95 protein-coding genes and 3 pseudogenes (1 of these 98 running past the window's edge) are annotated in these 89,866 nt (G+C 72.6%); 58 read left to right on the forward strand and 40 right to left on the reverse strand.

The features are described 5' to 3' along the window. The 3 genes in view from chrA to CRYAR_RS26030 are tightly spaced (at most 35 nt apart) and all read left to right on the forward strand, a layout consistent with a single transcriptional unit that may run on beyond the window. A protein-coding gene (gene chrA / locus CRYAR_RS26020; RefSeq protein ID WP_035855830.1) for a chromate efflux transporter crosses the window boundary here: on the forward strand, positions 1 to 1,063 show its 3' portion. 86 nt of this gene lie to the left of the window's left edge; the window shows 1,063 of its 1,149 coding nt (coding positions 87–1,149); its start codon lies beyond the left edge, outside the window; its stop codon occupies positions 1,061 to 1,063. Between the two features lie 35 nt (positions 1,064 to 1,098). Next, positions 1,099 to 1,410 carry an ArsR/SmtB family transcription factor gene (locus CRYAR_RS26025; protein WP_035855831.1) on the forward strand — a complete coding sequence of 104 codons (312 nt, stop codon included), beginning with the start codon at positions 1,099 to 1,101 and terminating at the stop codon, positions 1,408 to 1,410. Beyond that, positions 1,410 to 2,054, forward strand: coding sequence for a cation efflux transmembrane domain-containing protein (locus CRYAR_RS26030; protein WP_051570964.1), 645 nt, complete (start codon positions 1,410 to 1,412; stop codon positions 2,052 to 2,054). Before CRYAR_RS26025 ends, CRYAR_RS26030 begins: the two co-directional genes overlap by 1 nt. Positions 2,055 to 2,123: 69 nt before the next feature. On the opposite strand, the gene CRYAR_RS26035 is transcribed toward CRYAR_RS26030, so the two are convergent. Then, a complete protein-coding gene (locus CRYAR_RS26035; RefSeq protein ID WP_051570965.1) occupies positions 2,124 to 2,759 on the reverse strand; it encodes an HAD family hydrolase in 636 nt (211 codons plus the stop codon). 93 nt (positions 2,760 to 2,852) lie between these two features. Here CRYAR_RS26035 and CRYAR_RS26040 point away from each other — a divergent pair, with 93 nt between their 5' ends. Then, positions 2,853 to 3,653: a DNA-formamidopyrimidine glycosylase family protein gene (locus CRYAR_RS26040; RefSeq protein ID WP_035855832.1), complete on the forward strand. Its 801-nt coding sequence runs from the start codon at positions 2,853 to 2,855 to the stop codon at positions 3,651 to 3,653. On the opposite strand, the gene CRYAR_RS26045 is transcribed toward CRYAR_RS26040, so the two are convergent. After that, a complete protein-coding gene (locus CRYAR_RS26045) occupies positions 3,641 to 4,156 on the reverse strand; it encodes a hypothetical protein (protein ID WP_211247636.1) in 516 nt (171 codons plus the stop codon). The genes CRYAR_RS26040 and CRYAR_RS26045 overlap by 13 nt on opposite strands. Positions 4,157 to 4,301: 145 nt before the next feature. On the opposite strand from CRYAR_RS26045, the gene CRYAR_RS46035 reads away from it, so the two are divergent. Next, a protein-coding gene (locus CRYAR_RS46035; protein WP_425389375.1) for an IS5 family transposase occupies positions 4,302 to 5,181 on the forward strand; the annotation gives its coding sequence in 2 pieces (ribosomal slippage) (positions 4,302 to 4,643 and positions 4,645 to 5,181; 879 coding nt in all). Here CRYAR_RS46035 and CRYAR_RS26060 read toward each other — a convergent pair. Next, on the reverse strand, positions 5,165 to 6,025 hold the full coding sequence (locus tag CRYAR_RS26060; RefSeq protein WP_035855835.1) for a helix-turn-helix domain-containing protein: 861 nt from the start codon (positions 6,023 to 6,025) through the stop codon (positions 5,165 to 5,167). The two genes, CRYAR_RS46035 and CRYAR_RS26060, sit on opposite strands and share 17 nt — an antisense overlap. Positions 6,026 to 6,125: 100 nt before the next feature. Between CRYAR_RS26060 and CRYAR_RS26065 the strand changes: the two genes are divergently transcribed. Continuing rightward, complete coding sequence (locus CRYAR_RS26065) at positions 6,126 to 7,181, forward strand: alkene reductase (protein WP_035855837.1); 1,056 nt, start codon at positions 6,126 to 6,128, stop codon at positions 7,179 to 7,181. 173 nt (positions 7,182 to 7,354) lie between these two features. Here the strand turns inward: CRYAR_RS26065 and CRYAR_RS43665 are convergent, their stop codons facing one another. From CRYAR_RS43665 to CRYAR_RS26080, 3 genes are read right to left on the reverse strand one after another with little or no spacing between them, the layout of a single operon-like run. After that, a complete protein-coding gene (locus tag CRYAR_RS43665; RefSeq protein ID WP_051570967.1) occupies positions 7,355 to 8,383 on the reverse strand; it encodes a toll/interleukin-1 receptor domain-containing protein in 1,029 nt (342 codons plus the stop codon). A 55-nt stretch (positions 8,384 to 8,438) separates the two neighbouring features. After that, a complete protein-coding gene (locus tag CRYAR_RS26075; protein ID WP_157018062.1) occupies positions 8,439 to 8,690 on the reverse strand; it encodes a hypothetical protein in 252 nt (83 codons plus the stop codon). Between the two features lie 28 nt (positions 8,691 to 8,718). Beyond that, positions 8,719 to 9,336: a trimeric intracellular cation channel family protein gene (locus CRYAR_RS26080; protein WP_035855839.1), complete on the reverse strand. Its 618-nt coding sequence runs from the start codon at positions 9,334 to 9,336 to the stop codon at positions 8,719 to 8,721. A 94-nt stretch (positions 9,337 to 9,430) separates the two neighbouring features. On the opposite strand from CRYAR_RS26080, the gene CRYAR_RS43670 reads away from it, so the two are divergent. Both CRYAR_RS43670 and CRYAR_RS26090 read left to right on the forward strand, forming a co-directional pair. Then, positions 9,431 to 11,110 (forward strand): M4 family metallopeptidase, encoded by a 1,680-nt coding sequence (locus CRYAR_RS43670; RefSeq protein WP_084700954.1) that lies wholly within the window; start codon positions 9,431 to 9,433, stop codon positions 11,108 to 11,110. Continuing rightward, a complete protein-coding gene (locus tag CRYAR_RS26090) occupies positions 11,091 to 12,470 on the forward strand; it encodes a M1 family metallopeptidase (protein ID WP_035855840.1) in 1,380 nt (459 codons plus the stop codon). Before CRYAR_RS43670 ends, CRYAR_RS26090 begins: the two co-directional genes overlap by 20 nt. 41 nt (positions 12,471 to 12,511) lie before the next feature. On the opposite strand, the gene CRYAR_RS26095 is transcribed toward CRYAR_RS26090, so the two are convergent. Beyond that, entirely contained in the window at positions 12,512 to 12,784 is a 273-nt protein-coding gene (locus CRYAR_RS26095) for a hypothetical protein (protein WP_211248088.1), read from the reverse strand. A gap of 3 nt (positions 12,785 to 12,787) precedes the next feature. Here CRYAR_RS26095 and CRYAR_RS26100 point away from each other — a divergent pair. Both CRYAR_RS26100 and CRYAR_RS26105 read left to right on the forward strand, forming a co-directional pair. Beyond that, a pseudogene (locus CRYAR_RS26100) lies at positions 12,788 to 13,270 on the forward strand (DUF2867 domain-containing protein); the annotation flags it as partial. Further along, positions 13,263 to 13,793, forward strand: coding sequence for an LIC_13387 family protein (locus CRYAR_RS26105; protein ID WP_051570969.1), 531 nt, complete (start codon positions 13,263 to 13,265; stop codon positions 13,791 to 13,793). The pseudogene CRYAR_RS26100 and the gene CRYAR_RS26105, both read left to right, overlap by 8 nt. Here the strand turns inward: CRYAR_RS26105 and CRYAR_RS26110 are convergent. Genes CRYAR_RS26110 through CRYAR_RS26120 form a run of 3 tightly spaced genes read right to left on the reverse strand, consistent with a single transcriptional unit; the run spans position 13,700 to position 17,472 of the window. Beyond that, complete coding sequence (locus tag CRYAR_RS26110; protein WP_035855841.1) at positions 13,700 to 14,635, reverse strand: SDR family oxidoreductase; 936 nt, start codon at positions 14,633 to 14,635, stop codon at positions 13,700 to 13,702. The two genes, CRYAR_RS26105 and CRYAR_RS26110, sit on opposite strands and share 94 nt — an antisense overlap. A gap of 54 nt (positions 14,636 to 14,689) precedes the next feature. Continuing rightward, entirely contained in the window at positions 14,690 to 15,715 is a 1,026-nt protein-coding gene (locus CRYAR_RS26115; RefSeq protein WP_211247637.1) for a medium chain dehydrogenase/reductase family protein, read from the reverse strand. Positions 15,716 to 15,723: 8 nt separating this feature from the next. Beyond that, complete coding sequence (locus CRYAR_RS26120; RefSeq protein ID WP_169745085.1) at positions 15,724 to 17,472, reverse strand: multicopper oxidase family protein; 1,749 nt, start codon at positions 17,470 to 17,472, stop codon at positions 15,724 to 15,726. Between the two features lie 150 nt (positions 17,473 to 17,622). Between CRYAR_RS26120 and CRYAR_RS26125 the strand changes: the two genes are divergently transcribed. Beyond that, positions 17,623 to 18,324 (forward strand): DUF2306 domain-containing protein, encoded by a 702-nt coding sequence (locus CRYAR_RS26125; protein ID WP_035855843.1) that lies wholly within the window; start codon positions 17,623 to 17,625, stop codon positions 18,322 to 18,324. On the opposite strand, the gene CRYAR_RS26130 is transcribed toward CRYAR_RS26125, so the two are convergent. Together CRYAR_RS26130 and CRYAR_RS50325 are read right to left on the reverse strand one after the other, a co-directional pair. Then, positions 18,242 to 20,938 (reverse strand): ATP-binding protein, encoded by a 2,697-nt coding sequence (locus CRYAR_RS26130; protein WP_035855844.1) that lies wholly within the window; start codon positions 20,936 to 20,938, stop codon positions 18,242 to 18,244. The two genes, CRYAR_RS26125 and CRYAR_RS26130, sit on opposite strands and share 83 nt — an antisense overlap. Before the next feature lie 37 nt (positions 20,939 to 20,975). After that, positions 20,976 to 21,107: a hypothetical protein gene (locus CRYAR_RS50325; RefSeq protein ID WP_281174629.1), complete on the reverse strand. Its 132-nt coding sequence runs from the start codon at positions 21,105 to 21,107 to the stop codon at positions 20,976 to 20,978. 279 nt (positions 21,108 to 21,386) lie between these two features. Between CRYAR_RS50325 and CRYAR_RS26135 the strand changes: the two genes are divergently transcribed. From CRYAR_RS26135 to CRYAR_RS26145, 3 genes are all read left to right on the forward strand, one after another. Beyond that, a complete protein-coding gene (locus CRYAR_RS26135; RefSeq protein WP_035855846.1) occupies positions 21,387 to 21,956 on the forward strand; it encodes an alpha/beta hydrolase in 570 nt (189 codons plus the stop codon). Between the two features lie 150 nt (positions 21,957 to 22,106). Next, positions 22,107 to 24,374: a molybdopterin cofactor-binding domain-containing protein gene (locus CRYAR_RS26140; RefSeq protein WP_035855849.1), complete on the forward strand. Its 2,268-nt coding sequence runs from the start codon at positions 22,107 to 22,109 to the stop codon at positions 24,372 to 24,374. Then, positions 24,352 to 24,852, forward strand: a complete 501-nt coding sequence (locus CRYAR_RS26145) for a (2Fe-2S)-binding protein (protein WP_051572190.1) — start codon at positions 24,352 to 24,354, stop codon at positions 24,850 to 24,852. Before CRYAR_RS26140 ends, CRYAR_RS26145 begins: the two co-directional genes overlap by 23 nt. Positions 24,853 to 24,855: 3 nt before the next feature. Here the strand turns inward: CRYAR_RS26145 and CRYAR_RS26150 are convergent, their stop codons facing one another. Further along, the gene (locus CRYAR_RS26150; protein ID WP_035855853.1) at positions 24,856 to 25,236 is read right to left on the reverse strand and encodes a DUF3592 domain-containing protein; all 381 of its coding nucleotides are present in this window, start codon (positions 25,234 to 25,236) and stop codon (positions 24,856 to 24,858) included. A 138-nt stretch (positions 25,237 to 25,374) separates the two neighbouring features. Here CRYAR_RS26150 and CRYAR_RS26155 point away from each other — a divergent pair, with 138 nt between their 5' ends. Further along, a complete protein-coding gene (locus CRYAR_RS26155) occupies positions 25,375 to 25,860 on the forward strand; it encodes a hypothetical protein (protein WP_035855854.1) in 486 nt (161 codons plus the stop codon). Then, entirely contained in the window at positions 25,857 to 26,171 is a 315-nt protein-coding gene (locus CRYAR_RS26160; protein ID WP_035855858.1) for a winged helix-turn-helix domain-containing protein, read from the forward strand. Before CRYAR_RS26155 ends, CRYAR_RS26160 begins: the two co-directional genes overlap by 4 nt. A gap of 3 nt (positions 26,172 to 26,174) precedes the next feature. Here CRYAR_RS26160 and CRYAR_RS26165 read toward each other — a convergent pair whose 3' ends face one another. Continuing rightward, the gene (locus CRYAR_RS26165; protein WP_035866439.1) at positions 26,175 to 29,549 is read right to left on the reverse strand and encodes a pyruvate carboxylase; all 3,375 of its coding nucleotides are present in this window, start codon (positions 29,547 to 29,549) and stop codon (positions 26,175 to 26,177) included. A gap of 180 nt (positions 29,550 to 29,729) precedes the next feature. On the opposite strand from CRYAR_RS26165, the gene CRYAR_RS26170 reads away from it, so the two are divergent. The 4 genes from CRYAR_RS26170 to CRYAR_RS26185 all read left to right on the forward strand — a co-directional run bounded on the left by CRYAR_RS26170 (position 29,730) and on the right by CRYAR_RS26185 (position 32,552). After that, a complete protein-coding gene (locus CRYAR_RS26170) occupies positions 29,730 to 30,005 on the forward strand; it encodes a hypothetical protein (protein ID WP_035855860.1) in 276 nt (91 codons plus the stop codon). Between the two features lie 180 nt (positions 30,006 to 30,185). After that, on the forward strand, positions 30,186 to 30,734 hold the full coding sequence (locus CRYAR_RS26175; protein ID WP_035855862.1) for a carboxymuconolactone decarboxylase family protein: 549 nt from the start codon (positions 30,186 to 30,188) through the stop codon (positions 30,732 to 30,734). 22 nt (positions 30,735 to 30,756) lie between these two features. Further along, positions 30,757 to 31,356, forward strand: coding sequence for a MarR family winged helix-turn-helix transcriptional regulator (locus CRYAR_RS26180; protein WP_035855864.1), 600 nt, complete (start codon positions 30,757 to 30,759; stop codon positions 31,354 to 31,356). 62 nt (positions 31,357 to 31,418) lie between these two features. Beyond that, positions 31,419 to 32,552, forward strand: a complete 1,134-nt coding sequence (locus tag CRYAR_RS26185; RefSeq protein WP_051570971.1) for a pyridoxal phosphate-dependent aminotransferase — start codon at positions 31,419 to 31,421, stop codon at positions 32,550 to 32,552. Here the strand turns inward: CRYAR_RS26185 and CRYAR_RS26190 are convergent. After that, positions 32,521 to 33,339 (reverse strand): SCO6745 family protein, encoded by an 819-nt coding sequence (locus tag CRYAR_RS26190; protein ID WP_035866442.1) that lies wholly within the window; start codon positions 33,337 to 33,339, stop codon positions 32,521 to 32,523. The two genes, CRYAR_RS26185 and CRYAR_RS26190, sit on opposite strands and share 32 nt — an antisense overlap. Positions 33,340 to 33,417: 78 nt before the next feature. On the opposite strand from CRYAR_RS26190, the gene CRYAR_RS26195 reads away from it, so the two are divergent. After that, a complete protein-coding gene (locus tag CRYAR_RS26195) occupies positions 33,418 to 34,569 on the forward strand; it encodes an acyl-CoA dehydrogenase family protein (protein ID WP_035866445.1) in 1,152 nt (383 codons plus the stop codon). Here the strand turns inward: CRYAR_RS26195 and CRYAR_RS26200 are convergent. Together CRYAR_RS26200 and CRYAR_RS26205 are read right to left on the reverse strand one after the other, a co-directional pair. Beyond that, the gene (locus CRYAR_RS26200; protein WP_063725765.1) at positions 34,547 to 35,059 is read right to left on the reverse strand and encodes a cupin domain-containing protein; all 513 of its coding nucleotides are present in this window, start codon (positions 35,057 to 35,059) and stop codon (positions 34,547 to 34,549) included. The genes CRYAR_RS26195 and CRYAR_RS26200 overlap by 23 nt on opposite strands. Next, on the reverse strand, positions 35,059 to 35,907 hold the full coding sequence (locus tag CRYAR_RS26205) for a LysR family transcriptional regulator (RefSeq protein WP_035866451.1): 849 nt from the start codon (positions 35,905 to 35,907) through the stop codon (positions 35,059 to 35,061). The genes CRYAR_RS26200 and CRYAR_RS26205 overlap by 1 nt, the downstream gene beginning before the upstream one ends. Positions 35,908 to 35,995: 88 nt before the next feature. Here CRYAR_RS26205 and CRYAR_RS26210 point away from each other — a divergent pair, with 88 nt between their 5' ends. The 10 genes and pseudogenes from CRYAR_RS26210 (at position 35,996) to CRYAR_RS26255 (ending at position 46,258) form a co-directional block, all read left to right on the forward strand. After that, positions 35,996 to 37,330 (forward strand): LLM class flavin-dependent oxidoreductase, encoded by a 1,335-nt coding sequence (locus CRYAR_RS26210; RefSeq protein ID WP_035855869.1) that lies wholly within the window; start codon positions 35,996 to 35,998, stop codon positions 37,328 to 37,330. Between the two features lie 17 nt (positions 37,331 to 37,347). After that, a complete protein-coding gene (locus CRYAR_RS26215; protein WP_211247638.1) occupies positions 37,348 to 38,829 on the forward strand; it encodes an ABC transporter substrate-binding protein in 1,482 nt (493 codons plus the stop codon). Next, complete coding sequence (locus CRYAR_RS26220) at positions 38,826 to 39,839, forward strand: ABC transporter permease (protein WP_035855872.1); 1,014 nt, start codon at positions 38,826 to 38,828, stop codon at positions 39,837 to 39,839. The genes CRYAR_RS26215 and CRYAR_RS26220 overlap by 4 nt, the downstream gene beginning before the upstream one ends. A gap of 2 nt (positions 39,840 to 39,841) precedes the next feature. Next, positions 39,842 to 40,681: an ABC transporter permease gene (locus CRYAR_RS26225; RefSeq protein ID WP_051570972.1), complete on the forward strand. Its 840-nt coding sequence runs from the start codon at positions 39,842 to 39,844 to the stop codon at positions 40,679 to 40,681. Beyond that, the gene (locus tag CRYAR_RS26230; RefSeq protein WP_051570973.1) at positions 40,678 to 41,487 is read left to right on the forward strand and encodes an ABC transporter ATP-binding protein; all 810 of its coding nucleotides are present in this window, start codon (positions 40,678 to 40,680) and stop codon (positions 41,485 to 41,487) included. Before CRYAR_RS26225 ends, CRYAR_RS26230 begins: the two co-directional genes overlap by 4 nt. Next, complete coding sequence (locus tag CRYAR_RS26235; protein WP_035855875.1) at positions 41,480 to 42,283, forward strand: ABC transporter ATP-binding protein; 804 nt, start codon at positions 41,480 to 41,482, stop codon at positions 42,281 to 42,283. Before CRYAR_RS26230 ends, CRYAR_RS26235 begins: the two co-directional genes overlap by 8 nt. 9 nt (positions 42,284 to 42,292) lie before the next feature. Next, positions 42,293 to 43,599: pseudogene (locus CRYAR_RS26240) on the forward strand (NtaA/DmoA family FMN-dependent monooxygenase). After that, positions 43,592 to 45,196 (forward strand): annotated as a pseudogene (locus CRYAR_RS26245) (FAD-dependent monooxygenase); the annotation flags it as partial. The pseudogenes CRYAR_RS26240 and CRYAR_RS26245, both read left to right, overlap by 8 nt. A gap of 21 nt (positions 45,197 to 45,217) precedes the next feature. Beyond that, complete coding sequence (locus CRYAR_RS50925; protein WP_035866464.1) at positions 45,218 to 45,907, forward strand: alpha/beta fold hydrolase; 690 nt, start codon at positions 45,218 to 45,220, stop codon at positions 45,905 to 45,907. Between the two features lie 108 nt (positions 45,908 to 46,015). Beyond that, positions 46,016 to 46,258 (forward strand): hypothetical protein, encoded by a 243-nt coding sequence (locus CRYAR_RS26255; protein ID WP_035866467.1) that lies wholly within the window; start codon positions 46,016 to 46,018, stop codon positions 46,256 to 46,258. A gap of 10 nt (positions 46,259 to 46,268) precedes the next feature. On the opposite strand, the gene CRYAR_RS26260 is transcribed toward CRYAR_RS26255, so the two are convergent. Then, on the reverse strand, positions 46,269 to 47,756 hold the full coding sequence (locus CRYAR_RS26260; protein ID WP_035855878.1) for an alpha/beta hydrolase: 1,488 nt from the start codon (positions 47,754 to 47,756) through the stop codon (positions 46,269 to 46,271). A gap of 47 nt (positions 47,757 to 47,803) precedes the next feature. Further along, positions 47,804 to 48,574, reverse strand: coding sequence for a class I SAM-dependent methyltransferase (locus CRYAR_RS26265; RefSeq protein ID WP_035855880.1), 771 nt, complete (start codon positions 48,572 to 48,574; stop codon positions 47,804 to 47,806). A gap of 116 nt (positions 48,575 to 48,690) precedes the next feature. Here CRYAR_RS26265 and CRYAR_RS26270 point away from each other — a divergent pair, with 116 nt between their 5' ends. Then, the gene (locus CRYAR_RS26270) at positions 48,691 to 49,251 is read left to right on the forward strand and encodes a TetR/AcrR family transcriptional regulator (protein WP_035855883.1); all 561 of its coding nucleotides are present in this window, start codon (positions 48,691 to 48,693) and stop codon (positions 49,249 to 49,251) included. A 54-nt stretch (positions 49,252 to 49,305) separates the two neighbouring features. After that, positions 49,306 to 50,016, forward strand: coding sequence for a class I SAM-dependent methyltransferase (locus CRYAR_RS26275; protein ID WP_035855884.1), 711 nt, complete (start codon positions 49,306 to 49,308; stop codon positions 50,014 to 50,016). 271 nt (positions 50,017 to 50,287) lie between these two features. Here the strand turns inward: CRYAR_RS26275 and CRYAR_RS26280 are convergent, their stop codons facing one another. After that, entirely contained in the window at positions 50,288 to 50,572 is a 285-nt protein-coding gene (locus CRYAR_RS26280) for a hypothetical protein (RefSeq protein ID WP_211247642.1), read from the reverse strand. Between the two features lie 82 nt (positions 50,573 to 50,654). On the opposite strand from CRYAR_RS26280, the gene CRYAR_RS26285 reads away from it, so the two are divergent. Further along, complete coding sequence (locus tag CRYAR_RS26285; RefSeq protein WP_035855886.1) at positions 50,655 to 51,872, forward strand: sensor histidine kinase; 1,218 nt, start codon at positions 50,655 to 50,657, stop codon at positions 51,870 to 51,872. On the opposite strand, the gene CRYAR_RS26290 is transcribed toward CRYAR_RS26285, so the two are convergent. Continuing rightward, positions 51,838 to 53,406: a hybrid sensor histidine kinase/response regulator gene (locus CRYAR_RS26290; protein WP_157018065.1), complete on the reverse strand. Its 1,569-nt coding sequence runs from the start codon at positions 53,404 to 53,406 to the stop codon at positions 51,838 to 51,840. The genes CRYAR_RS26285 and CRYAR_RS26290 overlap by 35 nt on opposite strands. Positions 53,407 to 53,571: 165 nt before the next feature. Here CRYAR_RS26290 and CRYAR_RS26295 point away from each other — a divergent pair, with 165 nt between their 5' ends. From CRYAR_RS26295 to CRYAR_RS43675, 3 genes are read left to right on the forward strand one after another with little or no spacing between them, the layout of a single operon-like run. After that, on the forward strand, positions 53,572 to 54,021 hold the full coding sequence (locus CRYAR_RS26295) for a response regulator transcription factor (RefSeq protein ID WP_051570975.1): 450 nt from the start codon (positions 53,572 to 53,574) through the stop codon (positions 54,019 to 54,021). Positions 54,022 to 54,044: 23 nt separating this feature from the next. Further along, positions 54,045 to 54,737, forward strand: a complete 693-nt coding sequence (locus CRYAR_RS26300) for a hypothetical protein (protein ID WP_035855888.1) — start codon at positions 54,045 to 54,047, stop codon at positions 54,735 to 54,737. Positions 54,738 to 54,741: 4 nt separating this feature from the next. Continuing rightward, on the forward strand, positions 54,742 to 56,817 hold the full coding sequence (locus CRYAR_RS43675) for a WD40 repeat domain-containing serine/threonine protein kinase (protein ID WP_051570976.1): 2,076 nt from the start codon (positions 54,742 to 54,744) through the stop codon (positions 56,815 to 56,817). A gap of 3 nt (positions 56,818 to 56,820) precedes the next feature. On the opposite strand, the gene CRYAR_RS26310 is transcribed toward CRYAR_RS43675, so the two are convergent. Then, entirely contained in the window at positions 56,821 to 57,543 is a 723-nt protein-coding gene (locus CRYAR_RS26310; RefSeq protein WP_035855890.1) for an SDR family oxidoreductase, read from the reverse strand. Positions 57,544 to 57,646: 103 nt separating this feature from the next. On the opposite strand from CRYAR_RS26310, the gene CRYAR_RS26315 reads away from it, so the two are divergent. Next, positions 57,647 to 58,465 carry a helix-turn-helix domain-containing protein gene (locus CRYAR_RS26315; RefSeq protein WP_035855892.1) on the forward strand — a complete coding sequence of 273 codons (819 nt, stop codon included), beginning with the start codon at positions 57,647 to 57,649 and terminating at the stop codon, positions 58,463 to 58,465. Here the strand turns inward: CRYAR_RS26315 and CRYAR_RS26320 are convergent. Continuing rightward, complete coding sequence (locus CRYAR_RS26320) at positions 58,462 to 58,914, reverse strand: nitroreductase/quinone reductase family protein (protein WP_035855894.1); 453 nt, start codon at positions 58,912 to 58,914, stop codon at positions 58,462 to 58,464. The genes CRYAR_RS26315 and CRYAR_RS26320 overlap by 4 nt on opposite strands. Positions 58,915 to 59,036: 122 nt before the next feature. Between CRYAR_RS26320 and CRYAR_RS26325 the strand changes: the two genes are divergently transcribed. Both CRYAR_RS26325 and CRYAR_RS26330 read left to right on the forward strand, forming a co-directional pair. Further along, positions 59,037 to 59,720 carry a TetR/AcrR family transcriptional regulator gene (locus CRYAR_RS26325; protein ID WP_035855898.1) on the forward strand — a complete coding sequence of 228 codons (684 nt, stop codon included), beginning with the start codon at positions 59,037 to 59,039 and terminating at the stop codon, positions 59,718 to 59,720. A gap of 39 nt (positions 59,721 to 59,759) precedes the next feature. Then, positions 59,760 to 60,602, forward strand: a complete 843-nt coding sequence (locus CRYAR_RS26330; protein ID WP_035855900.1) for an alpha/beta fold hydrolase — start codon at positions 59,760 to 59,762, stop codon at positions 60,600 to 60,602. Here the strand turns inward: CRYAR_RS26330 and CRYAR_RS26335 are convergent. After that, complete coding sequence (locus CRYAR_RS26335) at positions 60,579 to 61,274, reverse strand: response regulator (RefSeq protein WP_035855903.1); 696 nt, start codon at positions 61,272 to 61,274, stop codon at positions 60,579 to 60,581. The two genes, CRYAR_RS26330 and CRYAR_RS26335, sit on opposite strands and share 24 nt — an antisense overlap. Further along, complete coding sequence (locus CRYAR_RS26340; protein ID WP_035855906.1) at positions 61,271 to 62,377, reverse strand: sensor histidine kinase; 1,107 nt, start codon at positions 62,375 to 62,377, stop codon at positions 61,271 to 61,273. Before CRYAR_RS26340 ends, CRYAR_RS26335 begins: the two co-directional genes overlap by 4 nt. Before the next feature lie 134 nt (positions 62,378 to 62,511). On the opposite strand from CRYAR_RS26340, the gene CRYAR_RS26345 reads away from it, so the two are divergent. After that, complete coding sequence (locus CRYAR_RS26345) at positions 62,512 to 63,690, forward strand: serine hydrolase domain-containing protein (RefSeq protein ID WP_035855908.1); 1,179 nt, start codon at positions 62,512 to 62,514, stop codon at positions 63,688 to 63,690. Positions 63,691 to 63,747: 57 nt separating this feature from the next. On the opposite strand, the gene CRYAR_RS26350 is transcribed toward CRYAR_RS26345, so the two are convergent. Together CRYAR_RS26350 and CRYAR_RS26355 are read right to left on the reverse strand one after the other, a co-directional pair. Continuing rightward, on the reverse strand, positions 63,748 to 63,927 hold the full coding sequence (locus tag CRYAR_RS26350) for an antitoxin (RefSeq protein ID WP_035855911.1): 180 nt from the start codon (positions 63,925 to 63,927) through the stop codon (positions 63,748 to 63,750). A gap of 85 nt (positions 63,928 to 64,012) precedes the next feature. Next, positions 64,013 to 64,522 carry an Lrp/AsnC family transcriptional regulator gene (locus CRYAR_RS26355; RefSeq protein WP_035855914.1) on the reverse strand — a complete coding sequence of 170 codons (510 nt, stop codon included), beginning with the start codon at positions 64,520 to 64,522 and terminating at the stop codon, positions 64,013 to 64,015. 90 nt (positions 64,523 to 64,612) lie between these two features. Between CRYAR_RS26355 and CRYAR_RS43680 the strand changes: the two genes are divergently transcribed. Together CRYAR_RS43680 and CRYAR_RS26360 are read left to right on the forward strand one after the other, a co-directional pair. Then, positions 64,613 to 64,852 carry a hypothetical protein gene (locus tag CRYAR_RS43680; RefSeq protein ID WP_051570977.1) on the forward strand — a complete coding sequence of 80 codons (240 nt, stop codon included), beginning with the start codon at positions 64,613 to 64,615 and terminating at the stop codon, positions 64,850 to 64,852. Then, complete coding sequence (locus tag CRYAR_RS26360; protein ID WP_051570978.1) at positions 64,849 to 65,817, forward strand: hypothetical protein; 969 nt, start codon at positions 64,849 to 64,851, stop codon at positions 65,815 to 65,817. Before CRYAR_RS43680 ends, CRYAR_RS26360 begins: the two co-directional genes overlap by 4 nt. Before the next feature lie 88 nt (positions 65,818 to 65,905). On the opposite strand, the gene CRYAR_RS26365 is transcribed toward CRYAR_RS26360, so the two are convergent. Continuing rightward, the gene (locus CRYAR_RS26365) at positions 65,906 to 66,658 is read right to left on the reverse strand and encodes an SAM-dependent methyltransferase (protein WP_035855915.1); all 753 of its coding nucleotides are present in this window, start codon (positions 66,656 to 66,658) and stop codon (positions 65,906 to 65,908) included. A 50-nt stretch (positions 66,659 to 66,708) separates the two neighbouring features. After that, positions 66,709 to 67,578, reverse strand: coding sequence for an alpha/beta fold hydrolase (locus CRYAR_RS26370; RefSeq protein WP_035855919.1), 870 nt, complete (start codon positions 67,576 to 67,578; stop codon positions 66,709 to 66,711). A 595-nt stretch (positions 67,579 to 68,173) separates the two neighbouring features. Between CRYAR_RS26370 and CRYAR_RS26375 the strand changes: the two genes are divergently transcribed. Beyond that, on the forward strand, positions 68,174 to 68,629 hold the full coding sequence (locus CRYAR_RS26375) for an Ltp family lipoprotein (RefSeq protein ID WP_211247643.1): 456 nt from the start codon (positions 68,174 to 68,176) through the stop codon (positions 68,627 to 68,629). A gap of 71 nt (positions 68,630 to 68,700) precedes the next feature. Here the strand turns inward: CRYAR_RS26375 and CRYAR_RS26380 are convergent, their stop codons facing one another. From CRYAR_RS26380 to CRYAR_RS26395, 4 genes are read right to left on the reverse strand one after another with little or no spacing between them, the layout of a single operon-like run. Continuing rightward, positions 68,701 to 69,168 (reverse strand): VOC family protein, encoded by a 468-nt coding sequence (locus CRYAR_RS26380; protein WP_035855923.1) that lies wholly within the window; start codon positions 69,166 to 69,168, stop codon positions 68,701 to 68,703. A 12-nt stretch (positions 69,169 to 69,180) separates the two neighbouring features. Next, the gene (locus CRYAR_RS26385) at positions 69,181 to 70,566 is read right to left on the reverse strand and encodes an amidohydrolase family protein (protein ID WP_035855927.1); all 1,386 of its coding nucleotides are present in this window, start codon (positions 70,564 to 70,566) and stop codon (positions 69,181 to 69,183) included. Beyond that, complete coding sequence (locus CRYAR_RS26390; RefSeq protein WP_051570979.1) at positions 70,563 to 71,525, reverse strand: methyltransferase family protein; 963 nt, start codon at positions 71,523 to 71,525, stop codon at positions 70,563 to 70,565. The genes CRYAR_RS26385 and CRYAR_RS26390 overlap by 4 nt, the downstream gene beginning before the upstream one ends. Continuing rightward, entirely contained in the window at positions 71,522 to 72,547 is a 1,026-nt protein-coding gene (locus CRYAR_RS26395) for a zinc-binding dehydrogenase (protein WP_035855929.1), read from the reverse strand. The genes CRYAR_RS26390 and CRYAR_RS26395 overlap by 4 nt, the downstream gene beginning before the upstream one ends. A gap of 231 nt (positions 72,548 to 72,778) precedes the next feature. On the opposite strand from CRYAR_RS26395, the gene CRYAR_RS26400 reads away from it, so the two are divergent. Next, positions 72,779 to 73,561, forward strand: coding sequence for a class I SAM-dependent methyltransferase (locus CRYAR_RS26400; protein ID WP_035855932.1), 783 nt, complete (start codon positions 72,779 to 72,781; stop codon positions 73,559 to 73,561). Here CRYAR_RS26400 and CRYAR_RS26405 read toward each other — a convergent pair. Beyond that, positions 73,541 to 74,362 carry an aminoglycoside phosphotransferase family protein gene (locus CRYAR_RS26405; RefSeq protein ID WP_051570980.1) on the reverse strand — a complete coding sequence of 274 codons (822 nt, stop codon included), beginning with the start codon at positions 74,360 to 74,362 and terminating at the stop codon, positions 73,541 to 73,543. The two genes, CRYAR_RS26400 and CRYAR_RS26405, sit on opposite strands and share 21 nt — an antisense overlap. Before the next feature lie 56 nt (positions 74,363 to 74,418). On the opposite strand from CRYAR_RS26405, the gene CRYAR_RS26410 reads away from it, so the two are divergent. After that, entirely contained in the window at positions 74,419 to 75,141 is a 723-nt protein-coding gene (locus CRYAR_RS26410; protein WP_035855934.1) for a class I SAM-dependent methyltransferase, read from the forward strand. Here the strand turns inward: CRYAR_RS26410 and CRYAR_RS26415 are convergent. Next, positions 75,138 to 75,497, reverse strand: coding sequence for a hypothetical protein (locus CRYAR_RS26415; protein WP_051572197.1), 360 nt, complete (start codon positions 75,495 to 75,497; stop codon positions 75,138 to 75,140). The genes CRYAR_RS26410 and CRYAR_RS26415 overlap by 4 nt on opposite strands. A gap of 171 nt (positions 75,498 to 75,668) precedes the next feature. On the opposite strand from CRYAR_RS26415, the gene CRYAR_RS26420 reads away from it, so the two are divergent. Then, complete coding sequence (locus CRYAR_RS26420; RefSeq protein WP_051570981.1) at positions 75,669 to 76,094, forward strand: hypothetical protein; 426 nt, start codon at positions 75,669 to 75,671, stop codon at positions 76,092 to 76,094. Then, positions 76,091 to 76,603, forward strand: coding sequence for a DUF3995 domain-containing protein (locus CRYAR_RS26425; protein WP_051570982.1), 513 nt, complete (start codon positions 76,091 to 76,093; stop codon positions 76,601 to 76,603). The genes CRYAR_RS26420 and CRYAR_RS26425 overlap by 4 nt, the downstream gene beginning before the upstream one ends. Here CRYAR_RS26425 and CRYAR_RS26430 read toward each other — a convergent pair. Then, positions 76,560 to 77,054: a DUF1990 domain-containing protein gene (locus CRYAR_RS26430; protein ID WP_211247644.1), complete on the reverse strand. Its 495-nt coding sequence runs from the start codon at positions 77,052 to 77,054 to the stop codon at positions 76,560 to 76,562. The two genes, CRYAR_RS26425 and CRYAR_RS26430, sit on opposite strands and share 44 nt — an antisense overlap. Before the next feature lie 16 nt (positions 77,055 to 77,070). Between CRYAR_RS26430 and tsaA the strand changes: the two genes are divergently transcribed. Then, positions 77,071 to 77,472, forward strand: a complete 402-nt coding sequence (gene tsaA, locus CRYAR_RS26435; RefSeq protein WP_035855939.1) for a tRNA (N6-threonylcarbamoyladenosine(37)-N6)-methyltransferase TrmO — start codon at positions 77,071 to 77,073, stop codon at positions 77,470 to 77,472. On the opposite strand, the gene CRYAR_RS26440 is transcribed toward tsaA, so the two are convergent. Beyond that, positions 77,444 to 78,067, reverse strand: coding sequence for a DUF4291 family protein (locus tag CRYAR_RS26440; protein WP_051570983.1), 624 nt, complete (start codon positions 78,065 to 78,067; stop codon positions 77,444 to 77,446). The two genes, tsaA and CRYAR_RS26440, sit on opposite strands and share 29 nt — an antisense overlap. Before the next feature lie 37 nt (positions 78,068 to 78,104). Between CRYAR_RS26440 and CRYAR_RS26445 the strand changes: the two genes are divergently transcribed. Together CRYAR_RS26445 and CRYAR_RS26450 are read left to right on the forward strand one after the other, a co-directional pair. Then, complete coding sequence (locus CRYAR_RS26445) at positions 78,105 to 78,881, forward strand: SAM-dependent methyltransferase (RefSeq protein WP_035855941.1); 777 nt, start codon at positions 78,105 to 78,107, stop codon at positions 78,879 to 78,881. 306 nt (positions 78,882 to 79,187) lie between these two features. Further along, entirely contained in the window at positions 79,188 to 80,540 is a 1,353-nt protein-coding gene (locus tag CRYAR_RS26450) for an ABC transporter substrate-binding protein (RefSeq protein WP_063725766.1), read from the forward strand. Here the strand turns inward: CRYAR_RS26450 and CRYAR_RS26455 are convergent. Further along, entirely contained in the window at positions 80,527 to 81,726 is a 1,200-nt protein-coding gene (locus tag CRYAR_RS26455) for an MFS transporter (protein ID WP_169745086.1), read from the reverse strand. The genes CRYAR_RS26450 and CRYAR_RS26455 overlap by 14 nt on opposite strands. A 91-nt stretch (positions 81,727 to 81,817) precedes the next feature. Here CRYAR_RS26455 and CRYAR_RS26460 point away from each other — a divergent pair, with 91 nt between their 5' ends. Continuing rightward, entirely contained in the window at positions 81,818 to 82,756 is a 939-nt protein-coding gene (locus CRYAR_RS26460) for a LysR family transcriptional regulator (protein ID WP_035855945.1), read from the forward strand. Here CRYAR_RS26460 and CRYAR_RS47540 read toward each other — a convergent pair. Continuing rightward, complete coding sequence (locus CRYAR_RS47540) at positions 82,741 to 82,884, reverse strand: hypothetical protein (RefSeq protein WP_157018067.1); 144 nt, start codon at positions 82,882 to 82,884, stop codon at positions 82,741 to 82,743. The genes CRYAR_RS26460 and CRYAR_RS47540 overlap by 16 nt on opposite strands. 329 nt (positions 82,885 to 83,213) lie before the next feature. On the opposite strand from CRYAR_RS47540, the gene CRYAR_RS26465 reads away from it, so the two are divergent. Next, positions 83,214 to 83,591 (forward strand): hypothetical protein, encoded by a 378-nt coding sequence (locus tag CRYAR_RS26465; protein WP_157018069.1) that lies wholly within the window; start codon positions 83,214 to 83,216, stop codon positions 83,589 to 83,591. A gap of 97 nt (positions 83,592 to 83,688) precedes the next feature. Beyond that, on the forward strand, positions 83,689 to 84,621 hold the full coding sequence (gene add, locus CRYAR_RS26470; RefSeq protein WP_051570984.1) for an adenosine deaminase: 933 nt from the start codon (positions 83,689 to 83,691) through the stop codon (positions 84,619 to 84,621). Here add and CRYAR_RS26475 read toward each other — a convergent pair. After that, positions 84,585 to 85,511 carry a LysR family transcriptional regulator gene (locus CRYAR_RS26475; protein ID WP_035855947.1) on the reverse strand — a complete coding sequence of 309 codons (927 nt, stop codon included), beginning with the start codon at positions 85,509 to 85,511 and terminating at the stop codon, positions 84,585 to 84,587. The two genes, add and CRYAR_RS26475, sit on opposite strands and share 37 nt — an antisense overlap. 70 nt (positions 85,512 to 85,581) lie before the next feature. Between CRYAR_RS26475 and CRYAR_RS26480 the strand changes: the two genes are divergently transcribed. The 4 genes from CRYAR_RS26480 to CRYAR_RS26500 all read left to right on the forward strand — a co-directional run bounded on the left by CRYAR_RS26480 (position 85,582) and on the right by CRYAR_RS26500 (position 89,602). Beyond that, a complete protein-coding gene (locus tag CRYAR_RS26480) occupies positions 85,582 to 86,388 on the forward strand; it encodes an SDR family NAD(P)-dependent oxidoreductase (protein WP_035855950.1) in 807 nt (268 codons plus the stop codon). A gap of 94 nt (positions 86,389 to 86,482) precedes the next feature. Then, positions 86,483 to 87,571, forward strand: coding sequence for an aromatic ring-hydroxylating oxygenase subunit alpha (locus CRYAR_RS26485; protein ID WP_051570985.1), 1,089 nt, complete (start codon positions 86,483 to 86,485; stop codon positions 87,569 to 87,571). Positions 87,572 to 87,785: 214 nt separating this feature from the next. After that, positions 87,786 to 88,691 (forward strand): PDR/VanB family oxidoreductase, encoded by a 906-nt coding sequence (locus CRYAR_RS26495; RefSeq protein ID WP_035855955.1) that lies wholly within the window; start codon positions 87,786 to 87,788, stop codon positions 88,689 to 88,691. 182 nt (positions 88,692 to 88,873) lie between these two features. Then, a complete protein-coding gene (locus tag CRYAR_RS26500; RefSeq protein WP_211247647.1) occupies positions 88,874 to 89,602 on the forward strand; it encodes an IclR family transcriptional regulator in 729 nt (242 codons plus the stop codon). Positions 89,603 to 89,866: the final 264 nt, after the last annotated feature.

Raw genomic sequence — 89,866 nt, forward strand, 5'->3', positions numbered from 1 at the left:
GCGCACGCTCTGTGTCGACGACCGGCGCTGGCTGACGCCGCAGGAGTTCGAGGACGGCGTCGCGGCCTGCAACCTGCTCCCCGGGCCGGCCTCCACCCAGCTGGCGATCTTCTGCGCCTGGCGCGTCGCGGGCCGGGTCGGGGCACTCGTCGGCGGGGTCGCGTTCATTCTTCCCGGGCTCGTCGTCATCCTCGGGCTGGCCGCCCTGTTCCTGGCCGGCTCCCCACCGACCTGGGTGAAGGCCGCTGGGGCCGGCGCGGGCGCCGCGATCGCGGCCGTCGCGGTCCACGCCGGCGTCGGGCTCGCACCGGCCGGATGGAACCGCGCCACCGCCGACGGCGGCCGGGTGCGCTGGTGCGCCTACGTCCTGGCCGGCGTGGCCGCGGCGGCGCTGCTCGGGCCGTGGCTGGTCGTGGTGCTGCTGGCCTGCGGCGTCGTCGAGGTGCTCCGGCGGCGGCTCCCGGCTCCCCGGTCCGACCGTCCACTGCCCACGGTGCCGCTGCTGGCCGCGGTCGGCACCGTGGGCTCGGGGGTGCTGCTCCCGCTCGCCTGGGTCGCGATCAAGGTCGGCGCGCTCTCCTACGGCGGCGGGTTCGTCATCATCCCGCTGATGCGTGCCGACGCCGTCGACCACTACGGCTGGATGACGAACGCCGAGTTCCTCAACGCGGTCACCCTCGGTCAGATCACGCCCGGGCCGGTCGTCCAGACGGTCGCCGTCGTCGGGTACGCCGCCGCCGGGCTCGGCGGGGGCATCCTCGCGTCGATCGTCGCGTTCAGCCCGTCGTTCACGGTCGTCCTGCTCGGCGCCGACCGCTTCGACCGGCTCCGGGCCGACGTCCGCGTCCGTGCGTTCCTCGACGGTTCGGGGCCGGCCGCGATCGGCGCGATCCTCGGCTCCGCGATCCCGCTGGCGCTGGCGCTGAGCGAGTGGTGGCAGCTCGCGGTGCTGGCCGCCGCCGCGGTGACGCTCTTCGCGCTGCGGCGCGGGGTGGTGCCGACCCTGCTCGGCGCAGCCGCGGCCGGAGTGGTCCTGGTGCGGATCGGCGCGCCGCTCCCCTAGCCCATTGTTCAGCTTTCGCTGTACAGTCGGCGGCCATGGAGACGGCGACGTACGGCGAGGTGCTCGCGCGGTTCGGGCACGCCCTCTCGGACCCGGTGCGCGCCCGGGTGCTGCTCGCGCTGCGCGAGGGGCCGGCGTACCCGGCCGACCTGGCCGACCTGCTCGGCACGTCCCGGCAGAACCTCTCCAACCATCTGGCCTGCCTACGCGGGTGCGGCCTGGTCGTCGCCGTGCCCGAGGGCCGTCGCTCCCGGTACGAGCTGGCCGATCCCCGGCTCGCCCACGCCCTCGGCGACCTGCTCGGCGTGGTGCTGGCCGTCGACGCGACCACCTGCGCGGACTGCTGATGACGCTGATCGGGTTCGGTCCGTCACCGGCCCGCCGCGCGGTGCTCGCCCGGCGGGTGCGGCTGCTCGTCGCCGCGACGATCACCTACAACCTCGTCGAGGCCGTCGTCGCGCTCACCGCGGGCCGCCTCGCCTCCTCCACCGCGCTCATCGGCTTCGGCCTCGACTCGATCATCGAGGTGTCCTCGGCCGCGGCGGTGGCCTGGCAGTTCACCGGCCGGGACCCGGAGGCCCGGGAGAAAGTGGCGCTGCGGATCATCGCGGTGTCGTTCTTCGCGCTGGCCGCGTACGTCGCCGTCGAGTCGGTGCGGGCGCTGATCGGCGGTGCGCGCGCCGAGCACTCCACGGTCGGGCTGGTACTGGCGGCGCTGTCGCTGGTGATCATGCCGGTGCTGTCGGCGGCGCAACGCCGGGCCGGGCGCGAGCTCGGGTCGGCGTCCGCGGTCGCGGACTCCCGGCAGACGCTGCTCTGCACCTACCTGTCGGGCGTGCTCCTGGTCGGGCTGGCCGTGAACTCGCTGCTCGGCTGGTGGTGGGCCGATCCGGTGGCCGCGCTGGTCATCGCCGCGGTCGCGGTGAAGGAAGGCCGCGAGGCGTGGCGGGGCGACGCGTGCTGCGCCCCGGCCGGCGGCTGTCGCGCGTGACCTGCTCCGGCGGTCGGTAGGTCGCGCTCGTCGCCCGAGCCCCGGCCCTGATCGAGCCCGCGGCGAAACTCAGCGGAGTGCGCCTCCGCCGGGCGGCAGGCCCGAGAAGTCGGGTACGACCGCGTCCGGGTCCGGCCACGACGACAGCACGCGCCGGCCCGGGCGGCTCACGAACACCGTGCGCATCCCCACCGCCTGCGCCCCCGCGATGTCCCATCCGTGCGCGGCCACCATCACCGCGTCACCCGGCTCGTACTCCTCCTGGCGCAGCACGAACTCGTACGGGGTCCGGGAGGGCTTGAGCGCGCCCGCCTGCTCGGCCGAGTAGAACGCGTCCAGCAGCGGCGCCAGGCCGGCTCCGGAGAGCTGGGCGTCGACCACGGCCAGCGGCGAGTTGCCCAGGGCCACCAGCCGGTGGCCGGCCGCGCGCAACGCCGCCAGGCCGACGGGGACGTCGGCGTGGGCGGGCAACGTCCGCATCACCGACCCCAGCTGCCGCACCGCTGCGTCGTCCGCGTCGGGAGTGAGTTCCCGGAACGCGGCGGCGCCGAGCTCGGCGAAACTGCGGTAGCGCCCGGTGGCCGCCGAGACCAGGGCCGCGTGGATCAACTCGGCGAACCACTGCTCGCGGCCGCCCGGAGCGAAGAGCGCGTCCAGCGGCGTCAGATCGAGCATCGTCTCGTTGATGTCGAAAACCCAGAGCATGCGACGACCTCCACGGTGCGAACGAACTCGCACCCCGGAAGATACGGCGGTATCCGGAAAGCGGTAGCGGTCGGTAGGTGATTAGGTGCAGGAGTGCCTGAACTGCCGGAAGTGGAGACCGCCCGTGCCGTCCTCGAGCGCTCCGCCCTGAAGCGGCGGATCGTGGCGGTCGACGACACCGACAGTTACGTGTGCCGGCCGCATCCGCCCGGCCAGATCCGCGACGCCCTGCTCGGCACCGAGCTCGTCGAAGCGCACCGGCGGGGCAAGACGATGTGGTGCGACACCGCCAGCGGTCCGGTGCTCGGTCTCCACCTGGGCATGTCCGGCAAGATCGTGATCACCGACGCGGACGGGACCGAGGTCGACGGCGGTGACTACTGGGCCTACGGGCGCACGTCGGGCGAGTACCGGTTCTGCCGGTTCGCGCTGACCTTCGCCGACGGCGGCGTGCTGCGCCTGCTCGATCCGCGCCGCCTGGGCCGGGTGCGGCTCGACCCGAACGTCGACGACCTCGGCCCGGACGCCGCCACGATCACCCCCGCCCGGTTCGTCCGCGCCGTCAGCGTGGGACGGGCGCCGATCAAGGCGCGGCTGCTCGATCAGCACGCGCTGGCCGGCGTCGGGAACCTGCTGGCCGACGACGTCCTGTGGCGCGCGGGGGTGAACCCGGCCCGGCCGGTCGACACGCTCACCGACGCGGACCGCCGTCGCCTGCACCGCGCGTTGCGTGCCGCGATCGACGAGGCCGTGCGGGACGGCGGCGTCCACACCCTGCCGCTCGTCCCGGAGCGCCGCCCCGGCGGCCAGTGCCCGCGCGATCACACGATCCTCGTGCACGCCACGGTCGGCGGCCGCACGACCTACTGGTGCCCGAAACATCAGGCCGGCTGATCCACGAGGCGGTACTGCAGCCCCGCCGCGACGGCCTCCAGCAGCGCGATGTCGACGTAGTGGCAGAACATCGCACCCAGGTACGACGGGCCACCCCACGCGTTGACCGGAAAGTTCGGATCGAAGCCGGCGAACACCTGGAACGCGGCCCGGAAGAGCAGCCAGGCCTGCACGAAGGCGAGCAGAGCGACGACGAGCAGGCGCGGCCACCGCACCGGCCGGGACCGTCCACGCCGGAACGTCGCCGCGAACCGGGCCGTCGCCCGGCGCCCGAGCGGGGCGGTCAGCAGGTCCCACCGCTGCCGGGAGGCGATCACGCCCAGACCGGTCAGCAGGACCCCGGTGAGGACCAGGTGCGGGATCCAGGCGTCGGTACCGGCGACCTGCGCCTGCCGGACCGGCGATCGGTTCAGGTAGTAGATCAGCCCTCCGACGAGCCCCGCGGCGAGGCTGCTCAGGGCGATCGTCACGGCCACACGCGACTTCCCGGTCTCCGATGTCATGGCGTCGATACTTCGCCGCCGCCCGCCCGGTCGTCGTCGCGCTACGGAGTGGTCTGTTGGGTCAACCCACGGGAGGACGGCCCTAGGGCCTGTCCTCAAAGTGGGTGCTGCTGAGTAGTGGTGCTGGCTGGTTGGATGTCGGTTTGTGGTGCGTAGGCATGAGCTGACTGATGAGCAGTGGCAGGCGATTGCTGCGTTGCTACCGGTTTCGGGTGCGGCTGGTCGGCCGCGGGTGGACGACCGGCGGGTGATCAACGGGATGTTGTTCAAAGCCAAGACCGGGGTGGCGTGGCGGGATCTGCCGGAGCGTTATGGGCCGTGGAAGACCGTCTATAACCGCTTCTGGCGGTGGTCGCGTAACGGCACCCTGACGCTGCTGGTGCAGCAGGTGCGGGTGATCGCCGAGGCGATCGACGAACTCGACCGTGAGGTGTCGATCGATTCCAGCATCGTGCGAGCTCATCAGCACGCAGCCGGAGCGCGCCGGCCCCGGCCGGGCGCGGGGGGCCTGCCGGCCGGACGGCGGGCAGACCGAGCCAGGTGATCATGCCATCGGCCGGTCCCGCGGCGGCCCCTCGACGAAGCTGCATCTGGCCTGCGACGGACACGGCCGGCCGCTGTCGGTGGTCTTGACCGGCGGGAACGTCAACGACTGCACCGTCTTCGAGCACGTCATGACCGGCGTGTCGTTCCCCCGGCCAGGTCCGGGCCGGACCACCACCAGACCGGCCCGGGTGCTGGCCGACAAGGGCTACTCCAGCCGCGCGATCCGCGAATACCTGCGGCGCCGCCGCATCCCGGCCACGATTCCCGAACGCCGTGACCAGCAAGCCAACCGGCAGCGCCGCGGCCGAACCGGCGGCAGACCACCCGCCTTCGACAAGGCCACCTACCGCCGCCGCAACATCGTCGAACGCTGCTTCAACCAGCTCAAACAGTTCCGCGCGATCGCCACCCGCTACGACAAGACCGCCCTGTCCTACCAAGGCATGATCGACCTCGCGACCCTCACCCTCTGGCTTTGAGGACAGGCCCTAGCGCCCAGGCGCCAAGGAGGCTCAGCGCGTCGGCGCTGGGTGAGCCGGGCTCGGCCGCGTAGACGGTCACCGCGCCCCCGGGGCCGGTGCGCAGGTCCAGCGTCTCCCAGTTCAGGGAGAACTCGCCGACGAGCGGGTGGCGGAACGCCGTCACCCCGGTGGCGTGGGTGATGACGTCGTGCGAGGCCCAGCGGCGGCCGAACTCGTCGCTGTGGACGGTGAGCTCGCTGATCAGTGCGCACAGGCGCTGGTCGTGGGCGTCCTTGCCGAACGTGGCGCGCACGTTCGCCACCACCGAGTCGGCGACGACGCCCCAGTCGGGGAAGCAGCGTCGCGCCGCCCGGTCGAGGAACACGAACCGGGCCAGGTTCCGCGACCCGGCGAACAGGTCGCTGAGCAGGGCCCGGCCCAGCGGGTTCGCGGCGAGGACGTCGGTCTGACCGTTGAACAGGAACGCCGGACCGGCCATCGCGTCGAGCGTCCACTGCAGGCTCGGCCGGATCGTCGCCTCCGCGGCCGGTGCCCGCGGACGGAGCACGGCCGCGCTGCCGTTGGCCTCGTGGGCCAGCCTCATCAGGTACGCCCGCTCGGCGTCGCCGAGCTGCAGCGCCCGCGCGACCGCGTCGAGCACCCCGGCCGACACTCCGGCCAGCGAACCCCGCTCGAGCTTCGCGTAGTACTCGACGCTCATCCCGGCCAGCAGCGCGACCTCGCTGCGGCGCAACCCCTTGACCCGCCGTTGGCCGACGTTGGGCAGCCCCGCCTGCTCGGGCGTGATCCGGGCCCGGCGGCTGGTCAGGAAGTCGCGCGCCTCGGCGGCACAGTTGTCCACGCCTCCACGCTACGTCGCGCCGCGGTGACGAGCGACGTACTGTCAGTACACCCTTCGAGCGTGACTTCCTCGCGCCCGGCGTCGCGGCTGGACTCGACGCATGACAACCGCATTCGATCCGTACGACCTGGCCGGCCGGCGACTGGCCAACCGCATCGCGATGGCGCCGATGACGCGCAGCCGCGCCTCCGGCCCGGGCGCCACCCCGACCGAGCTGATGGCCACCTACTACGCCCAGCGGGCCGGGGCCGGGCTGATCGTCACCGAAGGCATCCAGCCGTCCCCGGTCGGTCAGGGCTACCCGAACACCCCCGGGCTGCATTCGGACGCGCAGGTGGCCGCCTGGCGGACCGTCACCGCTGCCGTCCACGCCCGGGGCGGCGTGATCTTCGCGCAGCTCATGCACGCCGGGCGGATCGGGCACGCCAGCCTGCGCCCCGGCGGCCCCCTCCCGGTCGGCCCCTCGGCCGTGCCCGCGGCGGTGGAGGTGTTCACCGCCGAGGGGCTGCGGCCCAGCGCCGTCCCACGCGCGTTGACCGAGGACGACATCCTCGGCACGATCCGCGACTACGCCGACGCCGCCCGCAACGCGATCGACGCCGGCTTCGACGGCGTCGAGCTGCACGGAGCCAACGGCTACCTGATCCATCAGTTCCTCTCGGCCAACGCCAACCGGCGCACCGACGGGTGGGGCGGCTCGGTCGAGGGGCGGATCCGGTTCGCCGTCGAGGTCAGCGACGCCGTCGTCGCGGCGGTCGGGCGCGACCGGGTCGGGGTCCGGATCTCGCCGTTCAACCCGTTCAACGACATCACCGAGGCCGACGCCGAGGAGATGTACGCGGCGCTGATCGCCCGGCTCGACGTCGCCTACCTGCACGTGCTGGAGTCCGGCGACCACCGCGACCTCACGCTGCGGCTCCACAAGGAGTGGCCGGGCACGGTCCTGCTCAACGCACCGGACGTGCCCGGCCCGGAGCGCCTCGGGCTGATCGAGGACGGCACCGCCGACGTCCTCACGTTCGGCGCGCTGTTCCTGGCGAACCCCGACCTGCCGGCCCGCCTCGCCGCCGGCGGCCCGTTCAACGAACCGGACCTCGCCACCGCCTACAGCGGCGACCACCGCGGCTACGTCGACTACCCCGCTCTGGCCGGCTGACGCCGCGCGGCGGCCCTGACCCGGCACCGAGCACCGCCACCGTCGTCGCCGGGCCGGGGCCGCGCTCGCCGCCCGCCACGGCTGGGCGCCACGCCCCGACGAGCCGTCGAGCCCGCAGCGGTCCCGCTGCCGGTCGCCACCGGCTGCCGGCTGACCCGCCCGCTCCGGAGCGATCAGCCGGCGTTGATCACGTCGTCCATGAACCGGTCGGCCGTCACGACCGGAAGCCGGAGCAGGCCCCGGGGCCCGACCCGGCTCAACGCTTCGTCGGCGGCGTCGTCGACCGCGACCACGTGGTACTCGAACTTGCCGCCGACCGGGGTGCGCGGCGTGAACGCCGGGCACTCCCACCGGGTTTCCTTCACCGCGCACCGCCCGCGCGGATGGAAGCGCTCGTCCGCGGTCTCCTCGACGGCCCACAGCCGGACGCCGGGCGGTCCGGTCACGGTGCCGACGGCCCGGTCCGCGCTCGCGAGCGGCTCACCGTCCACCGGGGCCTCGAAACGAATGACCACCGGCACACCGGACCCGGGCGCCTTCGACCCGTCCACGTCGGGCGCGATGACGGCGGCGTACACCCACGCGCCCGCCGCCACCGCCGCCGCGAGCCCCGCGCCGACCCACACCCGGCGGGGGGCCGCGGTCGGCGTCCCGGGCACCGGCGTCCCCGGCACGGGCGTCGCCACCGGGAGCCGGGGGCCGAACGCCGGGGGCTCGCCGAGTTCGACCCCGACCACCGAGGGCTGGTCGGTCAGCAGCCGCAGCAACCGCTCGACACCCACGCCGGAGAGCTCCCCGACCTCCACGTACGTGGTCGAGTACGGCCGCAGGAAGCGTGGCACGTCGTCCCGGGTCCGCCCCGGCAACACGACCGGCACGATCTTCCGGGTGCCCGACTCGTGATCGCGGTAGAGCTCCTCGACCAGCTCCATCGCCTCGAACCGCACGCCACGGCGCTCGTGCCGTTCGGCCAGCCCGTCCGCGGTACGCCGGTACTCGGGCGACGCGATCACCAGCACGAAGTCGGCCCGGTCGATCTGGCGCCGCATCCACGCCGGCCAGTCGGTGCGCCGCTCCGCCGCGGGCAGGTCGAGCCGCGCGTCGATCCCTCGTTCGCGCAGCAACGTCCAGAGCGTGCGCACGTCGGCGCTGTGCTCCGGGGAGTCATGGGCGTACGAGAGAAAGACGCGGACCGATGCCATCGGAGAGCACTATAAGCAACTTCAAGCACACGGATCGTGACGAATCGGTGCGGGGTCAGGGCCGCACCAGGGCGAACGTCGTCGCCACGACGATCACGTAGGCGACGACGAGGACGGCGATCAGCCACCCGGCCACGCGGGTCGGCCGGCTGATCGCGAACACCCCGGCCACGACGAGCACGAGCGCGCCGACGTACATCGTCGCCGCGCGCTCGTGGTTCTTGGCGATCACGTCGCCGGTGAACAACCCGACGAGCGCGGCCACGATCGCGACTCCCCCGGAGACCCGGGGCACCAACCCACTCATGAGCGCGCAAACTATCCGACGGGTGCAATCACCGGCGCTTCGGCGTCGGCGCGTTCACCTGGTACTTCCATCCGACCAGCCGCACGACGATGCACACCACCGCGCCGACCACCGCGAACACCGCGCTGCTGCTCCCGGCGCGGTGCGCGACGACGAGCACGGCCGCGCCGAGCAGCGCCGGCACCGCGTACAGGCCCTCGCGCAGCACGGCCGGGACCTCGCGGAGCAGGACGTCACGCAGCATCCCGCCGCCGATCCCCGTCACCGCTCCGAGGATGATCGCCTGCGCCGGGCCGAGCCCGAACTGCAACGCCTTGCTGGCGCCGGTGACCGCGAACAGGCCCAGCCCGAGCGCGTCGAACACGGTGACGCTCGACTCGGCCCGTTCCAGCACGTGGCCGGCGAAGAAGCACACCAGCCCGGCGGCCGTCACGGCCGCCAGGTAGCGCCAGTCCCGGAACGTCGCCGGCGGCGTGCCGATCAGCACGTCGCGGGCGATGCCACCGGCCAGGGCGACGACCGCGGCGAGCACGAGGACCCCGAACAGGTCCAGGTTCGCGCGTACCGCGGCCAGGCCGCCGCTGAGCCCGAACACGAACGTGCCCAACAGGTTGAGCACCAGGATGAACAACGGGTCGATCTCCATTGACCAGCAGCGTAAGCGCACTGTGAGGTCGGCCTCGCGTCGCCGTCCCGACAGTTAATAGGAGTCCTACCTGGAGGCTACGTACCCTTCCGCCGTGCGTACCCGACTGCGATCCCAGGCCCTGGCTCTGGCCGTGCTCGTCGCCACGACGGCTCTCGTCGCAGGCGGATCGAGAACACCGCCGGCCACCCCGACCACCGAGACCCCGCACTCGCTCTACCGCGTCATCTGCGATCTGCAGGGCAAGGAGATCTCCCTCGGGTGCACACCCGCCACCGCGATCCGGGTGGAGGGCGGACCGCCGGTCGCGGTCGCCGACGCGAACCTGACGTACGACAACCTGGGCGCCGCCTACGACTTCTTCGCCACCTACCTGGGGCGCGACTCCGTCGACGGGAAAGGGATGCCGCTCCGAGCCCTGGTCAACGCCTGCGACGGGCTGAACTGCCCGGTGCGGGGCAGCTTCTGGGCGAACGACTACTTCGTCGTCGGCGTCGACGCGGCCGCCGGTGACGACACCGCCACCCACGAGCTGACGCACGGCGTCACCGCCTACACGTCGAACCTCGCCTACACCTACCAGTCCGGCGCGATCAACGAGTCGATGTCGGACGTCTTCGGCGAGTTCGAGGACCAGCTGTTCGCGGTGCCGGGCAGCAACGACGAGCCGCGCAACGACTGGCTGTTCGGCGAGGACGGCGCCGAGTACGACCCGGTCCGCAGCCTGGCCGACCCGACCCGGGTGCTGGGCACGAAGGGCTACCGCTCCCCCGACCGCATGCACTCGCCGTACTACTTCGTGTCCGGCGCCGACATCGACCCGGCCGCGCCGGAGGACAGTGGGGGCGTGCACTACAACAGCGGCGTCGGGAACAAGGCCGCCTGGCTGATCGCCGCGCCCGGCACGCACGCGTTCAACGGGCAGCGGGTGACCGGCATCGGCGTCCCGAAGGCCGCCCGGCTCTACTACCGCGTGCTGCGGTCCTTACCGTCGGCGGCCGACTACCCCGACCTGGCCGCCGCGCTGACCACGGCCTGCGCCGAGCTGGCGGACCAGCACACCGCCGGGATCACCACCGGCGACTGCGTCCAGGTGGAGCGGGCCGTCGTCGCCACCGAGATGCGGTTACCCCCGCTCGCGCCGGGCGCGGCGCTGGTGCCCCCGGCGCCGGTCTGCCCGGCCGGCACCCGCCCGGCGGTGCTGGCCGCCGACGGCTTCGAGCAGGCCGAGGCGGGGCCGTGGGCGGTGACCGGGCAGTGGCGCTACCCACCGGCCCGCGGCAACGATCCCGACTACACCGACACGCAGTACCACGTCTACGCGAAAGAGGGACGACGCTCGCTGGAGTCGTTCACCCCCAGCGACCTGCTCGACGCGCCGCCGCCCCGGCAGAGCACCGCGACCTGGAAGACGACGCTCGCCGTGCCGGCCGGGACCAGCACCTACCTGCGGTTCCAGCACGCGCGTCAGATGTCGGTCTCCGAGGGCAAGAACCTCGGGGCCGGGTACGTGCAGTACCGCCTGGAGGACGGCCGGTGGCGCGACGCCGGGGCCCTGCTCACCGACAACGGGTACACCGGCGCGCTCGACAAGTCCGCCGGGTACGGCACCGCCACCGGCTTCACCGGCAGCACGCACGGCTACACCGCCAGCCGGATGGACCTGACGTCGCTGGCCGGGCACCGCGTGCAGATCCGGTTCGTCTCGGTGATCGACGAGTACTACTCGTCGGCCTGGTGGCTGGACGACGTGCGTGCGTACCGCTGTGCGTGAGGTCGCGGCCGCCCTGGCCGTCGTCCTGTGCGTGGCCGGATGCGCGTCGCCGGACTTCGCTCCGGGGGCCGCGGGCATCGGCGACCCGTACTTCCCCACCGCGGGCAACGGGGGCTACGACGTCGCCGGGTACGACCTGGACCTGCGCTACGACCCGTCGACGGGCGTGCTCTCCGGCGCGGCCACGATCACCGCGACCGCGACCCAGGCGCTGTCCCGCTTCCATCTCGACCTGGCGACGCTGACCGCGGGCACGGTCACGGTGGACGGCGCCGACGCGCGGCACACCGCGCGGGGCGGCGAACTGGTCGTCACCCCGGCCGACGGGATCGACCGGGGGCGGACGTTCACCACCGTGGTCCGGTACTCGGGCACGCCGGGTCCGCTGGCCGGGAACGAGGACAGCGGCTGGTTCCGCACCGCGGAGGGCGCCTACGCGGTCGGCGAATCGCAGTCGGCCGGCGCGTGGTTCCCGGTGAGCGACCACCCCGCCGACAAGGCCACGTTCCGGCTGGCGGTGGCGGTGCCCGACGGCCTCGCGGCGATCAGCAACGGGCGGCCCGGCCCGCGCCGCACGTCCGGCGGCTGGACGACGTGGCGCTGGGCCGAGACCGCGCCGATGGCCCCCTACCTGACGTTGCTCGCGATCGGCCGGTACCGGATCACGACGACCCGGCACCGGGATGCGCCGATGATCGTCGCGATCCCCGAGTCGTCACCCGGGGACGGTCCGGCCTCCCGGGCGCTGGCACGCACCGGCGAGATCGCCGACTACCTGGCGACCTGGTTCGGCCGGTACCCGTTCGACTCGTACGGCGGGGTGGTCGTGGACGACGAACGCTTCGGCTACGCGCTGGAGACCCAGTCCCGCCCGGTCTACAGCAGCGAGTTCTTCCGCCGCGACGCGGACACCGGCCTGGTCGCCCACGAACTCGCCCACCAGTGGTTCGGCGACAGCGTCTCGCTGCACCGCTGGAAGGACATCTGGCTCAACGAGGGCTTCGCCACCTACGCCGAGTGGCTGTGGGCCGAGCACGAGGGCCGCGACCGCCCACAGACGACGTTCGACGCGCTGTACTCCACGTTCGACTGGTCCGCCCCACCCGGCGACCCCGGGCCCGGCGGTCTGTTCGCCGATACGGTCTACCAGCGCGGCGCGATGACCCTCCACGCGCTACGCACCTCGATCGGCGACCCGGCGTTCCGGACGCTGCTCACGGCGTGGACGACCGAGCACCGCGGCGCCACGGCGACCACCGCCGACTTCGTCGCCGCCGCCCAGAAGGCCGCCGGCGGCCGCGACCTGCACGCGTTCTTCCAGGCCTGGCTCTCCGGCACGAGCGCACCCCCGCGCGGCTGAGGGCTTTTGTCGGCACCCGCAGCGGCATCACCGTTCGTGAGTTACCGCAGTAGCCACTCGCCGGTGCGTTTCATGACGTCGGCGCGGCTGCGGCCGGGGTGGTCGGCGGCGACGACATACGCGCCGATCCGTACCGAGAACGTGAGCATGCACCGGACCTCGACGTCGTCCGGGTCCGGGCAGAAGGTGGCGAACAGCGAGCGGAGATAGTCCATCCGCCGGTTGTCGACGCGCCGCAGTCGCTCGGCCACGGCCTCGTCGCGCCGGGCCCAGTCACGGACCGCGAGGTCGACAAGCGGGCTTCGCGCCGACACTCCGGACACGCCGACGATCGCCTGGTCCGCCAGCTCGCCGGCGGCGACCGCACCGGCACACCGGTCCCCGGAGCCGTCCCGCGCGCGCTGTTCACCCTGCGCTGGAAGCTCGGGGCGCTCTTCGGCTGGGACGATCCCGGATCGGGCGTCGGCGGCCGGGTGCCGAGCCTGCGCGACCGGCTGCCCGACGACCTGCGCGCCGGGCCGCGCGGGCCCGACCTGCGCGCCGCCCCGTTCACCGCGATCTACCAGACCCATGACGAGTGGGCCGCCGAGCTGGCCAACCGCACGGTCCACACGGTGATGCACCTGGGCTGGGTTCCGGACCCCGACTGCGGGCACCGCGCCCAGATGGCCGTCCTGGTCAAGCCCAACGGGAGGTTCGGCGCCGTTTACCTGGCCGGCATCAAACCCTTCCGGTACCTCGGGGTCTACCCCGCCCTGCTACGCATGATCGGGCGCGGATGGCGGGCCGGCGATGCCTGACGCCACCGGGGCCTTCCGGGCCGGAGCCTGGGCCTGGGTGCTCACCGGGGTCGGTCACCTGACGATCGCGGCAGTGCTGGCGCTGCGCCCCGCGAACCCGGCGACGGCTCCCGCAGTCGCGGCGATGCGGAACGCGGACTTCGCGTTCGCCGGGCCCCGGCGCAGCCTCTACGACCTGAACATCGGCATGTCGCTCGTCATGGGCGTCGCGCTGGTCCTCGCCGGACTGCTGTGCGTGCTGGTGGCGCGCGAGGCTCCCGGCCTGATCGAACGGTCGCGGTTGCTGAGCGGGCCGGCGCTGGCCGCGTCGGCGGTGGCCTTCGGGCTGTCGGCGTGGCTGCTGCCGCTGCCGCCGATCGTGCTGTTCGGCGTGGCCACCGTGGCGTTCGGGTGGGCGACGGCGCACCGGCGGCTCACTACCCGCGGGAGTCAGGACCGCTCGGCCAGGAACGGAACCCCGGTGAGGCGCTCGGAGATCTCCCAGATGCGGGCGGCCTCCTCCGGGGACCGCAGCCGCGAGTAGATCTCCTGCTCGGCCGGTGCGCCGGAGAGGTGTGCCGGGCCGCTCGGGCCGTAGAAGCGGCCTCCGCGCGCGTCCGGGGAGGTGGCGGCCATCAGGGCGGGCAGCGCGGCCGACTCGGGGGTGCCGGTGAGACCGACGCGCGAGAGCACACGGATCACCCGCACCCCGAGGGTGTCCTTCGGCCGGTCGACCTCCGGGCGCGCGGCCAGCAGGTTCGTCGGCGCGACGCCGGGGTGCGCGATGTTGCTGGTGATCCCCCAGCCCGCGGCCCGGCTGCGCCGATCGAGCTCGAGCGCGAACAGCCCGAACGCGATCTTGGACTGGCTGTAGGCGTCGCCCCCGCGGTACGACCGCTCCCAGTTGAGGTCGTCCCAGTTGATCGCGCGTTGGTTCGCCGCGACGCTCAGCTGCGAGGTCACCCGGGCGCGGCCGGCGCGCAGCAGCGGCAGCAGGTGCCCGACCAGCGCGAAGTGCCCCAGGTGATTGCTGCCGAACTGCAGTTCGAACCCGTCGGCGGTCGTGCCCCGCTCGGGCGGCGTCATCACTCCCGCGTTGTTGATCAGGATGTGGACCGGCCGGTTCTCGTCGCGCAGGGTGGTCCCGAGGGCGGCGACCGAACTCAGCGAGGACAGATCGAGGTCACGCAGCGAGACGACCGCGCGGGGCGTCCGCTCGACGATCCGCGCCACCGCGGCCTCGCCCTTCGCCCGGTTGCGCACCGGCAGCACGACCTCGGCGCCGGCCGCGGCGAGGCGCGCGGCCAGGTGGAAGCCGACGCCGTCGCTACCGCCGGTGACGACCGCGAGCCGGCCGGACAGGTCAGGAACCGTGTATGTGCTCATGCCTCTCAGGCTGCACCAGCTTCGCCGACCTATCCACGGCCTGTGGATCCGAGGCTACGGGGTCAGGATCACCTTCCCGGCCACCGTCCGGGACTCCGCCAGCGTCAAGGCCTCGGCCGCGCGGTCCAGCGGGAAGCGTGCGGCGACGTGCGGCACGATCACCCCGTCGGCGAGTAGTCCGAACACCGCGGTCAGGTCCTCGTTCAGCCGCTGGCGGAACGTCGCCAGCTGCCGATGGCCGGACCAGAAGTTGTAGAAGTGCGCGGTCCGGGCGTTGGGCGAGGTGTTCCACATCGCGATCTGCGCGTAGATCTTGATGTACGGCAGCTGCGCCGACCCGGCGTCGTCCTTCGACGCGGCCGCGCCGTAGGACACCAGCGTCCCGCGCTTGTTCAGCATGCGCCAGGACTGCTTCAGCCCGGCCCCGCCGACGTGGTCGAACACCGCGTCGACCCCGTTCGGCACGAGATCGGCGATCTGCCGGAACATGCCCGGGTCCCGGTGGTCGACCGCGGTGGCGCCCAGCTTCTCCACGGTCTCGCGGTGGCGGGCCGAGGCCGTGCCGATGACGCTGATGCCGGCGTGCCGGGCCAGCTGGACCAGCGTCGAACCGACACCGCCGCTGGCCCCCAGCACGACGATCGTCTGCCCGGCTCTGGCCTTCGCGACCCGGAACAGCATCTGGCGCGCGGTGACGCCGTTGACGACGACGGTCTCGGCGTCGGCCGGGTCGACGCCGTCGGGCACGGCCACCAGGTCGGCCGCGTCGACGAGCACGTGGCTGGCCCAGCCGCCGACCTTGGTGACGACCGCGAACCGGCGGCCCAGGAGGCCGGGGTCCACGCCCTGGCCGAGCTCGGCCGCGGTGCCGACGGCGTCGTAGCCGGGCACGAACGGGAACGGCGGCTGCCCGTAGTACCGGTTGAGGCGCATCTGCTGCTCGGCGAACGAGACACCGGTCGCCTCGACCCGCAGCAGCACCTTCCCCGCCTCCGGGGCCGGCAGTTCACGGTTTCGGATCCGGAGGCCGTTCGGCTCGACGACGCCGGGCAGGACGACCTCGGTGGTGAGGGTGGTCACGATGGTTCCTATTCGGGGGAGTGGTCGGCCGAGAACGGCGTGCTGACGCCCTGGTACGCGAGGTGCAGGATCATGCCGTTCGCGCCGTGCTGGAAGTTGTGGCAGTGGTCCATCCAGATGCCGGGGTTGTCGGCGACGAACTCGACCTCGTAGACGTCGCCGGTGCCGACGTTGAACGTGTCGGTCCACCACGGGCTACCGGTCGAGCGCTCGCCGTTGCGCGAGACCACGCGGACGCGGTGCCCGTGCAGGTGGAACGGGTGCTCGATGGTGCTGCGGCTGGCGATACGGATCCGCACCCGGTCGCCCTCCGCGACCTCCAGCGTCGGCACGGCCGGGTAGAGCCGCCCGTTGATCAGGCTGCTGACGTAGGACAGCCGGCCCTCGCTGAAGCCGAACCCGTCGTCGAGCCGCAGGTCGAACGTGCGTTGGTAGTCGCCGGAGGCGGGTGCCGCGCCCGACCCGTAGGTCAGCGGATCGAACTGCCCGCCGCCGGAGGTGGAGGCCGGGCCGGCTTTCCCGTCGGGGCTGAACGTGACCGAGGCGCCGTCGACGGCCGCGGTCACCGCGCCGGACGGCATCGTGAACGTGGCGTCGTAGCGTCCGCCGGCCGCCAGCGTGAGCTCGGTGCCGGGCTCGAGCGGCGTCGCGCCCTCGACCGGGTTGCCGTCGATGGCCGCGACCCGGAACCGCGTGCCGCCGACCACGACGCTCTGGGGCTCCTGGGAGCTGTTGATCAGCCGGAGCCGGACCTCGCGGCCGGCCGGTACGGCCTGGCGCGCCGGACCGGTCAGCGAGGTCTGCTCCCCGGGCCAGATGTGGGTGAACACCGTCCGCTCGACGCCGTCGAAGGGCTCCTCGACGATGAACGCCCCGAACAGCCCTTTCTCGACGTTGTGCAAGCCGTCGCGGTGCGTGTGGTACCAGAAGGTCCCGGCGCGGTCGGGCACGAAGCGGTACACGTGCTTCTCCCCCGGCCGCACCGCGTTCTGCGTGACGCCGGGCACGCCGTCCTCGGCGTTGGGCACGTCGACGCCGTGCCAGTGCACGGTGACGCCCTCCTCGACGTCGCGGTTGACCAGCGTGACCTCGACGAGCTGACCGACCTTCGCGCGGATCTCGGGGCCCGGCGACGTGCCGTTGAACGTGAGGCGGTCACCCTGCCGGGCCGCGGTGAGCGTCGTCCGGACGTCGGGCGCGCGGTCCGTCGGCCCGGTGAGCTGATCGACGCGCCGCTCGCCCGCTCCGCCGTGCTGGTGGCCGCCGCCGGCCGCGTTGGCCTGGCCCGCGATCAGCAGCGTCACGACCGGCACGAGCAGGAACGCCGCCGTCTTCCAGGGCAGGCGCGCCGCCCGGGCCTCCGAGCGGCCGGCCGCGACCGAGACGACGCCGACGAGCGCCAGGGCCAGCGCCGAGCCGCCGAGGATCGCGGCGGCGTCGGACGGTGGGAACGGCGTCAGCAGCCACCACACCGACAGCGCACCGGCCGCCGCGCTCACGTGGGCCGCGGTCCGGGTCGGTTTCCCCACCGCCCAGGCGGCGGGTAACAGCGCCAGCGGCACCTGCACGGTGAGGCGGGAGTCGACCAGGAGGAACCCGCCGCCGAGCATCAGGCCGCCCGCGAGCGCGGCGCGCCCGACCGCGAGGGCCGCGAGGGCGATCAGCCAGCGGCGGGTCGCTTTGATACCGGCGATCGGCGCGACGATCAGCGTCAGGACCGCCAGCGTCAGGTCAGCGAAGAGAAGAATTGCTTGCACCGCACCACGGTGCGTTTCCGCCCCGCTGATTCGCATCGGCAATCACTACCTAGACGGCCGATCTAGGCACCAAGATCGGCGATCGGGTACGCCGGATCGGGCCTATCGTGCATCGCGTTCACCTTCCCCGTCAGCAATTCGGAGCAACGCATGTCCACTGCAGTTCAGTCACGGACCTCCCGGCGCCGCTGGTGGTGGTTCGGCTGGGGACTCGTGGCCTTGGGGGCGGCCGCGACCACCGCCTATTTCGTGCCGCCGTACCTGGTCGGGGGCTCGCGCGTGCCCGGCCTCGACCGGGAGACCACCGGCTATTACCTGAGCCTGGTAATTCACGCCGTGCCCGCCGGGACCGCGCTGATCACCGGCCCGCTGCAATTCGTGGCGCGAATTCGGATCCGCTATCCCCGGTTCCACCGCGCGCTGGGCTACGTGTATTTGATCTCGGTTCTGGGCGCCTCGGCGGCCGGTGCCTATTCCGCCGCGGTCACCAAGAGCGGATTCGCGTTGCAGGTCGCGTTCTTCCTGCTGATCGTCGTGTGGCTCTACACCGCGGCGAAGGCGTTCACCACGATCCGCCGGGGCGACGTGCAGCTGCACCGGATCTGGATGGTGCGCAACTACTCGCTCACGTTCGCCGCGGTGACGCTGCGGCTCTACCAGGTGCCGCTGATCGCGCTGATGAACTCGGTGGACTGGCTGGAGTACCGGGAGGTCTACACCGTCAGCACGTGGCTGTCGCTGGTGGGCAACGTGTTGGTCACCGAGTACTTCATCGTTCAGCGGACCCTGGCTCCGCTGTCCCGGCGGAAGAAAGAAGCTCCGGCCGGTCCTTCAGCGCTCGGCGTGAGCTGATCCCCAGTTTGCGGAAGATGTTGCGCAGGTGGGCGTCGACCGTGCGTTTGCTGATGAACAGCGCGACCGCGACCTCGTTCGACGTCGCCCCCCGCGCGACCAGCCGGGCCACGGCCACCTCCTGGAGCGTGAGGCCCTCGTAGGTCGCCCCGGCGGGCCGCCCGACCGGCTCCCCGGCCGCACGGAGCCCGTCGGCGGCGCGCCGCGCGAACGCCTCGGCGCCGGCTCCGGACAGCACCTCGTAGGCGATCCGGAGCTGCTCGACACCGTCGCGGCGGCGCCCTTCGCGCCGGAGCCACTGCCCGTAGAGCAGGTGCGCCCGGCCGCGGTAGGGCGCCAGCGGCGTCTCGGCGAGGAGTTCGACGGCCTCGCGGTAGTGCTCCTCGACGCCGGTCACCAGCCCGCGCGCGTACGCCGCGATCCCGCGGCCGGCCACGGTGCCACCGGCCAGCGTGCGCTCGGTGAGCGAACCCAGCGCGGCGGCGGCGATCTCGTGCTCACCGCAGCGCACGGCGGCTTCGACGAGCTCGGGCAGCGCCGGTCCGGCGAGGAAGAGCTCGTCCGGCGCGGTCGCCGCGCGGGCGGCGGCGAGAGCGGCCGGGTGGTCGCCGAGGCCGTTGTGCAGCACCGCGGTCGTCCAGTGCAGGTTCGTGACCTGGCCGGTGCCGTCCGCGGTGAGCGCGCGGTTCGCCGCCTCGAAGAGGTCGTCCGCGTCGTCGCGCCGGCCGCGGAAGGAGGCCAGCTGCAGCCGGGGGTAGACGAGCGGCGGTTCGCCGGCCGCGTCGGCGATCGCGCCCTCCTCCGCCACCGCGGCGAGCGCCCGCCCGAGGTCGCCGCGGATCGTGGCGTCGGTGGCCTGCTGGGCGAGGCCGAGGCGGAGCAGCATCGGCGACCCGGACTCGCGGCCGGCCTTCACCAGGTACTCGGCGATCGCGGCGAGGGCGTGCGGGTCGTAGAGCTGGGTGGAGATCATCGTGGCCAGGCAGGGCCAGCGGCTCCACATCGGGCGGTGGTCGCGGATGAGCATCGGTACGGCCGAGGCGTGGTCCCCGGCCGCCAGCGTGATCAGCGCGTCGAGGACGTCCGGTGACCCGGCCGGTGGCGCCTCGGCGCGGGCGGTCGCCAGGATCTCGGTGACGAACCCGCCGCCGCGGCCGACCACGAGGCTCATCTCGAGCGCGTCGAGGAAGCACTCGCGGGCGGCCATCGGGTCGGTGAGTCGCCGGGCGGCCCGCGCCATCAACGCCGGTCCGGTGCCGTCCCCGGGGCGGGTGAACGCGACCCGCCCCTGCAGCAGCTCGACGCGGGCGCGCTGCTCCTCGTCGAGCGCGACGGTCTCGATCGTGGTGAGCAGGTCACCGGCCGCGTCGCCCCGGCCGGACTCGAGGTGGGCCCGCGCGGCGTCGAGCGTGCGGGCGACCCGCCGGTCGGCGTCGGGCGAGAGCGCGGCCGACCGTTCCAGGAACGCCGCGGCCGCCGCCACTCCCCCGCGGGCCTGGGCGCGGGCGGCGCTGCGGGCCAGTTCGGCGGCGACGTCGGCGTCCGGGCTGACCGCCGCCTGTGCGCGGTGCCAGGCCCGGCGGTCCGGTGCGGTGACCGCGTCGGTGGCGTCGGCGAGCGCGCCGTGCACGATCCGCCGCTCCTCGGGCGACGCGGCCCGGTAGACGGCCGAGCGCGCCAGCGGGTGGCAGAACCGGATGCGCGTACCGAACTCCACCAGCTCGGCCGCTTCGGCGTCCGCGCTCGCCCGCTCCACGTCGACGTCGAGCGCGGTGGCGGTCGACCAGAGCAGGTCGGGGTCCCCGGTCGGATCGGCGCTGGCGATCGTCACGAGCGTGCGGGCGTCACCGGGGAGCGCGGCCAGCCGGCGCTGGTACGCGTGCTCGACCCGGCTCGGCACCGACCCGGTCTCCGGCGGGGCGAACCCGCCGGCCCGCGGCAGTTCGAGCAGCGCCAGCGGGTTGCCGTGCGCCTCGGCGACGAGCCGGTCGCGGACCCGCTCGTCCAGCGGGAACGGGCTGCGGGCGGCCAGCAGCTGCCGGGCGTTCTCGTCGCTCAGGCCCGGCACGGCCAGCTCCGGCAGCGCGGCCAGCTCACCCAGCACCGACGGCGTACGGACCGCGAACACCATGGCCACCGGGTCGGCGGCGACCCGGCGGCCGAGGAACACCATCGCCGCCCGGGACGCCGAATCGAGCCACTGCGCGTCGTCGACGACGCACAGCAGCGGCGTGCGCCGCGCGGCCCCGGTGACGAGCTCGAGCAGCGCCAACCCGACGTGGAACGGCTCGGGGGTGCCCGGCGTCAGCCCGAACGCGACCCGCAGCGCGGCCGGGATCCCGGTCGCCCGGTCGAGGATCGGCACGCACAGCTGGTGCAGCGCCGCGTACGGCAGTTCCTGCTCGAACTCCGCGCCGGAGGCGCGCACGACCGTGTATCCGGACGCCCCGCCGACCGCCGCGTCGAGCAGCGCGCTCTTGCCGATCCCGGCCTCGCCGCTCAGCACCACGGCCCCGCCGCGCCCCGCCCGCGCGCCCGCCACGAGGTCGGCGACCCGCCGCGTCTCGCGGTCACGACCGAGCAGCAGGTCGGGCTTCGGAACCAGAACGGGCATGCCGGAACCGTAGATGATCGCCGTTAATCGGGCGCGGTCAGACTCGGGCGAGGAGCCTCGCGACGCCGTGGATGAAGTTGCTCTCCAGCGGCACCGGCTCGCCGAACTCGATGGTCGGGAGCCGGGTCAGGAGTTGGCCGATGATCGCGCGGAGCTGGGTCTTCGCCACGCCGCCGAGGCGGAAGTGCGATGTCGCCGGCGCCGATCGGACCGTCGACGATCGAGGCCGCGTCGCGCTGGATCCGGTCGGCGACGCTGGCGACGGCCCGGGGCGTGAACGCGGCGCTGACCAGCCCGCGGTAGCGGGTGTGCTCGGGCGCGTCCATCGCGAGGAAGAACGAGATCGCGGCGGACTCCTCCGGGGTCACCGGGTCGAGTGCCACGGCTCGTCGCCTCCTTCGGAGCTGGAGCCTGATTCCATTTCGGATCGGCCGCTAGAGTCCATGGGATGGCTGACGCGGTGGTGGTCCCCGGCCGGATGTTCGGGCCCGGAGCGCCGCTGCCGATGTACGCCGGCGACGTCGCCCAGCGGCGCGGCGCGACCGTCCACCGGCACTCGTGGTCGGAGAACCCGCCGGTGCCGACCCCGGCGAGCTGGGTGCGGGCCCAGATCACCCCGCTGCTGACCGGTGTCTCACCACTGACCGGCGCCTCACCGCTGACCGCGGCTTCACCGGTGACCGCAGCCCCGCTGCTGATCGGCAAGTCGCTCGGTACGCTCGCCGCGCCGCTGGCCGCCGAGCGGGCTCTGCCCGCGGTCTGGCTCACCCCGCTGCTCACCTCCCCCGAGGCCGTCGACGCCCTGGCCGGCGCCACCGCGCCCTTCCTGCTCGTCGGCGGCACCGCCGACAGCGCCTGGAACGGCGCGACCGCGCGGCGGCTCACCCCGCACGTGCTCGAGGTCGACGACGCGGACCACGGCATGTACGTCCCCGGCCCGCTGTCGGACTCGATCGCGGTGCTGACCCGCGTCACCGACGCGGTAGACCGATTCCTGGCCACGATCCACTGGCCCTGAGCAACCACGACCTCCCCGACGTCGGTTGCCGGCAGTCATCGACACCGCCTCCATCGGAAGTCACTACAGCCTCTTCCGACTCCCGACAAAGCAGGGCATCAAAATCGACATTCCTGCCACCAACCGTCCCAGCTAGGGCAAGGTTCACGCATGGAGATCGGACGACGCCGTTTTCTCGGGTACGTGCTGGCCGCCCCGACGCTCGTCGCGGCCGCGGAACTGGTTCCCGCCACCGGCGCCGGAGCGGCCGAGCCCCGGCTGCCGTCGCTGGACATCACCGAGATCGTCGACCTCAACGACGCGATGACGCTCGCGGCCGCCCCGACCGCGAACCTGATCTCCGTGGTCGTGAACACCGACGGCACGGTGTCGTTCGCGCTGCCCCGCGCCGAGGTGGGGCAGGGCATCACCACCTCGACCGCGATGCTGATCGCCGAGGAGCTGTCGGTACCGCTGGACCGGGTCCGGATCACGCTTGCCGACGCCCGGCCGGAGCTGGTCTTCAACCAGCTCACCGGCGGCTCCAACACCACGTTCTCCACCTACGTGCCGATCCGGGTCGCCGCGGCCGTCGCGCGCAAACGCCTGCTGGAGGCCGCGGCGGCCCAGCTCGGCACCACCGCGCTCACGTTCAAGGACGGGGTCGTCAGCGACCGGGCCGGCCGGAAACTGGCGATCGGTGACCTCGCGACCAAGGCGGCGAGCAGCGTCGACGAACGGGTGTCGGTTCAGCTCACCGCGTCGAAGGACTTCCGCGTGATCGGGACGCCGCGCAAACGGATCGACGCGCTGGCCGCGGTGACCGGGCGCAAGACGTTCGCGCTGGACCTCGACGTGCCGGACGCGAAACCGACGATGGTGTGCCGGCCACCGACGATCAACGGCACGGTCGGCTCGGTGGTCAACCTGGCCGAGGTCCGCGCGATGCCCGGGGTCACCGACGTCGTGACGATCTCCACCGGCGTGGCCGTGCGCGCCGCGACGTTCGGCCAGTGCATCGACGGCGTGCGTGCGCTCCGCGTCGACTGGAAGGCCGGAACGGCGGAGGGGAAGTCCGACGAGGACGTACTCGCCGAGCTGCGCCGGGCCGAGATCCCGCTCGGGCCCAAGCCGCTCACGCCGACGCTGGAGAGCACGTTCACCTTCTACTTCCGCGGCAACAGCGCGCTGGAGCCCAACTGCGCGGTCGCCGACGTGCGGGCCGGCCGCGCCGAGATCTGGGCCGGGCTGAAATCGCCGATCGTGGCCCAGCAGACGATCGCGGCGAAGCTCGGGTTACCAGTGTCGGCCGTAACGGTGCACGTCGTCGAGAGCGGCGGCTCGTTCGGGCGCAAGCTGTTCTTCGACGCCGCGCTCGAGGCCGCGGAGATCTCGAAGGCGGTCGGCAAGCCGGTGAAACTGCTCTGGCACCGCGCCGACGACGCCCGGCAGGGCCGCACGCACCCGATGGCCACCTCACGCGTGCGCTTGTCCCACGTCGGCGGAGAAGTTCTGAGCTTCAGCCAGCGGCACACGAGCGTGTCGACGGACCTGGGTCACGGGCTCGGGGAGATCTTCACCGCGGTGGTGGCGAAGCTGCCCGTCGGCGACATCGGGTTCTCCGAGACGTTCTTCCAGCTCAGCCAGTCGACGCCGTACAAGTTCGGGGCGGTCAGCCGGCTGCTGGCCGAGACCGACAAGAGCTTCAACACCGGCAGCATGCGCAACGTCTACTCCCCCGACGTGACGTGCGCGCGTGAGCTGATGATCGACCAGCTCGCGCGGACCGCCGGGAAGGACCCCTATCAGCTGCGCCGGGAGCTGCTGCAGGACGAGCGGGCGCTGGCGGCGCTGGAGAAGGTCGCGGCCGAGGGCGAGTGGGGCCGGCCGATGCCTGCGGGTACCGCGCAGGGCATCGCGCTGCACACCGAGTACAAGTCGGTGAGCGCGGCGCTCGTCGAGATCGACAACCGGCCGGAGACCGTCGGCCGGAAGGTCCGCGACGGCGTGACCGGACCGCGCGTCACCCGCGCGATCATGGCCGTTGACGTCGGGCTGACCGTCAACCCGCGGGGCCTGGAGGCCCAGATGATGGGGTGCGTCTCGGACGGGATCGCGCTGGCGCTGACCTCGAGCCTGCATCTGCGCGACGGGTACTTCCTCGAGGCCTCCTGGGACAACTACTTCTACACGCGGCAGTGGAACACCCCGCTCGATCTGCGGGTCATCGTGCTGCCGAACTCCTCCGACCACCCCGGCGGCGCCGGGGAACTCGGGGTGGCCACCGCGTTCGCCGCCGTGGCCTGCGCGTACGGGCGCGCGACGGGGCGGATGCCGACCAGTTTCCCGATCAACCACGGCACGATTTCGTTCCCGGTCAAGCCGACGATCCCCCCGGTGCCGCCGTCGCCGACCGATGGCCGTTCCTTCGCTGAGTAGGAGTGCTGTGCGTACTTTCCGCGTCAACGGCAAGCAGGTGTCGGTCGACGTGCCCGACGACGTCCGTCTGCTCTGGGTGCTCCGGGACGTCCTGGGCATCACCGGCCCGAAGTACGGGTGCGGGATCAACGTCTGCAAAGCCTGCACCAGCCACCTGAACGGCAAGGCCGTGAACCCGTGCGCGATCCCGGTCGGTGACGTGCGGCCGACCGACGAGGTCACGACGATCGAGGGCCTGCCGGCCACCGTCGGCAAGGAGCTGCACCCGATGCAGGAGGCGTGGCTGGACGTCGACGTCGCGCAGTGCGGCTACTGCCAGCCGGGGCAGATCATGGCCGCGGTGGCGCTGGTCGAGCGGGTGAAGGCCGAGGGGCGCGAGATCACCGACGCCGACCTCGACGGGCTGCGCAACATCTGCCGGTGCGGCACGTACGCCCGCATCCGCGAGGCGGTCCGCGCCGGCGCGGAGAAGATGTAGCTCTCAGCGGGTCGCGGCGAGGGCCAGGAAGACGATCAGGACGAGGGTGATGGCGCCGCAGATCAGCGTGTTCTTGCGGCCCACCACCACGCGCTCCGGGTTGCTCAGGTCGTAGCGGACCGTGACCTCGGCCCCGGTCCGGTAGGACGGCCGGCCGCTCCAGCTGCGGTCGCTGGACCGGACGACGCGGCCGTCCGCGGTGCGGAACTCCACGATCGACTGGTACATGCCGCCGCCGTTCTCCCCCCGGTGCGGGTCGTACACGTTGTCGACGACGGTCGCGCTCGTCGCCGGCCAGCCCCGCATCCGCGCGAGATCGCGCACCGTCAGCCCGCCGAACAAGGCGATGAACAGCACGATCACGAGAACGACGACGACGCCCATGCCCCGCAAGATAGCCGGGGTCTTCCTCCGTGCTCCGACCGATGTCGGAAAGCCGTCGTCCGCCGACTGTGGAGCTCTCCGGACCGACCGCGATGTCGGGAAGTACTTGCTCCTACGGAAAGTGCGAAGTACTTTCTAGTGGAGAAAGTACTTCCCGAGAAGCTGGAGGACATCATGTCGGTACCGACCCCCGAAGAAGCCCAGCACGCCCTGCGTGACGTCGACGCGCGGAAGCAGCAGTCGGTGGACGGTTCGCGCTCGTCGCGGTGGTGGTGGATCGGCGGCGGCGTCGCCGTGATCGCCTACGGGTTCGTCGGTGAATTCGCGCCCGGCTTCCTCGACGACTGGGGCACGACGATCGTCGGCTTACTGATCGTCCTGGCGGTCCTCTCGACCACCCGGTGGGGCACCCGGATGCTCGGCCGGCGCACCCAGCCGCGGCGTCAGAGCACGTCGCGTCAGGTGCGCCTGGGCCTGATCGGCGCGCTGGGGTCGCTCGCGGTGATGCTCGTCCTGATGCGGCTCGACGTTCCGCACCTGGCGCTCGTCGTGTCCATCGTGGGCGGTCTGCTGCTCGCGTTCGCCGGGCCGTGGTGGGAACACCGCATGCTGGTCCGGCGATGACCGAGCCGCAGCTGGACCAGCAGCTCCTGGAGCCGGTGCGGCTGTCGATCGTGGCGCTGCTGGCCGCCACCGAGTGGGCGGAGTTCGCGTTCGTGCGCGACTCGGTGCAGCTCACCGACTCGGCGCTGTCGAAGCGGATCTCGAGCTTGAGCGAGACCGGGCACGTCGAGGTGCGCAAGGGCTACGTCGGCAAGCGTCCCCGCACCTGGATCCGGCTGTCCGACGCCGGCCGCGACGCGCTCAGCGCCCACGTCGCCAAGCTGCAGGAGATCGCCGCTCGGGCCGGGCGGACGACCACCCGGCCCGAGTAGCGCTCAGCTCAGCTCGATCAGCAGGTCGCCGCCCTCCACCTGCTGCACCGCGCCGATCGCCCGGCGCCGTACCGTGCCCGCGCGGCCCGCGGTGATCGAGGCCTCCATCTTCATCGCCTCGATCGTCGCGACGACCTGTCCGGCCGCCACCTCGTCGCCCTCGTCGGCCTGCAGCGTGACGACGCCCGCGAACGGAGCGGCCACGTGCCCGTCGTTCGCCCGGTCGGCCTTCTCGGCCGCCTTCACCTCGGACGCGACCGACCGGTCGCGCACCGACACCGGGCGCAGCTGCCCGTTCAGCGTCGTGAGCAGCGTGCGGTACCCGCGCTCGTCCGGCCCGGACACCGCCTCCAGCTCGATCAGCAGCGTGACGCCGGGTTCGAGCTCGACCGTGTGCTCCTTCGCCTCCTCCAGGCCGTAGAAGAAGTCCTTCGAGCTGAGCACCGACGTGTCGCCGTACTGCTCCCGGTGGGCGTCGAACTCGCGGGTCGGACCGGGGAACAGCAGCCGGTTGAGCGTGTGGCGCCGGTCGGTGCGCAGACCGTCGCGGTCGTCGTCGGTCAGGGAGGCCTTCGGTGACGCGGGGGCCCGGCCCTCCAGCGCCCGGGTGCGGAACGGCTCCGGCCAGCCCCCGGGCGGCACGCCGAGTTCGCCGCGCAGGAAGCCGACCACCGAGTCCGGCACGTCGAAGCTCGCCGGGTCCTTCTCGAAGTCCGCGGCGCTCACGCCCGCTCCGACCAGGTGCAGCGCCAGGTCACCGACGACCTTCGACGAGGGCGTGACCTTCACCAGCCGGCCGAGCATCCGGTCGGCGGCGGCGTAGCAGTCCTCGATCAGCTCGAACCGGTCGCCGAGGCCGAGCGCGATCGCCTGCTGACGCAGGTTCGACAGCTGGCCACCGGGGATCTCGTGGGTGTAGACGCGCCCGGTCGGCGACGCGAGCCCGGACTCGAACGGCGCGTACACCTTGCGCACGGCCTCCCAGTACGGCTCCAGGTCGCTGACCGCGGCCAGCGAGAGCCCGGTGGCGCGCCCGGTGTGGTCGGTGGCCGCGACCAGCGCGGAGAGCGACGGCTGGGAGGTGGTCCCGGCCATCGACGCGACGGCGGCGTCGACCGCGTCGACCCCGGCGTCGATCGCCGCGATCAGCGTGGCGAGCTGACCGCCCGCGGTGTCGTGGGTGTGCAGGTGCACCGGCAGGTCGAAACGGTCGCGCAACGCGGTGACCAGCGTCCGCGCGGCCGGCGGGCGGAGCAGCCCGGCCATGTCCTTGATCGCCAGCACGTGCGCACCGGCGTCGACGATCTGCTCGGCCAGCCGCAGGTAGTAGTCGAGCGTATAGAGGCTCTCACCGGGGTCGGACAGGTCGGCGGTGTAACAGAGCGCCACCTCGGCCAGCATCGTGCCGGTGCCGCGCACCGCGTCGATCGCCGGCCGCATCTCGCCGATGTCGTTGAGGGCGTCGAAGATGCGGACGATGTCCATGCCGGTGGCCGCGGCCTCCTGGACGAACGCGTCGGTCACCTCGGTCGGGTACGGCGTGTAGCCGACGGTGTTGCGCCCGCGCAGCAGCATCTGCGTGCAGATGTTGGGGGCGGCGGCCTTGATCGCGGCCAGCCGCTCCCACGGGTCCTCGGCGAGGAAGCGCAGCGCGACGTCGTAGGTCGCGCCGCCCCAGCACTCCAGCGACAGCAGCTCGGGCACGGTGCGGGCCACGTAGGGGGCGATCGCGACCAGGTCCTTCGTGCGGACCCGGGTGGCCAGCAGGGACTGGTGTGCGTCCCGGAACGTGGTGTCGGTGACCGCGACCGCGGTCTGCTCGCGGAGCCTCCGCGCGAAACGTTCGGGGCCGAGTTCCCGGAGCAGCTGCGCGGATCCGGCCGGCGCCTCGGCGTCCGGATCGACGTAGTGGGGCAGTTTCGCCGACGGTTCGACGACGACGGGCCGGGGGCCGTTGGGCCTGTTGACCGTGACCTCGCCGAGGTACTGGAGCGCACGCGAGCCGCGGTCGGCCGACGGGCGGGCACGCAGCAGGTGCGGGCGGTCCTCGATGAAGGCGGTGGTGACCCGGCCGGACTGGAAGTCCTCGTCCTCGAGCACCGCGGCCAGGAACGGCAGGTTCGTGGCGACGCCGCGGATGCGGAACTCGGCGATCGCGCGCCGGGCCCGGCGGGCGGCGTTGGCGAAGTCGTGACCGTGGCAGGTCAGCTTGACCAGCATCGAGTCGAAGTGCGCCGAGACCTCGGCGCCCACGTGCACGGTGCCGCCGTCGAGCCGCACGCCCGGCCCGCCCGGCGACCGGTAGACCGAGATCGTGCCGACGTCGGGCCGGAACCCGTTGGCCGGGTCCTCGGTGGTGATGCGGGTCTGCATCGCCGCGCCGTTGAGCGTGATGTCGTCCTGGGTGAGGCGCAGTTCCGGCAACGTCATCCCGGACGCGATCCGCAGCTGGGCGATGACCAGGTCCCGGTCGGTGACCTGCTCGGTGACCGTGTGCTCGACCTGGATGCGCGGGTTCATCTCGATGAAGTGGTGGTTGCCGCGCTCGTCGAGCAGGAACTCCACGGTGCCGGCGTTGACGTAGCCGATGCGCCGGGCGAAGTTCACCGCGTCGGCGCAGATGCGGTCGCGGAGCACCGGGTCGAGGTTCGGCGCCGGGGCGATCTCGACGACCTTCTGATGGCGGCGTTGCACCGAGCAGTCGCGCTCGTAGAGGTGGACGACGTTGCCGTCGCCGTCGGCGAGGATCTGCACCTCGATGTGGCGCGGGTTGACCACGGCCTGTTCGAGGAAGACGGTCGGGTCGCCGAACGCGGACTCCGCCTCGCGCATCGCGACCTCGATCGCCTCGCGCAGGCCGTCGCGGTCCTGGACCCGGCGCATACCGCGCCCGCCACCGCCGGCGACGGCTTTGACGAAGACCGGGAACTCGAGATCCGTGGTCAGCAGTTCCTCGACGTCGGCCGACGGGGCGGACGACCGGAGCACCGGCACCCCGGCCTCCCGGGCGGCCGCGACCGCGCGCGCCTTGTTGCCGGTCAGGTGCAGCACCTCGGCCGGCGGCCCGACGAACGTGATGCCGGCCTCGCGGCACGCGTGCGCGAGCTCCGGGTTCTCCGAGAGGAACCCGTAGCCGGGGTAGACCGCGTCCGCGCCGGCCTTCTTCGCGGCCCGGATGATCTCGTCCACCGACAGGTACGCGCGGACCGGGTGCCCCGGCTCGCCGATCTGGTAAGACTCGTCGGCTTTCGCCCGGTGCAACGAGTTGCGGTCCTCGTGCGGGAACACCGCGACCGTCGCGACGTCGAGCTCGTACGCCGCCCGGAACGCCCGGATCGCGATCTCGCCCCGGTTGGCCACCAGCATCTTGCGGAACATCAGCTTCCCCCGGAGCTCGGGAACTCCCCACGTCACCGCGAGTCTTGTCCAGTTCAGCACCGCTGACAACGCCGAACGGCCTATGTGACCAGAGATCTATGAGCGGACGTAGGCACCTTCGGGCCCGGATCGGAGACCTGGACACCATGGCCGTCCACGCCCATACGGAAGGACCCGGACATGACGCCGTCCGACCCGCCCCTCGACCCCCACGCGCTCGCCTCGCTGGACACGATCGACGCCCTCCTCCCCACCCGGTCCGAGCTCCGCGTCCAGCGCGCGCACGATGCCGTGGTCGCGTACTCGAAGGGTGCCCGCGACCAGCGGAACGCCCGGGAGGCGATCAGCGCGCTCTCCGACCTGGTCGGGGACCACGGCACCCGCGCCGCGGCCGAACTGCTGAAGTTCTACCGCGTCACCACCGACGACCTGCGCCGATCGGCCACCGCCGGCTGACCCACCCGCCGGAGGGCGACGCACCGCCCTCCGGCCCCACCGCCCTCCGGCCGCACCGCTCTCCGGCCTCGACCGCCAGTGATGTAACCCCGGTCACTTCCCCCTTGCCGCACGCCGTCCGGGCCGTATTGTTGGCACTGCCAAGAGATACTTGGCAGTGCCAAATGAAGGACGTGCGCCATGCCTCGCCTCGCTACCGTTGACCCCGCCGTCGCCGAGCCGCCGGCCCGCGCCCTGCTCGGCAAGGTCGAGCGTGCCCTCGGCACCACGCCGAACATGATGCGGGCGATGGCCTCCTCGCCGGCCGTGCTCGACGCGTACCTGCAGTTCAGCGGCGCCCTCTCGAAGGGCAAGCTGCCCGGCCGGGTGCAGGAGCAGATCGCGCTCGTCGCCGCGGTCGAGAACGACTGCGGTTACTGCCTGGCCGCGCACACCGTGCTCGGCGCGAAGGCCGGGGTCAGTGAGGACGACCTCGCCGCCGGACGCAGCGCCCGGGCGTCGGACCCCAAGACCGAGGCCGCGCTCACGTTCGCGAAGGCGGTCATCACCGCGAAGGGCTTCGTGAGCGACGACGACCTCGACGCGGTGCGCCGCGCCGGGTACAGCGACGGGGAGATCGGCGAGATCGTCGCCGCGGTCGCGCTCAACACGTTCACGAACTACTTCAACTCGGTCGGCCAGACGACGCTGGACTTCCCCGAGGTCCCCGGCGTCATCATCAGCCACTGACCGCCCCGCTAGGTTGAATCCCATGTCGGACGTGCCCGGACCACCGCCGGCCAGCCAGCTCCTGGTGGGGCTGGCCCGGCTGGGCCAGGCCGTCCGCATGGAGGCCTGGCGCAACGCCGGGCCGCACAACCTCTCCCCGCTGCAGGCCGACATCCTCACGCTGCTGCACGGCGGCCGCGGTGCGCTGCGCCAGGGCGACATCGTCACCGCGCTCGCGTCGACGCCGCCCACTGTCTCCGACGCGGTGAAGGTCCTGCGCCGCAAGGAACTCCTGGACGCGACGAAGAGCCCCGGCGACGCCCGGGTCATCCTGCTGAGCCTCACGCCGGCCGGCGAGGCCGAGGCCGCCCGGGTGAACGTCGCCTCCGAGGAGCTGAGCGGCGCGGTGGAGACGCTCGACGAGGCCGACTTCGCGACGATGCTCAAGAGCACGGTCACGTTGATGCGCGAACTGCAGGACCGCCGGCTCATCCCCGTGTCCCAGATGTGCCTGACCTGCCGCTTCTACGTGCCCGACGCGCACCGGGGCACCGATCGCCCGCACCACTGCGACTTCGTCGACCAGCCGTTCGGCGACGCCGAGCTGCGGGTGACCTGCCCGGATCACGAGCTACCGAGATAAAAAGGACCGTGCACAGTTCTCTCGGTCCTTCCGGCCGCTCCGGCGTCGAACCGTTCCACGTCATGGACGTCTGGGCCGCCGCGGCCGAGCGCTCGCGCACGCGGGGCGACCTGATCAACCTCTCGGCCGGCCAGCCCTCCACGCCCGCACCCGCGCCGGTACGGGCGGCCGCCGCGGCCGCGCTCGAGACCGAGGTGCTCGGGTACACGGTCGCGCTCGGCATCCCGGAGCTGCGCGAGGGCATCGCGTCGCACTACGGCCGCGTGTACGGCCTCGACGTGGCCCCCGACGACGTCGTGGTCACCACCGCCGGGTCCGGCGGGTTCCAGCTCGCGTTCCTGGCCGCGTTCGACGCCGGCGACCGGGTGGCCATGGCCCGCCCCGGCTACCCGTGTTACCGCAACATCCTCACCGCGCTGGGCTGCGAGGTCGTCGAGCTGCCGTGCGGTCCGGAGACCCGTTTCCAGCCCACGGTCGCGATGCTCGAGGAGCTGGACGAGCCGGTGCGCGGCCTGGTCGTGGCCAGCCCGGCCAACCCCACCGGCACCGTGCTCGACGCCGCCGAGCTCGCCGCGCTCGCGACCTACTGCCGGGAGCGGGGCATCTGGCTGATCAGCGACGAGATCTACCACGGCCTGAGCTACCTCGGCTCCCCCGCGACCGCGTGCGCCTGGGAGACCTCCCGCGAGACGATCGTCGTCAACTCGTTCTCGAAGTACTTCTCGATGACCGGCTGGCGGCTCGGGTGGCTGCTCGTGCCGGAGGCGTTGCGTCGCGCGGTGGACCGGCTCACCGGCAACCTCACGATCTGCCCGCCCGCGCTGCCGCAGTACGCGGCCGTCGCCGCGTTCACCCCCGAGTCGTACGCCGAGGCCGACTCGCACGTCGAACGGTACGCGCGTAACCGCGCGCTGCTGCTCGAGGGCCTGCCGGCGCTCGGGATCGACCGGCTCGCGCCGGCCGACGGTGCGTTCTACGTCTACGCCGACGTGGGACACCTCACCGACGACTCGATGCGGTTCACCTACGAACTGCTCGGCGAGACCGGCGTGGCCGTGGCCCCGGGCATCGACTTCGACCCGGTCGAAGGCGGGCGCTACCTGCGCATCTCGTTCGCCGGCGCCACCGCGGGCATCGAGGAGGCGCTGGCGCGTCTGGCCCCGTTCATCGAGAAGCGGCTACCAGCCGCGCGGTGATCGGTTCGAGCCCGGCGATCAGCTCGTCGAGCTCGGCCGGGGACAGCGCCCGGTACGGCGGGGCGGCGAGTTCGTCGGTGAGCACCTCGACGCGTCGCTTCGTCTCCCGGCCGGCATCGGTGAGCCGGCCGTCGGCGTCGACCAGGCCCCGCTCACGTAGCCCGGCCATGACCGCGGCGAGCCGTGCCTTCGGCAGGTGGTGCACGCGCCCGAACGACTCGGCCGGATAGATGCCCAGGTCGAGCGCGGAGAGGATGTGGGCCTCGGTGCCGCCGACGCCCGCCCCGACCAGCGCGGCGACGTGCCCGTCACCGCGGTGTTCACGCAGCACGGTCGCGGAGTGCCACAGCCGGGCCACCGGGTCGCCCGGCACCGGGAGCGTGCGCATCCCGGCGTACATCACCCGGCCCGCGGTGGGGGCACCGAACGCCGCTTTCGTCGTGAGGTCGGCGGCGCGCTCCAGGCCCGGGGAGCCGGCCAGTTCGTCGCCGAGGATGCGCCGCAGGGACGCCGCGCTGCCCCGCTCGCGCGCGGCGACCGACGCCTCGGGCGGGATCGTCTCCCACGCGCTCGGGATGTGCCGGGCGGCCTCGCCGTCGGCGAAGCTGTAGAAGGCCGCGTGCACGACCTCCGCCGGCACCCGCCCGAGCGCACCGGCCCGGCTGGCGAAGTAGCCGTCCCAGTAGGTGCGGTGGCCGAGCGCGGCGAGCTCCTCGTTGCACTCGTCCTCGAAGTAGGTGACCAGGCAGATCGGCTCGAGCAGGTCGTAGAGGCGGCGGGCGATCATGAGGGGCGACTCCTTCGGCGGTTAACCTTTCATCCCCGCTACGAACGAGGCCACCCCGATCGGACACCCCCGGAGAACATTGTGCTGAGCGCGGAAGAGCACGAGGTCGTCGCGACCGTCCGGGAGTTCGTCGACCGCGACGTCAAGCCGGTCGTCCGCGACCTGGAGCACGCCGACACCTACCCGGAAGCACTCATCGAGCAGATGAAACAGCTCGGCGTCTTCGGGCTCGCGATCCCGGAGCCGTGGGGCGAGGCGCCCGTGACGATGCCGTGTTACGCGCTCGTCACCGCGGAGCTCGCGCGGGGCTGGATGTCGCTGGCCGGGGCGATGGGCGGGCACACCGTCGTCGCGAAGCTGCTGCTCACGTACGGCACGGCGGAGCAGAAGGACCGGTATCTGCCCCGGATGGCCACCGGCGAGCTGCGGGCGACGATGGCGCTCACCGAGCCGGGCGGCGGCTCGGACCTGCAGAACCTGGCCACGCTCGCTCGGCGCTCCCCGGACGGCTGGACGATCAACGGCACCAAGACCTGGATCTCCAACGCCCGCCGCTCCGGTCTGATCGCGCTGCTGTGCAAGACCGACCCGGAGGCCGAGCCGAAGCACCGGGGCATCTCGGTTCTCCTCGTCGAACCCGGCCCCGGCCTCACCGTCTCGAAGGACCTGCCGAAACTCGGCTACAAAGGCGTCGAGGCGTGCGAGCTCCTCTTCGACGACAAGCGCGTTCCGGCCGACGCGGTGCTGGGCGGCGAGCCGGGCCGCGGGTTCGCCCAGATGATGAAAGGCCTGGAGACCGGTCGCATCCAGGTCGCGGCGCGTGCGCTCGGCGTCGGACAGGCGGCTTTCGACGACGCGCTGCGCTACGCGCAGGAGCGGGAGTCGTTCGGCAAGCCGATCTGGCAGCACCAGTCGATCGGCAACTACCTGGCCGACATGGCCACCAAGCTCACCGCCGCCCGGCAGCTGATCCTGTTCGCGGCGGAGAAGTTCGAGTCCGGCGAGCGCTGCGACCTGGAGGCCGGCATGGCGAAGCTGTTCGCCTCCGAGACCGCGATGCAGGTCGCGCTCGACGCGGTGCGCATCCACGGGGGATACGGCTACTCCCGCGAGTTCGACGTCGAGCGCTACTTCCGGGACGCGCCGCTGATGATCGTCGGCGAGGGCACCAACGAGATCCAGCGCAACGTCATCGCCGCGCAGCTGGTCAAGCGGGGCGGTCTGGGGTGACGCCGGTCCAGCTCAGCTCGTCGAGGTTGACCACGATCGCCTCCTGGGTGGTGCGGGCGATCACCACGACGGCTTCGGCGTCCGGGTCGGGGTTCTCCTCGCGGTGCGGAACCCACGGCGGCACGAACACGTAGTCGCCCGGCGCGGTCTGCACCCGCGTCTCCACCGGTTCCTCGCCCTCGAGGTCGAGGAACACGAACGCCGGGTGGCCGGACACGACGTAGATCGCGGTCTCCGACGCGCCGTGGTGGTGGTTGGCCGAGTTCGTCGACGCCGGGACGTGCGTCTGCCCCATCCAGAGGTTCCGCGCGCCCACGGTCTTGCCGCTGATCGCCTCGCGCCGGCGCATCCCCGTGGTCTGGGTGGTGTCGCCGACGAGGCCGGCCGGGGCGATGCGGTGCAGCCGGCGGTGGAACGGGTCGATGTCGGCCGGGAGCACGACCCCGCTGGGCGTCCGGGAACCGGCGGGAACGTGGAACGGGTGGCTCATCAGGCACCTTTCGCGAGAACGTCGACGTCGATCAGGCGCGCGACCGCGCTCGCGGCCGCTCGCACGAGCTCGGCTGCGAGGCCCGGCCGGAACCCGAGGTGCAGCGGGATCGGCCGCGCCTGCGGGAGGTCGAAACGCGGCGCGAGACCTTCCGGGGTCTGACCGAGCGTGGCCAGCAGTGCCACGCCCAGGCCGGCGCCGACCGTGGCGTGCACCCCGGCCAGCTGCGCGGACTCGGCGCTGATCACGGCCGGCACCCCGGCCTCGGCGAGCGTCTCGAGCGCACGGGTGCGCAGCGCGCAGGGGTCGTCGAACGCGGCCAGGGGAATCGGCCGGCCGGGCGCGGGCGGCGTCCAGGTGGGGGCGGCGTACCAGGTGAGCTCCAGCTCGCCGACCGGCACCGAGCGGGGTTCGTCGGCCGGGCCCAGCAGCAGCGCGAGGTCGATCGCCCCGGCCGCCAGCGCGGCACGCAGCCGGGTGCCCCGGTCGATCCGGAACCGGGTGCTCGCGCCCAACGCCCCGCTCAGGCACGGGAGCAGCTGGGTGGCCGCGTGTTCGGTGGACCCGATCACCAGGACCCGTTCCGCCTCGACGCCGAACGCGTGCAGGGCCTCGTCGTGCACGGCGAGGATCCGCCGGGCGTGGGTCAGCAGCCGCTCACCGTCGGGCGTGAACCGCGAGCCGCGCCCGTGGCGCACGACGAGCGGCCGGTCGACCGCCGCCTCCAGCCGGCGGACGTGCTGGCTGATCGCGCTCTGGCTCAGCTGGAGCGACCGCGCGGCCCGCTGGAAACCGCCGCAGTCGTCGATCGCGACGAAACTGCGCAACGGCCCGATGTCCAGGCTCATCTCCACCTCGATTGATCAGCATCCGTGATGAGTCGCGATCACGATCCGTCGTTGGACATTCCCTACTTACTTGATCAGGATACTCGACATGAAGACCTTGAAGCTCGGGGCCATCCTCCTCGGCGTCGGCGGCCCTGGTCAGCACAACGCCTGGCTGGAGCCGGACGTCGCCGCCGACGCCAGCGTCGACATCCGCTGGTACATCGCCCGCGCCCAGGAGGCCGAGGCGGCGAAGTTCGACCTCGTCTTCATCGTCGACAGCCAGTTCATCACCAAGGACTCGCCGAACCACTACCTGAGCCGGCTCGAGCCGCTGACCCTGCTCTCGGCGGTGGCCGTGCACACCAGCCACGTCGGCCTGGTCGGCACGATCACGACCTCGTACAACGAGCCGTTCAACGTCGCCAGGCGCCTCTACTCGCTGGACCACATCAGCGGCGGGCGGGCCGGGTGGAACGTCGTGGCCACCGGCGACGCGGGCACGGCCGGCAACTACAGCCGCGCGCAGCACTTCGACTACGCGACCCGCTACGGCCGCGCGCTCGAACACGTGCGGGTGGCCCAGGGCCTGTGGGACTCCTACGAGGCCGACGCGTTCCCGCGCGACAAGGAACGCGGCGTGTTCTTCGATCCCTCGAAGCAGCACACGCTCGACCACCGCGGGGAGCACTTCGCGGTGGTCGGGCCGCTCAACCTCGAGCGCTCCCCGCAGGGTCAGCCGGTGATCTTCCAGGCCGGGGACTCCGAGGAGGGCCGCGACCTCGGCGCGAGCATCGCCGACGCGATCTTCACCCACGCGGCGACGCTGGAGCAGGCGGCCGCGTTCCGCACCGAGCTGCGGGAACGCGCCGCGGCGAAGGGCCGCGACCCGGAGCACGTGCTGATCATGCCGGGCATCTTCCCGATCATCGCCGACACCGACGAGGAAGCCCGCGCCCGCGAGACCGCGATCCTGACCGCGAAGTCGTTCGACCGCGCGCTGGCCGAACTCGGGCGCCCGTTCGGGTGGCACGACTTCGGCCGGTACGACCTCGACGCCCCGTTCCCCGAGGTCGACGCGGACGCGGCGAACAGCTTCCGCACGCAGGCCGAGGCGATCACCCGGCACGCCCGCGAGAACGGCCTCACGCTCCGCCAGGTCGTCGAGCACCAGCTGTCCGCCCACCGCTCCCCGTTCGTCGGCTCGCCGCGGACCGTCGCCGACGAGATCCAGCGCTGGTTCGACGGCGGGGGCTTCGACGGGATCAGCATCAGCGTGAACTCGCCCCGGGAGTTCGCCCGCTTCACCGGCCAGGTGCTGCCGATCCTGCGCGAGCGCGGGGTCGTGCGCAGCGACTACGAGGCCAGCACGCTGCGCGGCAACCTCGGGCTCCCCATCCCCGCCAACCGTCACACCGCCGTGCCGGCGTCCGCCGTCTCATGAACAGAAAGAGCACCTCGATGCGCCGCTTCACGGTTGCCTTAGCCGCACTGGCCCTGGCCGTGTCCGCCTGCGCCGGCAACGGATCCGCCGCCTCCGGCGACGGCACGTCCACGTTGCGGTGGGCCACGTCCTACTTCCCGACGCACTGGGACCCGGTGGTCTCCGGCAGCGGCGCCCAGTTCCGGGAACTCGCGCTGGTCTACGCGTCGCTGACCAAGACCGACGAGAAGGGCAACGCGGTACCCGACCTCGCCGAGAGCTGGAAGTACAACGACACCGGCGACCAGGTGACCTTCCACCTGCGGCCGAAGCTGAAGTTCAGCGACGGCACCCCGGTGAACGCCGCCGCGGTCAAGGCCGCGATCGAACGCGCCAAGACCCAGAAGAACTCCGCGCTCTTCGGTGACCTGACGTCGATCAAGGCGGTCACGACGAGCGGCGATCTCGACGTCGTCGTGCAGCTGACGCAGACCGACTACCAGATCCCGCTGCTCTTCGGCGAGCGGGTGCTCCAGGTGGCCAGCCCCGCGGCCGACCCCACCGCGCTCGACCAGAAGCCGGTCGGGGCCGGGCCGTTCATCGTCACCCAGCTGACCCCGGGCACCAAGGCCGTCCTGAAGAAGAACCCCGAGTACTGGGACGCCGAGAACATCCACATCGAGAACGTGGAGCTGGTGTCCGCGCCGGACGCCGCGACCGTGGTCTCGGGCCTGCAGACCGGCGTCTACAACTTCGCCGACATCACGCCGAACAACGCCGAAGCCGCCAAGGCCGCCGGTCTGGACGTGTTCGTGCAGCCGGGCTTCAACGCCAACAACATCAGCATCAACGTGAACAAGGCGCCGTTCACCAACCCCAAGGTCGTCGACGCCGTGCGCCACGCGATCAACCGGCGGGAGTTCGTCGACAAGCTCGGATTCGGCTACGGCGAGTCCACCGACCAGCCGTTCCCGACGAAGTACGTGGCCTACGACCCGCAGTCGGCCGACAAGTACGCCTACGACCCGGCCAAGGCCAAGGAGCTGCTGAAGGGCATCCCGCCGATCAAGCTCACGCTCGTCATCCCGAGCGCCGACCCGCAGGCCGAGATCGTCCAGTCGCAGCTGGCCGCGGTCGGGATCACGATCGACATCAAGGTCGACAAGAACTGGGCGACGCCGTTCTTCGCCAAGGACCTGACGCTGTCGCTCTACGGGACGACCGGGCGCGACTCGGCCGTGCAGACGCTCACCGCGCACTTCGGACCGAACGGCCCGCTTAACCTGAGCTCGCCGTACCAGCCGGCCGGGTTCGAGGCCGCGGTCGCGAAGGTCAGGCAGACGCCGCTGGAGGCACCGGACTACGCCTCGGTGCTGCAGGCCGCCACCCGCGCCGGCCTGGAGAGCAAGGCGCTGGTGTTCACGTACTCCTCGCCGAACCTGCTGGCCAAGAGCAAGTCGGTCTCGGCCCTGCCGGCCAATCCGGGGCACATCGACTGGACCGGGGTCACGATCGGATGACGATCGCGGTGAATGCCCCGCTCGTTCTGTCGGGGGTCAGGGCGCGACGGGCGGCCGGCCGCGTCCTGGTCACCGTCGCCCGCTCGCTCGCGATCTTCGCACCCGTCTTCCTGGTCGCGACGTTCGTGACGTTCACGCTCCGGGCCCTGAGCGGCCTGAGCCCGGCGCACACCCAGCTGGGCGAGGACGCCACCCCGGAGGCGGTGGCCCGGATCGAGCACGAGTGGGGCCTCGACCAGCCGTTCCTGGTGCAGTACTGGAACTGGCTCGGCGACGTCCTGCGCGGTGACCTCGGCCGCAGCTGGTCGAACGGGGTGAGCGTCTCGCAGCTGATCGCCGAGGGGCTCGCGATCAGCCTGTCGGTGGCCGTGCTCGCGATGCTCATCGGCGTGGTCTTCGGCTTCGGTTTCGGCGCCCTGGCCGCGCTCCGCCGCGGAACCTGGATCGACCGGGCGATCACCGGCGTGCTCACCGTCTTCTCGATCGCGCCGCCGTTCGTGATCGGCATCCTGCTCGTCGAGATCTTCGCGGTCGGGCTGGGGTGGTTCCCCTCCGGCGGGTACATCCCGCTCGAGGTCGGCTTCTCCCCCTGGCTCGGGCACCTGATGCTGCCCGCGCTCGCGCTGAGCTTCGACGCGATCGCCGACGTGGCCCGGCAGCTACGGGCCGGGCTGGTCGGCGCGTACTCGGAGAACTACGTCACCGGCGCGGTCGTGCGCGGGTTGGGCCACCGGCGGATCTTCGTCCGCCACGTGCTGCCCAACGGCGTCGGTCCGGCGCTGGCCGTGCTCGGGTTGAAGTTCCCGGTGATCATCGGCGCCTCCGTCGTCACCGAATGGATCTTCGGCCTGCAGGGCTTCGGGCGCTTCGCCAACGACGCCGCCCAGGCCGGTGACGTGCCCGAGGTGCAGGGCGTGCTGGTCGTCTCGATCGTGCTCGTCGTGAGCTTCAACCTGATCGTCAACCTGGTGCTCGGCAAGATCACGCCGGCCTCGCATCGAGGGGTCTAGAGATGCTCCGACGAATCCTCACGCTCCGGGCCGGCCGGCTGGCCGTCGGCATCCTGCTCGTGGTGGCGCTGCTGGCGATCCTCGGACCGTGGGTCGCCCCCGACGTCCCGACCGCGAAGCCGCTCCAGGGCGTCTCCGGTGCGCACTGGCTCGGTACCGACTACCTCGGCCGGGACGTGTTCAGCCGGCTGCTCGTCGGTTCCCGCGACAGCGTCCTCGGTTCGGTGCTCGTCGCGCTGGTGGCGCTCGTCGTCGGGGTGGTCCCCGGCCTGCTCTCGGTGCTGCTCGGGCGGGTGTTCGAGTGGACGACGCTGCGCCTGGTCGACACGCTCGTCGCGTTGCCGTTCCTGGTGTTCGCGGTCGCGGTCACGGCGCTGCTGGGCAACGGGCTCACCCAGGCCATGCTGGTCACCGGCGTGCTGGTGTCCCCGCTGTTCTACCGGGTGACGCGCGCGGCGACCCTCGCCGTCGCGCACTCCCAGTACGTGGAGGCGGCCCGGATCTCCGGCGCCTCGATCGGGTGGATCATCCGCCGCCACGTCTGGGCCAAGGTGCTCCCGCCGATCGCGGTCGCGCTCGCGCAGACGATCGGCGTCGGGTTCATCATCGTCTCCAGCCTGACGTTCCTCGGCATCGGCGTGCAGCCACCCGCGCCGACCTGGGGCGGGCTGCTGGCCTCGGACCTGAACTACCTGCACTACCGGCCGTTCGCGCCGCTCGCGCCCGCGCTGCTGATCATGGCGACGGTCTGGGCGTCCAACCTCCTGGCCGACGCCATCCGCGACGTCTCCGGCGCGGCCGGGCGGGCCCTGATCGACGCTCGGAAGGTGGCCGCCCGATGACCGCTCTCGCCGTACGTGACCTGCACATCCGCGACCTGGTCGGAGACCGCGAGATCGTCCGGGGCGTCTCGTTCGAGCTCACGCCCGGCCGGGTCGTCGGCATCGTCGGCGAGTCCGGCAGCGGCAAGACGCTGACGTGCCGGGCGGCGCTGGGCATCCTGCCCGAACACTTCGTCGTCTCCGCGGGGTCGATCGAGATCGGCGGACGGGACATCGCCGGGTTGTCGGACGCCGAGTGGACAGGTCTGCGTGGTTCGACGATCAGCGCGGTGTTCCAGGACCCGGCGTCCTATCTCAACCCGTCGATGAAGGTCGGAGCGCAGATCGCCGAGGTGGTCCGGGTCAAGAAGCGGGCGTCGCGGCGGGACGCCCGGCGTCGCGCCGTGGAGTTGCTCGACGCCGTCCACCTGCGCAACCCCGCGCTGGTCTTCGAGCAGTACCCCTACGAGTTGTCCGGCGGCATGCTCCAGCGGGTGCTGATCGCCGCGGCGATCGCGGCCGACCCGGCCGTGCTCATCGCCGACGAGGCCACCACCGCGCTCGACGTCATCGTGCAGGCCGAGATCCTCGACCTGCTGGCCGACCTGCGTGAACGCACCGGCCTGGCGCTGCTCGTGGTGTCCCACGACCTGGCCGTGATCGCCCAGCTGTGCGACGAGGTGCTCGTGCTGCGCGACGGCGAGGTCGTCGAGCGCGGAACGACCGCCGACGTGCTGCACGACCCGCGGCACGAGTACACCCGCCTGCTGATCTCCGAACACGAGCAGTACGGCCTGGACAAGTACCTGGAGGCCGTCGATGTCTGAGCCGATCCTGAAGGTCGCGGACCTCTCCGTCTCCTACGGCCGGCACCAGGTGCTGCACGGCGTCTCGCTGGACGTGCGTCCGGGCGAGACCGTCGGCATCATCGGTGAGACGGGGTCGGGCAAGTCGACGCTGGCCCGCGCGGTGCTCGGCCTGGTGCCGGCGTCGGCGGGGAGCATCTCGGTCGACGGCTCCGACGTCACCCGCTTCTCGACGCGCAAGTGGCGGGCGTTCCGCCGCCGGGGCGTCGTCCAGTACGTCTTCCAGGACCCGCTGCGCAGCCTCGACCCGGACCTGACGATCGCCGACTCGCTGATCGAGCCGCTGCTGGTGCGGGGCGTGCCGCGGGCCGAGGCGCTGGCCGGGGCCGCCGCGCTGCTGGAGCGGGTGAAGCTCTCCGCGGAGCTGCTCGACCGGCTGCCCAGCGCGATCTCGGGCGGGCAGCGCCAGCGGGTGGCGGTGGCCCGCGCGCTGATCACCGACCCCGCGCTGGTCATCCTCGACGAGCCGGTCAGCGCGCTGGACTCGGCGAACCGCGTGCTCGTGCTCGAGATCCTCAAGTCGTTGGAGGCCGCGCTGGTCTTCATCTCCCACGACCTGGGGTCGGTGGCCGGGATCGCCGACCGCATCGGCGTGATCTACCAGGGCGAACTGGTCGAGGACCGCCCGACGCGCGACCTGATCACCGCGCCGTCGCACGCGTACAGCCGGTTGCTCGTCAGCTCCGTGCCGACGCTGAGGTCCGCGTCCTCCGACCGCACCGAACGAGAAGAGCTCCGCGCGCTTCTCTCCGTCTGAGAGGGAACCATGATCCACCTCGCGCTCCACCCCTACGGGGTCGGCGGGCCCGGCCAGCACGGCCTGTGGAAAGACCCGCGGGTCGCCAAGAACGCCAGCATCGACATCCAGTACTACATCCGGCAGGCCCAGCTCGCCGAGGACGCCCTGTTCGACGCGCTGTTCATCGTCGACAGCCAGTTCATCACCAGCACGTACCCGTCGCACTACCTCAACCGGCTCGAGCCGCTGACCCTGCTCTCCGCGGTCGCGGTGCACACGTCGCGGATCGGCCTGGTCGGCCGGCGAGCTCGACCTACAACTCGCCGTTCAACCTCGCCCGGCGGTTCGGCTCGCTCGACCACATCAGCGGCGGGCGGGCCGGCTGGAACGTCGTGACCAGTTTCGACACCGGGACGTCACGCAACTACGGGCTGGAGGAACACCTCGACTACGCCACCCGGTACGGCCGGGCGCTCGAGGCCGTGCAGGTCGTCCGCGGGCTCTGGGACTCCTACGAGGACGACGCGTTCCCGGCCGACGTGTCGCGGGACGTGTTCCTGGACCCGTCCAAGCTGCACGCGCTGAACCACGTCGGCGAGCACTTCCGGGTCGACGGGCCGCTGAACCTGTCGCGGTCGCCGCAGGGGCAGCCGGTGATCTTCCAGGCCGGGGTCTCGGAGGAGGGGCGCGACCTGGCCGCGCGGGTCGCCGAGGGCATCTACGCGCCGGGCAGCTCACTGGAGCAGGCCCACGAGTACTACGCCGACGTCAAGCGCCGCACGGCCGCGGCCGGACGCGACCCCGACCACCTCAAGATCTTCATCCACGGCAGCCCGATCGTGGCGTCCACCGACGCGGCGGCGCGGGAACGCGAACGGGAGATCTTCGCCGAGGACAACAGCTTCACGCAGAACCTGGCACTACTGGGGCGGGGGTTCGGCGCGCACGACTTCAGCGTCTACGACCCGGACGGGCCGTTCCCCGACGTCGCGCACCTGGCCGAGCGCGGCGGGCGCACCGGGGCGACGAAGATCATCGAGCGGGCCCGCCGCGAGAACCTCACGCTGCGCCAGGTCGTCGAGAGCGCGAACGAATTCCGGCAGTCGCCGTTCGTGGGCGCGCCGGAGACCGTCACCGACACCATCGAGCGGTGGTTCGCGGCCGGCACGTTCGACGGCATCAACCTCGCGTTCCGCACCGAGGAGGAGCTGACGGCGTTCGTCGAGGGGGTCGTGCCGCTGCTGCAGAAACGCGGCCTGTTCCGCACCGAGTACCGGGCCGAGACGCTCCGCGGGCACCTCGGCCTGCCGATCCCGGCGAACCGCCATGCGTGAGGTCCACGTCGTCCCGTTTCCGTCGGTCGCTCCCCCGGCCGCTGTCGACGTCCTGATCGTCGGGGCCGGGCCGGTCGGGCTCTCCGCGGCGATCGAGCTGTCCGCGCGGGGCGTCGGCGTGGCCGTCGTGGACCGGGCGCGCGAGGCCACGCTGATCCGGGCCGGCGCGATGGGCCACACGCCCCGGGTCGTCGAGCACTTCCGGCGCTGGGGTGTGCTGCAGCGCATCCGCGACGAGTGGACGTTCCCGCCCGAGTGGAACCGCGGGATCCGGCTCGTCACCGCCCTGGTCGGCCACGAGCTGGGGCCGGCTCCGGCTCCGGCGTCGTCCGGCGCTCGGCAGACGTCGTCGGAGGAGGCGTTGCGGCGCCCGCAGTCCGCGCTGCAGAAGGTGTTCCTCGACCATCTCGCGGCCCGGGGCGTCCCCGTCTCCGGTGGCTGGGAGCTGACCGCGCTGACCTCGACCCCCGACGGCGTCGAGGCCGAGGTCTCCGGCCGGACCGTCCGGGCGAAGTACGTGCTCGGCGCCGACGGGGGCAGCAGCACGGTGCGCCGCCTGGCCGGCATTCCCCGCGACGGCGAGCGCGCGACCGAGAAGCGCTACCGGCTGATCGTGCGCACCGGCGACATCTCCGACCGGGTCGGGCCGGCGCCCAGCGGCACGAACATCGTGGTCAACCAGAAGGCGTCCGGCTTCCTCGCCGCGGTCAGCACCCGCGAATGGCGGGTCTACGCCGGGCCGTTCCCGCTCGATTCCGAACCGTCCGAGGCGGAACTGCTCGAGACCGCACGCGCCGCGTTCGGCTTCGATCTCGACCTCGAGATCGCGTCGGCGACGACGTTCTACGAGGCCACCCGGATCGCCCGCACGTTCCGCTCCGGCCGGGTGCTGCTGGCCGGCGACGCCGCGCACGTCCGCACGCCGGGCGGCAACCTCGGCGAGGGCTTCGGCGACGTGGTGAACCTCGGCTGGAAGCTCGCCGCCGTGCTCGCCGGGTCCGCCCCCGACACCCTGCTCGACTCCTACGACCAGGAGCGACGGCCCCACAACCGGCGGGTCGCCGATTTCGCGCTGGCCCGTGCCCGGCGGTCGAGAGCCGCGCTGGCGGACGTCCGCGCGATCGGCGTGCCGGACGACGCGGACCTGAGCCTCTCCGCCCAGCGGAAGCGCGCCGAGATCACCCGCCGCCTGGGACAGGATCGCGTCGACGCCGCCGGGGTCACGTTCGACGAGCGCTACGACACCTCGCCCGTGATCTGGCCGGGCGACCGGCTGGGCGCACCGTGGCGTCCCGACGTCTACGAGGACGACCCCCGGCCGGGCCACCGCGCCCCCGACGGTGTCGTCGACCCCTACGGCACCACGCTCTACGACCGCATCGGCGGCAGCTTCGCGCTACTCGTGCTCACGCCCGACCGCAGCGTCGAGAAGGCCTTCGTGGACGCGGTCGGCGACGCCGTCCCGTTCACCGTCGTCCACCTCGACGGGGTGCGCGACCGGTACGGCGCCGACAACGTGCTCGTCCGCCCCGACCAGCACGTCGCCTGGCGCGGCGACGCCCTTCCCGCCGGCGGCGCCCCCGCCGTGCTCGACCGGATCCTCGACAGGAGCCCACACATGACCGACCACTTCCCCCCGCCGGGCCTGAACACCCGCGGCACGGTGCTCGTCGTCCCCGGCCGGGGCGAGAACCCGCGCACCTACGCCCGCCTCGGCGCCCGCCTGGCCGCCGACGCCTACCACGTGCGTGTCCTGACGCACGTCGACGAGGTCGCCGGCGCCGCCGCCGACCCCGACCTGGTGCGCCCGCTCGTGCTGATCGGCGCGGACACCGGAGCGGCGTCGGTGGGCGCCCTGGTGGCCGGCGACGACGCCGCCGCCGACGCGGTCGTCCTGGCCGGCCTACCCGGGTACGGAGCCCGGACCGCGCAGGACTGGGACGACGAACTCGACACCCGGACGCACTGTCCCACCCACCGCGGGGTGCTCAACGCCGAGCCGACGCCCGGAGCGCTGAGCACCGAGGTCGACAGCGCGCTGCTCGACGCCGCCTACGGCAGCACGGCCGACCTCCCCCACCTGCTGCTCGTCGGTGACGCCGACCCGTACGCCGACCGGGCCGCGCTCACCCGGGTCGCCAAGGCTCTGCCCAGGGCACGGCTCGCGGTGGTGCGCGAGGGCCACCACGACGTCCTCAACGACCTCCAGCACCGGTCGGTGGCGGCGGAGATCGTCACGTTCCTGGAGGCACTGCGCAGTTCCGATCCGCTGGTGCCGTTCGTCGGCATCGAGTCGAGCGCGTGGTGACTCCGGGCTGACCCCGAGGAGGAATCGGGAGTTTCCCCGGAGGCGGCCGGGCGGTAACGGGTCCATCCTGGATCGGCAGCGCCCACCACGATCCCGGAGTTGATCGAGATGCGAAGCCAGCTCCTCTCCGCCCGCGCCGCCGCCCTGTTCGCCAGCGACCTCCCCACCGGCTCCCGGCCCGGTCACGCCGCCGTGCGCGCCGCCATCGCGGCCTCCGTGCGCACGTGCGGCGGCACCCGCGGCTGCGTGGCCGCGCTCGCCACCGCCTACGGTGACTGCCCCGAGGTGGCCGCCCCGCGCATGCGGTGGGCGCTCGGGGTTCTCGCCGAGCCGGTCGCGCTCGCCGCGTGACCCGCGCGCCTCAGCCGCGGGTGCAGTCCCGGTCGGCCGGGGGAAGCGTCTTGTTCAGCAGGTAGTCGTCGACGAGCCGGTCGACGCACGTGTTGCCGTCGTAGAGGTAGACGCGGTGGCGGAACGCGCCGCGCAGGGTCACCTCGACCGACCGCGAGAGGCCCGCGTGCAGGGCGCGCCGGCTCGCGGGCGGTGCGACCGGGTCACCGTCGGCTCCGATCAGCAGCGCGGGGACGTCGCTGGTGATCTCCACCGGCCGATCGGTCGGTTCGACCGGCCAGAACGCGCACGGCGTGACGTTGCGCGCGAGCGGTCCGAAGAGCGGCTCGTCGCGTCGGTGGGCCTGGACGTCCCGGAAGTAGGACTCCGGGTCGCGGACCGCCGGCCGGTCCGCGCACCGGGTCGCGGTCTCCCCGTCGGTCGGGCCGGGAACCGGTTCGACTGGCCCCGAGCGTCCGTCGAGCGCCCGCACCACGGCGCTGAACCGCGCGTACGCCGCCTCGGTGTCGGCGGAAGGGCGCAGCAGGCCGGGCAGGGTCGCCGCGTCGACGCGGCGCCCGGCCACCGCGATCCCGGCACCGGCCGCGCGCCGCCGGATCCGCTCCACGGTGGCGAGCACCTGGTCCGGGCTCGCACCGAGGCCGGCGGTCGCGTCGCGCTCCGCGGCCCAGCCGGCCCAGTGCGCCAGCACGGCCTCGTCCGCCGCGCCGCCGATCGGCGGGGACACCGGGGTGCTGTCGAGCACCACGCGCCGCACGTGCGTCGGGAACAGCTGCGCGTAGACGGCGCCCAGATACCCGCCGGACGACCAGCCGAGGTAGGAGACGCGCTCGGTGGTGAGGGCGCTGCGCACGACGTCCAGATCACGGGCGAGCGTGCGTGTCGACGCGTGCGGCAGCAGGTCGTCGGCCTTCGCGCACCGCGCGGCCAGGTCTTTCGCGGCGGCGACGCTCGCGTCGAACGCGCGCCGGTCGGGGGCGGCACGCACCGCGCCGCGCCCGCCCGGCCAGCCGCACCCGAGCCGCGTGCTGCGGCCGGTGAACCGCGAGTCGACGCCCACCAGGTCGTAGCGGGCCGCGACGTCCGGCGAGCCGTGCACCATGTCCGGCCGCAGCCCCTGCAGCACGGCCAGGACGCCGTCGCGTGACCCGCCGGGGTTTCCGGTGTGGACGACGAGCGTTCCCAGGTGGTGGTCGGTGTCGGTGCCGAGGCGGCGGGCGACGGCCAGCGTGAGCGTGCGCCCCGCGGGCTCGTCGTAGTCCACCGGCACGGTGATCTCCGTGCAGCGGGCGCCGGCGTCGTCGAGCGACCGGCCGGTGGGATCGTCCGCCCCCGCCCGGCAGCCGTGCCAGGTCACGTCCTGGCGGTAGTAGCGGTCCAGCGCGAACGGGTGGCTCCCGCTGATCGCCAGCCGGATCACGAGGCCCGGCCCCCACACGACGCCGGCGATCACCACCGCGACGAGACCGACGGCGAGGGCGACGCGCGATTTCACCACGCACCGCAATGTACGGGCCGGTCAAAACAGCCACGGCCCGGTCTACCTCAGCGCGGCGCCAGACGCAGCACGCTCAGGTAGCGGCGGACGACGCGGTCGTCCAGATCCGTGCGGACGCGCTCGGCGATCGCGTCGAGGAGGGGTTCGCGGACGCCGGGCTCGAGCCGCCGGTAGAGCGACGTCGTGCGGAGCAGGTCGGCGAGGCCCGCCCCGTCGAGTTCCTGGACGGTCGGGTACCAGCGTGTGGTCACCGGGCCGAACCCCGGCCACTCGACGTCCGCCGCGGCGCGGGCCTCGTCCTCCGCCGGCGGGTTGCCCCAGCCGGGGTTCCCCGGCGCGAACCGCTCGTGCAGGTCGGCGGTGGCGGCGTACATCTCCGGCTCCTCCGGCCGCCGCACCACGACGTGCCCGAGCAGCGCCATCCAGCCGCCCGGCCGGAGCACGTCGTGCGCCCGCGGCCAGCCGACCACGGGATCCACCCAGTGCCACGACGACGCGGCCACCAGCAGATCGAACCGCAGGCCCCGATCGTCCCACCGCTCGAACGTCGTCGGCACGACGTCGACCGCGGGGTACCGAACCAACCGGCGACGCGCCCGCGCGGCCAGCGCGTGGCCCGGCTCCAGCGCCGTGACCGTGTACCCGAGCCCGGCCAGCGACCGGGTCGCCTGGCCCGTGCCGCACCCGATTTCGAGCACGGACGACCCGCTCCCGACCCCGGTGAGCGAGCCCAGGTCGGCGAAGGCCTGGTCGGGGTAGCCCGGCCGGATCCGGTCGTAGAGCTCCGCCACCTCGTCGAACACCAGGCCCAGGGTCATCGTCACGTCCCGTCGTAGTAGGTCGGCCGCCGGGGCGGGTACCGCGGAACATCGTGCCGGGCGAATCGGCCCGATCGCCTTCAAGACCGAACGTTCTATCTAGTACGCTGTGAGCCGTGAAGACCTCGGAAGCCCGGGCTCGGCTGCTCGCCACCGCGACCCGGATCTTCTACGCCGACGGTATCCATTCGGTCGGCGTCGACCGCATCGTCAGCGAGGCGCAGGTCACCCGGGCCACGCTCTACCGGCACTTCCCCGGCAAGGAAGACCTCGTCGTCGCCTACCTCACCGAGGTCGACCGGGCCATCCGCGCGAAGGCCGGCGAGCTGCTCGCGGAGGACCGGCCGGCCGCCGACACGCTCCGGACCCTGGCCCGGGCCATCGCCGACGACATCCGGTCCCCCGGCTTCCGCGGGTGCGCGTTCCTCAACGCGGTCGCCGAGTACCCCGACGTCGAACACCCGGTCCACCAGGTGGTGCTCGCCCACCGGCAGTGGTTCCTCGACACGGTCACCGGCCTGTTCGCGCGCACGGCGGACCTCCCCGCCGAGCCCGCCGCGCAGCACTTCGTCATGCTGCGCGACGGCGCGATGGCCGCGGGCTGCCTGTTCGACCCGGCGTTGATCTGCGAAACCTTCCTCCGCGGCGTCGACGGCCTCCTCCGCGCCCGAGCCTGACGATCCGCGCCTCACCACCGCGCCCGACCACCGTGCCTGGCCTACGATCGAAAGGTGTTCACGCGCCAAGGGCCGACGCTGGGTGAACTGACCGTGCAGGCACTGTCCTCAGTCGAACGTGGTTACGACCTGCTCGCCCCGAAGTTCGACCACACGCCGTTCCGCACGCCGGCGATCGTGCTCGACGCGACCGCCGACGCGCTGGCCGGGCACGGCCCGTTCACCGACGGTCTCGACGTGTGCTGCGGGACCGGCGCCGGGCTCACCGTCGTGGAGACGCTCTGCCCCGGGCGCGCCACCGGCGTCGACTTCAGCGCGGGCATGCTCGCGCGGGCACGGGAAGCGCACCCGGGCGCCACCTGGGTCCGCGCCGACGCCCGCGCGCTGCCGTTCGCCGGGGCGTTCGACCTCGCGGTCAGCTTCGGCGCCCTCGGGCACTTCCTGCCCGCCGACCGGCCCGCGCTGTTCGCGGGGGTGTTCCGCGCGCTGCGCCCGGGCGGCCTGTTCGCGTTCCCGATCGAGGCGCCGCCACCGGTCGCGTCGGGCTGGTACTGGTTCACCCGCGGGTTCGACCTGACGATGCGTGTGCGCAACGCGGTGTGGCGCCCGCCGTTCGTCATGTACTACCGCACCAGCGCCCTGCCGGCCGTCCGCGCCGACCTGTCGGCCGCCGGTTTCACCCCGACGTCGGTCGAGCTCACCGCGGCCGGCGAATACCGTCCCGGCAGCCCGCGGTGCCTGCTGGTGCTCGCCCGCAAACCCTGAGCCGCCCCGGTCACGCGTCTCCGCGCAGGCGGCGGAGGGCTCCCGGATACCGCCGTCGCCGATGACGTTGACGTTGACGTTGACGTTGACGAAGCCGACCAGCTCGCCGCCGCGGCGGGCCGTGACACCCACAGCAGGCTGTGCCGGGCGAGCCGGGCGTTCCACGGCTCGCCCGGTGGTGGCCGAACGCCGCACCGTGCAGCCTCGTGATCGGCGACGGAATCGCGCACCTGGTACTCGATGCCGGAACCGTAGCGCCGGGGTCCGACAGTTACGTGAGATCGGCCAGTCCGGTCTCCCACCGGCGGCGACGCTCCTCGGGCGTCTGCTCCCACCAGGGCACGCCCCGCTCGCCGAGCGCCACCTTCGCCCGCTGCACGCGGGCCCGCGCCGGCGCCGGGTCCTTCTCGGCGCGCAGCAGCACCCCCACCTCGCGCCGCGCGGCCATCAGCGCGCGCCGCAGCTCCGCGGCGACGTCCTCGGGGATGGCCGGGTCGGTGGCCCGCCACCGCCGGCCGGAGATGACGACGTAGTGCCCGTCCTCGGTGTGCTCCACCGGCCACTCGTACCCAATTACACCCGATTTGTACCTGACCAGCACCCTTTCGTGCCCCCGGAGGCGGAAAGAATCAACTGTCATGGACTCGGACGCCGAAGAGGCTCGTCTCGCGGCCTTGCGTAGCTACCAGGTACTCGACCGGCCCCGCCCGGCGACGCTCGACGCGCTGACCGGGCTGGCCGCGGTCCTCTTCGAGACCCCGCTGTCCGCGGTGTCGCTGATCGACCGGGACCGGCAGTGGTTCGCCGGCAGCACCGGCCTGGCCGACCGCCAGACCCCGCTGTCGGTGTCGTTCTGCGTCCACACGCTGACGGACAAGCAGCTGCTCGTCGTCCCGGACGCCCGGCTCGACCACCGGTTCAGCGCCTACCCGAACGTGCGCGAGGGCCCGCGCATCCGCTTCTACGCGGGCGCGCCGATCGTCGACGAGGACGGTTTTGCGCTCGGCGCGCTGTGCGTCGTCGACGACCGCCCCCGGGACCCCTCCGACCGGCTCCTCGATCAGCTGACCGCGCTCGCGGGCCAGGCCGCCGGGCACCTCGCGCTGATCCGCAGCCGCCTGCGCCTGGCCGACCTGGGCGACGAACTGGCGCGCGCCGAGCAGCGCGAGGAGGACCTGGTCGCGTCGATCACGCACGAGCTCCGCACCCCGGTCACGTCCATCCAGGGCTATCTGGAGCTGCTCGCCGACAGCGGCGACCCGGGCCTCGCGGCCGAATTCATGGAGCCGATCCAGCGCAACGGGGATCGCCTGGTGGCGGTGGTCAACCACCTCATCGCCGGTACCCGGTCGGACGCGACGGCGCTGCCCGTCGTGCTCGCGCCGATGGACCTGGGCGCGATCGCGGACGCCGCCACCAGGGCCTGCGCGAGCCTGGCCGAGGCCCACGGGGTGACGCTGCGGCTCACCGACGGCGAGCCGGTGCCGCTGGAGGCCGACGCCGCCCTGCTCACGCGGGCCGTCGAGCAGCTCGTGCGCAACGCCGTGCTGTTCACCCCGCCCGGCGGTCACGTCACCGTCGACGTACCCGGCGGACCGGTCGCGGGCGTCACGGTCACCGACGACGGCGTCGGCGTGCCGCCGGACGAACTGCCGTACGTCTTCGACCGCTTCTACCGGGGCCGTTACGCACGCGAGCAGGCCGTGCCCGGCGTCGGCCTGGGCCTGGCGCTGGCGCGGCAACTGGTCGGCGCGCACGGCGGCGAACTGCACCTGACCTCGTCCGGCGGGGTGACCACCGCCGGACTGGTGCTCCCCGCGGCTACGCCGGACGGATCCCGACGACCCCGTCGATGAGCTTGAGCAGGGCCGCCTTGGTGATCGGCTTCTCGATGAACACCACGTCCTCACCGGTGGCCAGCGCCCGCGCGTACCCGGACATGTAGACGACCTGGACCGAGGGCCGGACCGCCCGGACCGCGTCGGCGGTCTGCGGACCGGACATCCCCGGCATCGAGACGTCGGTGAGCAGCACGTCGATGTCGGTGGTGCGGGCCTGCTCGACCGCGTCCTCGCCGGAGGTCGCGATCTGGGACTGGTAGCCGCTGCGACGCAGCAGCTGAGCGGCGAGGTCGCGCAGCTCGACCTCGTCGTCGAGGACGAGGATCCGGTAGGCGGCCCGGCGCGCGGACAGGTCCTCCGGCGCGTTCGGGGACGGCGGCGGCGGAGCCGGGCGGGGCTTGAGGGCGGGCAGCAGGATCGTGAAGACCGTGCCTTCGCCGACCCGCGAGTCCAGCAGCACGGTGCCGCCGGCCTGCTGCACGGTGCCGTGCACGGTCGCCAGCCCGAGCCCGGTGCCCTGCCCCTCGGACTTGGTCGTGAAGAACGGCTCGAACACCCGCTCGGCGATCTCCGCCGGGATGCCGGTGCCGGTGTCGCGCACCCGCAGCGACAGGTACGGCCCGGGCGGCAGCCCGACGTTGTGCGCGTCCTCGTCGGCCAGCGGAACGGCCTCGGTGCTGACCGTGATCCGTCCGCCCTGCGGCATCGCGTCCCGGGCGTTGATGACGAGGTTGAACAGCACCTGCTCGAGCTTGCCGCGGTCGGCCAGCACCCGGCGGCCGGTCGTGTTCAGCTCGGTGGTGAGCGTGACGCGTCCGCCGAGGCTGTGCGAGAGCATGCGTGCCGCTTCGGTGGCGATCTGGTCCAGCTCGACCGGTTCGGCGTGCAGCACCTGCCGCTGGCCGAAGGCGAGCAGACCCTGGGTGAGCTGAGCCGCGCGTTTCCCGGCCTCCTGGATGCGCGACAGGCCGGCGCGCAGCTCGTCGCGAGCGTCCTCGGTGTCCAGCGACGGCAACTCGTCCATGTCGTCGAGGAGGACCTCGACCTGGCCGAACATGATTCCGAGCGTGTTGTTGAAGTCGTGGGCGATGCCGGCCGCGAGCTGCCCGATACTCTCCAGCCGCCGAGAGCGGTCCAGCTCCGCCTGCATCCGCTCGCGGTCGCGCTCGGCGGCGACGCGCTCGGTGATGTCGTGCACGGTCGCCGCGACCAGGATGCCGTCGTCGGTCTCCAACGCGGCCAGCGAGATCTCCGCGGGGAACTCGCTGCCGTCCTGGCGCCGCGCGCTCAGCTTCAGCCCGTGCCCCATCGGCCGGGTCCGGGGGTCGAGCAGGTACTGGTTGCGGTACGCGATGTGGGCCCGTTCGACGGCCTCGGGCACCAGCACTTCGATGGGGTGGCCGACGAGCGCGTCGGGCGGATAGCCGAACAGACGATCGGCCTGCCGGTTGGTCATGATGATGTGGCCGGTGTCGTCGACACCGACGATCGCCATCGCCGTCGCGTCCAGCAACCACCGGAAACGTTCCGCCGGTGCCGCTACGGACACGCCGGTACACCTCCGCCGCGCGCGCTCACGTCCGCCAGTTCGGCCCGCCGACGCCCGACCTGAGGGCAATCGGCTCCCGTTCCGCACCCGAACTTCACCTCTCCGGGTGCGGCCGGGAGCCGATGTGTGCCCCGTACGCCGAACATCAGTCGCCGGAGGATTCCCGTGAACTCACTCGCCGCACCGGTCACCGCCGCCGGGGCGAACCGGACGACGTCGCTGGTGCTCGTGGTCGAGGACGAGCCCGACCTCCTCATGATGTTCCGGCGGGCCCTGCTGCGTTCCGGCTTCGACGTCGCCACCGCGACGAACGGCCGCGAAGGCCTGGCCGCCGCGAGCGAGCTGCGGCCCGACGTGATCGTGCTCGACATCGTGATGCCCGGCGAGTCCGGGTTCCGCGTCTGCCAGCTGTTGCGCCGCAGCGAAGCCACCCGGGCCACGCCGGTCCTGCTGCTCAGCGCCGCCCCCACCGACACGAACGTCGCGCAGGGCCGCCAATCCGGCGCCACCGGGTTCCTCGCCAAGCCCCTGAGCCCCGCGATGCTGGCCGAGCACGTGCGCGCGATGCTCGACCACGCCGTGCGCCCGTTCTCCCTGGCCCCCGGCCTCGGTTAGGCCAGGCGTACTACGCTGACCCGGTGGCGCAGCGGACGGTCGATACCGTGCTCGTGCGCTGGTACGAGCGCCGGGACCGGTCTCCGGACATCGCCGAGCGGTGGCTGCGGGCGGCCGCGGAGCACCTGCCGGAGGCGATGCCCCGCCGCTACGGCGATACCGAGCCGCTGCGCGGACGGGGTGCCGACGGCTTCGTCGACGCGCACGGACGAGCCACCGACCTGTTCTTCCTGACCGGAACTCCCCCGGTGTACCACGCCTCCTTCACCGCTCGGGGCGGGCCGACCTCCGTGCACACGCTCCACGCCGAACTCCCGGCCGACGACCAACGCGTGAACGCGTTCGCGCTCGCGCTCGTACACCCCGGTATGACGTACGTGTCGGCGTCGATCGAGCGAGGGCTGACCCTGGAGCGGGGCACGCTCTGGGGGCCGGCGTCCTCGCCCGGCGAGCCCTACCTCGCTCCGCACGGCGACTGGCTGGGCCTGCCGCCGGAGCCGCCGGCCTGGTGCTGGTTCGGGCCCGACTACCGCCGGCGGGTCGCGCGTGACGTCGACGGTGCGGACGTCGCCGGTGGCCTGCTCCGGACCGGCGGGCCGTGGGTGCGCCCGGCGCTGACCGCGCGCCTGTCCGAGGCCGACCCGGCCCGGCGGCGCGCCGCACGGATGCCGCGGGGCCTGCGCCGTTCGCTGTTGCAACTGCTACGGAAGCCCTGACGTCATGATGATCGACCGGCGCCAGATCGCGGCCGCCTTACCGCAGTACGAGATCGGTGAGCCGCTCGGACGCGGCGCGCACGGCCTGGTGTTCGCCGCCCGCCACCGCCGGCTCTCCTCGATGCGGGCGGTGAAGGCGATGCTCGTCGTCGACCAGGACGTCGCCGAGGCCTCGCAGCGGTTCCTCACCGAGGCGCGGGTGATGACCGCGCTGGACCACCCGCACATCGTGCGGGTGCACGAGTACGCCGAGGCCGGTCCACTGTTGCTGCTGGTCATGGAGTACATGGCCGGGGGCACGCTCGGTGATCGGATGCGGGGACCGGTGCCGACGGAGAAGGCGACGGCGTGGACGGTCGCGGTCGCCGACGCGCTGGAGAGCGCGCACCGGCGCGGGGTCGTGCACCGGGACATCAAACCGGCGAACCTGCTGTTCACCACCGACGGCGTGGTCAAGGTCGGCGACTTCGGGATCGCGAAACTGTTCGCCGGGTCGGACGCGACGGCGAGCGGCATGATGGTCGGCACCCCGCGGTACGTCGCTCCGGAGCAGATCAGCGGGCAGCGGGTGGGGCCGCCGTCCGACGTCTACGGGCTGAGCGCGACGCTGTACGAGATGCTCGCCGGGCGGTCGCTGTTCCCGCGCGAGCTGACCGTGCCCGGGCTGCTGCACCATCACCTGTCGGTGCCGCCGCGACCGCTGGAGGACGTACCCCCCGCGTTGGCCGGGGTCGTGCTCCGTGCGCTGGCGAAGGACCCGGCGGATCGTCCGGCGACCGCGCGGGAGTTCGCGCGTGCGCTGCTCCAGGCGGCCGACCAGGATCTCGGGCCGGAGTGGACGAGCCGGTCGGGGGTCCCGATGCGGGTCGACGCGGCGGTGATGCGGTCGGCGGCACCGGTGGACGACGCGGCGACCGTGCCGCTCGCCGACCGCCGGATCCCCTCGTTCGAGCCGGCCGCGGAGGACGCGCCGACCGTCGCCCGTTCCGACGGCGGCGGCCGCACCGGGGAGAAGGCGTCCGGCCGGCGTGTGGTCGTGCTCGCGGCCGGCGTCGCCACCGCCGTGCTGGTGGCCGCGGGGGTGGCCGGCGCGGTGGTCCGGAGCGGCGCCGAGGGCGGGCCGGCGAACGCGGCCGCCTCCTCGACCGCGTCCTCGGCCGCCGCGGCACCGGCGCCGGCGAAGCCGGTGGCCGTGCCGACCCGCACGACGCTCGTCACCAGCTTCGAATCCCGTTCCCGCACCACACACGAGCTGACGTTCAGCGACGACACGACGAAGCTCATCGAGACCGACCAGTACGGCGTCACCAGCGTCTGGACGCGCGGCCGCACCGAGCCCGTCCGGCTGGCCGCCGACCGGCTGACGATCCGTTCGGCGATCTTCAGCGCCGACGGCACCACGGTGATCACCGGCCAGAAAGGCGCACTGCGCCGGTACGACGCCGCCACCGGCCGGATGAGCAGCACCACCCCGCTGCGGGGCGTGGACGACGTGACCTCGCTCGCGCCCTACTCGGCGGGGCGTGACGTCGTGCTCGGCGACTGGCTGGGTCAGGTCTGGGACAGCCCGTCGCAAAGCCGGGCGACCTCGGTGGGCACCCAGGGCGACGGGATCCTCGCGATCGCGGTCGACCCCCGCGGCGAACGGATCGCGTCCGGCAACAGCGACGAGATCCGGCTCTGGGACCGCCGCAGCCGCAGGGTGATCGCGGCGATCCCGGGCCGGTTCGTCACCGACGTGAAGTTCAGCCCGGACGGCACGGCGCTCGCCTCCACCGATCAGAGCGGGGACGTGTCCCTGTGGGACGCCACCACCGGCGCCCAGCGGGGCACCACGATCCCGGCGATCAACGGCGGCCCGGACGGCGAGCGGACGTTCTTCGGCTTCACCGCCGGGGGCACCGCGCTGGTGACGAGCAACGGGGGCACGCTGCGCTGGTGGAGCAGCACGACCGGCGAGCAGCTCGGCGACCCGGTGACGCTGTCCGGTGCCGACGGTGCCGCCGGTTTCAGCCCGGACGGAACCCAGGTGGCCGTCAGCACACCGGGCGGCAAGATCACGATCTGGAAGCTGAGCTGAGCCCTACGGGCGCTGCCGGGTGGGGCGCACGATCACCTCGTTGACGTCGACGTCGCCGGGCTGATCGATCGCGAACGCGACGGTGGCCGCGATCGCCTCCGGCGGGATCGACGCCGCCCGGTAGGTACGCATCGCGTCCCGGGCGTGCGGGTCGGTGATGTGTTCGGCCAGTTCGGACTCCACCACTCCGGGCGAGATCGTCGACACCCGGAGGCCCGGATCGGCCTCCTGGCGCAGTCCCTCGGTGATCGCCCAGACCGCGTGCTTGGTGGCCGAATAGACCGCGGAGGTCGGCACGACCTCGTGCGCGCCGACCGACGCGATGCTGACGAGGTGCCCCGCGCCCTGGTCGCGGAAGGCCGGTAGCGCCGCCGCGATGCCGTTGAGCAGGCCGCGGACGTTGACGTCGAGCATGCGGTCCCATTCGTCGACGAGCCCGGCGTCCAGACGCGAGAGCAACATGACCCCGGCGTTGGCCACGAGCACGTCGAGACGGCCGTGGCGGGCACGCACCCGCTCGACGAGCGCGGTGACGGCGGCACGGTCGGCGACGTCGAGCCCGGCGACCTCGACCGAGCCGGTGGACGAGGCGGCCAGGGCGTCGAGGCGGTCCGTGCGGCGGGCGGCCGCGACGACGTGGTGGCCGTCAGCGGCGAGGCGGCGCACGACCGCGGCTCCGATGCCGCTGCTGGCGCCGGTGACGAGGATGATCTTCGACGTAGTCATGGCTCCACCGTCCGCCCGGGGCCGGGTTCCGGGGAGAGACACATCGCTCCCTGGGAGCAGCGCACCCAGGCACGATCCGGGCCGGCGTGTCTACGCTCCGGTCATGACCACCACGCCGCTCGGCGACTTCCTCCGCAGCCGGCGCGCCGCTGTGCGACCGGCGGAGCTCGGCCTGCCCGACGCCGGCCCGCGCCGCGTGCCGGGGTTGCGTCGCGAGGAGGTCGCGCAGCTCACCGGCATGAGCGTCGACTACTACGTCCGCCTGGAACAGGGCCGCGAACGCACTCCGTCGGCGTCGTTGCTGGACGCGTTGAGCGCCGCGCTCCGCCTGGACGACGACGCCCGCGCCCATCTGTTCCGGCTCGCCGGCCTCGCCCCGCGCGACCGCGGCCCGCACGGCACCGAGCGGGTCGACGAAGGGCTCGTGCGGCTGCTGGGCGCCTGGCCGGACCATCCCGCGCTCGTGTACGGGCGCGCGTACGACGTGCTCGCCGCGAACCCGATCGCCGAGGCGCTGTTCGGCGGGTTCTCGGTCACCCGCAACCTGATCCTGCTGGTGTTCACCGACCCGCACGCCCGCGAGTTCTATGTCGACTGGCCGGCGGTCGCGGCGAACACCGTCGCCGGGTTCCGGATGCGGTTCGGCCGGTCACCCGACGATCCGCGGATCACGGCCGTGCTGCGCGAGCTGCTCGCCGGCAGCGCGGAGTTCCGCGCCCTCTGGGCGCGTCACGACGCGCGGGGCAAGGCGCCCGAGGTGAAGACCTTCCGCCATCCCGAGGTCGGCGAGCTGACCCTGCGCACGCAGATCTTCGACGTCCGGGGCGCCGCCGGCCAGGAGCTCGTGGTCTACCAGGCCGACCCCGGCTCCCCCAGCGCCGACGCGGTGGCGCTCCTCGGTTCCCTGGCCGCGACCGGCTAGCGCAGGCGGAACACCGGGAAGCCCGGAGCGATCGCCGCGAGTTCGGCATCGGTGGAGGCCGTGGTGATCCCGTCGAAGAACTGGCCGACCTCCCAGCCCCACTTCCGCAGGTACTCGCGCAGGATCGGCAGCTTCACCTCGTCGGGCAGCTCGTCCGCGGTGAACGCCTCGGTCCGGCGGCCCACCCGCAGCTCGCCCCCGCCACCGACGCGGAGGTTGCGCACCCACTGGGTCGCGCCGCGCGGGGCGATCAGGTACCGGACGCCGTCCAGGCCCAGCACGTTGACCGGGTTCTCGCGCCACTCTCCGCTCGTCCGGCCGCGGACGCGCAGGATCCGCGATCCGGCCACGCTCAGCCCGGCCCGGGTGAGCCCGTGCACGACGCGGTTGAAGATCTTCGTGGTGAACCAGCCGGGCTCGAGGTACCGGACCTGCTCGACGACACTCATGATTGATCCCTCCGAAAGAAACGAGAGCACTGCTCTCAAAGGAGAGCATCATTCGCAGACGAAAACAAGAGCACTGCTCTCAAAAAGTTGCAGTGCTCGCGCAAGTCGGCCATAGTGGGCTCGTGACCGCACCCCGAACCGCCCGCGCCCGGGCCCGCGAAGAGCTCACCCGGGAGATCAAGGCCGCCGCCGGGCGTCAGCTCACCGAGGTGGGCGCGGCGGCACTGTCCCTGCGTGCGGTCGCCCGCGAGCTCGGGATGGCCTCCTCGGCGGTGTACCGCTACTTCCCCAGCCGCGACGAACTGCTGACCGCGCTGATCGTCGATGCCTACGACGCGGTCGGCACCGCCGCCGAACGGGCCGAGGCCGCGGTCGGGCGCGCCGAGCACGCCCAGCGCTGGCTCGCCACCGCGACCGGCGTCCGGGCCTGGGCCCTGGCCCACCCCGAGGAGTACGCGCTGATCTTCGGCAGCCCCGTCCCGGGCTACCGCGCGCCGACGGTCACGATCGACCCGGCCAGCCGGATCCCCCGGCTGCTGCTCCGCATCCTCCAGGACGCGGCGAGCCCGATCGGGAACGACGTCCCCGTGCCCGCACCCGTGCACGACGACTTCGACGCGCTGCGCGCACTCGTCGCCCCCGACCTGCGGGATCCGCAACTCGCGCGCATCCTGATGGCCTGGACCCAGCTGATCGGCAGCATCAGCTTCGAGCTCTTCGGTCACCTGAACAACGTCGTGCGTAACTACGAGACGTACTTCGTGTTTCAGATGACGACCATCGGGCGTGAACTGGGTCTGCGGTGAACCCTTGCGGCGCCGCACTTGCTCGATAAAGCTGGCGTCATGAGTCGAATCACGGTTGGCACACAGAACTCGACGGAAATACAGCTGCACTACACCGACCAGGGCTCCGGGCAGCCGGTCCTGCTCATCCACGGCTACCCGCTCGACGGCAACAGCTGGGAGAAGCAGACCAAGGCGCTGCTGGCCGCCGGCTACCGCGTCCTCACTTACGACCGCCGCGGCTTCGGTGGCTCCACGCACGCCGCCGACGGGTACGACTACGACACGTTCGCCGCCGACCTCGACACGGTGCTCACCCACCTGGACCTGCGCGACGTCATCCTCGTCGGCTTCTCGATGGGCACCGGCGAGCTGGCCCGCTACGTCGCCAACCACGGCGCCGACCGGGTCGCGAAGCTCGCGTTCCTCGCGTCGCTGGAGCCGTTCCTGCTGCAGACCGACGACAACGCCGAGGGCGTCCCGGCGGATGTCTTCGAAGGGATCAAGACGGCGGCGACGAACGACCGCTTCGCCTGGTTCACGCAGTTCTACAGCGACTTCTACAACCTCGACGAGACGCTCGGGAAGCGGATCTCCGAGGAGGTCGTCCGGGCGAGCTGGAACACCGCGACCCAGAGCGCGCCGGTCGCCGCCTACGCGGTGGTGCCGTCGTGGCTGGAGGACTTCCGCTCCGACGTCGAGGCGGTGAAGAACGCCGGCAAGCCGACGCTGATCCTGCACGGCACCGGTGACCGCATCCTGCCGATCGACGCCACCGCGCGTCGGTTCGCCAAGCTGGTACCGGACGCCCGGTACGTCGAGATCGAGGGCGCGCCCCACGGGCTCCTGTGGACGCACGCCGACGAGGTCAACACCGCGCTACTGGAGTTCCTGAAGTCCTGACCGCGCGGCCGCGCCCGGTACGACCAGTCCCGTCTCGTACGCGACGACGACGGCCTGGGCGCGGCTGTTCAGGCCCAGCTTGCCCATCACGTGTTTGACGTGCGTCTTCACGGTGGCTTCGCTGAGCACCAACCGCCCGGCGATCTGGGTGTTCGTGAGCCCGAGCCCGACCAGCCGCAGCACCTCGAGTTCCCGCGCGGTGAGCGACTCCAGCTGCGGCTGCTCGACCACCGACACCCGGTGGTGGCGCGACGAGTTCTCGATCAGCCGCTGCGTGATGTGGGGCGTGATCAGCACGTCACCGGCCATGATCGTGTGCACGGCCGCGAGGATGCGCTCGGGTGGCGTGTCCTTGAGCAGGAACCCGGCCGCGCCCTCACCGAGCGCCGCGTAGACGTACTCGTCCACGTCGAACGTGGTGAGCACGACGACCCGGGGTCGCGGCTGCACGGTCCCGGAGAGGATCTGCCGGGTGGCGCCGATACCGTCGAGCACCGGCATCCGGATGTCCATCAGCACCAGGTCGGGCCGGGTCTCGACGGCCAGTTCGACCGCCTGCGCTCCGTCCGCGGCCTCCCCCACCACCTCGGTGCCCGGCGCCGCGGTGAACAGTGCCGCCAGGCCGCCGCGGATGAGCGCCTGATCGTCGGCGATGAGGATGCGGATCGTCATAGCGGTAAGCGTGCCGTCACGCCGAAGCCTCCCTCGTCGCGGGGCCCCGCGGTGAGCACGCCACCGTAGAGCTCGGTCCGTTCGCGCATTCCCTTGATGCCGTAGCCCGGTACCCCGCCCGCCGCCGGCTGGGCGCCGTCGTCGAGCACCCGCAGCGTCAGTGTGTTCTCGCCGTAGTCGACGGCGATGCGGACGCCGGCCGAGCCGGCGTGCTTGATGACGTTCGTCAGCGACTCCTGGACGACCCGGTACGCGCACAGATCGGGGCCCGGCGGGAGCGGGCGCACCTCGCCGCTCACCGCGACCTCGACCGGCACACCGGCGGCCCGGGTGCGTTCGACCAGCCCGTCCAACGAGGCCAGCCCCGGCTGCGGCTCGTAGTCGGCGCCCGGGGAATCGGCGGGCCGCAGCACCTCGAGCAGCCGGCGCAGCTCGCTGAGCGCGTCGTGGCTGGCCTCCTCGACGCATGCCAGCGCGGTGCGGGCCGCGGGCCGGTCGGTGTCGAGCAGGTACCGCGACACCCCGGCCTGCAGCGAGATCACCGACATGTGGTGCGCGACGACGTCGTGCAGCTCGCGGGCGATGCGGACCCGCTCGTCGGCGGCGGCCCGTTCGGCGCGCGCGGCCAGGCGCTCGGTGTGCTCGGCCCGGCGCTTCACGCTCTCCCCCAGCACACCGGCGACGATGATGCCGAGCAGCCCTTTCAGTAGCTCGGACCAGAGGACCGGGGTGGGGATGGAGTGCCCGGCCATCGCGACGACCGTGCCGACGACGACCGCGAACGTCGCGCCGAACGTCAGCAGCACGACGCGCCGGGAGCACTGCGTCGCCACGGTGAACGTGGCGATCAGCACCGCGAACCCACCCTCGGGGTAGCTGTTGCCGACGAGCACCGCCAGCGCGAGCTGCGCGGCGAGCACGACGCCCAGCGTGGCGACCGGTGCGACCTGCCGTAACACGATCGGCGCCGAGGTGAGGAGCACCAGCGCGATCGTGAGCACGCCGGCGTCCGGCCGCTGATAGGCGGTGCTGCTGACCGTCACCGCCGTGAGGACGGCGGCCAGCACCGCATCGACAATGATCGCCCTGGTGTTTCCGCGCACGGGTCAACCGTAGAGAGAGCCACCGACGATCCGCCTCGCCCGCTCGGAGGGTCCTGTCCTACCCCCAGCGGGGTAGGACAGATGCCGTTCTGGGGCGATGACTCAGCGCGACCACATCTCTAGCGTCAACCGGCATGAAACGAATCTTTGTGATGGTGGCCGCGTCAGCGGCGTTACTCGGTGCGACGGCGACCGCGGCGACCGCGACCCCGAAGTCCGACGTCCGCACCACGCTCCAGCAGGACGCGAACGCGATCGTGCGGCAAGGCTCGCCGGGTGTGCTGGCCGAGCTCTCGACGACGCACGGCAGCACGACCGTGCGCGCCGGGTTCGGCAACACCACGACGAAGGAGCCGGTGCCCCGGAACGCCAAGTTCCGGATCGGCAGCTTCACCAAGACGTTCGTCGCGACGACCGTGCTGCAGCTGGTCGGCGAGGGCAAGGTCGCGCTCGACGCCCCGATCGAGAAGTACCTGCCGGGCACGGTGAAGAACGGCAAGAACATCACCGTGCGGCAGCTGCTGCAGCACACCAGCGGCCTGGCCGACTACCTCGCGGCCCCGGAGTTCGCGTTCCTGGGCGACCGGGAGGCGTTCGAGAAGGGCCGGGTCCGGGACTTCACCGCCGAGGAGCTGGTCGCGCTCGGGATGAAGCAGAAGCCGCTGTTCGCGCCGGGCACGAGCTGGCAGTACTCGAACACGAACTACGCGCTCGCCGGCCTGCTGATCGAGAAGGTCACCGGCGACGACTGGCGTGACCAGGTGAACGAGCGGATCGTCCGGCGGCTGGGGCTGACCGACACGACGGCGCCCGGCACCGACCACTCGGTGCCCGACCCGCACGCGGTCGGGTACGAGCGGTTCCCCGGTGCGGGCGCGACCCCGGAGGACCCGCGGTACGGCGAGCCGATCGACGCGACCGAGCTCAGCTCGACCTGGGGTGACGCGGCCGGCGAGATCATCAGCACGACCAAGGACGGCAACCGGTTCCTGCGGGCGCTGCTCTCCGGCAAGCTGCTGAAGCCGGCCCAGCTGGCCGAGATGAAGAAGACCGTCGCCGCCAAACCGTTCCAGGCCATCTGGCCGGGTGCCCGCTACGGGCTCGGCCTGATGTCCAGCACCAGCCCGTGCGGCCTGATCTGGGGCCACGGCGGCGACATCCTCGGGTACAAGACACGCAACGGTGCCAGCGAGAACGGCACGCGCAGCGTCATCGTCTCGATGAACACCGACTCACTCAAGCCGCTGCCCGGCGCGCCGAAGCTGACGACGGACGTCTCGGTGCCGCTCATCCAGCACGCGATCTGCTCGTAACGTCGACAGCGCGGCGCTCCGGCGGCCCTCCCGGCCACCGGAGCGCCGCGCTGGGTTCTACCGCTGGGTGTCGCCGGACCCCGTGTGCTGCTGCGCGGCGTCGACTCCCTTGTCGATGTGGGACGAGTGCTTGTTGCCGGTGCGCTCGTCGACCTGGTCCCCGGCCTTCTCGAGACCCTGGTCGACCTGCTTGTCGTGCTTGTCGGCGAAGTCTTTCGCCTTGTCCATGAAGCTCATGGACGCCGGGTGCCCTGGTCGCCGACCACCAAACCCGCCGCCGACGAAGTGACCGACGTGAACATTTCGGACAGCCGGCCTGCGGTCAGCTCACCGACCATCCCTCGGCCGGGGTGACCGGCCGGTCGGCCCCGCCCGGTCGGGCCACCACGGCGTTCTGGTGCTGGGTCGAGAGGACGACCTGGGTGGTCAGCTCCCCGTGCCGTCCGAGCTGTTCGACGACGCCCTCGAGGTGCGCCAGCGTCGTCACCCGGAGTTTCAGAATCGTGCAGTGCGCGCCGCTGAGCTTGTGCACCTCGACGATCTCCGGGTACTCCTCGGCCCGGCTCGTGCGCAGCAGGCAACTGCCCAGCGCGCACCGCATCTGGATGAACGCCGTGATCCCGTAGCCGGCGCGCTGGGGGTCGACGACCGCGCGATAGCCGGTGACGACCCCCGCGTCCTGGAGCCGGCGCACCCGCTCGGCCACCGCGGGCGACGACAGGTGGATCCGGCGACCGAGCTCGTTGAACGACAGCCGGCCGTCCTGCTGAAGTTCGTCGAGGATGCGCCAGTCGATGTCGTCCAGGGTGTATTCCGTCCGGAAGGCAGTCACGGGTCGAGCCTGGCGAACGGAAAGCGGAAGCGCCAGGGACCAGGGCGACGGCAATGGTCGCCGACCGGCGACGTTCCTAACGTTCCCGGCATGAATCGACTGTGGATAGCGGGGGCGCTGGGTGGCCTGGGCCAGACCGTGGTGGGGGTCGCGGCGACGCTGCTGGTCGACGCGCTCGCCGGGGGCGTCGCGGCCGGGTTGCCGCAGACCGCCCAGGTGCTCGGGGCGGCCGGGGCCGCGCCGTTGATCGCGCGCTCGTCGGCCCGGCACGGCCGGGGGGTCGGCCTCGCGTTCGGGCGCTCGCCGGCGCGGGGGGATGTGTCGCGTTGATCGCGGCGGCTGTCCTCGGCAGCGTCGCGCTCGTGGGCGTGGGGAGCTTCGCGTCCGGGTTCGGCGCGGCGGCGGTAGCGCTCAGCCGGTACGCGGCGGTCGGGCTCGGCCCGGCCGGGCGCGAGGCCAGGGCGGTCTCGGGAGTGCTGGCGGCGGTCGCGGTGGGCGCGGTCGCCGGCCCGAACCTGCTGGCGCCCGCGGCCGCGCTCGATCGCGCGATCGGGCTGCCGGCGTCGACGAGCGCGTTCGCACTGGCCGCGCTCACGTTCCTGGCCGCCGCCGCGACCTGGTCCCCGGTGGCGACCTCTCCGCCCGCGGCGAACCCGCCCCGGTTGTCCGCCGCGACCCGGTCCGTCGATTCGGGGGCGGCGGCCGGGGTTGCCCGGTCCCCGGGCGTGAAGGCGGCGATCGGCCTGCTTGCTGTCGCGAACCTCGTCATGGTCGCGACGATGACGATGGCGCCGGTCCAGCTGCACCACATCGGTGGCGGGTTGGCGCTGATCGGCGGCGTCGTCAGCATCCACATCGCGGCGATGTTCGCGCCGGCCCCGCTGAGCGGGTGGATCGTCGACCGGTACGGCATCGGCGGCGGTGCGGCCGCGGCCGGTGCCACGCTCCTGTCGGCGACCACGCTGGCGGCGTTCTCCGCGCACTCGGTGGCCGGGCTCACCGTCGCCGTCGGGCTGCTCGGGCTCGGCTGGAGCGCCGCCGTGGTCACCGGCAGCACGGCGCTGGTCCGCGCCACCACCCCGGAGCGACGTCCCCGCGCCGAGGCGGCCGGTGAGGTCGGCATGGCGCTCGCCGCGGGCGTCGGCGGGGCCGCGTCGGGCGTCCTGGTCGGTGCGGGCGGCTACGCGCTGCTGGCGACGACGGCCGCGGCCTGCGTCGCGGCCGGGCTGATCCCGCTCGGCGTCCGGCTGTCAGGTTTGACCGGAACCCGCTCCGGGGCACACACCAGCGCATGAGCGCCGCACTGTGGGTCGGAGTCTTCGTCGCCTTGGCCGCCGCGATCGTCGGCGTGCCGCTGGCCCTCTGGGCGGAGCGCAAGAACGACTAGGGCTTGCGCCCCACCGCCCCGTACGACGACACCTCGGCCGGATCGGGCCGGTCGCTCTCGTCGGCGTGCCAGTCGCTGACCGGCACGATGCCGGGTTCGACCAGGTCCAGGCCGTCGAAGAACCGCCCGAGCTCGGCGGCCGAGCGCCACTCCATCTCGTGCCCGAGCATCCGGCGGGCGTCGGCCGCGTCGTCGGGGGCGGCGAAGTCGAGCGTCGCGTTGGTGACCGCCAGGTAGCTGCCCGGCGGCAGCGCCTCGACGAGCGTCGACACGTGTGTGTGCGGTTGGTCGTGGTCTTTGGCGAAGTGCAGGATCGCGATCAGCAGCAGGCCGATCGGCTGGGTGAAGTCGAGCGTCCCGCGTGCGCCGGCGAGGATCGGTTCCGGCTCCCGGAGGTCACCGTGCAGGTACGCGGTGGAGCCGCTCAGCAGCTTCCGTGCGTGGGCCAGCACGAGCGGGTCGTGGTCGGCGTAGACCACCCTCGCGCCGGGAGCGATCTCGTGCACGGTGCCCGCGCTCGGGATCCCGGTGCCGATGTCCAGGAACTGCCGGACACCCAGGCCGGACAGGTGCCGCACGGCCCGCCCGAGGAACTTGCGGTTCTCCCGGGCCGCCAGCGGCACCGACGGGAAGCGGGCGGCGATCGCGTCGCCGGACTCGCGGTCGACCGGGTAGTTGTCGGTGCCGCCGAGCCAGTAGTTGTACCGGCGGGCAGAGCTCACCTCGGTGGACGGTACGGAATCGGTCATCGGTCCTCCTGCACCACTGTGGACGCGACCACCCTACGAGTCGCGGATCGTCAGGCCCTCGCCGCGTTGGCGGCGATCGCGTCGACGATCCGGTCCCAGGCGCCTTCGGGCAGGTCGTGGCCCAGGCCCGGGACGAGCACCAGCGAGGAGCCGGGGACGGCGGCGGCCGTGGCCCGCCCGCCGCTCACGTCGACCAGGCGGTCGTCCTCGCCGTGGACGACCACGGTCGGCGTCGTCAGCGCGCGCAGGCCCGGGGTGCGGTCGGCCGCCGTGACGATCGCCGCGAACTGCCGGGCCGTGCCGGCCGGGTGGTAAGCGCGATCGACCTTCGCGGTCGCGCGGCTGACCAGGACCTCCTCGCTGGTCTCGAAGCCGGGTGAGCCGATCAGACGGTAGAGGGCCACGTCCGCCGCGATCGCGGCCGCCCGGTCGGCGTCCGGCCGGGGCATCAGCACGGAGACGTCGTCGAGGGTGGCCTGCCCGACCGAGCGATCGCCGGTGGTCGACATAATCGAGGCCAGGCTGGCGACCAGGTCGGGACGCTCGATCGCGACCAGCTGGGCGACCATGCCACCCATCGAGACGCCCACCAGGTGCGCCCGGTCCACGCCGAGCGCCTCGAGCAGACCGGCGGTGTCGGCGGCCAGGTCCCGCAGCCCGTAGCGCACGGACGACAGGTCCCCGGCGAACAACCCGCGCACGTCCACGTCGCCGAGGTCGTCCAGCCAGGTCGAACGGCCGACGTCGCGGTTGTCGAACCGGATCACGTGGAAGCCGCGGGCGGCGAGAAGCGCGCAGAACCCGTCGGGCCACGCGATCATCTGTTCGCCCAGGCCCATGACGAGCAGCGCCGCCGGGTCGGCGGGATCACCGAACGTCTCGTAGCAGAGGTCGACGGCGTTCGATCGGACGACAGGCAAGCCCGGCTCCCAACACGTGGCGTGTGTTCCTCTGTGGATAGATTACGGGCGCGACGCGAGCAGGGCCTCGGGCCCCCGGCCGGGCGACGTGTTGGTCCACGCACTGGTGATACCGCGGCGGATCGGTGCCGATACGCGATGACTAGGCCGGCCGCGGGTGGTGTCGGATCGTGAAGACGTTCCGCGGGGACTTCGCAACAACGAGCCACCGGAACACCCCCGACGCCCCTCGTGCCATGCCGCCGAGGGGCGTCGTGATGCGCGAAACCGCAGCGTGACCCCCGAATGGTGGTTGGCCGTTCGGCGCCGTTACACAGAGGACGGCTGATCCTCACCGATCGGGTCGGCTCGAAGACCGGCCCGCGGCAATCCGGCAACGTCTCTGGCCCGTCGCAGCACTGGGGCCGGCAGCCGCAGCAGCCCGCGTGGCAGTCAGGACCGCACCAGGCCTACGGGCAACCCCAGCAGCCCGCCTACGGGGCCGGCGTCGGGCCCGGCGGCTACGGCGCTCCCCCGCCGAAGAAGTCCAGCGCCGGGAAGGTCGTCGGCACTCGTCGCGGCCGTCGTCATCGGCGTCTGTGTCCTGGGCGGGATCGTGGGCGCGATCGGCGGCGGCACCGACGCCACCTCGGCGGACGCCTCCACCACGAACGCTGCCACCGCCGAGGCCGCCGCCCCGGCCGGCTCCAGCGCCGCGACGCCCGCCGGGGACGCCCCGGAAGCGTCCCCCACCAAAGCGGAGACCGCGGAACAGCGCAACGCCGTCCGGGCCGCGAAGCAGTACCTCGAATTCAGTGCGTTCTCACGCAAGGGCCTGATCCGGCAACTGTCGTCCGACGCCGGCTCCGGTTACACGCTCGACGCTGCGACCTACGCCGTGGACGCCCTGGACGTCGACTGGAACGAGCAGGCCGTCAAGGCCGCGAAGTCGTACCTCGACACGATGCCGTTCAGCCGCCAAGGCCTGATCCAGCAGCTGGAATCCGAGGCCGGATCCGGCTTCACCCACGAACAGGCCGTGCACGGGGCCGACCAGGCACTGAAGGAATGACGACGAGGCCCCACCCCCGTGTGGGGTGGGGCCTCGTCGTGGTCGTGCGGGAGATCGTGGTCGTCCGGAGATCAGCCCCAGAGTTCGGTGATCGTCGAGAACACCTTCTGGTTGTGGGAGAACTCGATCGTGTTGCCGTCGGGGTCCTTCACCGCGCAGATGTAGCCGATGTGGGCAGCCATGTCGCGCGGCTCCCACTCCAGCGCACCGACCGCTCGGGCCTTGTCGGCCACCGCGTCGACGTCCTCGCGGTTGGGCAGTTCGATGCCGATGTGCGCGAACGGGGCGAGGGTCGTCGCCTTCTTGCCGGGCTCGATGCCGAAGTTCTTGCCGATCTCCGGCTTGAACTCGGCCAGCACGAGCACGAACGGCGAGTCGACCTGGCCCTTGTTGGAGAGCCACACGCCCTTGCCGTTGTCGTCGACGTTGCGGGTGACGATCACCAAGGGGGTGACCGTCGTGTAGAACTCGATCGACGCCTCGAGGTCGGTGACCGGAAGCGCGACGTGCGTCCAGCGCGGTTCAGTGAGTTGTGCCATGACTGATGCCTTTCAGATAGTGGGCCACTTGGCCCGGTCGGGAAGCCCGGAGCGGCGGCGGATTCCTTCGCCGGCCTTCTGGGCCCGCTCGAGCAGGTCGAACTCGTCGAGCGTGGTCAAGCGGTAGTTCTCGACGACACGGCGGCCGCCGACGAAGACGGTGTGCACGCCGCGGCCGTCGGCCGACCACACCAGCTGGTTGGCGATGTTGTGCAGCGGCCGCCACTCCGGGCGGTCGGTGTCGTGCAGCACCAGGTCGGCCTGCTTGCCGACCTCGATCGAGCCGAGCCGGTCGGCCTCCTGCAGGCCCCGCGCGCCGTTGCGGGTGGCCATCGCGAACGCGTCCTCGGCCGGGAAGATCGTCGCGTCGCGCCGTGCGTCCTTGAACAGGCCCGCCACCAGGTAGGTGGCGCGCATCAGGTCGTGGTAGTTCGACGCGTTGTTGCCGTCGGTGCCGATCGCCACGTTCACGCCGGCGTTCACCATCTCGGGGAACTTGCCGATCTGCGTCACGCCGTAGGAAACCTTGAGCGCGGTCGTCGGGCAGTGCGACACGCTCGTCCCCGTCGACGCCAGCAGCGCGATCTCCTCGTCGTCGACGTGCACGGCGTGGGTGAGGATCACGTTGTCCCCGAGCACGCCGAGCTCGGCCAGGTGCACCATCGGCCGCTGCCCGAACGAGGCCAGGAAGCCCTCGGGGTCCATCGCCGCCGGCGACATGTGAAAGCTCAGGCCGGTGCCGTGCTGCACCGACAGCGCCTTCGCGGCCTTCCAGAGCTCGTCGCTGCAGCAGGTGTGCCCGATGATGATCGGCCAGGCCTGGATGCGCCCGTCGTAGGCCGACGCGTGCCGGTTCATCGCGTCCTCGAGCGTCGCGATCGCGGTGTCGGTGTCCATCCGCAGGGCCTCGTAGTCCTGCACCTGGTCCCAGGCCCACGGCCCGACGCGGGCCCGGATGCCGATCTCGCCGAGCGCCTCGACGACCGGGTCGATGAATCGCACCGTGCCGGCCTCGAGGAACGTCGTGGTGCCGGACTTGAGCATCTCCAGCGCGGCGAGCTGCGCGGAGATGTGCTCGTCCTCTTCGGAGTAGTACGTGTGGATCGGGGTGAGCCACTCGAAGACGTTCTCGATGAACGGGGTGTCGTCCGGGACGAATCCCCGGGTGAGCGGCTCGCCGGTGGCGTGCACGTGGGTGTTGATCAGGCCGGGGGTGACCACGAACCGGCGGCCGTCGAGGACGTCGTCGGCGTGCCACTCCTGTTCCACGTCGGCGGTCTTGCCGACGGCGGCGATCAGTCCGTCCTTGATCGCCACGGCCGCGTCGGTGATGATCTGACGCTCGTCGTTCATGCTGACGACCGTGGTGTGGACGACAAGGGTGTCGGCACTGTTCATTCGGTACCTCTTTTGATCAGGTGCACGCGTTGGCGGGGTACGGGCTCGACGACCGCGACGGTGTGCGCTCCCCAGGCCGCGAGGGTCTGCTCGGTCAGCCCCCGGCCGGGGGTGGAGGCGCGCATGGTCAGCGCGAGGGTCAGGTCGTGCACGGCGTCGGCGTAGGCTTCGGTCTTTTCGCCGTTCGGGGGGCGGAAGTAGTCGGCGACGAGGAGGACGCCGTCGTCGGTGAGCAGGTCCACGGCCCGGCGGTACAGGGCCTCGGCGCGCGCGTCGGACTCCGCGCGGAGCACGTGGGCCAGCACCACGACGGAGGCTTCCCCGGTCGGCAGGTCGACGTCGAGGTAGTCGCCGCCGATCAGCGTCGTCCGCTCGCGCGGGGCCGGCAACACGTGCGGCAGGTCGACGCCGATCCCGGTCGCGTCGTCACCGACCAGGCCGTCGAGCCAGGCGCCGGAGCCACAGCCCAGGTCGACGACCAGACCGGTGCCGTCCCAGAGGCCGCGGGTGCGCAGCTCGCTCGCGACGCCCCGGGCGACCGCACCCTGGGTGGCGGCGGTGGCGGCCACCAGGGCCGGGTACAGCGCGGTCAGCGCGTCGGTGATCGGCTCGGCCGGGTGCCCGGTACGCAGCGTCCCGGCCAGCGCGGGCCACGCCTGCTTCGGGCCGGGCGAGTGCTTGACCAGCCCGACCATCGACGCCGGCGAGGTCGCGACCAGGAACCGCTCGGCGGCCGCGGAGTTCGTCCAGCGTTCGCCGTCGGTCTCGAGCAGCCCTTTCGCCGCGAGCAGCTGCGCGAGCAGCTCGACGTCGGCCGGGTCGTGGACACCGGTGGCGGCCGCGAGCTCGGCGCTGGTCGCCGGGAGCTGCTCGAAGAGGCCGAGTTCGACGGCCGCGTGCAGCGCCCAGTAGGCGGCGTACCCGTTGATCACGTCCCAGACGGGCGCGGGACCAGTCATGGCCGGAGCACGACCTTGCCGGTGGCCCGCCGGGTCTCCAGGAGCTCCTGGGCCGCGCGGGCGTCGGTGAGCGCGAACTCGCTGTCGATCGGCGTCACGAAGCCGCCGTTCCAGTAGGCGTCCAGCACCGGGGCGAACTCCGCGCGGTCGTACGGGTCGGAGCCGAGCAGCTGCAGGCCGAAGTGGTAGGCGTACACCAGGTTGGTCTCAGCGACGTCCCCGGTGGTGTTGCCGAAGAAGACCAGCCGGCCCCGGGCCGCGAGGCTGAAGATCCCGGCCGCCCAGGTCGCCGGGCCGACGTGGTCGAGCACCAGGTCGACGCCGCGGCCGTTCGTCGCCTCCCGGACGGTGCCGACGATGTCCTGCGTCGACGTGTCGATCACGAGGTCGGCGCCGAGCTTGCGGACGTACTCCGCCTTCTCGGGCCGGCTGACGGTGGAGATGACCCGCAGGCCGGCCGCGACCGCGAGCTGGATCGCCGCGGTGCTCACCCCGCTGCCACCGGCGTGGATCAGGACGGTCTCACCGGCGGCGGCGCGCCCGGTGACGTGCAGCGCGTGGTTGGCGGTCATCCAGACCGTGGGGATGACCGCGGCCTCCACCAGCGACCGGTCGTCGGGCACCGGGTACAGGTTCGCCACCGGGACGACGGCGTACTCCGCGTAGCCACCGGGGATCGTGCCGCCGATGACCTTGGTCTGCGGGCAGTGCCCGTCGCGGCCGTCCCGGCACGTCGGGCAGTCGTCACAGGGCACCGCGGGGTTCACGACGACGCGGGTGCCGGTCGCGATCCCGTCGCCGTTCACGGCTTCGACGACGCCGGCGACGTCCATGCCCGCGGTGTGCGGCAACTGGAAGCCCGGGATCAGCGCCGGGCCGCGGCGCTGCTGGATGTCGAGGAAGTTCACCGAGCACGCGTCGACCCGGATCAGCGCCTCACCGGGGCCGGGCTCGGGCACGGGAAGGTCGTCGACGACGAGGGTGTCGAGACCGCCGTGGACGTGATGACGAACCGCTTTCATCGTCCGCTCCGTTTCGCTCGGTTCGATGCCGGGCGGTCGCAAGCCACACCGGCCTGCAACGGGGAGAACGCAGCCACATCGACGTGTGGGCGCCGCGGACGACGGAGTCTGTTGCCTACTCGCGTCGCGGTGAGACTAAGACGGCGATCGCGCGCCTGTCAACGTCATGCGGGATGGCGTACTGCGATACGCGACGGTTGCCAGTGGGCATGCGCCCACTATAGTGGGCGCATGCCCACTCCCCCTCACCTCCACCGTCCGGCGGCCGAGTCGTTCGGCGTCGACGTCGCCCGGTACGACCGGACGCGTCCCGCCTACCCGGACGCGCTGATCGCCCGGATCGTCGCGTCGAGCCCCGGCGCCGCCGTGCTCGACGTCGGGTGCGGCACCGGGATCCTGGCCCGGCAGTTCGTCGGCGGCCCGGTGCTCGGCGTCGAGCCGGATCCGCGGATGGCCGCGTTCGCCCGGGCCACCGGGGTCACCGTCGAGGAGGCCCGGTTCGAGGAGTGGGATCCCGCCGGGCGCCGGTTCGACACACTGGTCTCCGGGCAGGCGTGGCACTGGGTCGATCCGGTGGTGGGCGCGGAACGGGCCGCCGCGGTGCTGCACCCCGGTGGTGTGCTCGCGCTGTTCTGGCACGTGTTCCAGGCCCCGGCCACGGTCGGCACCGCGTTCGCCGACGCCTACGAGCGCGTCGTCCCCGACTCGCCGATCGACGTGCGCGGTTCGGCGCCGGACCCGCGGGACCTGTACCGGCCGATCCTCGACCGGGCGGCCGCCGGGCTGGTCGCCACCGGCGCGTTCGAGGGGTTCGACGAGTGGCGGCACGAGGTCACCCGGACGTACACGACGGCGCAGTGGCTCGATCTGCTGCCGACGCAGGGAACGCTGACCCGCCTGCCCGCCGACGCGATCGCCGAGATCAGCACCGAGGTCGGCGCGGCGATCGACGCCCTGGGCGGACGCTTCACGCTGCCGTTCCGGACCGTCGCCCTAGCCGCGCGACGCTCCTGACCGGCGGTCGGTCACGAGGCGGGCGAACTTCCCGGCCGCCGGGGGCTGCTCGTCGTCGGGGACGCCGAGCGCCGCGCGGAACACCGCCCGGGGCCCGGCCGCCAGCAGGTGCCACGCGGCCACCAGGTCCAGCGCCGGGTCGGCCGGCCCCAGACCGCCGACGTCGAGCACCCCGGCCAGCCGTTCCCCGGCCACCAGCACGTTGCCGGGGATCAGGTCCCGGTGGCTCGTCACGTCCGGCGCCGAGCCCCGGGGCAGTTCCCGGAACGTCTCCCACCGCGACCGCAGTGCGTCCACATCGAGCAGACCGACACTGCGCGACAGGCACGTCCGCATCCAGTCGTCGGAGTCGGCCAGGCACCCACCGCGGCCGGCCCCGTCGAAGGTGCGTCCGCGGGCGTCGATGGCGCGTACGCCGAGCACGAACTCGGCCAGGTCCTCGGCGAACGGCACCGAGTTCCCCGCGTCGACCTCGAACGCGGTCCGCCCCGGCAGCCAGGTCTGCACCGACCACGGCCACGGGTAGCCCGGCCCCGGCTCCCCGACGGCCACCGGCGCCGGGGTCGGGAACCGGGTCCGACCGAGCAGTTCCCCCGCCGCCCGGGCCTCGTTCCGCACGGCCGCGGGGTCACCGGGCCGCAGCGGGAACCGCAGGGTGAGCCCGGGGCCCAGCCGGAACAGCGCGTTCACGGTGCCGACGCCGCGCACCGGCGTCAGCGGCAGCGTTCTCCACTGCGGGAACTGCGCGTCCACCAGCCGACGCACGACGCCGACGGAGACGTCGAGCTGACCCGGATGCACACCACCACGCTCTCCGACGGAGCAAACCATTTGTTCGCCGTGGGAGCCTTCCAGCCATGACCGACGTCTTCTGGCGCGCCCACCAGGACCTGCCCCGGGAAGCGCCCGGCTCCGAGGCGACGACGCAGCTGCTGCTCCAGCTGGCCGGCCCGCTGCCGCCCCGGCCGACCGTGCTCGACGTCGGCAGCGGCACCGGGCCCGCCACCGTGTTGCTGGCCCGGCTGACCGGGGGGCACGTCACCGCGGTCGACCGGCACGAACCGTTCCTGGCCGCGGTCGCCGACCGGGCGAAGGCGGCGAACGTGCACGTCGAGACGCTGGCCGCGTCGATGGACGCGCTGCCGGTCGAGCCGGGTTCGATCGATCTGCTCTGGTCGGAGGGGGCGGCGTACGTCATGGGTTTCGACGCCGCGCTGGCCGCGTGGCGCCCGCTGCTCACCCCGTCCGGGGTCGTCGTGCTCACCGAGTGCGAATGGTCGACGCCCGAGCCCGCACCGGGCGCACGCGCGTTCTGGGACGCCGGGTACCCCGCGATGCGCACGACGGCCGGCAACGTCGCGGCGATCGAGCAGGCCGGCTGGAGCATCCGCGCCGTCTACGCCCTGCCCGACTCCGACTGGGACAACTACTACGGGCCGCTGGCCGCGCGGATCGAGCAGCTGCGTGCCGAGGGCGTGCCCGACGACGAGCTCGCCGCGGTCCGCGAGGAGATCGACGTCCGCGAACGGCACGGCCCCGACTACGGCTACACGGCGTACGTGCTACGCCCGCGCCCCTAGGGCCTGCGGTTCAGCCAGGCGTCGGCGCGGCGGCGGGAGGCCTGGGCCAGCCACGCGTCCTGCACCACCTCGGTCAGCGCGGCGAGGGTCAGCTCGCCGATGTGCGCGGCGCGCACGAGCACCGACGGGTGGCCGTCGAAGTGCTTCGTGGTGAAGAACGGCGTGCTCTCGTCCTGCAGCAACGACTGCTTGTCGCCTTCGGAATCCACCCAGAACACGATGACGTCGGTGTACCGCTCCCCGGTCGCGGGGTCGAACGCGTCCGGGCGGGGGGTTCGGAAGAACACGAACGAATTACTGCCCACCTGGTAGACGGGGTTGCCGCCGGACCCGCGCTCCACGGTGACGTGCGGCATCGCGGACGCCAGCGCGTGCACGTCCTCGACCGTGGCCGGCCGGTTCCCGTCGTCGGTCACCACCTCACGGTAGCCGTTCGTAGCCCTTGGACACACTCCCTAGACCGAGGACGGACGCGCGGCGTGTCCCGGCGCACGCATCCTGACGGGACCACTCGTCGAGGAGGCATCATGGCGAACGCGCTGCTCGCGCGGACGGTGTGGACCGCACCGGCCTACCTGTGCGCCACCGGGCTACTGGTCTACGCCGGGCAGAAGGCCTGGTACGCCGCCCAGGGCCGGCTGGGCCTCCCCGGCGGGGCGCACGTGCCCGCGTCGGCCTACGCGGAGCTCGGCCACGTCGCGGCGCGCCAGTGGACGCTCGCGACGCTCGGCCTGGTCGGCGCGGCCCTCGCGCTGAGCACGGTGTTCGCTCGCCGCCGGCTGCTCCTGGTGCCGCTGTGGGCGGCGCTGCTGCCGATGCTGGCCGGCGCGCCCTACCTGGTCGCCGCGGCCGGCCGGGAGAACCTCGGTGGCCTGGCGCGCGGTGCGGCGGTCACGCTGCTGTGGCTGGCGATGACCTGGTCCTACCAGGTCCGATCCCGGCCCCGACGATGAACCGCCCGGCTGTCCTCGCGCTGGGGTGCACCGCGGTCTACGGCGGGCTCAAGCTGTTCTGGGCGCTCGGCGGCACGGCCGGCCTGCGTCAGGTGCCGCTCCCGCCGGACGCGATCCGGGATGCGCTGGACCGCACGCCGGGCGCGGTGCTCGGGCACTGGCTCAGCGTCGCCGCCGCCGCGCTCGGCATCGCCGCCGCACTGCTCCTGATGCGCCCGGTCCCCCGGCGCGGGATGCGGCGCCTGCTCGGCGTCGCCCTCGGGGTGGTGGCGGTGGGCATGGTGCTGCGGGCGGTGCTCCAGTCGATCGGCGACGTCCAGCGCCTGCTCGCCGGTGTGTCCCCCGAGGCGGCGGCCACGGCCCGCTGGGATCTGTTCCTCTGGTCGCCGTACTTCCTGCTCTGGGGCGTGTGCTGGGCACTGGCCGTCCGGCACCGTGACGCCGGCCGCGTGTCGGCCACCCTGGTCAGGCCGGTTCCTCCCGGAGAGCGCGAAGGTAGCGGCGGGTGATCAGGCGTTGGTAGAAGTGGCTCACCGGGGCGCCGAGGCGGGCGTACCAGGCGGCCGGCCGGACGAAGCCGGTGATCGTGAACGTCACCGCCTCGCCGCGTTCGATCAGGAAGCGTTCCTCGCCCTGCTCCGGGTGCCCTCTCAGCGTCCCGTAAGTCATCCAGGCCCGGTCGTCCTCGCGGACGACCTCGAGCAGGCGCACCGGCGCGACCACCACGATCGGGCCGACGCGTAGGCGCTGCACCAGCACCACCCCGGGCGCGACCGCCGGGGCGGAGGCCCGCAGCCGGATCCCGGCGCGCGCGTGCATCCGCCCGGTGAACAGGGCGTCGACGGCGGTCGGGAAGTGGTCCGGCCCGCCGAGCCGCACCCGGTGCGTGAAGTGCCCGTACCCGGGCGGGCGTTCGCCGCGGCCGACCGCGCCGATCTCCGGATAATTCCACTCGTCCATCGGCCAAGCTTGACCCATGACCTACGAACTGCGGCCCATCGGTGTGGTCGAGTCACCGCTCCACGATCCGGCGAGCGCCCCGAAACAGGGAACGGAGGACGGTCCGCAGGCGTGGCTGCGGTTCCGGCCCGAGTTCACCGACGGAATCTCCGACCTCGCCGCCGGCGACGACGTCCTCGTCCTCACCTGGCTCCACCTCGCCGACCGTTCGGCGCTCACCGTCCACCCGCGTGACGACCCGGCGAACCCGCTGACCGGCGTCTTCAGCACCCGCTCGGCCGACCGGCCGAACCCGATCGGCCTGCACCGCGTCCGTGTGCTCGCGCTCGACGGACCGCGGGTGCTGGTGGCCGACCTCGAGGCCGTCCACGGAACCCCGATCGTCGACGTCAAACCGGCCCTGGACGCGACGCGCTGAGCGTCAGCGGACGCTCGGCGGGCAGCAGCGCCGCCGCGGCGGACAGATCGTCGCGCCGCACCAGCTCGTGGATCTCGCGCGCCACCGCGGTGACGTCCGTGACGGCCACGATCCACTCGTCGGCGTACCGGCGTGCGGCCTCCCCGGCCAGTCCCAGCTGCAACGACCGGTGTCCGAGCGGACGCAGGTGCAGGTCCCGCTCCGGATCCCACTGCACCCGCGCGGGCGCCCGCTTCAACTCACGCTTCCACGCCGCCGCCGACGGGTGGAGGCGGGAGTCGTACTGCGCCGGGCAGGCGTGGGTCACCGCCCACTCGAACCCCGCCCGGGTGATCTCGATCGCCAGCACCGTCTCCTGGTCCGGCTTCGTCGCCCACCCGCACCGGTACATCATCCAGAGGAACGACGGCTTGATCCACGTCATCCGGTCGCGCTTCCACGCCGCCGGGAAACGGCCCGCGGCCGCCGCGGGAACGCCGATCGCCGGCGGGTAGGCCTGGTAGACGGTGACCGAGGTGGCCGAATGGACCGCCCGGATCTCGTATTTCGGGACTGACACCGCACCAGGGTGGTGGTTCGGGCGGGTCGAGGCCATAGGTTTTCCCGGGGGATCCACTCTGGAGAAGGCGCCCATGGAGCTCGATCAGCCGTCCGCGGCCCGGATGTACGACTACTTCCTCGGCGGTGCGCACAACTTCTCCGTCGACCGGCAGGCGGCCGCGCGCATCCTGACGATCTACCCCGACGCGTCGTCGGCCGCGCAGGCCAACCGGGCGTTCCTGCGCCGCGCGGTCACCGCGCTGCTCGGCCTCGGTGTCCGCCAGTTCGTCGACCTGGGCTCCGGGATCCCGACGGCCGGCAACGTGCACGAGGTCGTCGACGCGGTCGCGCCGGGCGCGCACGTCCTCTACGTCGACAACGACCCGGTGGCCGTGGCCTACAGCGAGTCGATCCTGGCCGGTCGCACGGATGTCGGCATCCTCCAGGCCGACGTGCGTGATCCCGCCGCGATCCTCGGCGCACCGGTCACCCGGCGGCTGATCGACCCGGAGCTCCCCGTCGCCGTGCTCGCGGTCGCCGTGCTGCACTTCGTCGCCGACGACGAGGACCCGGCCGGCATCCTGGGCCAATTCCGGGACGCCGCCGCACCCGGCAGCTACCTGGCGCTCTCGCACGGCACCGTGGACCGGCAACCGGTGCGGGCCGCGCGTACGGAGGACGTCTACCGGGACACCCGCGATCCGCTCACGCTGCGTACCCGCCCGGCGATCGAGCGGCTCCTGACCGGCTGGGAGCTCGTCGAACCGGGCCTGGTCTGGCTGCCGGAGTGGCGCCCGGACTGGCCTGACGAGCCCGGATCGGACCCGTCACGCACGGAGATCCTGGGCGCCGTCGGCCGCAAAGGTTAAGTTTTTGACGCCGCCCTTCGCGAACGGTGGCTCACTTCTGCGGATTCCGCACTCACGGTGCGTCGACATCCGGGCCACGTAGTTCGTAAATCGACCCGGTCCGCCACCCTGCGTCACCACCGGGTCCGACCGGTGTCCACATGGGCGCGTCGGCAAACGCGCAACTCGAACTGCACGATTGCGCGCGGGATCTTGTCCGGGAATTGCAACTGAGAATAATCCCATCCATCTCAGACACCCCCTGTCCGTCTGACAACTTCTGTCCCCGCCTCCGGCGTTTCCGGGAACCCACCAAGAGGTTTAGCAATGTCGCCGCTCCTCCCTGCCCAGCGCAGGTTCACCCGCCGACGCAGACGGATGGTGGTCGGCCTGGCCACCGCCGTCAGCGCGGCCGTGCTGCTGTCCGCCTGCAACGGAACGATCTCCACCAGCGACCGCAAGAACGCCGCGTCGGGGTACGACAAGAACGCCGACGTCACGCTGACCTGGTGGACCGGCCAGACCCCCGAGGCTCAGAAGACGGCTGAGCAGCTGGCGCAGCAGTACCACCAGCTCCACCCGAACGTCACGATCAAGACCTCGGCCGGCGCCGCCACCGCCGACGAACTGCTGCCGAAGATCACGGCCGGCTACAAGAACGGCAGCTACCCCGACATCTCCTACGCGTACGGCAGCTGGGCCGGTCAGCTGGCCGACGGTGGCCACACCCAGGACCTCACCGACTACGTGGGGCAGCCGGAGTTCGGCTGGGAGGACTTCCCCGGCGCCGCCCAGCGCACCGCCACGGTCAACGGCATCGTGATCGGCGTTCCGGCGCTCGTCGACAACCTCGCGCTGATCTACAACAAGAAGATCTTCAGCGAGGCCGGGGTGCGCCCGCCGACCGACAGCTGGACCTGGGACCAGTTCCGGAGCGCCGCGAAGCAACTCACCGACCCGGAGAAGGGCATCTACGGCACCGCCTACTCGGTGGCCGGAGGCGAGGACACGACGTGGCACCTCTGGCCGCTGCTCTGGCAGCGGGGCGGCGCGATCCTGAGCGGCAAGAAGCCGGTCTTCAACAGCCCCGAGGGCGTCGCGGCGCTCGAGACGTTGCGCGCGATCGCCGTCGACGACAAATCGATGTACCTGGACCCGACCGACGAGAAGTACGGCGCGCTGTTCCGCCAGGGCAAGATCGGCATGATGATGTCCGGTCCCTGGGAGCTGCTCGAGCTCGCCCAGACCGACGTCTCCTACGGCGTGGTGCAGCTGCCGGGCTTCAAGGGTGATCACCAGACCGTGTCCGGCCCGGACCTGTGGGTGCTCTTCGACCACGACGACGCCGACCGCGCCGGCGCGTCCCGGGAGTTCGTCAAGTGGCTGACCAGCAAGGACGTCGACGCGAAGTGGAACCTCGCGATCGGTAACCTGCCGGTGCGCGACATCGAGCAGTTCACGCCGGCGTTCTTCGCCTACACCCAGGAGTACCCCGGCGGCCGCGAGTTCTTCCGGAACCTGGAGAACGCCCGGCAGTCCCGCCCGACCGTGTCCGGGTACGACGACATGTCGCGCAACGTCGGTGAGGCGATCGCCTCGGTGCTGCTGGGCCGGGCCAAGCCGAAACAGGCCCTGGACCTCGCGGCCGCGAAGTCCAAGGCGCCGCTCAGCGGAGGGTAGCCGAGCGCGGGAGCAGCAGCGGGCTGGCCAGGACGAGCACGCCCGCCGCTGCGATCGCGACCCGCGGGCTGGTGACGTCGGCGAGCACACCGCCGAGCGCGCTCAGCACCGCGATCGCGGCGCCGGTGCTGATCGACCAGGCCGCCAGCATCCGGGCCACCCGGCCGGGCGGTGTCCGGTCGAGCCGGTAGGTGGCGACCACCGGGGTGTACAGGCTCATGCTGACGATGATCGCCAGCTCGACGAGGATCACCGTGACCAGGCCGACGACGCCCGGCCGCACCGCCGCCAGGCCGATCAGCCAGATCGCCCGCACCGTGCCGACGACCCGGATCACCCGGACCCGGCCGAAGCGCGCCACGACCCGGGGCGCCAGGCGGGCGCCGAGCAGCCCGCCGACGCAGGGGGCGGCGAACGCGAGCCCGTACTGCCAAGGCGCGAACCCGAGCTCGGTGAGCAGGAGCACGGCCAGCAGCGGTTCGGTGGCCATGATCAGCCCGGCGACGAGCAGCTGGTTGACCAGCAACGGGCGCAGGGCCGGGTGGGTCAGCAGGTGCCGCCAGCCGTCGAGCAGCTCGCCCGGCGTCAGGCGCTCCTTCGCCCGGGGCGGACGCGGGTCCGGGTGGCGCATCGCGCTCAGCGCCAGCGCCGACGCCAGGTAGCTGACCGCGTCGGCGACGACGGTGACGACCGGACCGAACAGGCCGATCGCGGCGCCACCCAGCGGGGGTCCGATCGCGATCGAGCCCCACGTCGTCGACTCGAACCGGGAGTTGGCCACGATCAGGTCCTCCGGGCCGACGACCGCGCGCAGGTGGGCGCCACTGGCCGCGGTGAACGCGATCCGGGCCGCGGCGACGACCACCGACACCACCAGGAGCTGGGCGAAGGCGAGCCGGCCCAGCAGGTAGGCGGCCGGCACGCTGAGCAGCGCCACGAACCGGACCAGGTCGGCTGCGACCATCACCGGACGCTTCCGGCGGAACTCGACCCACGGGCCGAGCGGCACCGCGACCAGCGCCCCGACCGCGGGCCCCACCGCGGCCAGCGCCGACACCTGCCCGGGGTCCGCGTCGAGCACGAGGACGGCGAGCAGCCCGAACGCGCCGAAGGCCAGCCCCGAGCCGTAGGCGCTCACCGCGTACGACGCCCACAACCATCGGAATTCCCGTCCCAGCGACCGCATCCGGCCACCCTGGTCGTGCCCGCGGGGACGGATCAAACAACGCGATCGTCCGCGAGCCACAACCGGATGTTGTGCGTATACGGTCGGCGGCGTGGACCTCGACGCCGTGCGCACGTTCGTCGCCGCCGCGGACACCGGTCAGTTCCAGGAGGCGGCCGCGGACCTGTCGATCACGCAGCAGGGCGTCTCGCGGCGCATCGCCGCGCTGGAGAAGAGCCTGGAGGTGCGGCTGTTCGCGCGCACCCCGCGCGGGGTGCTGCTCACGGTCGACGGTGAGGCGTTCCTGCCCCATGCCCGCGAGCTGCTCCGGGTGGCCGATCGGGCCGACGCCTCGGTGCGTCCCGGCCGGCGGGCGCTGCGCGTCGACGTGCACAGCCGACGGATCGCGTCGGCGGTGCGGTTGCAGGAGTTCCACCTCGGCCACCCGCACGTGGGCCTGGAGGTGATCACGCTGAGCGGCGACGTGCACGCCGCCACCGCCGCCGTCGCGGACGGGACGATCGACGCGACCTTCCACGCCGTGCCCCGCCGCGCGCTCGCGCCCGGCCTCAGCGCGGTACGCGTGATCGACGACGCCCACCAGCTGCTCGTCGGCCCCCGGCATCCGCTGGCCGACGCGGCCGCGGTGACCCCGGCGCAGCTGGCCGGGCACCGCCTCTGGATGCCGGGTATGGCCGCGGGCACCGAGTGGTCGGCGTACTACGACGAGCTCGCCGACGCGTTCGGGCTCACGATCGACCAGGACGGCCCGGTCTTCGGCTACGAGGCCCAGATCGCCGACATCGCCGGGTCGCCGACGCTGGCCACGCTGGTCGGTGAGGGGTCGCGCTACCTCTGGCCGGACCGCTACGACCTGCGCCGGATCCCGATCCGCGACCCGACGCCGGTCTACCCGATGTCGCTGATCTGGCGTGACGACAACCGCCACCCGGCCCTGGCCGAGCTCCGCGCGTACTTCGACGGCAGGTACCTGACCGCCGCCGGCACGTGGGCCCCGGCCTGGGCCCGGGCGGGTCAGCGTCCGGAGTAGCCGTCCCAGAAGTCCTTCGAACGACCCTTGTACCCGCGAGCGGAGCGACGGCGCCGTGACTTCTCGCAGCCGTAGTCCCACGTGTTGTCGTAGCGGAATTCGCAGTCGCAGGATGCGTGGCAGCTCATCGTCGTCTCCTTGTCCGAGTCGGTCGGAGTGGTTCGGTCCGTCCAGTGTTCATGGGTCACCGGACGAGAACCGTCCGGGCCCGAACGGAGCGAGTGTTCGCCGGACGACAGTGGAGGATGCTCCGGTCTCCGTCACCCGCCAGTGACGGAGACCGCACGCCCTCTTCCAAGTGGCCGCTTCACGGAAGCACATCGATCGGCCCCGCACCGCCCCGGGCGCGCGGACTTAGGAACTGCACAGCTAAATACAACCGTTCGGGGCAGAAAGTGCATGATTGTCCGATCTAGCCTCATTGTCGGAATCAATCATGGACGACAAGAGGATGAACATGACTGGGACAGTTCGGCGGACCGCGACGACGGTCGCCGTGTGCGCGCTCGGCGTCGGTCTGGCGGCGGGCCTGAGCCCGGCCGCGGCGATGGCAGCGGCACCGAGCGGTGCGCAGGCGGCCTCGCTCCAGACCGCCCCGAGCCACGGCGACCGGGACGACGACTTCGACTGGGACGACTTCAGCCGATTCGACCGCGGCGGCTACTGGGACAACGAGTGGCAGTACGGCCGGTTCGAGCGCCGGCACTTCCGGACGATCGGCCGCTACCGCGACTGGCGGGAGTGCCGGGACGCCGCCTGGCGCGGTCAGCGCGGCGGCTACTGGAGCAGCTTCAGCTACCGGGAGGTGGGAGGCTTCTGGGTTCTTTACGCCTGACGCGCACGCGTCTCTCCCTCATTCGGGCACCCGCGGCTCCGGACGCTTCCTCTCCGCGTCCGGAGCCGCGGTCCGCCCCGATCGCCGGACCGATTAAATGAGCCTCGTGATCGACACCGCTGCTCACCGCGTGCGTGGCCGGACGACCGGCCGCTACGAGCTGCACTGCCACCTGGACGGGTCGGTCCGGCTGTCCACCCTGGCCGAACTCGCGCCGGGCGTGGACGCACGGGCCCGCGCGGTCGCTCCGCCCGACGTCGGCAGCCTGCACGGTTTTCTGCCGTACATCGACGTCGCGCTCGACGTGCTGCAGACGCCGGAGGCGCTGGAGCGGGTGGCCCGCGAGCTGGTCGAGGACTGGCGCGCCGACGGCGTGGTGCACGGGGAGGTGCGGTTCGCGCCCCAGCTGCACACCCGCGCGGGCCTGAGCGTCGACGCGGTGTCGGCCGGGCTCGCCGGGGCCGACGGGGTGCGTACCGCGCTGTTGCTGTGCTGCCTGCGTCACCAGGACCCGGCGGTGAGCCTCGAGGTCGCGGCGACCGCGGCGCGCCGCGGTGACGTCGCCGGCCTCGACCTGGCCGGTGACGAGCGGCTCCCCGGCGCCCCGCACCGGGAGGCCTTCGACCTGGCCCACGCGGCGGGACTGCCGGTGACCGTGCACGCCGGCGAGGCGGCCGGGCCGGCCAGCGTGTGGGAGGCGCTCGACGTGCTCGGCGCCCGCCGGATCGGGCACGGTGTGCGGTCGGTGAGGTCCGCGGCCCTCGTCACCCGGCTGCGTCGGGACGCGATCGCGCTCGAGACGTGCCCGCGGTGCAACGTGCTGACCGGCGCCGTGCCGTCGATGGCCGCGCACCCGGTGGACGAGCTGCTCCGGGCCGGGCTGCGGGTGACCGTCAGCACCGACACCCGGACGACCGCGGACACGTCGTTGGACGCCGAGTTCGCCGCGCTGCGCGAGACCTTCGGATGGGGCGCGGACGAGGAACGGCGGGTTCAGGAGAACGCGGCCGCGGCGGCGTTCGGGCCCTGAAGCAGCCGCGCCTCGCCGATCAGCGCAGCGCGCGTGGCAGCGGTGGGGCCGGTGAGCGCCCCCACCCGCGCCAGGGCCATCGAGCGCCCGGTGAAGCCCGGGTCGTCGACCTCGACGCCGACGACGCCGCCCGGCAGGGCCGGAGCCAGGAGACCGGGCACGGTCGTGACGCCGAGCCCGGCGGCCACGAACCCGAACCGCGCCGACCAGTCGCTGAGTTCGGCGACGATCCGCGGGTTCTCGACCGTCGGCCAGGCGCCGAACTGCGGCTCGCCACGGGCGCCCCGCCCGGCGACCCAGCCCTCGCCGGCGAGCTCGGCGACCGGCACCCGCTCGGCACCGGCCAGGCGGTGGCGGCGGCCCACCGCGACCAGGAGCGGCCCGGAGGGCACCGGCTCGACCTCGATGCCGGTCAGATCGTACCCGGGCAGACCCTCCCCCGACGCCAGCAGCGCCAGGTCCAGGCGACCGGCCCGCAGCCGGCGGATCTGCACCGCCGTGGACGACTCGAGGAAGTCGACCTCGATCGACGGGTGGTCGGCCCGGACCCGGGCGATCGCGCGCGGCACGAGCCACAGCGCGGTGGCCGGGAATCCGCCGAGCGCGACCCGGCCGCCGAGCGGCGCCGGCAGGTCGTCGAGGTCGCGCTGGGCGGCGTCGTACTGGTCGAGGATCGTCGCCGCGCGCGTGGCCAGGCGGTTGCCCGCGGCCGTCGGCTCGACCCCGCGCGGCCCACGATCGAACAACCGGGTACCGGCGGCCGCCTCCAACGCGGCGATCTGCTTGGACAGCGCCGACTGCGTGAACCCGAGGCGCTCGGAGGCCGCGGTGAGCGAACCGGTCTCGATCACCGCACGCAGCGCGCGCAGCAGTTGTGGGTGCACGTCCATGCCTCCATGGAATACCCGATCTGAAGATCAGTCGCTACCGGAATGATCGAAGGGCGCGCAGGCTCGACGCATGAGCAAAACCTGGTTCATCACCGGAACGTCCACCGGCTTCGGCCGCCTCTGGGCCGAGGCCGCGCTCGAACGCGGCGACCGCGTCGTCGCCACCGCACGCGACACCGACACGCTCAAGGACCTGGCCGCGCGCTTCCCCGACACCGTTCTGCCGCTGGAACTCGACGTCACCGACCGGGAGGGCGTCTTCGCGGCCGTCGACACCGCGGTGCAGCGGTTCGGGCGCCTGGACGTCGTCGTCAACAACGCCGGTTACGGGCACTTCGGCATGGTCGAGGAGCTCACCGAACGCGAACTGCGTCAGCAGCTCGAGACGAACTTCTTCGGCGCGGTCTGGGTGACCCAGGCCGCCCTGCCCGTACTGCGCCGGCAGGGCGGCGGGCACCTCCTGCAGGTGACGAGCGAGGGCGGCGTCCGGGCCTTCCCCGGCATCGGCGCCTACCACGCGTCGAAGTGGGCCCTGGAGGGGCTCTCGGAGGCACTGGCTCCCGAGGTCGCGGGCTTCGGCGTCCACGTGACCTGCGTCGAGCCGGGCCCGTACGCCACCGACTGGCTCTCCCGCGGATCACGACACAGCACGCAGCTGCCGGACTACGCCCAGACCCACGCCGACACCGCGGCGGAGTTCGAGATCGGCGACGCCACCGCGACGAAGCCGGCGATCCTGGCCCTGGTCGACGCCGCGGAGCCGCCGCGCCGGCTCCTCCTCGGCCGGAGCTTCCCGGCGATCGAGGCGATCTACCAGGACCGGCTGCAGACCTGGCGCGACTGGCAGCCGGTCTCGCTGGCCGCATTCGGCGGATAAGTTCTTCCGCATCGTGGAAGTCACCGCGACCGCCTCGTCGGCGCCCGCTCACACTGACCGGACCCGGCCGGGGCTGACGGTGAGAGGGCTGACGATGACGTCGATCGTGCAAAACCAGTGGTACGTGGCCGCCTACGGGCGGGAGATCGGACGCGATCTGTTCTCCCGCACGATCTGCGGCGAATCGATCCTGTTCTGGCGCACCGAGGCCGGTGCGGTGACCGCGATGTCCGATCGGTGCGTGCACCGGCGGTTCCCGCTCTCGGAGAGCCCGAGCCACCTGCTCGGCGACACCGTCGTCTGCGGCTACCACGGGTTCACCTACGGCGCGGACGGCAAGTGCGTCGCGGTGCCCGGCCAGACCCGGGTCCCCCGCACCGCGCGGTTACGGTCGTATCCCGTCGTCGAGCAGGACTCGTTCGTCTGGGTGTTCATCGGCGATCCCTCGCTGGCCGAGACGGTCGGCATCCCGCGGGCGCCCTGGCTGGCACTGGACGGTTGGACCGCGGTCTCCGGCATGGAGCCGCTGGCCGCCCGGGCGAGCCTGCTCGTCGACAACCTGCTCGACCTGTCGCACGAGACCTACCTGCACGGCGGGTACATCGGCACCCCGGAGGTCGCCGAGACCCCGATCACCACCGAGGTCGACGAGGACGCCGGCGTCGTCCACGTGTCCCGGCGCATGGCCGACGCCGCCTGCCCGCCGTTCTACGCGAAGTCCACCGGCATCACCGGGCGGATCACCCGCTGGCAGGACATCGAGTACACCCCGCCGTGCCTGTACAAGCTGCACTCGCGGATCGCGCCGGCCGGCGTCCTACCGAACTCCGACGGCACCGACCCGGACGCGTTCCACGTCGAGGTCGTCTACGCGATCACCCCGGAGACCGAGCACTCGACGCACGACTTCTGGGCCGTCGCCCGCGACTTCGCGCTCGACGACCAGGGCGTCTCGGACTTCCTCGCGGAGAGCAACCGCACGGTCGTGCTTCAGGACGTCGCCGCGCTCGACGTACTGGAGCGGGTGATCGCGACCGAGCCGGACGGCTACCAGGAGCTGTCGATCAACATCGACACCGGAGGCCTCGCCGCCCGGCGCATGCTGGCCCGGATGGCCGCGGGCGATCGGGCGGGGGGCGATCGGGCGGCGGGCGATCGGGCCGGCGATCCGGCTGCGGTATGAGCGGGCGGATCCTGCGGGTCGAGTGGGTGCCGGGGTCCGACCGGCTCTCCGGGCGGTGTCACTGCGGCGCGTCGGCCGAGGCGGAGGACCCGATCCTGCTCTGGGAGTGGCTGCTCGCCCACCCGGATCATCCGCCGGGCGGGGACGTCGTTGCGGCCCCGACCCCGTCCCCTTCGCAGTCGTCGTCGCTTTCGCTTTCGTCAAGGAGTGCTCCGTGGGCCTTCGCCTCCGCGTCGACCGGCGGGTGAGCGTCGCCGACGGTGTGATCACCCTGGACCTGCGCGGCCCCGGGGAGCTGCCGGCCTGGACCCCCGGAGCACACGTCGACCTCGAGCTGGGGCCCGAGCTGACCCGCCAGTACTCGCTCTGCGGCGATCCCGCCGACCGGTCCGTCTGGCGCATCGCGGTGTCCCGCGAACCCGACAGCCGCGGCGGCTCCCAGTACGTCCACGACAAGCTCCACGAGGGCACGCTCGTCGACGTCGACGGGCCGCGGAACAACTTCCCGCTCGAGCCGGCGCCACGCTACGTGTTCGTCGCCGGCGGCATCGGCATCACGCCGATCCTCCCGATGGTCAACGCCGCGGCGGCGGCCGGCGCCGACTGGGAACTGCACTACGGCGGACGCAGCCGCGCCGCGATGGCGTTCGTCGCCGAACTGTCGGGGCTCGGCCCGCAGGTGCACGTCGAGGAAGGCCTGCTCGACCTGGCCGGGATCCTCGGCGACCCGGGCGGCCTGGTCTACTGCTGCGGCCCGGCGCCGCTGCTGGACGCGGTCGAGCGGATCGTGCCACCGGACGCCCTCCGGCTCGAACGGTTCACGCCGCGGGCCCAGGGCGAGCCGGTGCTGCACTCGTCGTTCGAGGTCGAACTCGCCCGGAGCGGTCGCACGCTCACCGTGCCGACCGACCGCTCGATCCTCTCGGTGGTCGAGGCCGCCGGGGTGGACGTGCTGTCGTCCTGCCAGGAGGGGACGTGCGGCACGTGCGAGACCGCGGTCCTTTCCGGCGAAGTCGACCACCGCGACAGTCTTCTGACCGAGGATGAACAGGCCGCCAACGACACGATGTTCATCTGCGTCTCCCGCGCCGCGTGCCCGCGGCTGGTCCTCGATCTCTGACCCGGAGTGCCATGCCTGTTCCCGCCGAGGCCTCGCCCCTCGGGCCTGACGCCCCCGGGCCTGGTGGCGCCGGGCCTGGTGGCGCCGGGCCTGGTGGCGCGGGGCGTGGAGGCGCGGGGCGTGGAGGCGCGGGGCCTGGTGGCGGTGGGCGGCCGTCGGCTCGGGCAGAGGCTGGGCTCGCGGTGCGCCGGGCCACCGAGTTGCTCGCCGCGTTCACGCCCGACCGGTCCGCGCTGAGCCTCACGCAGCTCGCGCAGCGCACCGGGCTGCCGCTCACGACCGCTCACCGGCTGCTCGGCGTGCTCGTCGACTGCGGCCTGCTCGAACGCGACGAGGACGGCATGTTCCACGTCGGCCTGCGGCTGTGGGAGATCGCGTCGCTGGCGCCCCGGGGCCTCGGACTGCGCGAGGTGGCGCTGCCGTTCATGGAGGACCTGTACGCGGTGACGCACGAGAACGTGCAGCTCGCGATCCGCGACGGCCTCGAGTCGGTGTTCGTCGAGCGGATCGCCGGCCGCACCGCGGTGCCCGTCCTGACCCGGGTCGGGGGCCGGTTCCCGCTGCATCCGACCGGCATCGGCCGGGTGCTACTGGCCCACGCACCGGCCGAGATCCAGGAGAAAGTGCTGGCCGCCCCGCTCCAGGCGTTCACTCCGCTGACCGTGACCGACCCGGCGGCACTCCGGCGCATCCTCGGCGACGTGAAAGCGCACGGCTACGCGATCAACGACCGCCAGGTGACGATGGACTCCCTCTCGGTGGCCGCCCCGATCCACGGCCCCAACGGCGACGTCGTCGCGGCCGTCTCGATCGTCGTGCTCGCCGGCACCGCCCTGCCCGCCGCCCTGGCCCCCATGGTGCAGGCCGCCGCCCGCGGCATCTCCCGCTCCCTCCGCGCCGAACGCAAATAGCGCGCCGGTCGCTTCCCGGCACATCGAGACCCCGCCGCCCACCCGAACGGTCACGACGCCCGCAGCGCGCACCCGAGCCCCGGGTACCCCCGGCCACCTCCGCGCGGCTGATCCTCCCTTCCGAGACGCGACTCCCCGCCCAGGCCGCGGCACCCTTGCTCGCGGCGCAGTCCCTTAGCGGGCGCGGCCTCTCGGAGGGGCGGCGCGGGGTGGGGCGGCGCGGCGCGGCCTGGCGGCGGGCGCGGCCTGGTGGCGGGCACAGGC

This window comes from Cryptosporangium arvum DSM 44712 (assembly GCF_000585375.1).
Lineage (GTDB): Bacteria > Actinomycetota > Actinomycetes > Mycobacteriales > Cryptosporangiaceae > Cryptosporangium > Cryptosporangium arvum.

Excerpts from the sequence above, each read along its gene's own strand:
- CRYAR_RS26025 (WP_035855831.1), top strand. The coding sequence starts at position 1,099 with ATGGAGACGGCGACGTACGGCGAGGTGCTCGCGCGGTTCGGGCACGCC.
- CRYAR_RS26030 (WP_051570964.1), top strand. The coding sequence starts at position 1,410 with ATGACGCTGATCGGGTTCGGTCCGTCACCGGCCCGCCGCGCGGTGCTC.
- CRYAR_RS26035 (WP_051570965.1), bottom strand. The coding sequence starts at position 2,759 with ATGCTCTGGGTTTTCGACATCAACGAGACGATGCTCGATCTGACGCCG.
- CRYAR_RS26045 (WP_211247636.1), bottom strand. The coding sequence starts at position 4,156 with ATGACATCGGAGACCGGGAAGTCGCGTGTGGCCGTGACGATCGCCCTG.
- CRYAR_RS26065 (WP_035855837.1), top strand. The coding sequence starts at position 6,126 with ATGACAACCGCATTCGATCCGTACGACCTGGCCGGCCGGCGACTGGCC.
- CRYAR_RS43665 (WP_051570967.1), bottom strand. The coding sequence starts at position 8,383 with ATGGCATCGGTCCGCGTCTTTCTCTCGTACGCCCATGACTCCCCGGAG.
- CRYAR_RS26075 (WP_157018062.1), bottom strand. The coding sequence starts at position 8,690 with ATGAGTGGGTTGGTGCCCCGGGTCTCCGGGGGAGTCGCGATCGTGGCC.
- CRYAR_RS26080 (WP_035855839.1), bottom strand. The coding sequence starts at position 9,336 with ATGGAGATCGACCCGTTGTTCATCCTGGTGCTCAACCTGTTGGGCACG.
- CRYAR_RS26105 (WP_051570969.1), top strand. The coding sequence starts at position 13,263 with ATGCCTGACGCCACCGGGGCCTTCCGGGCCGGAGCCTGGGCCTGGGTG.
- CRYAR_RS26110 (WP_035855841.1), bottom strand. The coding sequence starts at position 14,635 with ATGAGCACATACACGGTTCCTGACCTGTCCGGCCGGCTCGCGGTCGTC.
- CRYAR_RS26125 (WP_035855843.1), top strand. The coding sequence starts at position 17,623 with ATGTCCACTGCAGTTCAGTCACGGACCTCCCGGCGCCGCTGGTGGTGG.
- CRYAR_RS26130 (WP_035855844.1), bottom strand. The coding sequence starts at position 20,938 with ATGCCCGTTCTGGTTCCGAAGCCCGACCTGCTGCTCGGTCGTGACCGC.
- CRYAR_RS26135 (WP_035855846.1), top strand. The coding sequence starts at position 21,387 with ATGGCTGACGCGGTGGTGGTCCCCGGCCGGATGTTCGGGCCCGGAGCG.
- CRYAR_RS26140 (WP_035855849.1), top strand. The coding sequence starts at position 22,107 with ATGGAGATCGGACGACGCCGTTTTCTCGGGTACGTGCTGGCCGCCCCG.
- CRYAR_RS26145 (WP_051572190.1), top strand. The coding sequence starts at position 24,352 with ATGGCCGTTCCTTCGCTGAGTAGGAGTGCTGTGCGTACTTTCCGCGTC.
- CRYAR_RS26150 (WP_035855853.1), bottom strand. The coding sequence starts at position 25,236 with ATGGGCGTCGTCGTCGTTCTCGTGATCGTGCTGTTCATCGCCTTGTTC.
- CRYAR_RS26160 (WP_035855858.1), top strand. The coding sequence starts at position 25,857 with ATGACCGAGCCGCAGCTGGACCAGCAGCTCCTGGAGCCGGTGCGGCTG.
- CRYAR_RS26165 (WP_035866439.1), bottom strand. The coding sequence starts at position 29,549 with ATGTTCCGCAAGATGCTGGTGGCCAACCGGGGCGAGATCGCGATCCGG.
- CRYAR_RS26170 (WP_035855860.1), top strand. The coding sequence starts at position 29,730 with ATGACGCCGTCCGACCCGCCCCTCGACCCCCACGCGCTCGCCTCGCTG.
- CRYAR_RS26175 (WP_035855862.1), top strand. The coding sequence starts at position 30,186 with ATGCCTCGCCTCGCTACCGTTGACCCCGCCGTCGCCGAGCCGCCGGCC.
- CRYAR_RS26180 (WP_035855864.1), top strand. The coding sequence starts at position 30,757 with ATGTCGGACGTGCCCGGACCACCGCCGGCCAGCCAGCTCCTGGTGGGG.
- CRYAR_RS26185 (WP_051570971.1), top strand. The coding sequence starts at position 31,419 with ATGGACGTCTGGGCCGCCGCGGCCGAGCGCTCGCGCACGCGGGGCGAC.
- CRYAR_RS26190 (WP_035866442.1), bottom strand. The coding sequence starts at position 33,339 with ATGATCGCCCGCCGCCTCTACGACCTGCTCGAGCCGATCTGCCTGGTC.
- CRYAR_RS26200 (WP_063725765.1), bottom strand. The coding sequence starts at position 35,059 with ATGAGCCACCCGTTCCACGTTCCCGCCGGTTCCCGGACGCCCAGCGGG.
- CRYAR_RS26205 (WP_035866451.1), bottom strand. The coding sequence starts at position 35,907 with ATGAGCCTGGACATCGGGCCGTTGCGCAGTTTCGTCGCGATCGACGAC.
- CRYAR_RS26210 (WP_035855869.1), top strand. The coding sequence starts at position 35,996 with ATGAAGACCTTGAAGCTCGGGGCCATCCTCCTCGGCGTCGGCGGCCCT.
- CRYAR_RS26215 (WP_211247638.1), top strand. The coding sequence starts at position 37,348 with ATGCGCCGCTTCACGGTTGCCTTAGCCGCACTGGCCCTGGCCGTGTCC.
- CRYAR_RS26220 (WP_035855872.1), top strand. The coding sequence starts at position 38,826 with ATGACGATCGCGGTGAATGCCCCGCTCGTTCTGTCGGGGGTCAGGGCG.
- CRYAR_RS26225 (WP_051570972.1), top strand. The coding sequence starts at position 39,842 with ATGCTCCGACGAATCCTCACGCTCCGGGCCGGCCGGCTGGCCGTCGGC.
- CRYAR_RS26230 (WP_051570973.1), top strand. The coding sequence starts at position 40,678 with ATGACCGCTCTCGCCGTACGTGACCTGCACATCCGCGACCTGGTCGGA.
- CRYAR_RS26235 (WP_035855875.1), top strand. The coding sequence starts at position 41,480 with ATGTCTGAGCCGATCCTGAAGGTCGCGGACCTCTCCGTCTCCTACGGC.
- CRYAR_RS50925 (WP_035866464.1), top strand. The coding sequence starts at position 45,218 with ATGACCGACCACTTCCCCCCGCCGGGCCTGAACACCCGCGGCACGGTG.
- CRYAR_RS26255 (WP_035866467.1), top strand. The coding sequence starts at position 46,016 with ATGCGAAGCCAGCTCCTCTCCGCCCGCGCCGCCGCCCTGTTCGCCAGC.
- CRYAR_RS26265 (WP_035855880.1), bottom strand. The coding sequence starts at position 48,574 with ATGACCCTGGGCCTGGTGTTCGACGAGGTGGCGGAGCTCTACGACCGG.
- CRYAR_RS26285 (WP_035855886.1), top strand. The coding sequence starts at position 50,655 with ATGGACTCGGACGCCGAAGAGGCTCGTCTCGCGGCCTTGCGTAGCTAC.
- CRYAR_RS43675 (WP_051570976.1), top strand. The coding sequence starts at position 54,742 with ATGATGATCGACCGGCGCCAGATCGCGGCCGCCTTACCGCAGTACGAG.
- CRYAR_RS26310 (WP_035855890.1), bottom strand. The coding sequence starts at position 57,543 with ATGACTACGTCGAAGATCATCCTCGTCACCGGCGCCAGCAGCGGCATC.
- CRYAR_RS26315 (WP_035855892.1), top strand. The coding sequence starts at position 57,647 with ATGACCACCACGCCGCTCGGCGACTTCCTCCGCAGCCGGCGCGCCGCT.
- CRYAR_RS26320 (WP_035855894.1), bottom strand. The coding sequence starts at position 58,914 with ATGAGTGTCGTCGAGCAGGTCCGGTACCTCGAGCCCGGCTGGTTCACC.
- CRYAR_RS26330 (WP_035855900.1), top strand. The coding sequence starts at position 59,760 with ATGAGTCGAATCACGGTTGGCACACAGAACTCGACGGAAATACAGCTG.
- CRYAR_RS26335 (WP_035855903.1), bottom strand. The coding sequence starts at position 61,274 with ATGACGATCCGCATCCTCATCGCCGACGATCAGGCGCTCATCCGCGGC.
- CRYAR_RS26345 (WP_035855908.1), top strand. The coding sequence starts at position 62,512 with ATGAAACGAATCTTTGTGATGGTGGCCGCGTCAGCGGCGTTACTCGGT.
- CRYAR_RS26350 (WP_035855911.1), bottom strand. The coding sequence starts at position 63,927 with ATGAGCTTCATGGACAAGGCGAAAGACTTCGCCGACAAGCACGACAAG.
- CRYAR_RS43680 (WP_051570977.1), top strand. The coding sequence starts at position 64,613 with ATGAATCGACTGTGGATAGCGGGGGCGCTGGGTGGCCTGGGCCAGACC.
- CRYAR_RS26365 (WP_035855915.1), bottom strand. The coding sequence starts at position 66,658 with ATGACCGATTCCGTACCGTCCACCGAGGTGAGCTCTGCCCGCCGGTAC.
- CRYAR_RS26380 (WP_035855923.1), bottom strand. The coding sequence starts at position 69,168 with ATGGCACAACTCACTGAACCGCGCTGGACGCACGTCGCGCTTCCGGTC.
- CRYAR_RS26385 (WP_035855927.1), bottom strand. The coding sequence starts at position 70,566 with ATGAACAGTGCCGACACCCTTGTCGTCCACACCACGGTCGTCAGCATG.
- CRYAR_RS26390 (WP_051570979.1), bottom strand. The coding sequence starts at position 71,525 with ATGACTGGTCCCGCGCCCGTCTGGGACGTGATCAACGGGTACGCCGCC.
- CRYAR_RS26395 (WP_035855929.1), bottom strand. The coding sequence starts at position 72,547 with ATGAAAGCGGTTCGTCATCACGTCCACGGCGGTCTCGACACCCTCGTC.
- CRYAR_RS26400 (WP_035855932.1), top strand. The coding sequence starts at position 72,779 with ATGCCCACTCCCCCTCACCTCCACCGTCCGGCGGCCGAGTCGTTCGGC.
- CRYAR_RS26410 (WP_035855934.1), top strand. The coding sequence starts at position 74,419 with ATGACCGACGTCTTCTGGCGCGCCCACCAGGACCTGCCCCGGGAAGCG.
- CRYAR_RS26415 (WP_051572197.1), bottom strand. The coding sequence starts at position 75,497 with ATGCCGCACGTCACCGTGGAGCGCGGGTCCGGCGGCAACCCCGTCTAC.
- CRYAR_RS26420 (WP_051570981.1), top strand. The coding sequence starts at position 75,669 with ATGGCGAACGCGCTGCTCGCGCGGACGGTGTGGACCGCACCGGCCTAC.
- CRYAR_RS26425 (WP_051570982.1), top strand. The coding sequence starts at position 76,091 with ATGAACCGCCCGGCTGTCCTCGCGCTGGGGTGCACCGCGGTCTACGGC.
- CRYAR_RS26430 (WP_211247644.1), bottom strand. The coding sequence starts at position 77,054 with ATGGACGAGTGGAATTATCCGGAGATCGGCGCGGTCGGCCGCGGCGAA.
- tsaA (WP_035855939.1), top strand. The coding sequence starts at position 77,071 with ATGACCTACGAACTGCGGCCCATCGGTGTGGTCGAGTCACCGCTCCAC.
- CRYAR_RS26440 (WP_051570983.1), bottom strand. The coding sequence starts at position 78,067 with ATGGCCTCGACCCGCCCGAACCACCACCCTGGTGCGGTGTCAGTCCCG.
- CRYAR_RS26445 (WP_035855941.1), top strand. The coding sequence starts at position 78,105 with ATGGAGCTCGATCAGCCGTCCGCGGCCCGGATGTACGACTACTTCCTC.
- CRYAR_RS26450 (WP_063725766.1), top strand. The coding sequence starts at position 79,188 with ATGTCGCCGCTCCTCCCTGCCCAGCGCAGGTTCACCCGCCGACGCAGA.
- CRYAR_RS26455 (WP_169745086.1), bottom strand. The coding sequence starts at position 81,726 with ATGCGGTCGCTGGGACGGGAATTCCGATGGTTGTGGGCGTCGTACGCG.
- CRYAR_RS47540 (WP_157018067.1), bottom strand. The coding sequence starts at position 82,884 with ATGAGCTGCCACGCATCCTGCGACTGCGAATTCCGCTACGACAACACG.
- CRYAR_RS26465 (WP_157018069.1), top strand. The coding sequence starts at position 83,214 with ATGACTGGGACAGTTCGGCGGACCGCGACGACGGTCGCCGTGTGCGCG.
- add (WP_051570984.1), top strand. The coding sequence starts at position 83,689 with ATGAGCCTCGTGATCGACACCGCTGCTCACCGCGTGCGTGGCCGGACG.
- CRYAR_RS26475 (WP_035855947.1), bottom strand. The coding sequence starts at position 85,511 with ATGGACGTGCACCCACAACTGCTGCGCGCGCTGCGTGCGGTGATCGAG.
- CRYAR_RS26480 (WP_035855950.1), top strand. The coding sequence starts at position 85,582 with ATGAGCAAAACCTGGTTCATCACCGGAACGTCCACCGGCTTCGGCCGC.
- CRYAR_RS26485 (WP_051570985.1), top strand. The coding sequence starts at position 86,483 with ATGACGTCGATCGTGCAAAACCAGTGGTACGTGGCCGCCTACGGGCGG.